The organism is Massilia jejuensis, assembly GCF_042656795.1.
Lineage (GTDB): Bacteria > Pseudomonadota > Gammaproteobacteria > Burkholderiales > Burkholderiaceae_D > Telluria > Telluria jejuensis.
Map to the genome: position 1 here is coordinate 1 of NZ_JBHSMS010000074.1, position 105,810 is coordinate 105,810.

General features: G+C 65.9%; 103 protein-coding genes and 1 riboswitch. Of the genes, 40 read left to right on the forward strand and 63 right to left on the reverse strand.

Annotation, left to right across the window (positions count from 1 at the left end; genetic code table 11):
* Window positions 1-179: 179 nt before the first annotated feature.
* From ACFPOU_RS20915 to ACFPOU_RS20960, 10 genes are all read right to left on the reverse strand, one after another.
* On the reverse strand, window positions 180-2,060 hold the full coding sequence (locus ACFPOU_RS20915) for a potassium transporter Kup (protein ID WP_379725975.1): 1,881 nt from the start codon (window positions 2,058-2,060) through the stop codon (window positions 180-182).
* Window positions 2,061-2,261: 201 nt separating this feature from the next.
* Window positions 2,262-2,927, reverse strand: coding sequence for an ion channel (locus ACFPOU_RS20920; protein ID WP_379725978.1), 666 nt, complete (start codon window positions 2,925-2,927; stop codon window positions 2,262-2,264).
* Window positions 2,928-3,084: 157 nt separating this feature from the next.
* Window positions 3,085-3,561, reverse strand: a complete 477-nt coding sequence (locus ACFPOU_RS20925; protein WP_379725981.1) for a chemotaxis protein CheW — start codon at window positions 3,559-3,561, stop codon at window positions 3,085-3,087.
* A gap of 113 nt (window positions 3,562-3,674) precedes the next feature.
* The gene (gene thiE, locus ACFPOU_RS20930) at window positions 3,675-4,298 is read right to left on the reverse strand and encodes a thiamine phosphate synthase (protein WP_379725984.1); all 624 of its coding nucleotides are present in this window, start codon (window positions 4,296-4,298) and stop codon (window positions 3,675-3,677) included.
* An 8-nt stretch (window positions 4,299-4,306) separates the two neighbouring features.
* Entirely contained in the window at window positions 4,307-5,065 is a 759-nt protein-coding gene (gene thiD, locus ACFPOU_RS20935) for a bifunctional hydroxymethylpyrimidine kinase/phosphomethylpyrimidine kinase (RefSeq protein ID WP_379725987.1), read from the reverse strand.
* Window positions 5,062-5,844 (reverse strand): thiazole synthase, encoded by a 783-nt coding sequence (locus ACFPOU_RS20940; RefSeq protein ID WP_379725990.1) that lies wholly within the window; start codon window positions 5,842-5,844, stop codon window positions 5,062-5,064. The genes thiD and ACFPOU_RS20940 overlap by 4 nt, the downstream gene beginning before the upstream one ends.
* A gap of 12 nt (window positions 5,845-5,856) precedes the next feature.
* Window positions 5,857-6,060 (reverse strand): sulfur carrier protein ThiS, encoded by a 204-nt coding sequence (gene thiS / locus ACFPOU_RS20945; protein WP_379726257.1) that lies wholly within the window; start codon window positions 6,058-6,060, stop codon window positions 5,857-5,859.
* 2 nt (window positions 6,061-6,062) lie between these two features.
* Window positions 6,063-7,976 (reverse strand): phosphomethylpyrimidine synthase ThiC, encoded by a 1,914-nt coding sequence (gene thiC, locus ACFPOU_RS20950; protein ID WP_379725993.1) that lies wholly within the window; start codon window positions 7,974-7,976, stop codon window positions 6,063-6,065.
* 68 nt (window positions 7,977-8,044) lie between these two features.
* A riboswitch (TPP riboswitch) is annotated at window positions 8,045-8,147 on the reverse strand.
* 104 nt (window positions 8,148-8,251) lie between these two features.
* A complete protein-coding gene (locus ACFPOU_RS20955) occupies window positions 8,252-8,545 on the reverse strand; it encodes a hypothetical protein (RefSeq protein WP_379725996.1) in 294 nt (97 codons plus the stop codon).
* Window positions 8,546-8,684: 139 nt separating this feature from the next.
* Window positions 8,685-10,799, reverse strand: a complete 2,115-nt coding sequence (locus ACFPOU_RS20960) for a hypothetical protein (protein WP_379725999.1) — start codon at window positions 10,797-10,799, stop codon at window positions 8,685-8,687.
* A 308-nt stretch (window positions 10,800-11,107) separates the two neighbouring features.
* Between ACFPOU_RS20960 and ACFPOU_RS20965 the strand changes: the two genes are divergently transcribed.
* Together ACFPOU_RS20965 and ACFPOU_RS20970 are read left to right on the forward strand one after the other, a co-directional pair.
* Window positions 11,108-13,906, forward strand: a complete 2,799-nt coding sequence (locus ACFPOU_RS20965; RefSeq protein WP_379726002.1) for a valine--tRNA ligase — start codon at window positions 11,108-11,110, stop codon at window positions 13,904-13,906.
* A 178-nt stretch (window positions 13,907-14,084) separates the two neighbouring features.
* Window positions 14,085-14,531, forward strand: coding sequence for a DUF2147 domain-containing protein (locus ACFPOU_RS20970; protein WP_379726005.1), 447 nt, complete (start codon window positions 14,085-14,087; stop codon window positions 14,529-14,531).
* A 116-nt stretch (window positions 14,532-14,647) separates the two neighbouring features.
* Here ACFPOU_RS20970 and ACFPOU_RS20975 read toward each other — a convergent pair whose 3' ends face one another.
* On the reverse strand, window positions 14,648-15,043 hold the full coding sequence (locus ACFPOU_RS20975) for a hypothetical protein (RefSeq protein ID WP_379726008.1): 396 nt from the start codon (window positions 15,041-15,043) through the stop codon (window positions 14,648-14,650).
* A gap of 53 nt (window positions 15,044-15,096) precedes the next feature.
* The gene (locus ACFPOU_RS20980; RefSeq protein ID WP_379726011.1) at window positions 15,097-15,303 is read right to left on the reverse strand and encodes a hypothetical protein; all 207 of its coding nucleotides are present in this window, start codon (window positions 15,301-15,303) and stop codon (window positions 15,097-15,099) included.
* Window positions 15,304-15,719: 416 nt separating this feature from the next.
* On the opposite strand from ACFPOU_RS20980, the gene ACFPOU_RS20985 reads away from it, so the two are divergent.
* Complete coding sequence (locus ACFPOU_RS20985; RefSeq protein ID WP_379726014.1) at window positions 15,720-15,929, forward strand: cold-shock protein; 210 nt, start codon at window positions 15,720-15,722, stop codon at window positions 15,927-15,929.
* A 169-nt stretch (window positions 15,930-16,098) separates the two neighbouring features.
* Here ACFPOU_RS20985 and ACFPOU_RS20990 read toward each other — a convergent pair whose 3' ends face one another.
* The 12 genes from ACFPOU_RS20990 to tyrS form a co-directional block, all read right to left on the reverse strand.
* Window positions 16,099-16,557: an MgtC/SapB family protein gene (locus ACFPOU_RS20990; RefSeq protein WP_379726017.1), complete on the reverse strand. Its 459-nt coding sequence runs from the start codon at window positions 16,555-16,557 to the stop codon at window positions 16,099-16,101.
* 184 nt (window positions 16,558-16,741) lie between these two features.
* Entirely contained in the window at window positions 16,742-17,203 is a 462-nt protein-coding gene (locus ACFPOU_RS20995; RefSeq protein WP_379726021.1) for a YaiI/YqxD family protein, read from the reverse strand.
* A gap of 6 nt (window positions 17,204-17,209) precedes the next feature.
* Window positions 17,210-18,271, reverse strand: coding sequence for a Holliday junction branch migration DNA helicase RuvB (ruvB, locus tag ACFPOU_RS21000; RefSeq protein WP_379726024.1), 1,062 nt, complete (start codon window positions 18,269-18,271; stop codon window positions 17,210-17,212).
* A 21-nt stretch (window positions 18,272-18,292) separates the two neighbouring features.
* Window positions 18,293-18,871 carry a Holliday junction branch migration protein RuvA gene (gene ruvA, locus ACFPOU_RS21005; protein ID WP_379726027.1) on the reverse strand — a complete coding sequence of 193 codons (579 nt, stop codon included), beginning with the start codon at window positions 18,869-18,871 and terminating at the stop codon, window positions 18,293-18,295.
* Window positions 18,872-18,889: 18 nt separating this feature from the next.
* Window positions 18,890-19,426 (reverse strand): crossover junction endodeoxyribonuclease RuvC, encoded by a 537-nt coding sequence (gene ruvC, locus ACFPOU_RS21010; RefSeq protein WP_379726030.1) that lies wholly within the window; start codon window positions 19,424-19,426, stop codon window positions 18,890-18,892.
* Between the two features lie 116 nt (window positions 19,427-19,542).
* On the reverse strand, window positions 19,543-21,129 hold the full coding sequence (gene purH, locus ACFPOU_RS21015; protein WP_379726033.1) for a bifunctional phosphoribosylaminoimidazolecarboxamide formyltransferase/IMP cyclohydrolase: 1,587 nt from the start codon (window positions 21,127-21,129) through the stop codon (window positions 19,543-19,545).
* Window positions 21,130-21,220: 91 nt separating this feature from the next.
* Window positions 21,221-21,454, reverse strand: a complete 234-nt coding sequence (locus ACFPOU_RS21020; RefSeq protein WP_056338842.1) for a helix-turn-helix domain-containing protein — start codon at window positions 21,452-21,454, stop codon at window positions 21,221-21,223.
* A 91-nt stretch (window positions 21,455-21,545) separates the two neighbouring features.
* Complete coding sequence (gene dusB / locus ACFPOU_RS21025; protein ID WP_379726037.1) at window positions 21,546-22,571, reverse strand: tRNA dihydrouridine synthase DusB; 1,026 nt, start codon at window positions 22,569-22,571, stop codon at window positions 21,546-21,548.
* Between the two features lie 190 nt (window positions 22,572-22,761).
* Window positions 22,762-23,415 carry a histidine phosphatase family protein gene (locus ACFPOU_RS21030; RefSeq protein WP_379726041.1) on the reverse strand — a complete coding sequence of 218 codons (654 nt, stop codon included), beginning with the start codon at window positions 23,413-23,415 and terminating at the stop codon, window positions 22,762-22,764.
* Between the two features lie 30 nt (window positions 23,416-23,445).
* Window positions 23,446-24,111 (reverse strand): YbhB/YbcL family Raf kinase inhibitor-like protein, encoded by a 666-nt coding sequence (locus ACFPOU_RS21035; RefSeq protein ID WP_379726044.1) that lies wholly within the window; start codon window positions 24,109-24,111, stop codon window positions 23,446-23,448.
* Window positions 24,112-24,164: 53 nt separating this feature from the next.
* A complete protein-coding gene (dtd, locus tag ACFPOU_RS21040; protein ID WP_379726047.1) occupies window positions 24,165-24,623 on the reverse strand; it encodes a D-aminoacyl-tRNA deacylase in 459 nt (152 codons plus the stop codon).
* Entirely contained in the window at window positions 24,620-25,897 is a 1,278-nt protein-coding gene (gene tyrS, locus ACFPOU_RS21045) for a tyrosine--tRNA ligase (protein WP_379726050.1), read from the reverse strand. Before tyrS ends, dtd begins: the two co-directional genes overlap by 4 nt.
* 150 nt (window positions 25,898-26,047) lie before the next feature.
* On the opposite strand from tyrS, the gene ACFPOU_RS21050 reads away from it, so the two are divergent.
* Both ACFPOU_RS21050 and ACFPOU_RS21055 read left to right on the forward strand, forming a co-directional pair.
* Window positions 26,048-27,412 (forward strand): M23 family metallopeptidase, encoded by a 1,365-nt coding sequence (locus ACFPOU_RS21050; RefSeq protein ID WP_379726053.1) that lies wholly within the window; start codon window positions 26,048-26,050, stop codon window positions 27,410-27,412.
* 116 nt (window positions 27,413-27,528) lie between these two features.
* Window positions 27,529-28,626, forward strand: coding sequence for an anhydro-N-acetylmuramic acid kinase (locus ACFPOU_RS21055; RefSeq protein ID WP_379726056.1), 1,098 nt, complete (start codon window positions 27,529-27,531; stop codon window positions 28,624-28,626).
* Between the two features lie 119 nt (window positions 28,627-28,745).
* Here the strand turns inward: ACFPOU_RS21055 and erpA are convergent, their stop codons facing one another.
* The 6 genes from erpA to rplM form a co-directional block, all read right to left on the reverse strand.
* Entirely contained in the window at window positions 28,746-29,114 is a 369-nt protein-coding gene (erpA, locus tag ACFPOU_RS21060; protein WP_136220584.1) for an iron-sulfur cluster insertion protein ErpA, read from the reverse strand.
* A gap of 54 nt (window positions 29,115-29,168) precedes the next feature.
* Window positions 29,169-29,567, reverse strand: a complete 399-nt coding sequence (locus tag ACFPOU_RS21065; RefSeq protein WP_379726059.1) for a bactofilin family protein — start codon at window positions 29,565-29,567, stop codon at window positions 29,169-29,171.
* Window positions 29,568-29,735: 168 nt separating this feature from the next.
* Window positions 29,736-30,773 carry an N-acetyl-gamma-glutamyl-phosphate reductase gene (argC, locus tag ACFPOU_RS21070; RefSeq protein WP_379726062.1) on the reverse strand — a complete coding sequence of 346 codons (1,038 nt, stop codon included), beginning with the start codon at window positions 30,771-30,773 and terminating at the stop codon, window positions 29,736-29,738.
* A gap of 133 nt (window positions 30,774-30,906) precedes the next feature.
* Complete coding sequence (locus ACFPOU_RS21075; protein WP_379726065.1) at window positions 30,907-31,953, reverse strand: patatin-like phospholipase family protein; 1,047 nt, start codon at window positions 31,951-31,953, stop codon at window positions 30,907-30,909.
* Window positions 31,954-32,124: 171 nt separating this feature from the next.
* Entirely contained in the window at window positions 32,125-32,517 is a 393-nt protein-coding gene (gene rpsI / locus ACFPOU_RS21080; protein ID WP_259211456.1) for a 30S ribosomal protein S9, read from the reverse strand.
* Between the two features lie 9 nt (window positions 32,518-32,526).
* The gene (gene rplM / locus ACFPOU_RS21085; RefSeq protein ID WP_192053289.1) at window positions 32,527-32,955 is read right to left on the reverse strand and encodes a 50S ribosomal protein L13; all 429 of its coding nucleotides are present in this window, start codon (window positions 32,953-32,955) and stop codon (window positions 32,527-32,529) included.
* Window positions 32,956-33,271: 316 nt separating this feature from the next.
* Between rplM and ACFPOU_RS21090 the strand changes: the two genes are divergently transcribed.
* From ACFPOU_RS21090 to ACFPOU_RS21105, 4 genes are all read left to right on the forward strand, one after another.
* On the forward strand, window positions 33,272-34,723 hold the full coding sequence (locus ACFPOU_RS21090; protein WP_379726070.1) for an alpha/beta fold hydrolase: 1,452 nt from the start codon (window positions 33,272-33,274) through the stop codon (window positions 34,721-34,723).
* Window positions 34,724-34,735: 12 nt separating this feature from the next.
* Window positions 34,736-35,467 (forward strand): ABC transporter ATP-binding protein, encoded by a 732-nt coding sequence (locus ACFPOU_RS21095; RefSeq protein WP_379726073.1) that lies wholly within the window; start codon window positions 34,736-34,738, stop codon window positions 35,465-35,467.
* On the forward strand, window positions 35,464-36,648 hold the full coding sequence (locus ACFPOU_RS21100; protein ID WP_379726076.1) for an ABC transporter permease: 1,185 nt from the start codon (window positions 35,464-35,466) through the stop codon (window positions 36,646-36,648). Before ACFPOU_RS21095 ends, ACFPOU_RS21100 begins: the two co-directional genes overlap by 4 nt.
* A 95-nt stretch (window positions 36,649-36,743) precedes the next feature.
* Entirely contained in the window at window positions 36,744-37,169 is a 426-nt protein-coding gene (locus ACFPOU_RS21105; RefSeq protein WP_379726079.1) for an OsmC family protein, read from the forward strand.
* A 57-nt stretch (window positions 37,170-37,226) separates the two neighbouring features.
* Here the strand turns inward: ACFPOU_RS21105 and coq7 are convergent, their stop codons facing one another.
* Window positions 37,227-37,871, reverse strand: coding sequence for a 2-polyprenyl-3-methyl-6-methoxy-1,4-benzoquinone monooxygenase (coq7, locus tag ACFPOU_RS21110; protein ID WP_379726082.1), 645 nt, complete (start codon window positions 37,869-37,871; stop codon window positions 37,227-37,229).
* Window positions 37,872-38,123: 252 nt separating this feature from the next.
* On the opposite strand from coq7, the gene ACFPOU_RS21115 reads away from it, so the two are divergent.
* Genes ACFPOU_RS21115 through ACFPOU_RS21125 form a run of 3 tightly spaced genes read left to right on the forward strand, consistent with a single transcriptional unit; the run spans window position 38,124 to window position 42,789 of the window.
* Complete coding sequence (locus ACFPOU_RS21115) at window positions 38,124-39,017, forward strand: ABC transporter ATP-binding protein (RefSeq protein ID WP_379726085.1); 894 nt, start codon at window positions 38,124-38,126, stop codon at window positions 39,015-39,017.
* A 3-nt stretch (window positions 39,018-39,020) separates the two neighbouring features.
* Window positions 39,021-42,536, forward strand: a complete 3,516-nt coding sequence (locus ACFPOU_RS21120) for an ABC transporter permease/M1 family aminopeptidase (RefSeq protein ID WP_379726088.1) — start codon at window positions 39,021-39,023, stop codon at window positions 42,534-42,536.
* Between the two features lie 43 nt (window positions 42,537-42,579).
* Window positions 42,580-42,789: an addiction module protein gene (locus ACFPOU_RS21125; protein ID WP_379726091.1), complete on the forward strand. Its 210-nt coding sequence runs from the start codon at window positions 42,580-42,582 to the stop codon at window positions 42,787-42,789.
* Between the two features lie 148 nt (window positions 42,790-42,937).
* On the opposite strand, the gene ACFPOU_RS21130 is transcribed toward ACFPOU_RS21125, so the two are convergent.
* Window positions 42,938-45,583 carry a DNA topoisomerase III gene (locus ACFPOU_RS21130; protein ID WP_379726094.1) on the reverse strand — a complete coding sequence of 882 codons (2,646 nt, stop codon included), beginning with the start codon at window positions 45,581-45,583 and terminating at the stop codon, window positions 42,938-42,940.
* 312 nt (window positions 45,584-45,895) lie between these two features.
* Between ACFPOU_RS21130 and ACFPOU_RS21135 the strand changes: the two genes are divergently transcribed.
* On the forward strand, window positions 45,896-46,351 hold the full coding sequence (locus ACFPOU_RS21135; protein WP_379726097.1) for a MarR family winged helix-turn-helix transcriptional regulator: 456 nt from the start codon (window positions 45,896-45,898) through the stop codon (window positions 46,349-46,351).
* A 108-nt stretch (window positions 46,352-46,459) separates the two neighbouring features.
* Entirely contained in the window at window positions 46,460-46,885 is a 426-nt protein-coding gene (locus ACFPOU_RS21140) for an organic hydroperoxide resistance protein (RefSeq protein ID WP_379726100.1), read from the forward strand.
* Between the two features lie 82 nt (window positions 46,886-46,967).
* Here the strand turns inward: ACFPOU_RS21140 and ACFPOU_RS21145 are convergent, their stop codons facing one another.
* The 3 genes from ACFPOU_RS21145 to ACFPOU_RS21155 form a co-directional block, all read right to left on the reverse strand.
* On the reverse strand, window positions 46,968-47,432 hold the full coding sequence (locus ACFPOU_RS21145) for a Smg family protein (protein ID WP_136223162.1): 465 nt from the start codon (window positions 47,430-47,432) through the stop codon (window positions 46,968-46,970).
* A gap of 161 nt (window positions 47,433-47,593) precedes the next feature.
* Window positions 47,594-48,730 carry a DNA-processing protein DprA gene (gene dprA, locus ACFPOU_RS21150; RefSeq protein WP_379726104.1) on the reverse strand — a complete coding sequence of 379 codons (1,137 nt, stop codon included), beginning with the start codon at window positions 48,728-48,730 and terminating at the stop codon, window positions 47,594-47,596.
* 7 nt (window positions 48,731-48,737) lie between these two features.
* Window positions 48,738-49,832, reverse strand: coding sequence for a LysM peptidoglycan-binding domain-containing protein (locus ACFPOU_RS21155; protein WP_379726107.1), 1,095 nt, complete (start codon window positions 49,830-49,832; stop codon window positions 48,738-48,740).
* A gap of 280 nt (window positions 49,833-50,112) precedes the next feature.
* Between ACFPOU_RS21155 and def the strand changes: the two genes are divergently transcribed.
* Window positions 50,113-50,655, forward strand: coding sequence for a peptide deformylase (gene def, locus ACFPOU_RS21160; protein ID WP_379726110.1), 543 nt, complete (start codon window positions 50,113-50,115; stop codon window positions 50,653-50,655).
* A gap of 19 nt (window positions 50,656-50,674) precedes the next feature.
* Complete coding sequence (fmt, locus tag ACFPOU_RS21165; RefSeq protein ID WP_379726260.1) at window positions 50,675-51,622, forward strand: methionyl-tRNA formyltransferase; 948 nt, start codon at window positions 50,675-50,677, stop codon at window positions 51,620-51,622.
* A 68-nt stretch (window positions 51,623-51,690) separates the two neighbouring features.
* On the opposite strand, the gene ACFPOU_RS21170 is transcribed toward fmt, so the two are convergent.
* Window positions 51,691-51,921 (reverse strand): BrnA antitoxin family protein, encoded by a 231-nt coding sequence (locus tag ACFPOU_RS21170; RefSeq protein WP_465263295.1) that lies wholly within the window; start codon window positions 51,919-51,921, stop codon window positions 51,691-51,693.
* Between the two features lie 248 nt (window positions 51,922-52,169).
* Between ACFPOU_RS21170 and metH the strand changes: the two genes are divergently transcribed.
* Complete coding sequence (gene metH / locus ACFPOU_RS21175; RefSeq protein WP_379726113.1) at window positions 52,170-55,949, forward strand: methionine synthase; 3,780 nt, start codon at window positions 52,170-52,172, stop codon at window positions 55,947-55,949.
* A gap of 109 nt (window positions 55,950-56,058) precedes the next feature.
* The gene (locus ACFPOU_RS21180; RefSeq protein ID WP_379726116.1) at window positions 56,059-56,427 is read left to right on the forward strand and encodes an SPW repeat protein; all 369 of its coding nucleotides are present in this window, start codon (window positions 56,059-56,061) and stop codon (window positions 56,425-56,427) included.
* Window positions 56,428-56,494: 67 nt separating this feature from the next.
* On the opposite strand, the gene ACFPOU_RS21185 is transcribed toward ACFPOU_RS21180, so the two are convergent.
* The 8 genes from ACFPOU_RS21185 to rsmB form a co-directional block, all read right to left on the reverse strand.
* Window positions 56,495-57,769, reverse strand: coding sequence for an EAL and HDOD domain-containing protein (locus ACFPOU_RS21185; protein WP_379726119.1), 1,275 nt, complete (start codon window positions 57,767-57,769; stop codon window positions 56,495-56,497).
* Window positions 57,770-57,877: 108 nt separating this feature from the next.
* Entirely contained in the window at window positions 57,878-58,654 is a 777-nt protein-coding gene (locus ACFPOU_RS21190) for a class II glutamine amidotransferase (RefSeq protein ID WP_379726121.1), read from the reverse strand.
* A gap of 157 nt (window positions 58,655-58,811) precedes the next feature.
* The gene (locus ACFPOU_RS21195; protein ID WP_192053224.1) at window positions 58,812-59,069 is read right to left on the reverse strand and encodes a BTH_I0359 family protein; all 258 of its coding nucleotides are present in this window, start codon (window positions 59,067-59,069) and stop codon (window positions 58,812-58,814) included.
* Window positions 59,070-59,165: 96 nt separating this feature from the next.
* Window positions 59,166-59,516, reverse strand: a complete 351-nt coding sequence (locus ACFPOU_RS21200) for a GTPase (RefSeq protein WP_379726124.1) — start codon at window positions 59,514-59,516, stop codon at window positions 59,166-59,168.
* Window positions 59,517-59,578: 62 nt separating this feature from the next.
* On the reverse strand, window positions 59,579-60,301 hold the full coding sequence (locus ACFPOU_RS21205) for a response regulator (protein WP_379726127.1): 723 nt from the start codon (window positions 60,299-60,301) through the stop codon (window positions 59,579-59,581).
* Window positions 60,302-60,366: 65 nt separating this feature from the next.
* Entirely contained in the window at window positions 60,367-62,658 is a 2,292-nt protein-coding gene (locus ACFPOU_RS21210; protein WP_379726130.1) for a sensor histidine kinase, read from the reverse strand.
* Window positions 62,659-62,661: 3 nt separating this feature from the next.
* Window positions 62,662-63,225, reverse strand: a complete 564-nt coding sequence (locus ACFPOU_RS21215) for a DUF4390 domain-containing protein (protein WP_379726133.1) — start codon at window positions 63,223-63,225, stop codon at window positions 62,662-62,664.
* Window positions 63,226-63,269: 44 nt separating this feature from the next.
* Window positions 63,270-64,787 (reverse strand): 16S rRNA (cytosine(967)-C(5))-methyltransferase RsmB, encoded by a 1,518-nt coding sequence (rsmB, locus tag ACFPOU_RS21220; protein WP_379726136.1) that lies wholly within the window; start codon window positions 64,785-64,787, stop codon window positions 63,270-63,272.
* A gap of 174 nt (window positions 64,788-64,961) precedes the next feature.
* Between rsmB and argS the strand changes: the two genes are divergently transcribed.
* The 7 genes from argS to ACFPOU_RS21255 are packed head-to-tail and all read left to right on the forward strand — an operon-like array spanning window position 64,962 to window position 71,158.
* Window positions 64,962-66,728 (forward strand): arginine--tRNA ligase, encoded by a 1,767-nt coding sequence (gene argS / locus ACFPOU_RS21225; RefSeq protein WP_379726139.1) that lies wholly within the window; start codon window positions 64,962-64,964, stop codon window positions 66,726-66,728.
* Between the two features lie 32 nt (window positions 66,729-66,760).
* A complete protein-coding gene (locus ACFPOU_RS21230; RefSeq protein ID WP_379726141.1) occupies window positions 66,761-67,462 on the forward strand; it encodes an SPOR domain-containing protein in 702 nt (233 codons plus the stop codon).
* Between the two features lie 12 nt (window positions 67,463-67,474).
* On the forward strand, window positions 67,475-68,161 hold the full coding sequence (locus ACFPOU_RS21235; RefSeq protein WP_379726144.1) for a thiol:disulfide interchange protein DsbA/DsbL: 687 nt from the start codon (window positions 67,475-67,477) through the stop codon (window positions 68,159-68,161).
* Complete coding sequence (locus tag ACFPOU_RS21240) at window positions 68,158-68,949, forward strand: SDR family oxidoreductase (protein ID WP_379726147.1); 792 nt, start codon at window positions 68,158-68,160, stop codon at window positions 68,947-68,949. The genes ACFPOU_RS21235 and ACFPOU_RS21240 overlap by 4 nt, the downstream gene beginning before the upstream one ends.
* Entirely contained in the window at window positions 68,946-69,713 is a 768-nt protein-coding gene (locus ACFPOU_RS21245; protein ID WP_379726149.1) for a biotin--[acetyl-CoA-carboxylase] ligase, read from the forward strand. The genes ACFPOU_RS21240 and ACFPOU_RS21245 overlap by 4 nt, the downstream gene beginning before the upstream one ends.
* On the forward strand, window positions 69,714-70,463 hold the full coding sequence (locus ACFPOU_RS21250) for a type III pantothenate kinase (protein WP_379726152.1): 750 nt from the start codon (window positions 69,714-69,716) through the stop codon (window positions 70,461-70,463). It abuts the gene before it with no gap.
* Complete coding sequence (locus ACFPOU_RS21255; RefSeq protein ID WP_379726155.1) at window positions 70,457-71,158, forward strand: SPOR domain-containing protein; 702 nt, start codon at window positions 70,457-70,459, stop codon at window positions 71,156-71,158. Before ACFPOU_RS21250 ends, ACFPOU_RS21255 begins: the two co-directional genes overlap by 7 nt.
* A gap of 40 nt (window positions 71,159-71,198) precedes the next feature.
* Here ACFPOU_RS21255 and ACFPOU_RS21260 read toward each other — a convergent pair whose 3' ends face one another.
* From ACFPOU_RS21260 to ACFPOU_RS21285, 6 genes are all read right to left on the reverse strand, one after another.
* The gene (locus ACFPOU_RS21260) at window positions 71,199-72,239 is read right to left on the reverse strand and encodes a septal ring lytic transglycosylase RlpA family protein (RefSeq protein ID WP_379726158.1); all 1,041 of its coding nucleotides are present in this window, start codon (window positions 72,237-72,239) and stop codon (window positions 71,199-71,201) included.
* A gap of 14 nt (window positions 72,240-72,253) precedes the next feature.
* The gene (gene rodA / locus ACFPOU_RS21265) at window positions 72,254-73,369 is read right to left on the reverse strand and encodes a rod shape-determining protein RodA (protein ID WP_379726161.1); all 1,116 of its coding nucleotides are present in this window, start codon (window positions 73,367-73,369) and stop codon (window positions 72,254-72,256) included.
* Window positions 73,370-73,372: 3 nt separating this feature from the next.
* Window positions 73,373-75,370, reverse strand: a complete 1,998-nt coding sequence (mrdA, locus tag ACFPOU_RS21270) for a penicillin-binding protein 2 (protein WP_379726164.1) — start codon at window positions 75,368-75,370, stop codon at window positions 73,373-73,375.
* Between the two features lie 49 nt (window positions 75,371-75,419).
* On the reverse strand, window positions 75,420-75,938 hold the full coding sequence (mreD, locus tag ACFPOU_RS21275) for a rod shape-determining protein MreD (RefSeq protein WP_379726167.1): 519 nt from the start codon (window positions 75,936-75,938) through the stop codon (window positions 75,420-75,422).
* A complete protein-coding gene (mreC, locus tag ACFPOU_RS21280; protein WP_379726170.1) occupies window positions 75,938-77,035 on the reverse strand; it encodes a rod shape-determining protein MreC in 1,098 nt (365 codons plus the stop codon). The genes mreD and mreC overlap by 1 nt, the downstream gene beginning before the upstream one ends.
* A gap of 100 nt (window positions 77,036-77,135) precedes the next feature.
* Window positions 77,136-78,179: a rod shape-determining protein gene (locus tag ACFPOU_RS21285; RefSeq protein WP_193687199.1), complete on the reverse strand. Its 1,044-nt coding sequence runs from the start codon at window positions 78,177-78,179 to the stop codon at window positions 77,136-77,138.
* A gap of 345 nt (window positions 78,180-78,524) precedes the next feature.
* Here ACFPOU_RS21285 and gatC point away from each other — a divergent pair, with 345 nt between their 5' ends.
* Genes gatC through gatB form a run of 3 tightly spaced genes read left to right on the forward strand, consistent with a single transcriptional unit; the run spans window position 78,525 to window position 81,836 of the window.
* Complete coding sequence (gatC, locus tag ACFPOU_RS21290) at window positions 78,525-78,824, forward strand: Asp-tRNA(Asn)/Glu-tRNA(Gln) amidotransferase subunit GatC (RefSeq protein WP_379726174.1); 300 nt, start codon at window positions 78,525-78,527, stop codon at window positions 78,822-78,824.
* A gap of 40 nt (window positions 78,825-78,864) precedes the next feature.
* Window positions 78,865-80,340: an Asp-tRNA(Asn)/Glu-tRNA(Gln) amidotransferase subunit GatA gene (gatA, locus tag ACFPOU_RS21295; protein ID WP_379726177.1), complete on the forward strand. Its 1,476-nt coding sequence runs from the start codon at window positions 78,865-78,867 to the stop codon at window positions 80,338-80,340.
* Between the two features lie 35 nt (window positions 80,341-80,375).
* Window positions 80,376-81,836, forward strand: coding sequence for an Asp-tRNA(Asn)/Glu-tRNA(Gln) amidotransferase subunit GatB (gene gatB / locus ACFPOU_RS21300; RefSeq protein ID WP_379726180.1), 1,461 nt, complete (start codon window positions 80,376-80,378; stop codon window positions 81,834-81,836).
* A gap of 65 nt (window positions 81,837-81,901) precedes the next feature.
* On the opposite strand, the gene pyrE is transcribed toward gatB, so the two are convergent.
* Window positions 81,902-82,564: an orotate phosphoribosyltransferase gene (gene pyrE, locus ACFPOU_RS21305; RefSeq protein WP_379726183.1), complete on the reverse strand. Its 663-nt coding sequence runs from the start codon at window positions 82,562-82,564 to the stop codon at window positions 81,902-81,904.
* A 98-nt stretch (window positions 82,565-82,662) separates the two neighbouring features.
* On the opposite strand from pyrE, the gene ACFPOU_RS21310 reads away from it, so the two are divergent.
* Complete coding sequence (locus tag ACFPOU_RS21310; protein ID WP_379726186.1) at window positions 82,663-83,433, forward strand: exodeoxyribonuclease III; 771 nt, start codon at window positions 82,663-82,665, stop codon at window positions 83,431-83,433.
* 3 nt (window positions 83,434-83,436) lie between these two features.
* Here ACFPOU_RS21310 and ACFPOU_RS21315 read toward each other — a convergent pair whose 3' ends face one another.
* From ACFPOU_RS21315 to gshB, 8 genes are all read right to left on the reverse strand, one after another.
* Window positions 83,437-84,360, reverse strand: coding sequence for a pseudouridine synthase (locus tag ACFPOU_RS21315; RefSeq protein ID WP_379726189.1), 924 nt, complete (start codon window positions 84,358-84,360; stop codon window positions 83,437-83,439).
* 8 nt (window positions 84,361-84,368) lie between these two features.
* Window positions 84,369-85,259, reverse strand: a complete 891-nt coding sequence (locus ACFPOU_RS21320; RefSeq protein ID WP_379726191.1) for a M48 family metallopeptidase — start codon at window positions 85,257-85,259, stop codon at window positions 84,369-84,371.
* Window positions 85,260-85,353: 94 nt separating this feature from the next.
* The gene (gene metW, locus ACFPOU_RS21325) at window positions 85,354-85,968 is read right to left on the reverse strand and encodes a methionine biosynthesis protein MetW (RefSeq protein WP_379726194.1); all 615 of its coding nucleotides are present in this window, start codon (window positions 85,966-85,968) and stop codon (window positions 85,354-85,356) included.
* Window positions 85,965-87,134, reverse strand: a complete 1,170-nt coding sequence (gene metX / locus ACFPOU_RS21330; protein ID WP_379726197.1) for a homoserine O-succinyltransferase MetX — start codon at window positions 87,132-87,134, stop codon at window positions 85,965-85,967. The genes metW and metX overlap by 4 nt, the downstream gene beginning before the upstream one ends.
* A 58-nt stretch (window positions 87,135-87,192) precedes the next feature.
* The gene (ptsP, locus tag ACFPOU_RS21335) at window positions 87,193-88,962 is read right to left on the reverse strand and encodes a phosphoenolpyruvate--protein phosphotransferase (RefSeq protein WP_379726200.1); all 1,770 of its coding nucleotides are present in this window, start codon (window positions 88,960-88,962) and stop codon (window positions 87,193-87,195) included.
* 35 nt (window positions 88,963-88,997) lie between these two features.
* Window positions 88,998-89,267 carry an HPr family phosphocarrier protein gene (locus tag ACFPOU_RS21340; protein WP_379726203.1) on the reverse strand — a complete coding sequence of 90 codons (270 nt, stop codon included), beginning with the start codon at window positions 89,265-89,267 and terminating at the stop codon, window positions 88,998-89,000.
* Between the two features lie 64 nt (window positions 89,268-89,331).
* Entirely contained in the window at window positions 89,332-89,739 is a 408-nt protein-coding gene (locus ACFPOU_RS21345; RefSeq protein WP_379726205.1) for a PTS sugar transporter subunit IIA, read from the reverse strand.
* 1 nt (window position 89,740) lies between these two features.
* Window positions 89,741-90,685, reverse strand: coding sequence for a glutathione synthase (gene gshB, locus ACFPOU_RS21350; protein WP_379726208.1), 945 nt, complete (start codon window positions 90,683-90,685; stop codon window positions 89,741-89,743).
* A 179-nt stretch (window positions 90,686-90,864) separates the two neighbouring features.
* Between gshB and ACFPOU_RS21355 the strand changes: the two genes are divergently transcribed.
* Window positions 90,865-91,578, forward strand: coding sequence for a class I SAM-dependent methyltransferase (locus ACFPOU_RS21355; RefSeq protein WP_379726211.1), 714 nt, complete (start codon window positions 90,865-90,867; stop codon window positions 91,576-91,578).
* A gap of 36 nt (window positions 91,579-91,614) precedes the next feature.
* Here the strand turns inward: ACFPOU_RS21355 and gshA are convergent, their stop codons facing one another.
* The 4 genes from gshA to ACFPOU_RS21375 form a co-directional block, all read right to left on the reverse strand.
* Window positions 91,615-92,916 (reverse strand): glutamate--cysteine ligase, encoded by a 1,302-nt coding sequence (gshA, locus tag ACFPOU_RS21360; RefSeq protein ID WP_379726214.1) that lies wholly within the window; start codon window positions 92,914-92,916, stop codon window positions 91,615-91,617.
* Window positions 92,917-93,061: 145 nt separating this feature from the next.
* Entirely contained in the window at window positions 93,062-94,465 is a 1,404-nt protein-coding gene (gene amt / locus ACFPOU_RS21365; RefSeq protein WP_379726217.1) for an ammonium transporter, read from the reverse strand.
* A 24-nt stretch (window positions 94,466-94,489) separates the two neighbouring features.
* The gene (glnK, locus tag ACFPOU_RS21370; protein WP_379726220.1) at window positions 94,490-94,828 is read right to left on the reverse strand and encodes a P-II family nitrogen regulator; all 339 of its coding nucleotides are present in this window, start codon (window positions 94,826-94,828) and stop codon (window positions 94,490-94,492) included.
* Between the two features lie 13 nt (window positions 94,829-94,841).
* Window positions 94,842-95,594, reverse strand: a complete 753-nt coding sequence (locus ACFPOU_RS21375; RefSeq protein WP_379726223.1) for a TorF family putative porin — start codon at window positions 95,592-95,594, stop codon at window positions 94,842-94,844.
* 243 nt (window positions 95,595-95,837) lie between these two features.
* Here ACFPOU_RS21375 and ACFPOU_RS21380 point away from each other — a divergent pair, with 243 nt between their 5' ends.
* The 10 genes from ACFPOU_RS21380 to ACFPOU_RS21425 all read left to right on the forward strand — a co-directional run bounded on the left by ACFPOU_RS21380 (window position 95,838) and on the right by ACFPOU_RS21425 (window position 105,655).
* Entirely contained in the window at window positions 95,838-96,092 is a 255-nt protein-coding gene (locus ACFPOU_RS21380; RefSeq protein ID WP_379726226.1) for an accessory factor UbiK family protein, read from the forward strand.
* Between the two features lie 37 nt (window positions 96,093-96,129).
* On the forward strand, window positions 96,130-98,592 hold the full coding sequence (locus tag ACFPOU_RS21385; protein ID WP_379726229.1) for an adenosylcobalamin-dependent ribonucleoside-diphosphate reductase: 2,463 nt from the start codon (window positions 96,130-96,132) through the stop codon (window positions 98,590-98,592).
* A gap of 66 nt (window positions 98,593-98,658) precedes the next feature.
* Window positions 98,659-99,285: a hypothetical protein gene (locus tag ACFPOU_RS21390; RefSeq protein ID WP_379726232.1), complete on the forward strand. Its 627-nt coding sequence runs from the start codon at window positions 98,659-98,661 to the stop codon at window positions 99,283-99,285.
* 45 nt (window positions 99,286-99,330) lie between these two features.
* A complete protein-coding gene (locus tag ACFPOU_RS21395; protein WP_379726235.1) occupies window positions 99,331-99,849 on the forward strand; it encodes an OmpH/Skp family outer membrane protein in 519 nt (172 codons plus the stop codon).
* 132 nt (window positions 99,850-99,981) lie between these two features.
* Window positions 99,982-100,542: a DUF2239 family protein gene (locus ACFPOU_RS21400; protein ID WP_379726238.1), complete on the forward strand. Its 561-nt coding sequence runs from the start codon at window positions 99,982-99,984 to the stop codon at window positions 100,540-100,542.
* A gap of 325 nt (window positions 100,543-100,867) precedes the next feature.
* Window positions 100,868-102,385, forward strand: a complete 1,518-nt coding sequence (locus ACFPOU_RS21405) for a YifB family Mg chelatase-like AAA ATPase (RefSeq protein WP_379726241.1) — start codon at window positions 100,868-100,870, stop codon at window positions 102,383-102,385.
* A gap of 49 nt (window positions 102,386-102,434) precedes the next feature.
* Window positions 102,435-102,950: a hypothetical protein gene (locus tag ACFPOU_RS21410; protein ID WP_379726245.1), complete on the forward strand. Its 516-nt coding sequence runs from the start codon at window positions 102,435-102,437 to the stop codon at window positions 102,948-102,950.
* Window positions 102,950-103,681 (forward strand): ABC transporter ATP-binding protein, encoded by a 732-nt coding sequence (locus ACFPOU_RS21415; protein ID WP_379726248.1) that lies wholly within the window; start codon window positions 102,950-102,952, stop codon window positions 103,679-103,681. The genes ACFPOU_RS21410 and ACFPOU_RS21415 overlap by 1 nt, the downstream gene beginning before the upstream one ends.
* Window positions 103,678-105,231 (forward strand): putative ABC transporter permease subunit, encoded by a 1,554-nt coding sequence (locus tag ACFPOU_RS21420; RefSeq protein WP_379726251.1) that lies wholly within the window; start codon window positions 103,678-103,680, stop codon window positions 105,229-105,231. Before ACFPOU_RS21415 ends, ACFPOU_RS21420 begins: the two co-directional genes overlap by 4 nt.
* 82 nt (window positions 105,232-105,313) lie before the next feature.
* Complete coding sequence (locus tag ACFPOU_RS21425; RefSeq protein ID WP_379726254.1) at window positions 105,314-105,655, forward strand: DUF1840 domain-containing protein; 342 nt, start codon at window positions 105,314-105,316, stop codon at window positions 105,653-105,655.
* The last annotated feature ends 155 nt before the right edge of the window (window positions 105,656-105,810 follow it).

Genomic DNA, 105,810 nt, shown 5'->3' on the forward strand with positions numbered 1-105,810 from the left:
AGGCCTTACCTCAGCGTTATACCGTACGTGTCCTCAAGAGAGACCTTAACTGAACGGCATTAGACGCTTCGGCGTCCTTTTTTTACGGTTGCAAGGTCGGCGCCAGCGCCCTGCGGCACGCCGCCGTTCGCGCCGGCAGGCACCGTCCCTGTGTTCACGCCGCCGGCGCCATCGTCAGGTCATATTTCGACCTGCGTCCCCAGCTCGATCACCCGGTTCGACGGCAGCTTGAAGTAATCCGCCGCGTCGCGCGCGTTCCTCGCCATCGATGCGTAGAGCCCCTCGCGCCAGGTCGCCATGCCGGAACCCGGTGTCGAGATGATGGTCTGGCGGGCGATGAAGTACGAGGTTTCCATCGGCTCGAACGCGAGCCCGTGTGCGGCGCACGACTGCATATCGTCCGGCACGTTGCGCTCGTCGATGAAGCCGTACGACAGCGTGACTTGATAGCATTCGTGGCCGAGCGGCTCGACCCGGATGCGCTCGCCCACCGGCACGGTCGGAATACCCAGCGGCTGCACGGTCAGGAAAATGACCCGTTCGTGCAGCACCTTGTTGTGGGTGAGGTTGTGCAGCATCGCATGCGGCACGCCATCGCCTTCGGCACGGAAAAACACCGCCGTGCCGGGCACGCGGTGCGGCGGGCCGTTGAACAGGCTGGTCAGGAATTCCTGCAGCGGGATCAGGTGCGCTTGCAGGTTCTGGAAGACCAGCTGCTTGCCCTTGCGCCAGGTCAGCATGAGGGTCACCAGCACCAGGCTGATGGCCAGGGTGAACCAGCCGCCACTGACGATCTTCAGGCTGGTCGAGGCGAACAGGGTCACGTCGAAGACCAGGAAGAAGCCGGTCGCGCCGATCGTCGCCAGCAGCGGGTAGCCCCAGCCATAGTAGACGACGAAGAAGGTCAGCAGGGTGGTCGTCAGCATGGTGGCGGTGGCCGCGATGCCATAGGCCGAGGCGAGGTTGGTCGACGAGCCGAAGGCCACGACCGCGAACACGACGGCGCCGAACTGCAGCCAGTTGATCAGGGGGATATAAATCTGTCCCTTTTCCTGGCTGGAGGTTTGCACGATTTTCATGCGCGGCAGGAAGCCAAGGGAGATCGCTTGCTGGGCCACCGAGAAGGCGCCGGAGATGGTCGCCTGCGAGGCCACGACAGCGGCCACCGTCGACAAGGCCACCAGCGGATAGACGCTCCAGGCACCGAGCTGGTTGAAGAAGGGATTGGCCGCCGCCGCGGGATTGGTCAGCAGCATGGCGCCCTGCCCGAGGTAATTCAGCGCCAGTGCGGGAAACACGACCGAGAACCAGGCCAGGCGCACCGGCTTGCGCCCGAAGTGCCCCATGTCCGCGTACAGCGCCTCGGCGCCGGTCAGGGCCAGCACGACCGCGCCCAGGGCCACGAAGGCGAACCAGCCGTTGGCGAGCAGGAAGCGCACGGCATGGATGGGATTGAGCGCCGCCAGGATCTGCGTGTTCTGCAAGATGTTGACGAGGCCCATCGCGGCCAGCGCGGAGAACCAGACCAGCACGATCGGCCCGAACCACTTGCCGATGCCGCCGGTGCCGCGGCGCTGGGCCAGGTAGAGGACCGTCAGCACCACCAGCGTGATCGGCACGACATAGGGTTTGACCGCCGGCGTGGCCACTTCGAGGCCTTCGATCGACGACAGCACGGTAATGGCGGGGGTGATGACGCCGTCGCCGAAGAACAGGCCCGCGCCGACCATCCCGAGCAGCATGACCGGGTAATAGAGATGCGAATGCTTGCTCACGGATTTGAGGGCCAGCGCGGTCAGCGCCATGATCCCGCCCTCGCCTCCGTTGTCGGCCCTGAGCACCAGCGTCACATACTTGAGCGAGATGATGATGATCAGGCACCAGAGGATCAGCGAGACGACGCCGGTCACGTTGGCCGGGGTCACCGCGATCCCGTGGGCCGGCGCGAACACCTCCTTCATGGTGTACAGGGGGCTGGTGCCGATATCGCCGTAGACGACGCCGATGGCGCCGAGCGTCAGGGCCGCGACGCCGTTCTTAGTGGAAGCTTCTTTGGTCACAGTGTTCTCAACATTGGCAGAATAAGCAACATTGTAACCACCTTATTGCCCAAGCCCGGCACACGCGAACGGCGACCGGTGTAACGCGCAGCTTTTCGCAGGGCGGCTCCCGATCCCACGCGGTATCGCACGCGCGGCCGGTCATGCAGGGGCCCGGCGCCAGCGGCCTTCGTACCCGGTGCGCAGGACCGCCCGCCCCGCCTATTTGGACGGCTGCATGGTCAGGCCGATCAGACGCGCCACCACCGCGGCCAGGTAGATCAGGCCGGCGAACATCTCGACGCTGGCCAGCGAACGCGCGTGCACGGTCAGCGGGATGACGTCGCCGATGCCGGTCGAGGACAGCAGCGCGAAGCTGAGGTAATTGAGTTCGGTCCAGGTGCGTGGCAATTCGGGGTTCACGGCGGCGCCGAACGAGTTCGGCGCCAGCGTCTGCACCAGCAAGTACATGTGGGTGAAGCCCCAGGCCAGCAGCGTGAAGGTGGCGCCCGCAGCATACAGTTCGTCGGTGGTCACGCGCCGGTCTTCGAGCATGTAGGCGATCAGCGAGCCGGCCGCGTAAAAATAAAATACGGCCTCGAGGCCGGAGGACCAGGCTTGCAGGTAGGGCCGGTCGACCACCATCTGTATGACCAGCAGCGCGATGATCGGTATGGCAAGGCACACGCTGACCAGCGTCGGGCCGGGCGTGCGCCTGACCATGTTGGTGGTCAGCGTGAGGATGACAATGCCGAAGGCGTTCAATGTAATGTGCCCGGCAGCCGTATGCTCCACGAAGGGATACAGGAGCATGGCGAGGAGCTGCACCAGCAGCAGGATGGCCGACGGATGGTGGTGGGTATGCTTGATCAGGTGTGGCAGACGCATCGAAATCTCTGCAGTTGGTGGCGATGGCCCATTGTAGGCACAAGCGCGTCCGGACGGCGGCACGCTGGACGAGCACGCGCGGCGCGCCGGCTTGCCGGGCCGGCCGGCATGAAAAAACCCGCCTCGCGGGCGGGTTGCGTCGGCTGCAGGCCGGGCGTCAGGCGGCGACGCTGTCGATCACGCCCATGTCCTCGGACGACATCAGGCGGTCGATGTCGACCAGGATGATCATGCGTTCGTCGACCGTCCCCAGGCCCACCACGTAATCGGTATTGATGGTGCCGCCCATGTCGGGCGCCGGCTTGATCTGGTCGGCCGTCAGCGAGATGACGTCGGACACGGCATCGACCACCATGCCCACCACGCGGTCCTGGATATTCAGGATGATCACGACGGTGAACTGGTTATAGGTCGGCTCGCCGAGCTTGAACTTGATGCGCATGTCGACGATCGGCACGATGGTGCCGCGCAGGTTGACCACGCCCTTGACGTGTTCCGGGGCGCTGGCGATGCGGGTGACCGTTTCGTAGCCGCGGATTTCCTGTACCTTCAGGATCTTGATGCCGTATTCCTCGTTGCCGAGCTTGAAGGCGAGCGCTTCGAGCACGCCGTCGTTCATCAACGTATTGTCCATGGTGTTATGCCGGTCAAAAAGAGAAGGATGTCGGCATTATATATTTTTGCCGCTAAGCAATATATAGCGAAGCGTGCGCCGACCGCCTTCTGTCTCGCTCCTGCAACGACATGTCAATCTTCCGCTGGACCGGCGAACAGGGCCTGCATGCGGCGCGCCGCGTCTTCCGGATCGGGGTCGCCATAGACGCTCGTGATGGCCGCCACCATGTCGGCCCCGCGCGCCACCAGCGGCGCGGCATTGGCCGGCGTCATGCCGCCGATGACCACCAGCGGCAGCGCCAGCGCGGCCCTGGCCGTCTCGAGCAGCGCGGGCGGCGTGACGAAATCGTAGCGTTTCACGGGCGAAGGATAGAAGCCGCCGAAGGCGGCGTAGCTGGCCCCGGCCGCCGCCGCGGCATGGGCCAGCGCCAGCTCGCCGTAGCAGGAGGCGCCGACGATCTTCGCGATGCCCAGCGCCTGGCGTGCCTGCGCCAGCGTGGCGTCGCGCGCGCCCAGGTGCACGCCGTCGGCGTCGATGCGCATGCACAGCGCCAGGTGGTCGTTGATGACCAGTGGCCGGCCATGGCGCCTGCACAGCGCCAGCAGCGCCGTGGCCTGTTCATGGCGCAGGTCGGGGCTCGCGTCCTTGTGCCGGTACTGCACCATGGCGGCACCGCCACGCAGGGCGGCCGTGGTCGCGGCCAGGAGTCGTTCGGTGTCGTCCCAGTTCGGGGTGACCAGGTATAAGCCGCGCATGGTAGTCCTTATCGGGCGGGTTGAAGGAAGCGGCGCGGAATGCGCTGCCCCGGTGCGATCGCGAACGACTGGGTCAGCGCCGCATGGCAATAGGCCTGGGCCGCGCCGAGGGCCTGGAGCATCCCCTCGCCCAGCGCCAGGCGTCCGGCCAGGGCCGCGGCCAGCGTGCAGCCGCTGCCGTGGAACTGCCCGGCCAGGCGCGGCCAGCGCCAGCGCCGGGCCAGCACCCCGTCGCGGTACCAGCGGTTGACGACGAAGCTGCCCTCGCCATGGCCGCCCGTGACCAGCAGGTGCGGGCACGCGATGCCGTCAAGCCCGCCGAGGTCGCACGCTTCCGGCTCGTTCGGCAAGGCGATGGTGGCCAGCGCCAGCAAGTCGGCCACGCCGGCGAGCGCGTCGTCCGCGCACAAGGCGTCGCCGTGGCCGCTGGCCAGTACCGGGTCGAGCACGATCGGCAGATCGGGGTCGGCGGCGCGCAGGCGGCGCAGCAGGCCGGCGATCGCGTGCGCATTCGCGCGGCTGCCTGGAATGCCGATCTTGACCGCGCCGATGGCGCAGGCGGCGGTCAACGCCTCGGCCTGGCGCAGCACGAGGGCGGCGTCGACCGGGGCCACGTCGTGCACGCGGTTGTTGTCCTGTACCGTAAGCGCGGTGGCCACCGGCAGCGCATGCGCGCCCTGCGCCGCGATCGCCAGCACGTCGGCCGCCAGCCCGGCGCCGCCGCCCGGATCGAGTCCGGCGAAGACCAGCACGCAAGGCACGTTCACGTGACGGTTCCCTCGACGGGCGACGACGGCGTGGCCGCGAAACGCTTCGGCATGCGTCCGGCCCGGTAGGCCTCGCGCCCGGCCTGCACCGCCAGCTTCATCGCGCGCGCCATCTGCACCGGGTTGCGCGCACTGGCGATGGCCGTGTTCATCAGGACGCCGTCGCAGCCGAGCTCCATGGCGATGGCCGCGTCCGAGGCCGTGCCGACGCCGGCGTCGACCAGCACCGGCACCGTGGCCTGCTCGATGATCAGGCCCAGATTCCACGGATTGAGGATCCCCATGCCCGAGCCGATCAGGGAGGCCAGCGGCATCACCGCCACGCAGCCGATCTCCTGCAGGATGCGCGCCTGCACCGGATCGTCGCTGCAATAGACCATCACGTCGAAACCGTCGCGCACCAGCGTCTCGGCCGCGCGCAGGGTCTCCGGCATGTGCGGGAACAGGGTGCGCGGGTCGCCCAGCACCTCGAGCTTGACCAGCTTGCGCCCGCCCAGCAGCTCGCGCGCCATCTGCAGCGTGTAGACCGCGTCGGCGGCGTTGTAGCAGCCGGCGGTATTGGGCAGGATCGTGAAGCGCTCGAGCGGCAGCACGTCGAGCAGGCTGGGTGCATCCTTGTCCTGGCCGATGTTCACGCGGCGGATCGCCACCGTCACGATCTCGGCTTCGGCGGCGAGTGTCGCCTTGCGCGTTTCGATCAGGTCGCGGTACTTGCCGCTGCCGACCAGCAGGCGCGAACGGTAGGTTTGTCCTGCGATGGTGAGTAAGTCGTCATTCATTGTGTTTTCCTTTCAGCCGCCACCGATGGCGCGCACGATGTCTACCCTGTCCTGCCCGGCAAGAAGGCGCCCGCCCCATTGCGCGCGCGGCACCACCTGGCGGTTGACGGCCAGCGCCAGTGCCTGCCCGGCCATGCCGAGCGCGCGCACCAGGTCTTCCAGCGTCTGCCCCGCCGGCAAGCGGTGGGGCGCGCCGTTGAGTTCGATTTCGAGCATGTTCATACCTCGCGGTACAGCTTCGCGCCGCCGCGCACGAACTCGACCGCTTTTTCCTGCATGCCCCGGGCCAGCGCCTGCTGCTCCGGGATGCCGCCGGCGGCGGCATAGGCGCGTACTTCCTGGGTGATCTTCATCGAGCAGAAGTGCGGGCCGCACATCGAACAGAAGTGCGCGACCTTGCTCGACTCCTTCGGCAGCGTCTCATCGTGGAAGGCGCGCGCCTTGTCCGGATCGAGACCGAGATTGAACTGGTCTTCCCAGCGAAATTCGAAGCGCGCCTTGGAGAGCGCGTTGTCGCGGATCTGCGCGCCCGGGTGGCCCTTGGCCAGGTCGGCCGCGTGCGCTGCGATCTTGTAGGTGATGATCCCATCCTTGACGTCGGCCTTGTCGGGCAGGCCGAGATGCTCCTTGGGCGTCACGTAGCACAGCATGGCGGTGCCGTACCAGCCGATGTGGGCCGCGCCGATGCCGGAAGTGATGTGGTCGTAGCCGGGCGCGATGTCGGTGGTCAGGGGACCGAGCGTGTAGAACGGCGCCTCGCCGCACTGCTCCAGCTGCAGGCGCATGTTTTCGCGTATCAGGTGCAGCGGCACGTGGCCGGGCCCCTCGATCATGGTCTGCACGTCGTGCTTCCAGGCCACTTGCGTCAGTTCGCCCAGGGTGGCCAGTTCGGCCAGCTGCGCTTCGTCGTTGGCATCGTAGATCGATCCGGGGCGCAGGCCGTCGCCCAGGCTGAAGGCAACGTCATACTGCTTCATGATGGCGCAGATGTCCTCGAAATGCGTGTACAGGAAGGACTCCTCGTGGTGCGCCAGGCACCACTTGGCCATGATCGAGCCGCCGCGCGAGACGATCCCCGTCAGGCGCCTGGCCGTCATCGGCACGTAGGCCAGGCGCACGCCGGCGTGGATGGTGAAGTAGTCGACGCCCTGCTCGGCCTGTTCGATCAGGGTGTCGCGGTAGATTTCCCAGCTCAGGTCCTCGGCCTTGCCGTTCACCTTTTCCAGCGCCTGGTAGAGGGGCACGGTGCCGATCGGGACCGGGCTGTTGCGGATGATCCATTCGCGCGTCTCGTGGATATGCTTGCCGGTCGAAAGGTCCATCACGTTGTCGGCCCCCCAGCGGATCGCCCAGGTCATCTTTTCCACCTCTTCGCCGATCGACGAAGTCACCGCCGAGTTGCCGATATTGGCGTTGATCTTGACGAGGAAGTTGCGGCCGATGATCATCGGCTCGCTTTCGGGATGGTTGATATTGGCCGGGATGATGGCGCGCCCGCGCGCGACTTCCGAGCGCACGAATTCGGGCGTGATCTCGAGGGGAATGGCAGCCCCGAAGGACTGGCCCGGATGCTGGCGTCCGAGCAGCGCGGCCGTGCGCTGGCCGAGCGGCCCGCTGGCGTCGAGCTGCGCCAGGTATTGCTTGCGGCGCAGGTTTTCGCGCAGGGCGACGAATTCCATCTCGGGCGTGACGATGCCCTGGCGCGCGTAATGCATCTGGGTGACGTTGGCGCCCGCCTTCGCCCGGCGCGGCTTGCGCTGCAGTTCGAAGCGCAGCGAGTCCAGGCCGGCATCGAGCAGGCGCTGCGCGCCGAAGGCGGAACTCGGGCCGGGTAGTTCCTCGGTGTCGCCGCGCTCGCCGATCCAGCCGCGCCGCAGCGGCGCCAGGCCGCGCCGGATGTCGATCGCGGCCGCCGGGTCGGTGTAGGGGCCGGACGTGTCGTAGAGATGGATGGGCGGGTTGGGCTCGCCGCCGAAGCTGGCCGGCGTGTCGCTTTGGGCGACGGCGCGCATCGGCACCCGGATGTCGGGGCGGCTGCCTTCGATGAAGACCTTGGTCGAATTGGGAAACGGTGCGATGGCGGCCGTGTCCACCGTGGCGGTGGCGGCGTCGAACTTCAGCGGTGCATTCATGTGGCTCCTTTGGGCAGGAGCCAGCAAAGGAGTTGGAGAGGACCGGGCAAACGCCTGCGCGCCGCCAGTGGAACATCTCGAAGCTTCCCTTCGCTGGCATTATCCAGATCAGGTTCAGAGGGTATTTCTCACCCGCGCTTCGATCGACGCGCAGGACCCCTAGCGTTCGCTGCCATGTCGGCAACGGATAAATTATAGCCCATCTGCCTGCCGATGTGCTCCCGGTCGGCCTCCTTGCATGCCGCCGCCGCGTGGCGGCCGGCGCCGGCCCGCGCTCACAGCATCGGCCGCTCCGTATCCAGCGGCAGCAGTTGCAGTGTCCCGCCCACCAGGCTGACCTCGACGAAGGGAGTCTCTCCCGGCACGATGTCCTGGGCCACGTGCGGCCCGTCCTGGACCGACACTTCCAGGCGCACCGTCGGCGCCTCGGTCGGCACGTCGACCGAGTCCGCGCGCGAAATCGTGTAGTCGGTGCTGACGCCGGCGCGGTGAAACACTTGCTTGCCGTCAACCCGCACGCTCACGGTATTGTTCTGAAAACCCTCGCCCAGCTTCACGCGTAACATCATGGCCGTCCTCGCATTTCCGGTTGTCGTAGCAGGCATGCCGGACAGGCTGCGGTTTTCGCACGCCTGTCCAGCCAGGAGCGCCACCAGCAAGACTACACTCCAAAGCTGGCGCGCCATGCTCATTTCCTTCTCTTTCCACTCAGGACTTGCGGCGCCCGCGCGGTGCCGCTTTCGCCAGCGTTTCCTGCGCCCCCTTGGCGTCGCCGGCCGTGTGCTGGGCGAAGGCCAGGCAGGACAGCGCCTGGTCGGCCGAGACCGGGTCGAGCACCGGGCTCTGCGTCACCTGCGACAGCAGTGCGATGCTCGCTTCGGGCTGGGCGGCGCGCACGGTCACTTCCTTGCCCTCGCCGGCGCTGATGGTCTTGAAGGTGCGCGCGGCGTTGATGCCCTTGACCATCCTGGCATAGGTTGCCATCGGATGGGCGTCGAAACGTTCCAGCACTTCGTCGAAGGCATCGTTGCCGGCGCGCAGCGTCTCGTTGTCCGAGCCTTTCAGGTAGAGCAGCGCGCCTTGCGCCTCGCCCAGGAAAAGTTCGGCCAGCCTCTCGTCCTCTTCGCTGACCGGGTAGCGCACCCGGATCGTCAGGATTTCCGACAGCACTTGCGAGCCGTCGAGCGCCGCATAGGCGGCCCGCACCCGGTACTGCCCCGGCTGGTCGAAGTAGAAGCCACCCCTGCCGTAGCCGATATAGGCGCTGTCGCCGATCTCGTCGCCCACGCCGAGCACGACCTGGCGCTCGCCGACCAGGTGGTCGATCATCGGCTCGTAGCCGCTCACTTCCCCGCCCGGCCGGCTGATCAGGATCTTGACCATGCCGCAGTTCGGATGCAGCCAGGTATGGGCGCGGCGCCCGCGCGTGTCGGTGGCCCTCAGCTTCAGTTCCAGCACGACCGGCTCGCCCAGCGCGAAGCTCGGCTTGTGGGTCGATATCGCCAGTACCAGGCCCGAATCGTCCGCGAGCGGATCGGCCATCACGTCGCGCCCGAGGGAGGAGCCGGCCAGGAAATCCTTGCCGCCCATGATCACGTCGTTGCGGAAGCCATGGCGCAGGTGGATCAGTTCCTCGTCGTCGAACCGGAAATCGAAGCTGCTCCAGAAGGCCGCCGGTCCGCCTTTCGGATAGGCCCACGGGTAATTCATCCAGGACAGCGAGTCGGGCCGGTTCGGCTTCGGCGGCGAGGCATACTGCTTCTGCCAGGAGTGCAGCAGGTTGAAGCAGTGTCCCAGTTCATGCACATAGGTGTAGAGCTGCAGCCGCAACTGCTCGGCCGTGGTGCCGCCTATGCCCCGGTGGAACACCGCACAGCCCTGGCGCTGCTTGCCTTCCTGGTCGAACATGATGCCGTACAGGCCGGCGCCGAAATCGTGGTTCTGTGCCACCAGCTGCCAGACGCACCACTGCGGCAAGTCGTTCCAGAGCGAGAAATGCTTTTGCATCGAGGCGTGCAGCTCGGCATTGCTCCAGCTTGCGTCCGGACCCGCGTGGACGATATTGACTTTTTCGCCCGCAGTCGGCGACATGCCGATGCCGGCCTCGGTGAACGCGGAGACGACGCTGATGTTGCGCGGGGTGCCGCCCGAAGGCAGCGACCCGGTGTGATAGGTGGCGAAGGGCGGCGTCGCGACGTCCGACACGCAATCGGTCTCGATACGCACCGTGCGGTAGTGCGGCGACGTGAACGGGCAATGGTAGGAAGCGCCCGGCGCATTGGTCACCGTGAAGAACTGCAAGGTGGCCGCCGCTTGCGGATGGAACACGTTCACCCGCGGGAGCGTGACCTGCACCACCGGCGCCCCGGCAGTGAAGGTAAACCGGCCGAGTCCGCGCACGACGACCTGGGATGCGCTCACCGTGATCGTCGGACTATCTACGACGAAGGAACCGTAGTACGACAGCGTGTGCCCGACCGTGTGGAACAAGTCGCCGCTGACGCGCTTCATGGGCCGGCTGCGGTCGACGTCGACGCGCAGTTCGAGCTGGAAACTGCCGAGCGAACCGGCATAGCAGCCGCTGACTGCCTTCTTAATCACGGGCAAGGGCGGCAATGGCATCTTGTGAGCCGGCAGAGGCGGCAGGTGCGGCACCGGCAAGGCCTCGGGGGCGGCGCCGGTCGGCGTGCTGTCGTGCGGTTCGCCAATGCCCAGCTGGCCGTTGGTCATTGACGAGATTTCTTCGTAGCTCGGCTGTCCGTTCGGTTCGGCGAGAACATCTTCACTTGCACTGTCCGCCCCGGTTGGATCAAGTTGTGACATGCTGCTCTCCTCGACATGACGAATCGTTGTGGACCGGCGCCGTGCGCGGTGGCGGCATCGCGCGCTCTCAAAGGCGCGGATGCTGTTGTTGGACCGCCAGGCGCGCACGATCGATTCGTCGAGGCCGCTGTTATTCAAACCGATGGAAGCTGCGTTTAGACGCAGATCAAAGAAGCCAGATCTTCAAAGCCGCAAAAAGGTGGCCGGCGGGCGCGCCGGGACGGGAATGTTGCCGATGCTCCCCAATATGCTGGTGCTACAAGGTGCCCTATAATGGTTTCTTTCGCACATTCAAACGCCATCACATCATGGAATTAGCCAAGTCTTTCGAGCCAGCCGACATTGAACAATACTGGCGCGCCGAGTGGGAACAGCGCGGTTATTTCGCCGCCACCCTCGACGCCGACAAACCGGCGTTCAGCATCCAGCTGCCGCCGCCGAACGTGACGGGCACGCTGCACATGGGCCATGCCTTCAACCAGACCGTGATGGATGGCCTGACGCGCTATTACCGCATGCGCGGTTTCAATACCGCCTGGATCCCGGGCACCGACCACGCCGGCATCGCCACCCAGATCGTCGTCGAGCGCCAGCTCGACGCCCGGAAGATCTCGCGCCACGACCTCGGCCGCGATGAATTCGTCAAGAAGGTCTGGGAGTGGAAGGAACAATCGGGCAATACGATCACCGGCCAGATGCGCCGCCTGGGCGCCTCGGCCGACTGGGAGCGCGAATACTTCACGATGGACGAGACCCGCTCGAAAACGGTGTCCGAAGTGTTCGTGCGCCTGTACGAGCAAGGCCTGATCTACCGCGGCAAGCGGCTGGTGAACTGGGACCCGGTGCTGGGCACCGCCGTTTCCGACCTGGAAGTCGATTCGGTCGAGGAAGACGGCTCGATGTGGTACATCCGGTATCCGCTGGCGGACGGTTCCGGCAGCCTGACGGTCGCCACCACGCGCCCTGAAACCATGCTCGGCGACGTGGCCGTCGCGGTCGATCCGACCGACGAACGCTACCTGCACCTGCACGGCAAGATGCTGACACTGCCGCTCACGCAGCGCGCAATCCCGATCATCGCCGACACGTATGTGGACAAGGAATTCGGCACCGGCTGCGTGAAGATCACGCCCGCGCACGACTTCAACGACTACGCCGTCGGCCAGCGCGCGAATCTCGCGCCGATCACGGTCATGACGCTCGACGCGAAGATGAACGAGAACGCCCCGGCCCCCTACCAGGGCCTGGACCGTTTCGCCGCGCGCAAGCAGATCGTGGCCGATCTCGACGCGCTCGGCCTGCTCGAACAGGTCAAGCCGCACAAGCTGATGGTGCCGCGCGGCGACCGTACCGGCGTCGTCATCGAGCCGATGCTGACCGACCAGTGGTTCGTGGCCATGACCAAGCCGGCCCCGGAAGGCACCTTCAATCCGGGCAAGTCGATCACCGACGTGGCGCTGGAAAAAGTCGCCAATGGCGAGATCAGGTTCGTGCCCGAGAACTGGAGCACGACCTACAACCAGTGGCTGGGCAACATCCAGGACTGGTGCATCTCGCGCCAGCTGTGGTGGGGCCACCGCATCCCGGCCTGGTTCGACGACGCCGGGAACATCGTCGTCGCGCGCGACGAGGAAGAAGCCAGGGCCAAGGCGGCCGCGCAGGGCATCACGGGCGCGCTGCGGCGCGACGAAGACGTACTGGACACCTGGTTCTCGTCGGCCCTGGTGCCGTTTTCGACCATGGGCTGGCCGGAAGAGACGCCGGACATGAAGATGTTCCTGCCTTCGTCGGTGCTGGTGACCGGTTTCGACATCATCTTCTTCTGGGTCGCGCGCATGGTCATGATGACCGCGCACTTCACGAACAAGGTGCCGTTCGAGACCGTGTACGTGCACGGCCTGGTGCGCGATTCGCAAGGCCAGAAGATGTCGAAGTCGAAGGGCAATACGCTCGACCCGATCGACCTGATCGACGGCATCGACGTCGAGTCGCTGGTGGCGAAACGCACGGCCGGCCTGATGGACCCGCGCGCCGCGGAAAAAATCGCGAAAGCCACCCGCAAGGAATTCCCGGGCGGAATCCCGGCCTTCGGCACCGACGCGGTGCGCTTCACCATGGCCAGCTACGCCTCGCTGGGCCGCAACATCAATTTCGACCTGGGCCGCGCCGAGGGCTACCGCAACTTCTGCAACAAGCTATGGAACGCGACCCGCTTCGTGATGATGAACACGGAAGGGAAAGATTGCGGCGCGCCGGCCGATGCCGACCTGTCGCAGGCCGACCGCTGGATCATCTCGCTGATGAACCGCGTCGAACTCGATGTGGCGAAAGGCTTTGCCGACTACCGCTTCGACAACATCGCGTCGAGCATCTACAAGTTCGTCTGGGACGAGTACTGCGACTGGTACCTGGAAGTGGCCAAGGTCTCGCTCGGGCAAGGCAGCGAGGCGCAGCAGCGCGCCACGCGCCACACGCTGCTGCGCGTGCTGGAAGTGATCCTGCGCCTGGCGCACCCGATCATCCCGTTCGTGACCGAAGCGCTGTGGCAGGCGATCGCGCCGCTGGCCGGCAAGACCGGCGAGAGCATCATGCTGCAGCCCTACCCGATCGCCGACGAAGCGCTGATCGACGAGGGCGCCGAAGGCTGGATGGCGCAGCTGAAAGACCTGACGAATGCCACGCGCAACCTGCGCGGCGAGATGAAGCTGTCGCCGTCGGTGCGCGTGCCGCTGGTCGTCGAGCCGGGCAACGCGGCCGATCGCGCCAAGATGGCGGGCTTCGCGCCCTTCATCGCCTCGCTCGGCAAACTGGCCGAGGTGCAGATCGTCGACGCGCTGCCGGAATCGCCGGCCGCGGTGTCGATCGTCGGCACCACGAAGCTGATGCTGAAGGTCGAGATCGACGTCGCCGCCGAACGCGAGCGCCTTTCGAAAGAAATCGCACGGGTCGAGAGCGAGATCGCCAAGGCCAGCGGCAAGCTGTCGAGCGAAAGCTTTGTCGCGCGCGCGCCGGCGGCGGTTGTCGCGCAGGAAAAGGAACGTCTCGCCAACTTCTCGGCGACGCTCGACAAGATGCGCGAACAGCTGGGCAAGCTGGCCGCGGGCTGACCCGCTTTTCCATGAGCGCGGTTGCCGAAGCCGCGTTTTTTTAGGTGCGCAAGACGCAGGCCCCGGCCGGCCATGGCCTGCCCTTCGGCTCAAACATCCGGCAAGCTGTTTATCGCCAGCCGATGCGCCGGGTTTGCTACACTGCCGCTAGCGCAACCACAACAATGGAGACAACACGATGCGAACCCTGATCAAAGCCGGCCTGCTGGCCACCATGCTGCTCACCTCCGCCGCCTGGGCGCAGAACGCGTCGCCGGTGGGCCTGTGGAAGACCATCGACGACGAGACCGGCAAGCCGAAGGCGCTGGTGCGCATCACCGAGGAAAACGGCGTTCTGCAAGGCAGGATCGAAAAGCTGTTCCGCGGCCCGAACGAAGACCAGAATCCGAAATGCGTCGAGTGCAAGGATGCGCGCAAGGACCAGCCGCTGGTCGGCCTGACGATCGTGTCTGGCCTGAAAAAGGACGGCAACGACTACACCGGCGGCGAAATCCTCGATCCGGCCAAGGGCAAGATCTACAAGAGCAAGGCGACGCTGCGCGACGGCGGCCAGAAACTCGAAGTGCGCGGCTATATCGGCGCGCCGATGTTCGGCCGTTCGCAGATGTGGCAGCGCGAGCAGTAAGCGGTAGGGTTTTTTCATGAAGCGGCCCTTGCGGCCGCTTTTCTTATCCGGCTTGACGATGACGCTTTCCAAGCTGATCGGTTTTCGACCTCGCCACCGTGGCGATCGGTACCACTTCAGACCAGGCGCGTGACCCTGGTCATGCGGATCGTATGCTGCTGCTCCTTGCCTTCGGCCTGCCAGCACTGCTCGGCTTCCAGCGTCGATTCGTCGACCCGGCGCCAGGTGAAGCGGCTCGGTGCGTTGATCGGCTCGAACGTGGCGTAGTCCTTGCCGATGCTGGACGCGCGCCAGGTGAGGGTGCCCCAGGTCGAGCGCACTTCGCCGTCGTGGAAAGTGATGCGGCTGCCCTCGGTGTGCACGTCGAAGGCATCGCTGGCAAAGCGGCGCGAGCGGAACATGCCCGGTTCGGGCCGGTCGTACTGTTCGTAGAATTCCTTGCCGTCCGCACCCTCCCCTTTCCAGTAGCCCTCGAGAAAGCCGAGCCGGGCGAAATCGTCGAAGCTGAACATGTGCTTCTCCCTGGAACAATTGGAAAAACCTGCATACTGACCCGGTCAAGTCCTCAGCGCGGTGCCCGGCGCCGGTCGCGCCTGCGCTGCAGGGTAGGCGAGCACAGCACGCGCAGCGCGACCGTGCGCGGTACCCCGACCAGCTGCATGAATTCGAGGGCCGGTGACATCCCGTCCGTCTTGAGCAGCCTCAAGGCGTCATCGACACGCGCCGCCAGATAGGCATTGGCGCGCGGGTCCACATGAGTGCTTCCTGACATTCAATAGCCTCGCTACATCCATCTTCAAGCCGCATCCTAGCAAACACGGACGGACGTGGCGCGCGCTTGACTGGCATGAAAGATCAACCTCCGGCGCCGCCGCGCAGCGCTTCCCTGTGCCGAACGGCTCGGCATCGCGCTCGCTAGCGCGTCGGCTCACCCTCCAGTCCGCCTTTCGACAGGCACGACGAATGGCGGCCAACACGAGGATAAGCATTCAATCCGAAATCATTAGGCGAATGCGGGAAACCCGTGTATCTTCCACCTCGCACTACGTCAAGTCGTTGTTCTTGTTGGTCTTTCTTTCCCGTCTCGCCTTCCTGGCAGTCCTGTTTGATTTCCTCCTGCTACACCCCTTCTTGGTCGAATGTGCATGTCGGGCGCTATTGCCCATGCAAATCTAAAGGACATCCAACATGACTACCCAAACCGGCACCGTAAAATGGTTCAACGACGCCAAAGGCTTCGGCTTCATCACGCCTGATGCAGGCGGCGGCGACCTGTTCGCCCACTTCCAGGACATCCAGTCGGAAGGCTTCAAGAGCCTGGCGGAAAACCAGCGCGTCTCGTTCGTGCGCTCGACCGGCCCGAAAGGCGAGAAAGCTGGAAACATCTGCGCGATCTGATCAGCAAGATTCGCCAGCGGCGCGCACCACGCAGATAGCGTGGGCGAGGCTGCACCAAGCCCGCCAATCGGCGGGCTTTTGCATTCACGGTTCAGTTCGCCGCAGGAATGCCCGCCCAACCATGAAGGCGTTGCCGGCCGCCGGAATACGCGTCGTCTTCCGCGCTTGATCAGGATTCGCCGTTGTTTCGCACCGGGCTGCGCACCAGCGCGAGGATCACCAGCGCGAACAAGGCGCTGACCACCGCGGTCGCTTCGCGGCCCATGCCGGCGGCAATGCCGACGGCCGCTGTCAGCCAGACGCTGGCGGCCGTGGTCAAGCCTTTGATGTCGTTCTTGCTGCTTTGCTTGAGAATGGCGCCGGCGCCCAGGAAACCGATGCCGGCGGTGACACCTTGCAGGACGCGCGACAGGTCTTCGACCTGCATGCCGGCCTGCAGCGGGATCAGCACGAACAGCGCCGAGCCGAGCGAAACGAGCATGTGGGTGCGCAGGCCGGCCGAGGCGCCGACCGATTCGCGTTCATAGCCGAGGATTCCGCCCAGCACGATCGCCACCAGCAGGCGTACCACCAGCCGGGTGATCGATTCCATATCGCCCAGGTCCGAGAATTCCTGCTGTATCGTCATCCAAGCCTGTTGCCACCACACGTGCCGCTCCTGTCATGAGTTCAAGACGATCATGACAGATCAGCAAGCTGGGCGGCGCACGCTGCCGCTCTCAGCCGGCCCGCCTCGCGCGCCCGGCATGCCGATGGCGCGGCTGCCGCATCGGGCGCGGTCGCCGCCGGTTCCAGGTGCCGAATGACGACTGTCAGGTGCGGGGCCGGTGACGCGCCAGGTGGCGGTCCAGCGCGTTGGCGAATTGCTGGCGGTCGGCCTGGCTGAAGGCGGCCGGGCCGCCGGTGTCGACGCCGCCGCTGCGCAGTTCTTCCATGAAGGCGCGCATCGTCAGCTGCTGGGCGATGGTGTCCTTCGTATAAAAATCGCCGCGCGGGTTGAGGGCGAAGCCGCCCTTCTCCAATACCAGCGCCGCCAGCGGAATGTCGCCGGTGACGACCAGGTCGCCCGGGTCCAGGCGCGCGACGATTTCAAGATCGGCCACGTCGGCGCCGCTCGGCACCTGCACCGAGCGGATGAATTTCGAGCCGGGCACGCGCAGCAGCTGGTTCGCCACCAGCGTCACCTGGATGTGGGTGCGCTCGGCCACGCGGTAGAGGATGTCCTTGATGACGGCGGGACAGGCGTCGGCGTCGATCCAGATTTGCTTGGTCATCGTTGCTTAGCGCAGGTTGTCCCACAGGTCGCCGGTGGGACTGATGCGCGGGGCGGCCACGCCGAAGTGCTGGTAGGCGGCCGGGGTGGCGATGCGCCCGCGCGGGGTGCGCTGCAGGTAGCCCTGCTGGATCAGGTACGGCTCCAGCACGTCTTCGATGGTGTCGGCCGCTTCGCCGATGGCCGCCGCCAGGTTGCCGATGCCGACCGGGCCGCCGCCGAACTTGAAGAGCACCGCTTCGAGCAGCTTGCGGTCCATGACGTCGAAGCCGACCGAGTCGACGTCGAGCATGATCAGGGCCAGGTCGGCGGTCTCTTTCGTGATCTGGCCGTTGCCTTTCACTTCCGCATAGTCGCGCACGCGGCGCAGCAGGCGGTTCGCGATACGCGGCGTGCCGCGCGCGCGCATCGCCACTTCGCGCGCGCCGTCCTCCTTGATCGGCGCTTCCAGCAAGGCGGCGCTGCGGGTGACGATCTTGGTCAGTTCCTCGACGTTATAGAACTCGAGGCGGGCGACGATGCCGAAGCGGTCGCGCAAGGGGTTGGTCAGCATGCCGGCGCGCGTCGTCGCGCCCACCAGGGTGAATGGCTGCAGGTCGAGTTTTACCGAACGCGCGGCCGGACCCTCGCCGATCACGATGTCGATCTGGTAGTCCTCCAGCGCCGGATACAGGATCTCCTCGACCACCGGGGATAAGCGGTGGATCTCGTCGATGAACAGCACGTCGTTCGGTTCGAGGTTGGTGAGGATGGCGGCCAGGTCGCCCGGGCGTTCGAGCACCGGGCCGGAGGTCTGGCGCAGGTTCACGCCCATCTCGCGCGCGATGATATGGGCCAGCGTGGTTTTACCCAGGCCCGGCGGGCCGAACAGCAGCGTGTGGTCGAGCGCCTCGCGCCGCTTGCGGGCGGCGGAAATAAAAATTTCGAGCTGGCCGCGGATCTTTTCCTGGCCGACGTATTCGTCGAGCTGCTTCGGGCGCAAGGCGCGCTCGATCGCCTCCTCGTTGGGCGAGGCCGGCGCGGCGTCGATGACCCGCTGCTCGGTGAAATTGTCGGTCTGGATGCTCATTGTGACTCTCGAAAATACGTCTTAGGCCTTGGACAAGGCCTTGAGTGCGAACTTGATGCCGTCCGATACGGTCGAGCCGGCCGGCAGGTTCTTGATGGCCAGCAGTGCTTCCTTGTCAGAATACCCCAAAGACTGCAGCGCGTTGAGCACGTCGGACTGGGTAGCGTCGCGCGGCGCACCGGCAACGATGCCGAGGTCGGCACCGACCTTGCCCTTCAGTTCCAGCAGCAGGCGCTCGGCGGTCTTCTTGCCGATGCCGGGCACTTTCACGAGGCGCCCCGCTTCCTGCAAGGTGACGGCCTGCGCCAGGTCGGCCACCGTCATGCCCGACAGGATCGCCAGCGCCGTGCGGGCGCCGACGCCGCTGATCTTGATCAGTTGGCGAAACAGCGCGCGCTCGCCGGCGCTGCCGAAGCCGAACAGCACATGCGCATCCTCGCGGATCGCCAGGTGGGTAAACAACACCACCTTCTCGCCCGTATGCGGAAGGTTATAGAAGGTGCTCATCGGCACGTCGACTTCGTAGCCGATGCCCTGGCAGTCGACCAGCAATTGCGGTGGATTCTTTTCCAGCAGCGTTCCGGAAATGCGACCAATCATGATGGACCTTTTTTCTCATTAGACGAGGCGACCGTTTTTCATGCGCAGCGTGGTCTTCTGCGGACTGAGCACCTTGAGCAGCGCCAGCGCATCGTGGCTGTGGGCATGGCAGATGGCGACGCCGAGGGCGTCGGCCGCATCGCTGCCGGGCAGGCCGGGCAGCTTCAGCAGGCGCGCGACCATGTCCTGCACCTGGGGCTTGGCCGCGCGGCCGGTGCCGACCACGGATTGCTTGATCTGGGTCGGCGAGTATTCGGCCACGTCGAGATCGGCCCCGACCAGGGCGCTGATCGCCGCTCCGCGCGCCTGGCCCAGCAGCAGCGTGGATTGCGGATTGACGTTCACGAACACTTTTTCGATGGCGGAACAATCGGGGCCATAGGTGGCGACCACTTCGCGCACGCCATCGAGGATGATCTTCAGGCGCGGCGGCAGCGCTCCCTCCAGCCCGGTCTTGATGGTGCCGGAGGCGATGTAACGCAGTTTGCTGCCGTGTTTTTCAATAAGCCCGAAGCCGGTGGTGCGCAGGCCTGGGTCGATGCCGAGGATAATCATGGACGAATGTTATACCGGCCAGCAACGTTCGTGGGAAAATACTGGGTAAAAACACAGGTGGAGCGGATTGCAGCCGCCCCGGCCGCGTGGACGGGCGGCCCCGTCCACGCGACGGATCAATGCCGGAAGTGACGGGTGCCGGTATACAGCATCACGACACCGCGCTCGTCGGCCGCGTCGATCACTTCCTGGTCGCGCATCGAGCCGCCCGGGTGGATCACGCAAGTCGCGCCGGCGTCGACCACGACGTCGAGACCGTCGCGGAACGGGAAGAAGGCATCCGAGGCCACCGCCGAACCGGCCAGCGACAAGCCGGCGTTCTGCGCCTTGATCGAGGCGATGCGCGCCGAATCGATACGGCTCATCTGCCCCGCCCCCACGCCCAAGGCCATGCCGTTACCGCAAAATACGATCGCGTTCGACTTGACGAACTTGGCCACGCGCCAGGCGAACATCAGGTCTTGCAGCTGCTGCTGGGTGGGCTGCCTCTTCGAAACGACACGCAGGTCGCCGATGCCGACGTTCTTCGCGTCCGGCGCCTGCACCAGCAGGCCGCCGCCGACGCGCTTGACGTCGTAGGGGTTCTGGCCCTGGCCGAGCGAAATTTCCAGCAGGCGCACGTTCTGCTTGGCCGCCATGATCCGGCGTGCCTCGTCGGTAAAGACCGGTGCGATCAGCACTTCCACGAACAGCTTGGCCAGCGCCTCGGCCGCGCGGCCGTCGACCTCGACATTGAAGGCGATGATGCCGCCGAAGGCCGAGGTCGGGTCGGTCTGCAGGGCGCGGGTATAGGCGTCGAGGGCATCGGTGCCGATTGCCACGCCGCATGGATTGGCGTGCTTGACGATCACGCAACCGGCCGGTTGGGCAAAGCCGCCCAGCGATTTCACGCATTCCCAGGCCGCGTCGGCATCGGCGATGTTGTTGTACGACAGCTCCTTGCCCTGCAGCTGGCGATAATCCGCCAGCGCGCCATCGACTGCCACGATGTCGCGGTAGAACGCCGCGCTCTGGTGCGGGTTCTCGCCGTAGCGCATGTCCTGCACCTTTTCAAACGCCATGTTGATCGTCGCCGGGTAGGCCGAGCGCGTGGCGTGCTGCTTGTCCTCCCCCAGGCTGGTCAGGTAGTTGGTGATGGCGCCGTCGTACTGCGCGGTGTGCGCGAACACTTTCCGGGCCAGGCGGAACCGGGTGTCGTAGCCGACGGCGCCGGCGCCCTGGCCGGTGCCCTTCATTTCGGCCAGCACGACGCCGTAGTCGCTCGGATCGCAGATGACGACCACGTCGCGGTGGTTCTTGGCGGCCGAGCGCAGCATGGCCGGGCCGCCGATGTCGATGTTCTCGATCGCGTCTTCGAGCGAGCATTCGGCCTTGGCGACGGTCGCCTGGAACGGATACAGGTTGACCACGACCATGTCGATCTGTGGAATACCGTGCGCTTCAAGCTTGGCAACGTGCTCGGGGACATCGCGGCGTGCGAGGATACCGCCATGCACTTTCGGGTGCAGCGTCTTCACGCGGCCATCGAGCATTTCCGGGAAACCGGTGTAGTCGGCAACTTCCGTCACCGGCACGCCATTGTCTTGCAACAGCTTGGCAGTGCCGCCGGTGGACAGGATGTTGACGCCCAGCGCGGACAGCGCGCGAGCGAAATCGAGCACGCCGGCCTTGTCGGAGACGGAAATGAGAGCTTGTTTGATCATGGGGTGGCCACTGTTGATGAGAATTCGGAACGGAGTCCCGGCACGTCCCGGTGGCCGCGCCCACGCAGCCAGCCAGGCCCGCCGGTCAAGCTTAGAGCAGTCCGTGCTCTTGCAGTTTCTTGCGCAAGGTATTGCGGTTGATGCCCAACATCTGGGCCGCGTGCGACTGGTTGCCGTCGGCGCGCGTCATCACCACTTCCAGGATCGGCTTTTCGACGGTCATGACCATCATGTCGTAGATGTTCGTCGGCTTTTGCTCGCCCAGGTCATTGAAATAGTCCTCGAGGCTCTTCTGGACAACTTCCTGGATACTCTCTTTGCTCATGTCTGCTGCTTCGTCCTGGTTAGTGATTGCTCCGCCAGTCGTGCCGGCGGCGTCCCCAAATCGTTTTTATATTTGTTGCGTGCTTTGTTACTTACGCCGCCATCGGTTCGACGGCGGGAAGTGCGGGCCGGTATTGTAACCGCTCCCCATGACGAAGTTGCGATTCGAAAAAATTATCGAGCGCCGCGAGTTGCTCCGACGTAGTTTCCAGCAAGTTCATACGCTGGCGAAATTCTTCGCCACCCGGCAAATCCTCGACATACCAGCCGATGTGCTTGCGCGCGCTGCGCACGCCGATGTAGTCGCCGTAGAAGGCGTAATGCGCCGGCAAGTGTTCGTTCATGAGCTGCCGCACTTCTTCCACCATCGGCGCCGGCAGATGTTCGCCGGTGCGCAGGTAATGGTCGATCTCGCGGCAGATCCACGGCCGCCCCTGCGCGGCGCGCCCGATCATGACGGCGTCGGCACCGGTGTAGTCGAGCACGAATTTCGCTTTTTCCGGCGTGGTGATGTCGCCGTTGGCCACCACGGGAATGCCGACCGCCGCCTTCACGGCGCGGATCGTGTCGTATTCGGCCTCGCCCTTGTAGCCGTCGGCGCGCGTGCGGCCGTGCAGGGTCAGCATCTGGATGCCGGCCTGCTCGGCCATGCGCGCGATGGTCAGCGCATTCCTGTTCTGGCGGTCCCAGCCGGTACGGAACTTCAGCGTTACCGGCACGTCCACCGCCTCGACCACGGCATGCAGGATGCGCGCGACCAGGTCTTCGTGCTGCAGCAAGGCCGAACCGCACCAGCTGTTGCACACCTTCTTGACCGGGCACCCCATGTTGATGTCGATGATCTGGGCGCCGCGCTCGACATTGTGGCGGGCGCAATCGGCCAGGTCTTGCGGGTCGGCGCCGGCGATCTGCACCGCCTTCGGCTCCATCTCGCCTTCATGGTCGGTGCGCCGGCTGGTCTTTTCGCTGGCCCACAGGCGCGGATTGGAGGCCGCCATCTCTGACACGGCATAGCCCGCGCCGAGCTGTTTGCACAGCTGCCGGAACGGACGATCGGTCACGCCGGCCATCGGGGCGACGAAGACGTTATTGCGCAGTGTATAAGGGCCGATGTGCACAGCGGAACCAGACAGGAATGGATGGGAACCAGCTATTTTACCCGAACGGCTGCTCAATTTACGGGCAATATTTTTCCGAAACTGTCGCGAACGGGACAAAACTGTGTGGACAAAAGGAGAAGGAATGCTTTAGGTATCTACCCGGCAGGGATGCGGCGGCAGGCGAGCGGCGCCTGCGGGCGCGGCATGTCTATATGTCGTCGAGGACGGCTGGCTGCAGATGGGCCACGTCGCCCCAGCTGACCAGCTCCAGCTTGCCGTCGCGCACGACAAACCGGTTGACGCTCGCATTGAGCACCTTGAAGTCGCGCGGCGTCTCCAGCGATAGCCCGAGGGCGGCGCGATAGATGCACTCGAGTACGCCGCCATGGGCGACGATGGCGAGCGACTTGCCGGGATTGTCGGCCGCCCAGCCGAATACGGCGTCGGTCGCCCGGTCGTAGAATTGGCGAAAGGTTTCACCCTTGTTCTGCCCGGGCGGCAGCTGGCCGTCGACATCGCGCGCCTGCCAGGCGGCGAACGCCTGGGGAAAGCGCTCTGCGATCTCGGCATAGAGCAAGCCTTCGAAGCCGCCGTAACAGCGCTCGCGCAGGCGACCATCTATATAGAGAGGCAGGCCGCTGGCGTCGCCGAGCGCCTTGGCGGTCTGGCTGGCGCGCGACAGGTCGCTCGAGACGAGCACGTCGAAGCGCTCGCCGGCCAGGCTGGCCGCCAGCGCGCGCGCCTGGCGCCGCCCTTCTGCGTTCAGGCCGATATCGAGGTGGCCCTGCAGGCGGCGTTCGGCGTTCCAGGCGGTTTCGCCGTGGCGGATGAGTGCGATCCGGGTTGGGGTATCGTTATGCATGCGGTCCAGGAAGGCCCGGGATGGGCGGGATCAGGTCGAGAGCGTCGGCGCGATGTCGGGGTTGAGGGAATACACGCCGAAGATCTGCGCTTCGTCGAGGATGTGGCCGGTCAAGGCGCGCCGCGCTTTGGCGCAGGTGAAGTGGCCGTCGAGCGGGAACTGGGGAATGTCGAGCGCATAGATGGTGAAGACATAGGTGTGAACGCGCTCGTCGTTCCATGGCGGACACGGGCCGTCGTAGCCGAAATACTCGCCGGCCATCGCCGGATCGGATGCGAACCAGCCGGTATAGTCGTTGATGCCCTGGCGCAGCCTGTGCTCGGTTCCATTCTTGACGAGGAAGGGCACGTCCGGGCCGCTCTTGCCGCCGGGCGTGACCATGTCGGAAAACTGGCCCTCGTCGATGGCCTTCAGGCTGGCCGGGATGTCGACCAGCGCCCAGTGATGGAAATCGGCACGCTTGAGCGACTCGGGTACGGTGCGGCCTTCCTTGTTGACGTCGGTACCGTCGGAAGGCGCGTCGCCGTCCACGCACAGGATCACCAGCGACTGGGTGCCGGCGGGCACGTCGTCCCAGGCCAGGTGGGGATTGCGGTTGTTCGACAAACGCACGTGCGTCGCCGGGTCGATGGCCGCGAACGCGCACTCGGGCGGAATCAGGCCACCCTCGGTAAACGAATCACTCCAGATCTTCATCTTCGACTCCACTGGGGCCTCCATGATATTGACCGCATGCTGCGATAGGGGTTTCAACGCGAAACAACGACCGGATCAACACGCAGCCAGATCGTCACCGGACCGTCATTCGTCAGGCTGACTTTCATGTCGGCGCCAAATTGACCGGTTTCAACTTTGCCATGGCGTGCGCGCGCCTGGCGCACGACATGCTCGAACAGGCGCTGCCCGTCCTGCGGGCTGGCCGCCGGCGAGAACGAGGGACGGGTGCCGGAGCGGGTATCGGCGGCGAGCGTGAACTGGGGCACCAGCAGCAGCGCCCCGCCGGTATCGGTGACGCTGCGGTTCATCTTGCCGGCGGCGTCGGCAAACACCCGGTAGCCCAGCAGCTTGGCCAGCAGGGCCTCGGCCTCGCGCTCGGTATCGCCCTTCTCGGCGCAGACCAGCACCAGCAGGCCGCCTTCGATGGCGCCGACCGTGGCGCCGTCGACCACGACGCTGGCGTGGCTGACGCGCTGCAAGAGCCCGATCATGCCGGATCGCCGGACCGGGTGAAGCTGACGCGCGCGAATTTGCGCTTGCCTACCTGCATGACGAAGCTGCCGGCCTCGATCTTCAGGTTCTTGTCGCTCACGACATCGCCGTCGATGCGCACGCCGCCCTGGTCGACCATGCGCATGGCTTCCGAGGTCGAGGCGCACAGGCCGGCGGCCTTGAGCAGCTGGGCCACGCCCAGGGGGGCGCCGGAGACGGCCACCTCCGGCACGTCGTCCGGAATGCCGCCCTTGGCGCGGTTGACGAAGTCGGCCAGCGCATCCGCGGCCGCCTGGGCCGAGTGGAAACGCGTCACGATTTCCTGGCCCAGCGCCACTTTCGCGTCGCGCGGGTTGGCGCCGGCGTCGACCGCCGCCTTCAGGGCCGCGATGTCGGCCTGCGAGCGGAACGACAGCAGCTCGAAATAACGCCACATCATGGGGTCCGAAATACTCATCAGTTTGGCGAACATCGTGTTCGGCGCCTCGGTGATGCCGATGTAGTTGTTCTTCGACTTGGACATCTTCTCGATGCCGTCCAGGCCTTCCAGCAGCGGCATGGTCAAGATGCACTGCGGTTCTTGCCCATAGTCTTTCTGAAGTTCGCGTCCGACGAGCAAGTTAAATTTCTGATCCGTTCCACCTAGCTCAAGGTCGGATTTCAAAGCGACTGAATCGTAGCCCTGCATCAACGGATAAAGGAACTCATGAACAGCGATCGGAGTCCCACTCTTGTAACGCTTGGTGAAGTCGTCGCGCTCCATCATGCGGGCAACGGTATAACGCGAGGCCAATTGAATCATGCCGCGCGCGCCCAGCGGGTCGCACCACTCGGAGTTATAGCGCATCTCGGTGCGCCCGGCGTCGAGCACGAGGGCAGCCTGGCGGAAGTAGGTCATGGCGTTTTCTTCCACCTGCTCGCGGGTCAGCGGCGGACGGGTCGCGTTGCGGCCCGACGGATCGCCGATCATCGAGGTGAAGTCGCCGATCAGGAAAATCACCTGGTGCCCCAGGTTTTGCAGCTGGCGCAGCTTGTTCAGCACCACGGTATGGCCCAGGTGCAGGTCGGGCGCGGTCGGGTCCAGGCCCAGCTTGATACGCAGGGGGATACCGGTCTTTTCCGAACGCACCAGCTTCTGTACGAATTCGCTTTCGATCAGCAATTCGTCGACCCCGCGCTTGGTCACGGCGAGCGCTTCCCGGGTCTTGTCGGACAACCGTAATTGAGCCTCGGAAACGGAGTTGTGATTACTACAAGACGCGGAGTCTGTCATAAATTCTTTTGTAGGAGTTTAGCTAAAACGGTTGTAGGACACGATATTTTGGTACAATGCTCGATCCCATCAATCTTGCCGCGCGATAACTTTTTAAAACAACAAGAAAAATAGTGTTCTGAGTTCAAGCGGTAAATTTTAACTGATTGCATGAACCCTATCCAAAAAATCACCACTGCCAGCCTGTCGCGCCTGACCCATACGAGTCGCAAGACCCGTGTCGTCGGCGCCGGCGCCCTCGCCCTCGCACTGTGCGCCTTCGGCGCTGTTGCGACCGCCCCAATCACCCAGGACGACAGCAACGTCCAAGTCGTGTCCGTCGCCGAGAACCTGGCCCTGCCCAACCTCTCCGACCAGATCGCCGCCCTGCAGCAGGACGAGCAGCAGTTCATCCACGAAGAGCGCGTCCGTCCGGGCGACTCGATCGGCACCATGCTCGGCCGTCTCGGCGTGAACGATGCGCAGGCGCAGAACTTCATCCGCACCGACAAGCTCGCCCGCCGCATCCTGAGCCTGAAAAACGGCAAGCGCCTGCAGGCCGAGACCGACGAGAACGGCCAGCTGCTGTCGCTGCGCGCCACCCTCACCGACAAGGACAGCGCGCCGACCACGCTCACCATCGCCCGCCATGGCGACGGCTTCAAGGCATCCGAAGCCCCTGCCAAGCTGGAGCGCCGCGTCGAAATGCGTTCGCGCGAAATCACCAGCGCCTCGCTCTACTCGGCCACCGACGCCAACGTCGACGGCGGGTCGATCCCGGATTCGGTCGTCAACGAAATCGTCCAGATGTTCTCGACCAACATCGACTTCCGCGGCGACCTCAAGCGTGGCGACCGTTTCAACGTCGTCTACGAAACCTTCTGGCTCGACGGCGAGCTGGTGAAGACCGGCCGCATCCTGGCAGGCGAATTCATCAACCGCGGCACCAGCCACCAGGCCGTCTGGTTCGAAGATCCGGTCACCAGGCAAGGCGGCTACTACAGCCTCGACGGCAAATCGCTGAAAAAAGCCTTTCTCAAGTCGCCGCTGGAATTCTCGCGCGTGTCGTCGGGCTTCTCGAACCGCGTGCACCCGATCTCGGGCCAGTGGAAAGCGCACAAGGGCATCGACTACGCCGCCGCGACCGGCACCCCGATCCGCGCCGCGGGCGACGGCACGGTCGAGTCCATCGGCGTTTCCGGCGGCTACGGCAACATGATCGTCATCAAGCACTGGTCGAACTACAGCACCGCCTACGCCCACATGAGCCGTTTCGGCAGCGGCCTGCGCAAGGGCGCCAAGGTCAGCCAGGGCCAGGTCATCGGCTATGTCGGTTCGACCGGCTGGTCGACCGGCGCCCACCTGCACTACGAATTCCGCGTCGCCGGTGTCGCCCGCGACCCGAACGGGCTGAAGAACCTGATGGCGGCCCCGCTGTCCAACGGCGAAATGGCCCGCTTCAAGATGGCCGCAGCGGAAATGAACCACCGCTTCTCGCTGATGACCCCGGGCGGCAACGCCATGGCTGCGCGCTAGGACCCTGTCTCGGCAGGAAGGGCAAGCCTACAAGCACCCAGGCAGTTCCCGGAACGCCTTCCGTCGCTTCGCCGCACGGAAGGCGTTTTTGCATGGGTCTCGATTATGATGAGCACATGATGAATTCTTCCCTGTATATCGGCTTGATGTCGGGCACCAGCCTTGACGGCGTCGACGGCGTACTGGCCGATTTCGCCGATGGCGCGATCCGCACCATCGAGGCCGCATTCGTGCCGTTCGCGCCCGCCTTGCGCGCCGAACTGATGGCGCTCCAGTCCGGTGGACACAACGAGATCGAACGCGAAGCGCTTGCCGCGAACGGGCTGGCGCAGGCCTACGCACACTGCGTGCAGGCGCTCGCGGGGCAGGCGCCCGGCCCGGTGGCGGCGGTGGCCGTGCATGGCCAGACCGTACGCCACCGGCCCGAGCTCGGCTTCACGCGTCAAACGAACAACCCTGCCCTGCTGGCCGAACTGACCGGCATCGACGTGATCGCCGATTTCCGCAGCCGCGACATCGCCGCCGGCGGCCAAGGCGCGCCGCTGGTGCCGGCCTTCCATGCCGCCGCTTTCGGCAAGCCGGGCACGACGCGGGTGGTGGTCAACATCGGCGGCATCGGCAACATCAGCGTGCTGCACGCCGACGGCCGCGTGACGGGTCATGACACCGGTCCCGGCAATGTCTTGCTGGACGCCTGGATCGGGCGCCACCAGGGGAAGGAATACGACGCCGATGGCGCCTGGGGCGCGCGCGGGACGGTGGACGCCGGCTTGCTTGCAACCTTGCTGGAAGAAGCCTATTTCCACCAGCCGCCGCCCAAAAGCACGGGGCGCGACCTGTTTCACATGGCATGGCTCGATACGCGGCTGGCGGCGTTCCCGGACCTGGCGCCAGCCGATGTGCAGGCGACACTGGCCATGCTGACCGCGCGCACGATCGCCGACGCAATCTTGCGGGAAGGCGTAGCTGTGGATGCCGTGTATGCCTGCGGCGGCGGCGCCTGTAACGGCGCGCTGCTGCGCGCGCTCGCGGCGGCGCTCGGCGGGAAGGTTCCGGTCGAATCGACTGCGGCGCTCGGTATCGCGCCGAACCGGGTCGAGGCGCTGGCGTTTGCCTGGCTGGGCTACCGGTTCATGGGGCGCCAGCCGGGCAACCTGCCGGCCGTGACCGGGGCGAAGGGCTTGCGCATCCTGGGCGCACTCTACCCGGCCTAAGAACCTGTTCTTGGGCAAGTGGCGCGCGGCATGACGAACGACGCGCCGATCAAACACAGATCCGGGCAGTGCCCGGATCCGGTAACAACACCCGGCAAGGCCGGGTCATGGAGCGACACTCAGGCCGAGAACGAGGACCCGCAACCGCAAGTACTGGTGGCATTCGGGTTCTTGATGACGAACTGGGCACCTTCGAGGTCGTCCTTGTAATCGATTTCGGCACCCACCAGGTACTGGTAGCTCATCGAGTCGATCAGCAGTTGCACGCCGTTCTTCTCCATGGTGGTGTCGTCTTCGTTCACGATCTCGTCGAAGGTGAAGCCGTACTGGAAGCCCGAACAGCCGCCGCCCTGCACGAAGACGCGCAGCTTGAGATCGGGATTGCCCTCTTCCTCGATCAGTTGCGCCACTTTTTCGGCAGCGCTGTCGGTAAAGACGATGGGCGTCGGGATGGTGTCAAAGTCAACTACTTCAGCGACTGCAGTCATGGATAAACTCCTGATTAAATTCGGATTTCTTCCATTATAGACTGTTCGTGCCGGTCACGCTTCGGCAGCCACCGCTTCGGCCAGGTGAAATACCGGCTCACCCGCCGGATGGTGGGTCAGTTTGCCGGTCACCAGGGCGCCGCCGTGCATTTCGAGCAGCTTGTAATGGACATCTCCATGAATGCGGCCTTTCGGCTGTAATTCAAGCAGTTCCGTCGAATGGACCGATCCGGCGATGAAACCGTTGACCACCAGGTTGGCGCAGCGTACTTCTCCCTCGATGCGCGCATGCTCGGAAACGATCAGCATGCTGTCGACGCCTTCGCTGGCGATCACGTTGCCGTGGACTTCGCCATCGATGCGCAAGCCGCCGCTGAAGCACAGGTCGCCTTCGATGCGGGCGGCTATGCCGATCAGGCTGTCAATTTCGCTTTTTGCATTGCGACCGAACATGGTGGCACCCCTGTGAGATAGAAAAATGTTGACGTCAAACTGACCAGTGCATCGGTCAATTTACCGTTCTCAACAGTTACCACCTTGATCTAAGTCTTGTCAGACAATGCACAGATGCAACTTCAGGGACTGCCCAGGTTGGCTTAGTCAGTTTCCTGCAACTCGGTTTTACGGCAACAAGGCAATCTGTTGCAGACCCGTCGTTTCCTCAAAGCCGAACATCAGGTTCATGCACTGCACGGCCTGGCCCGAGGCGCCCTTGACCAGGTTGTCCTGGACTACCAGGATGACGACCGTGTTGCCGCCGCCTGGCCGATGCAGCGCCAGGCGCAGCATGTTCGAGCCGCGTGTCGAGCGCGTTTCAGGGTGCGAGCCGAAGGGCATCACGTCGACGAAAGGCGCGTCCTTGTAGGTTTCCTCGAACAGGGCTTGCAGTTGGGCGTCGTCGACTTCCTGCGTCAGGCGCGCATACAGCGTGGCATGCATGCCGCGGATCATCGGCACCAGGTGCGGCGTGAAGATCAGGCCGACCTTGTCGTCGGTAAAGCGCTGCAGCTGGGCCGAGGTTTCCGGGGTATGGCGGTGGCCGGCGACGCCATAGGCCTTGAAATTGTCGCTCGACTCCGAGAACAGCGTGCCAATCTCGGCCTTGCGGCCGGCGCCGGAGACGCCCGACTTGGCGTCGGCAATCAGGCTGCCGGCGTCGATCAGGCCGGCCTTGAGCAGGGGCACGAAGCCCAGCTGCATCGTGGTCGGGTAGCAGCCCGGGTTGGCGATCAGGCGCGCCTGCTTGATGTCTTCGCGGTTCAGCTCCGGCAAGCCATACACGGCTTCCTCGATCAGCTCCGGGGCGCTGTGCTCGATCTTGTACCATTTCTCGAAACTGGCGCGGTCCTTCAGGCGGAAGTCGGCCGCCAGGTCGATGACCTTGACGCCGGCCGCCAGCAGCGCCGGGGCTTGTGCCATGGCCACGCCGTGCGGGGTGGCAAAAAACACCACGTCGCATTCGGTCAGATCGGCCTTGTCCGGCGCCGAGAAGGCAAGGTGCACGCGGCCGCGCAGCGAGGGGAACATGTCGGCCACCGGCAAGCCGTCCTCCTTGCGCGAAGTGATCGCGGTCAGCTCCACGCCCGGATGAGTTGCCAGCAGCCGCAGCAATTCCACGCCCGTGTAACCGGTTCCGCCAACGATGCCAACTTTGATCATGTTCTTTCCTTTAAATATATAAATGGTACGACAAGCGCCAATTTTAACAGTCTGACCAAGACCCGGTGCGGCCGGCGCCGATGCAAAGAATAGGTGCACCGGGAGTCGATCTTGCAAATATTACATGCCGGACTCAGGCATCCGTTCCGGTCAGGAGCTCGGCCTCGTGCACCGGGACCGGATCCATGGTCGACCTCCGGCCGACCTGCTCGAAGTGCTCGTCCAGCCAGCGCCCGGCCGTCGCGACTCCCAGCGCGTGCAGGCGCAGCAGGAAAGGCCATTCGGTATTGAATTTGCTCGACAAATCGAGCTGTTGCAGCGCTTCGTTTCCGCTGATCAGGTGCAGGCGCACGGCCGCCGGGTGCACGATGTCGCTGTCCTCGGCATCGGCGACGCCGTGCAAATGGCGAATGGCGCTCACTTCGCGCACGAAGCTGACGTTGAAGGCGATTTCGGTGGTGCGGCTCTGGATGTCGCTCATCGTCATCGGCAAGCCCGGACGCGCGACCGGATTGTTCTGGACGATGACGATGTCGGCCGCGCCCTCCTGCACCAGCGGCGAGAGCGAGGGATTGCCGACAAAACTGCCGTCCCAGTAGGCTTCGCCATCGATGACGACCGGCGCGAACACGTAAGGCAGGCAGGCCGAGGCGGCGATCATGCGCGCATCGAGTTCGGGGCGCGTGAACACCTTGCCCTTGCCGCTGCGAATATTAGTGGCGGGAATGAACAGGTCGATCTCTTCGCAGGCGCGCACGCGCTCGAAATCGATCAGCGAGGCCAGCAGCGGATGGAAAGGATTCATGCTCAGCGGCGAGGCGGGCGGCGCCAGCATGCCGGCCAGCAGTTGCATGAACTGGTAGCCGGGCGAAGTGGCCAGCGTGCCGCCGCCCATGGCCACGTCCAGCCCGCTCGGGCGGATCGGACTGGCGATGGTGGCGGCCGTGGACAGGCCGCGCCAGAAGCGCCGCAGCGCCATGCGCGCGCCCGCGCGTCCGCCGCCGCGCGCATAGCCGTCGGCCACCACGGCCGCGTTCACGGCGCCGGCACTGGTACCGCTGATGGCCGCGATGTCCAGGCGTTCTTCGGCCAGCAAGCGGTCGAGCACACCCCATCCGAAGGCGCCGAAAGCGCCTCCGCCCTGCAGCCCGAGGCTGATTTTCTTGGTTACGCCACTCATTTTGCTGTTCCCGCGACAATTCCGACTAGCGAGATTAACGTGGCAGGCACGACGGCGCGGTGCGCTGGCGAACGTAGCGGAGCGCGCTGCGCGCACCGCGCGCGCACGAAAAAGCCGCCCGAAGGCGGCTTCTTGTCCAGCAGAAAGCAACGCGCAGGCTGCTTGAAACGATTAACGCTTCGAGAACTGCTTGGCGCGGCGTGCTTTACGCAGGCCGACTTTCTTACGCTCGACTTCACGGGCGTCACGGGTGACGAAACCGGCACGTGCCAGGTCGCCCTTGAGGCCTGCGTCGTAGTCGATCAGGGCGCGGGTGATGCCGTGACGGACGGCGCCAGCCTGGCCCGACTCGCCGCCGCCATGGACGTTGACCTTGATGTCGAAACGCTCGACGTTGCCGGTCAGTTCCAGCGGCTGGCGAATGACCATCAGGCCAGTTTCGCGCGAGAAATATTCGTTCGCAGGCTTGCCGTTCACGATGATCAGGCCAGTGCCGGCTTTGATGAACACGCGAGCGACTGCACTCTTGCGACGGCCGGTGCCGTAGTTGTAGTTACCGATCATGTCAGTTCCTTAGAGGGTCAGTGCTTGTGGTTGCTGAGCTGCGTGTGGGTGCGAACCTTCCGCGTACACTTTCAGCTTCTTGATCATTGCATAGCCCAGCGGGCCCTTCGGCAGCATGCCTTTGACGGCCTTCTCGAGCGCGCGGCCCGGGAAACGCTGTTGCATTTTCAGGAAGTTGGTTTCGTAGATACCGCCCGGGTAGCCCGAGTGACGATAGTAGGTCTTGTTGGTCGCTTTCGTGCCGGTCACGCGCAGCTTGCCTGCGTTGACGACGACGATATAGTCACCGGTGTCGACGTGCGGAGTGAATTCTGGTTTGTGTTTGCCGCGCAGTCGGAGTGCCACTTCGCTGGCAACACGTCCGAGGACCAAGTCCGTCGCGTCAATCACGAACCAGTCGCGCTGGACTTCATGGCCCTTAGCGGAAAAAGTTTTCATGTTGACTTCCTAATAGGTAAATTGCTCAAATGGTGGTTCCGCAATGGTTACTGCGGACTCTGCCTTATTGTCTTTTCCAGAGCAAATGGAAAGCCAGCGATGATACTGCACTTTATAACTGACGGTCAAGGCAGCAGGGAAACACCTGTCTTATCCATGCCTCGTGTCCGCCATTCGATCCAGTAACGAATTGACGTATAGCAATTAATCCCTTGCGCAGGGAGCTAGACTCGGCTCAGCCATTTCCTGCCGAAACTATCTGTTGACCATACAAACGATGGCAAATTACTATTGGTCAACTAACTGAGGAGACTTCGTGAAAACACGTGCCATCCCGCCCGCCCTGCTGGCCCTGTTCTTCGCGGGCGCCGCCGCGGCGGCCGGCGCGCCCGAGGCGCCGCGCCCGGCCAAGGCCGCGCCCGCGCCGCGCACCTGCCACCTGCCCGGCGCCGAAGGGGCGCTGCGCTGCCTGGCCGTGCCGGTGCCGCTCGACTACGCGAAACCGGCGGCCGGCGCCCTGAACATCCATGTCACCGTCGCGCCGGCGTTTCGCGAAGGCGCCAGGACCGATCCGCTGTTCGTGCTGGCCGGCGGTCCGGGCCAGGCCGGCAGCGAAGTGATCCGGCTGCTCCCGGCCGCGCTCAAGCGCGTGCGCGCCACGCGCGACATCGTCTTCGTCGACCAGCGCGGTACCGGCCTGTCGGGCAAGCTCGATTGCGAGAGCCGGCCCGAGCACGAAACCATGAGCGACGCCGAGCTGGAAGCGGAAATCCACCGGTGCATCAGGAACAGCCGCGCTCCTTTCGCGGCCTACACCACGGCCAACGCCGCGCGCGACCTGGAACAGGTAAGGCGCGCGCTCGGCTACGACAAGGTCAACGTCTGGGGCGGCTCCTACGGCACCCGGCTGGGGCAAGCCTATGCACGCGCCTTCCCGGGCAGCGTGCGCGCGCTGATCCTGGACGGCGTGGCCGCGCCCGAACAGGTGGTGCCGGCGGCCGGACGCGACGGCCAGGCCGCGCTCGACAAGCTGTTCGAGCACTGCGCCAGGGACCCGGGCTGCAACAGGGCCTACCCCAACCTGCGCGCCGAATTCGACACGCTGGCCGCGCGCGCCGAGGCCGGCCTGAAGCTCACGATCGCCAACCCGCGCACCGCGGCCCCGACCACCGTCACGATGTCCGGGCCGCGTTTCACCGGCACCGTCCACAACATCCTGTATTCGCCGGCCGACGCGCGCCGCCTGCCCTTCCTGATCCACAGCGCCTACCAGGGAAGATGGGAACCCTTCATCGCGCGCCAGAACGTGAGCGGCGATTTCACCACCGAGTCGAGCAGCGCCTTCCTGCTGCACCTGGCCGTGGTCTGCGCCGAGGACGTGCCGCGCATGACCCCAAGCCTGATGAAAGACGAAGACGCCATGATCACGCGCGCCTGGGCCGGACGCATGCCGGCCATGTGCAAGACCATGAACGTGCCGGCCGTGCCCTACGCGGCGCCGACCATGATCGAGGCGCCGGCCCTGCTGCTGTCGGGCGCGCTCGATCCGGTGACGGCGCCGCGGCGCGCGGAGAGCGCCGCGCGCCACATGCGCAACGCACGCCACCTGGTGGTGGCCAATGCCGGCCACGGCGTCTCGCAGCTCGGCTGCGCGCCGCGCCTGATGCGCGAATTCCTCGACAAGCCGACCGCCAGGCTCGACGCGGCCTGCCTGGCCGAGATCCCGCCCCCGACTTTCCAGCTCGGCAGCGCCGGGCCGCAACCCTGAATCGAGCCCACCATGATCGAAGTACACGATGTACGCAAACAGTTCGGCGAGGTGCAGGCGCTCGGCGGCGTCAGCTTCAGCGCGCGCGACGGCCAGATCACGGCCCTGCTCGGCCCCAACGGCGCCGGCAAGACCACCCTGCTGCGCACCCTGGTCGCCCTGCTCAAGCGCGACCAGGGAACGATCGCCGTCGACGGCGTCGACCCGGAAAAGGACCCGCTCACGGTACGCCGCAACATCGGCTTCCTGACCGACCAGTTCGGCCTCTACGAGCGCCTCTCCACGCGCGAATACCTCACCTATTTCGGTGAACTGAACGGCATGGACGGCGCCGCCCTGGCACAGCGTATCGGCGAGGTCGCGGACCTGCTGTCGATGGACGATATCCTCGAGCGCCGCACCAAGGGCTTCTCGCAGGGCCAGCGCATCAAGGTGGCGCTGGCGCGCACGCTCCTGCACCGGCCGCGCAACCTGCTGCTCGACGAACCGAGCCGGGGCCTGGACGTGATGAGCACGCGCGCGCTGCGGCGCGCCCTGGCCGCCCTGCGCGCCGACGGCTGCTGCGTCATCATGGCCACCCACGTGATGCAGGAGGTGACCCACCTGTGCGACGACGTGATCGTCATCGCCAAGGGCCATACCGTGGCCCAGGGTTCGCCGTTCGAATTGTGCCGCCGCACCGGCATCGAAAACCTCGAGGACGCGTTCGTCAGCCTGGTCGGCGAAGAAGGGATCGCCGCATGAAGCCGCCCGTTCTCACCATCTTCCTGAAAGAGATGCGCGAAACCCTGCGCGAAAAACGCACAGTCGGGCTGCTGCTGCTGTTTACGATGATGTACCCGGTCATGATCGGCGTCATCCTGAACCAGGTGATCGACCGCAACACGCGTTCGGAGCGCGAAGGCATCGACCTGGCCGTCATCGGCGCCGCCAGGGCACCCACGCTGATGGCACAGCTCAAGCAGAAGAACATCACGGTCATCGATACCGCCCCGATGGACGAGCCGGCGATCCAGGCCAAGCTGCAGGAGGGAAAGGTGGCCGGGGTACTGCGCCTGTCGGATAAATTCACCGACAACTACACGGCCATGCGCCCGGCCCGCGTCGAGCTGTGGTACGACTCGGCCGCCGAGAAGCATGCGCAGCGGCGCGAGATCGAGGACGTGCTCGAGGCCTACGGCGCGAATGTCGCCAGTGCGCGCCTGCTGGCGCACGGCGTGTCGCCGGCCACGCTGGCGCCGATCGAGGTGCAGCGCTACGACACCGGCACGAATGCCTCGCGCTCGGCCGGCTTCATCGGCAGCATGCTCAGCATGCTGTTCTTCCCCGCCTTCTTCTGCGGCATGTCGGCCGCCGTCGACAGCACCGCCGGCGAGCGCGAACGGCGTTCGCTGGAAGTACTGATGGCGCAGCCGGCGCGGGCCTGGGAGATCGTCTCCGGCAAGTGGCTCATGGCCGCCGCGCTGGCCGTGATCGGTCTGACGCTCGAACTGATCCTGGCCCACGTGGTGCTGTCCTGGATTCCGCTCGAGGAACTGGGCATGGCGTGGAGCCTGTCCTGGGCCGAGGTGGCCATGGTCTGCATCGTGGCGGTGCCGCTGGCATTGCTCGCCGCCGCGCTGCAGATCGCGCTGGCGATGAACGCCAAGTCGTTCAAGGAAGCGCAAAGCCTGCTCAGCATCGTGCTGCTGCTGCCGATGCTGCCGGGGGTCGTGGTCTCGATGATGGATTTGAAGACGTCGCTGTGGATGTACGCGGTGCCGATGCTGTCGAACCAGACCTTGCTGCGCGAGCTGTCGAAAGGCGTGGACGTCGGCGCCCTGCCCTTCCTGCTCACCTTCGTCAGCGGCACGCTGCCGGCGCTGGCCATCGTCGCCTTCGCCAGCTGGCGCATGAAGAGCGAGCGCTACGTGCTGGCGGTGTAAAGTCCCGGCTTGCGCCATCCGCGGAAAAACAGCCCTGCCCGACGAGTCGGCCAGGGCTGTTTTACAATAGGCATTCACCATCGCGGAGAGACACAATGGAAGTCAAAGTCAGCTGGAACGGCCCTTCGGGCATGAGTTTTCGCGCCCAGACCGGGTCGGGCCACATGGTGTCAATGGACGGCGCGCCCGAGGGCGGCGGCCACAACCTCGCGCCGCGGCCGATGGAGATGGTCCTGGCCGGCACCGGCGGCTGCAGCGCCTACGACGTGGTCATGATCCTGCAGCGCGGGCGCGAGAACGTGAGCGGATGCGACGTCACGCTGCAGGCCGAGCGCGCCCCGGTCGATCCGAAGATTTTCACCAAGATCAATTTTCACTTTGTCGTCACCGGACGCAACCTGAAACCGGCGGCGGTGGAGCGCGCGGTGAAGCTGTCGCACGAAAAGTACTGCTCGGCCTCGATCATGCTGGCGGCGATGGCCGAGATCACGCATTCGGTCGAGATCGTCGAAGCCCAGTGATGCGGCGGCGCGAACCGCGCACACAGGCACCGCCGGCGGCGCCCGGCGCCGCATGCCTTATAAATAATACGCCGTCGTCGTCATCACCTTCGCCATCGCGCGCATCGCCAGCTTGACCGGCACCGGCATCTCTTGCGCGCCCAGTGCCTGGGCCGCATCGCCATGGGCAACTTCATCGCGCCGCATCTGCTCGACGATCGCACGCGACCTGGCGTCGCCCGGGGGCAGCTGGTCGAGGTGGAGATTCAGGTGCGCTTCGACCTGGCGCTCGGTCTCGACCACAAAACCCAGGCTGCGCGCGTCGCCCAGCCTGGCGGCCACGGTGCCCATCGCATACGCGCCCGCATACCAGAGCGGATTCAACAGGCTCGGCTGCGAGCCGAGTTCGGCCAGGCGCTGCGCGGTCCAGGCCAGGTGGTCTTCCTCTTCGCGTCCGGCCTGCTGGAACTGGGCGCGCATGGCGGCGCTTTGCGCGTGCCGTGCCTGCGCATCGTAGAGCGCCTGGGCGCACACTTCGCCGACGTGGTTCACGCGCATCAAGCCGGCGCTGTGGCGCTGCTCGCGCTCGTCGAGTTCGCACTCGAGCGCGTGCGCCGCCGGGTTCGCGCGCGAGGCCGAGGCCACGCCGCCGACCACGCGCAGGGCCTTGTCGAAGCCGACGATCAGGTCGTCGAGTGGACTGATGAAACGGTTGGCTCGCATAGGATTCCAGTAGTCGTGGCAAAACCACATTATATGCGCCGTGCCCGGCGCTTGCCACGCACCTGCCGGCCCCATGCCGGAAAGCGCGGCGGGCGCACACCCTGCGCCCGCTTTTCTGCAGTCCAGGCAGCGCCAGGCGCCGTGCATCGCACGGCGCGGCCAGGGTCAGCCGTTAAGGCATACAATGCAGTCGTTAAAAAGGCTTGGCGGAAATGAAAGTAATCGCCCTGCAAAAGTTCATCTGGAGTCCGCATGGAATTACGCATCCGCAATTTGTCCAAGACCTACGCCAATGGTGTGGTGGCGCTGGACAAGGTCACGCTGAACATCCCGCCCGGGATGTTCGGCTTGCTGGGGCCGAACGGCGCCGGCAAGTCGACCCTGATGCGCATTCTCGCCACGCTCCAGGAATGCGATGCCGGCTCGGTCTTTCTCGACGATATCGACGTGCTCGACGAAAAGGACGAGGTACGGCGCATGCTCGGCTACCTGCCGCAGGACTTCGGCGTATATCCGAAAGTGTCCGCCTACGAGCTGCTCGACCATTTCGCCCAGCTGAAAGGCATCGCGCACAAGCAACGGCGGCGCGAGGTCGTCGACGGGCTCCTGCAACAGACCAACCTGTTCGAGGTGCGCCACCAGAAGCTGGGCACCTTCTCGGGCGGCATGCGCCAGCGCTTCGGCGTGGCCCAGGCCCTGATCGGCGACCCGCAGCTGATCATCGTCGACGAGCCCACCGCCGGCCTCGACCCGCAGGAGCGCGTGCGCTTCCATAACCTGCTGTCGGACATCGGCGCCGACAAGACGGTGCTGCTGTCGACCCACATCGTCTCCGACGTGGCCGACCTGTGCGCCAACATGGCGATCATCCACAAGGGCCATGTGCTGCTGTGCGGCGAACCGGCGCGCCTGATCGAGGGCATCGAGCGACACATCTGGGCGCGCTTCGTCGACAAGGCCGACCTGCCGCTGTTCCAGAAGCAGCACACGGTGATCTCGACGCGCCTGCGCGCCGGCCGCACGCTGATCCATGTGTATGCCGAGGGCGACCCCGGGATGGGCTTCGAGAAAGCGCACGCCAGCCTCGATGATGTCTATTTCGCCACCATCGCCGGCCGCCACAACCTGCAGGCCGGGAACTGCTGATCGATGGCAGCGCTCCTTTCCATTGCCCGTTTCGAGCTGCGCGGGCGCTTCAAGCAGGTGTCGACCTGGGTCTACTTCTTCGCCTTCGTCGCCCTGGCCGTGCTGTGGACGGCCGCCGCCGGCGGCGTCTTCAAGGACACGGTCGTCGCCTTCGGCTCGCGCGTGCTGATCAACGGACCGCGCCAGGTCGCCTTGTCCGTCGCCTTGCTGGGCTGCGCCGGCGTCATCGTGATCGCCGCCATCATGGGCCGTGCCGTGCAGCAGGACTTCGAGTACGGCATGCACCATTTCTTCTTCAGCGCACCGATTCCGAAATACGCCTATGTGTTCGGACGCTTCCTCGGCGCCTGGCTGGCGCTGGCCTTCGTATTCGCCGCCATTCCCCTCGGCATCTGGATCGGCAGCCTGCTGCCCGGGATCGACCCCGACCGCGTGGGCGCGGCCGGCGCCCTGACCTATGTGCTGCCCTGGCTGCTGACCCTGCTGCCGAACCTGTTCATTTTCGGCGCCATCTTCTTCGTGCTGGCGGCGCTGACGCGGCGCATGCTGCCGGTCTACGTGGCCGGCATCGTGCTGATGGTGGGCTATACGATCGCCCCTTCGCTGGCGCGCGACTTCGACTATAAAACCCTGGCCGCGCTGATCGACCCCTTCGCCACCACGGCGTTGCTGCACCTGACCGAATACTGGCCCACGCCTGCGCGCAACGCGCGTCCGGTCCTGCTCGAAGGGGTCTACCTCGTCAACCGCCTGATCTGGTGCGGCTTCGGCCTGGCCGTCCTGCTGCTGGGCTACTGGCGCTTCCACCTGGTCGGCCTGCTGGAAACCCGCGGCAGCGACCCGCGCAACGCCGGCGAAGCCGGTCCGGTCCTGTCGCAGGCGGCCGTCAACACGCGCGGGCAGCCCGACTTCGCACGCCGCAAGCTGGGCCTGCTGCTGGCCAGCGAAGCGGCGCGCCACCTGCGCCAGTCGGTGGCCACGCTGCCCTTCGCCCTGATCGCCGTCGTCGGCATGGCGCTGCTGGCCTGGGGCAGCTTCGACGTCGGCCACCTGCACGGCGCGCGCACCTATCCCGTGACCTGGCAAATGCTGGAACTGGTGCGCGACGTGTTTGCGATCTACATCGTCGTCGTGACCGCCTTCTACGCGGGCCAGCTGGTCTGGCGCGAGCGCGATGCGGGGACCAGCCAGCTGTTCGACGCGCTGCCGGTGCCGGGCTGGCTGGCGCCGCTGTCGAAAACGCTGGCGCTCGTCGCGATGCAGGCGCTGCTGCTGTTGCTGGCCATGCTCTGCGCGATGCTGTGCCAGCTGCTGCGCGGTTATGCCGCGCTCGAGCCGGGCCTGTATTTGCAAACCCTGTCGACGATCCTGCTGCCGCGCTACGCGCTGCTGGCGGTGCTGGCGATCGCGGTGCAGGCGCTGTGCAGCCGCAAATACCTGGGCTACGCGCTGCTGGCGGCCTTCGCCGTGGCGTCGATCGCATTGCGCGGGCGCGGCTTCGACCACCCGCTGCTGCATTACGCGACCTTCCCCCCGCTCGATTATTCGGCCATGAACGGCTACGGCCACCACCTGCGGCGCGAGCGCGTGCTCGCAATTTATTGGGGCGGCGCGGCCCTGATGCTGCTTGCGGCAACGGTCGTCCTGTGGCCGCGCGGCGTGAACGCGGAACTGAAAAGCCGTTTGCGGATGGCGCGCCAGAACCTGACGCCAGCGGCCATGGGCGCCTTCGGGGCGGGCCTGCTGGTCTTCGCGGGCACCGGCGCCCTGCTGTGGTACGAACTGCACGTGGCCGGCAGCTACCGCACCACGCACCAGGAAGAGGCGCGCCGCGCCGCCTATGAGCGGCGTTACCTGTCCTTCGCGCGCCTGCCGCAGCCGGCCCTGGCCACGGTCGACCTGCGCGTCGAGCTGCATCCGCGCGCACGCATGCTGGCCGTGCAGGGCCACTACCAGCTCGAGAACCGCAGCGGCGCGCCGCTGCGCGACCTGGTGCTGTACCAGCAGCCGGGCTACGACCTGGCAGTACGCTTGTCGCAGCCGGCCACGCTGCTCACCAGCGACCGCGAACGCGGCTTCTTCCACTACCGCCTGGCCCAGCCGATGCAGCCGGGCGCGCGCGTCGCGCTCGCGTTCGAACTGAGCATCGCGCCGGGCGGCCTGCTCGGCATCGGCAGCGACACCCCGGTAGCGAACAACGGCAGCTTCTTCACGCACGAGGCGCTGCCGCGCATCGGCTACCAGCATACGGTCGCGCTGCGCGACGCGCGCGACCGCCGCCGCCACGGCCTGGCGCGCCGCGCGCCGCAGGCCGCGCCGCCCCCGACCGGACGGATCGACTTCAGCGCCGTCATCGGCACCGCGGTCGACCAGGTCGCCGTGGCGCCGGGCACGCTCGAGCGCGAATGGATCGCCAGCGAGCGGCGCCATTTCCATTACCGCTCCGACGGCGCCATGCCCGCCGACTACGCGATCGCCTCGGCGCGCTATGCGGTGCGCCACGAGCGCTGGCAGGACGTGGCCATCGACGCCTATTTCGAGCCGGCGCATGCCCACAACGTGGCACCCCTGCTGCGCGGCGCCGTCGCCGCGCTCGATTACGGCGCGCGCCAGTTCGGCCCCTACGGCGAGCACGACCTGCGCCTGGTCGAGGTGCCGCGCCAGGCCGGCGAGGCGCATGCCTTCCCCGGCATGCTGGCCTTGCCCGAAGACGGCGCCTTCATCGCCCGTCTCGACGGCGACGCGCGCACCGGCATCGACTACCCGTTCTACATGGGCGCCTGGAGCACCGCGCACCAGTGGTGGCGGCGCCAGCCGGGCGGCTCGCCGCTGGCCGACGGGCTGGCAGAGTACACGGCCTTGATGGCGGTGCGCCGCAGTGCTGGCGCGCCGGCCCTGCGGCGCTACCTGCGCGAAGACCTGCGTGCCTACCTGATGGGCCGGGCCCTGGCGACCGGACGCGAACAGCCGCTCGTCATGAGCCAGGACGAGCCCTGGCTGCGCCGCCATAAGGCGGGCCTGGCGCTCTTCCTGGCGCAGGACCTGCTGGGCGAGGAACGCGTCAACGGCGTGCTGCGCGGCCTGGCCGCCGATACCGGCTCGCCGTCCCCGGACATGGCGGCGCTGGCGGCGGCCCTGCGCGCGCAAGCGCCGCCCGACAAGGCGTACCTGGTGCGCGACCTGTTCGACGACATCGTCCTTTACGAGAACCGCGCCGACAGCGCCAGCGCGCGCCTGCGCCCGGACGGCAGGTACGAGGTGACCCTGCATGCCAGCGCCGCCAAGGTGCGGGCCGGCGGCGCGGCCGAGCAGGAACTGCCGCTGGCCGACTATATCGAGTTCGGCGTGGACGACCGCGCGGGCAAGCCCCTGGTGCGCGAACGGCGGCGCGTGGCGAGCGGCGCGCAGCGCATCCGCTTCGTCGTCGACGTCCGCCCGGGCCGCGCCGGGATCGATCCTGACTACAAACTGATCGACAAGAAGCCGACGGATAACATGGTAGTTGTCGACAACGGGTAAAACTCGCGATATTATCGAGGCACTATTCCAGTGAGGTTTATCGATGTCGACCATGCTTGCCGAAGTTTGCGAAAAAATTCAGCTCCTCAACGCCGAGGAAAAGCATGAGGTGCTGCGCGTCCTGTTACAGGACATCGACGACATCGCCGATGCCGATGCCGACGAAGCCTGGCGCGACGAAATCGTGCGCCGGGTGAAGGCGATCCGCAACGGCGAAGCCGCGATCCGCGCCCTGCAAGACTGGCAGGAGTGAACCGCGCGGCGCCCCCTTGCGCCGCCTTCTCGCCTTGCCTGCGCTACCAGGATCGGGTAAGCGTATAAACAGAATGCAACGTTAGCAATAAAAAACCGCGACCCGAAGGCCGCGGTTTTTTTCGTTGCGGGTGCGAGCCAGTCCAGGCTTACTTTTTCGGGGCTGCCTTTTTGGCCGGCGCCTTCCTGGCGGCCGGCTTCTTCGCCGCCGCTTTCGCGGCAGGCTTTTTCGCTACCTTGGCGGCTGCGGCCACCGCCACGTCACCGCCCTCGCCGTCCGGCGCGGCATCCACCGCGGCGGCCTTGCCCTTGGCGGGCGCCTTGGCCTTGCGCTCCTCGAACTCGAAGCTGATCTTGCCGTCCTTTGCGCGCGCCAGGTAGGCCTTGAACGAACGGCGCGTCCGCTGCGACACGAAGCCCGGCAACAGGTCGGTCTTGCCCTCGTTGAGCAGCTTGGCCATCTGCTCGGGCAGGATTTCCTGCTGCAGGATGATGCGGCCGCTGCGGAAGTCGCAGGTCTTGGGCTTGGCCACGCTCTTCTCGCACACGTAGGCCAGGCCCATCTCGTAGACGCCGCCAAAGCATTTCGGGCACGGCCCGAGCGGCGTCTGGCCGGTGAAGTCGACGCCCTCGCCGTCTTCCCCGCCCTCCTGGTCCTGGCCGAAGTCGAATTCGAGCTTGAAGTTGTTGATGTCCTCGTCGCGCACGATGCGCAGGATGGCGGCGAACGGACGGCCCATCTTCGAACGGAAACCCTGCAGCGGACCGATGGTGCGCTTTTCCAGCAATTCTTCGACCTCGTTGATCTCGAACTGGCGGCTGCCCGGCGTCTTGCTCATCGAAAAATCGCACTTGGTGCAGGCGAAGCGGCGGTAGTTTTCCTTGACCACGCCGGCGCAGTTCGGGCACGGCGCGGCCAGGGTCGCATACTCGCCCGGAATCGTGTCGTTGTTGTATTCCTTGGCACGCTTGACGATGATTTGGGTCATCTGGGCGATCTCGCGCATGAATTCCTCGCGCGAAATCTTGCCCTTTTCCATCTGCGACAGCTTGTACTCCCATTCGCCCGTCAGTTCCGGCGCGGTAAGTTCGTTGACGCCGAGACCGCGCAGCAGCGTCATCAGCTGCGAAGCCTTGGCGGTCGGGATCAGCTCGCGTCCTTCGCGGATCAGGTATTTCTCGGTCAGCAGGCCCTCGATGATGGCCGCGCGCGTGGCCGGCGTGCCCAGGCCCTTGCCGGCCATCGCGTCGCGCAGCTCGTCCGAATCGATCAGCTTGCCCGCGCCTTCCATGGCCGAGAGCAGCGTCGCTTCGCTGTAGCGTGCGGGCGGTTTCGTGACCAGGCCGTTGGCGGTGATTTTATCGGTCAGCACCTTCTCGCCCTTGGCGACCGGCACCAGGGTCGCGCCATCCTTGTCGTCGCCGGTGGTGTCCTTGCCGTAGACGGCCAGCCAGCCCGGGTTCGTCATGACCTTGCCTTCGGTCTTGAACTGGTGGCCGGACACTTCGGTGAAGCGGGTCGTGACCAGGAACTCGGCCGGCGGGAAGAACACCGCCATGAAGCGGCGCGTGACCAGGTCGTACAGCTTCTGTTCCGGCTCGGAGAGGTTTTTCGGCGCGACGCCGGTCGGGATGATCGCGAAGTGATCCGAGATCTTGGTGTTGTCGAAAATGCGCTTGTTCGGCTTGACCCAGCCGTTCTTGCTGATCTGCTTGGCGAACTGGTGATAGTTGTTGTTCTCGGCCAGCGAGTCGATCGTCGACTTGACGGTGGCGACGTAGTCTTCGGGCAGGTGGCGCGAGTCGGTACGCGGATAAGTCAGCACCTTGTGCTTCTCGTACAGCGCCTGGGCCAGGCCGAGCGTGTTCTTGGCCGAGAAGCCGAAGCGGCCGTTGGCCTCGCGCTGGAGCGAAGTCAGGTCGAACAGGGCCGGCGCCATCGAGGTGGTCGGCTTCGATTCCTCGGTGACGACGCCCTGCTTGCCGCGGCAGGCGGCGGCGATCGAGTCGGCAGCCGTCTTGCTCCACAGGCGCTCGGGACGCTTCTCCGGGTCGTTCTCGTCCTTCTTGAACTTCTGGTCGAGCCAGCGTCCTTCGTAGACACCGGCGGCGCAGACGAATTCGGCGCGCACTTCCCAGTAGTCGCGCGCGACGAACTTCTTGATTTTCTCCTCGCGCTCGACCACGATCGACAGGGTCGGCGTCTGCACCCGGCCCACGGTCGTCAGGTAGAAGCCGCCCTCTTTCGAGTTGAAGGCGGTCATGGCGCGGGTGCCGTTGATGCCGATCAGCCAGTCCGCTTCCGAGCGGCAGCGGGCAGCATCGGCCAGCGGCAGCATCTCTTCGTCGCTGCGCAGCTGCTTGAAGCCCTCCTTGATCGCGTTGGCCGTCATCGATTGCAGCCACAGGCGCTTGACCGGCTGCTTGGCCTTCGCGTTCTGCGCGATCAGGCGGAAAATCAGTTCACCTTCGCGGCCCGCGTCACAGGCATTGATGAGGGTCGAGACATCCTTGCGCTTGATGAGCTTGTTGAGTACCTTGAGGCGCGACTCGGTCTTCGCGATCGGATTGAGCGCGAAGTAAGGGGGAATCATCGGCAGGTGCGTGAAGCTCCATTTGCCGCGCTTGACGTCGTATTCCTCGGGCACCGCGATTTCCAGCAGGTGGCCGACGGCGGACGACAGGACGTATTCGTCGGATTCGAAATACTCATCGTGCTTGGTGAAGCCGCCGAGTGTCTTGGCGATGTCGTTCGCGACGGACGGCTTCTCGGCGATGATGAGGGTTTTGGTCATAGATTTCTCGTCGTACTTATATATAGAGGTGTTTGGCCTGCGCATCATACATGCTTTGGCGGTCGACCAAGACACTAGTATCTTAGTGGTAACAGTCTTGAATGAGCGGCCAATGATAAGCGCCTTGACGCGCAATTCGCAAGTAGCCTCTGCACCAGGTTCGTGCACGGCGCCGCGGAAAAGGCCGTGGCGGCGCCGTCGTGGCGCGTCCGCAACGATGAAATTTCTGGCCTGCATCACCAGCGGCGCGGCGCCGTGCACGGGCCAATTAGATCGCTTGCAATTAGATAGCGCGCGATATAAAGTGCGGCCATGACCAGCAAATCCGCCAAGACCGACGCCCTGCTCCGCCTCGACAGCCAGCTCTGCTTTGCCCTGTACTCGGCCAACCTGGCGATGACCAAGGTCTATCGGCGCCTGCTGGCCGATCTCGGCCTTACCTACCCGCAATACCTGGTCATGCTGGTGCTGTGGGAAGCCGAGGGCGTGACCGTATCGCGCCTGGGCGAGCGCCTGTTCCTCGATTCGGCGACCCTGACGCCCCTGCTCAAGCGCCTGCAGGCGGCCGGCCTGGTGCTGCGCGAGCGCGGCCTGGACGACGAGCGCCAGGTGCTGGTCAGCCTGACCGATCCCGGCCGTGCCCTGCGCAACAAGGCGCGCGCGGTGCCGGAAGGCGCGTTTTGCGCGACCGGCTGCAAGCCGGAACAATTGCAGGCGATCCAGCGCCAGCTCGAGCAGTTGCGGGCGAGCCTGGCACTGCATAATTAAGGCCCGCGATACTTCATGCATCAAGCCCGCCGATTTAAGTAGCGTACTATTTAATCGACAGCGATCCAATTCGGCGCTGTCTTCTCATCACCACAACTGGAGAACAACATGTCCCTCGAAAAAACCTTATATGTCGCTCATGCAACCGCCACCGGTGGCCGCGATGGCCGCGCCGTCTCGTCCGACGAGCAGCTCAATGTCGCGCTGTCGACGCCGCGCGAACTGGGCGGCGCCGGTGGCGCCGGAAGTAATCCTGAGCAATTGTTTGCAGCCGGCTATGCAGCCTGTTTCATCGGCGCATTGAAGTTCGTCGCGGCAAAAGAAAAGCTGGCATTGCCGGCGCAGACCGCAGTCACGGCCGATGTCGGCATCGGTCCGCTGCCGACCGGCTTCGGCATCGAAGTGACACTCAATGTCTCGGTTCCGGGTTTGGCGCGCGAGCAGGTCGAATCGCTGGTGGACAAGGCGCACGTGGTCTGCCCGTACTCGAATGCAACGCGCGGCAACATCGACGTTACGCTCAATATTGTGTAAACGATTCGCTCGCAACACCAGGCGTGGACATGAAAACTGCCGCAATGCGGCAGTTTTTATGCGTACGGCGTTATTTCATCACTTAATGCAATTGACGCGGAATTTGTTCGTCATCGGAGCCGAACAGATCGTCGAAGATCAGCGCGTCCGGTTCCTTGTTCTGGCTCCACATCATCATCAGCACGATGATCTTCAGCTTGCTCAGGGTAACGGGCGATTCGTCCACCGCGAGTGCGCGCTCGATGACGATTTCGCGCTGTAGCGGCGTGAGCAGCTTGGCGCTTTCCAGGAACTGGATGAAGCCGATCGCGGCGCTGCCGAGCTCGTTATATTCCTCGTCCACGTAATAACGGGTGCCGGTGGAGGCGACCACGTCGGCCAGCTCTTCGCCGGCCATTTCAGTAAGCCCCGTGAGCCAATCGATGGCCTCGCAGATCTCGAAGTCGTCGAAGCCGACGGCGGAGAGCTTGCGTGCCAGTGCAGCCGGCTCGGGGCAGGCTTCGGGACGATAGTACGTCTCGTAGAGGTAGACCAGGATGTCGAACATAGTGTCGCTACTGTAGCAGCTAAGCTCGCACAGGTACAAGCTTGCCGCGTGCGCGCGCATCCGGCACATGGAAATCGTCGTTTTTCGGCCTTATCGGTTCATACAGGCCAGCCGGTATTGTTCAACATGATGTCTCTTTTCAACGCGCTACGCGAAGGGCATTAAATATATACACGCTGCACTTTTCCACCAGGTAAACGTTCGATCATGCCGGCCATTTCGAGTGCCAATAAGCCCATGCTCAACTGGCCGATATCGGCGCCCAGGCGTTCGAGCAAATCGTCGACGTCGAGCGGCCCATGTCCGAGTTGCGCGAGCAAATCCGTACAGTCCGTTTCCGTCGGCAATGCATGCGCGGCGCCGCTTGCCGATAACGACGCCGATGCCAGCGGCGACACCTGCAAGGCTTCGAGCACTTCGTCGACGGTCTCGACCAGCCGCGCGCCGTCGCGTATGAGCTGGTGGCAGCCCTTGGCCAGCGGCGCGTGGATCGAACCGGGCAAGGCGAACACGTCGCGGCCCTGTTCGGCCGCCACGCGTGCGGTAATGAGCGAGCCCGAGCGCGCTGCCGCTTCCACGACGAGCACGCCGGACGACAAGCCGCTGATGATGCGGTTACGGCGCGGAAAGTTACCGGACGTGGGAGGCGTGCCGAGCGCATATTCGCTGACGATGCAGCCTGCGTCGGCGATGCGTTCGGCCAGCGCCCGATTGCGCGCCGGATAGCACAAGTCGGCGCCGGTGCCGACCACGGCGATCGTCGAGCCCGCGCCGCGCAAGGCGCCTTCATGCGCCGCGGCATCGATGCCGAGCGCCAATCCCGAAACCACGCACACGCCCGCGTCCGACAAGGCCGCCGCAAAGGCCGCCGCGTTCGCCTTCCCCTGCACAGTCGCATTGCGGCTGCCGACGATCGCCAGCGCCGGACGCGCGAGCAGGTCGATGCGGCCGCTGATATGGAGCAGCAGCGGCGGATCGGGAATGTTGGCCAGCGCCCGCGGATAGGCGGCATCGCCCAGCGCCAGCACGTGATGCGCGGGCGCGCGCAGCCAGGCCAGCGTGGCGTCGATGCGCTCGCGTGTCTGGCGCGAGGGCGGCGCGCACAGCGCCCCCGCCACGGCGGGACCGGCATGGGCGGCGAGCGCCGCATGGCCTGCTTCGAAGATCGCACGCGGCGAGCCGAAGGCGGCCAGCAGCAGGTGCGCCGTGCGCAGCCCTACCCCGCGTGCCCCGTCCAGGCGCAGCCAGTCGGTGAGGAAGCTAACGCGGCTGGCGGGGATGGGGTCCGTGTCCTGCACGGTGGATTTACTCCGGTGATTTCGCCACGTCGCCGACTTCCACCGGCACCGTCGCCTGCATGATCAGGCCATAGGAAACGCGCCCGAACACTCGGAAGATGAACAGGCTGCCATATTGTTCATCGGGAAGCTTCAACGTCGGCTTCTTCAATCCGAACAGCCCCTTGCTGCCTTCCGGATCGGCCACCGTCTTCCCGAAATGATAGAGCTGCAAGACCGAGCCGACATCGAGTCCGTCAATCGAACCGCGGTTGACAGTGACGATCTGGTTTTGCCCGGCATGGGTCACGCCGGCATGGATCGACATCACGCGCGCGTCGATGCCGACGAGCGGCACGTGCGGCACATAGTTGCGCACCGTGGGGGGCGGCGCCGGCAACAGGCGGTCGCCCACGCCCATTTCGCTCACCGAACCCGAGACCGTCATGGTGTGCACGTCGACGCCGGGCGCGGCCGCCTTGACCAGCCTGACCGTCCCGACATAGGTCGCTTCATGCGCCAGCACGGCGCCGGTCTGCGGATCCTTCAGCGGACCGCGCGGGCGAAACACCTGGAATTCGGTCGCGCCCTGCAAGCCGCCGCGCACGTACACGCGGTCGCCGGTGCCGAGGTAGAGCCGGTTTTCCGCCGAAGCCGCGATGCGCGGCGCGCCGGCCAGGGCGTCTTGTTCGATCACCAGCGGCTGGGTCAGGTAGGGTTCGATGAGGCCGGCGGGAATGGCGTCGATGGCGCCGCGCTCGAGGCCTTCGCTGCGCACCTGGGGCGACAGGCGCAGCAGGGGCGCGTCGCCGCCGTCGCCGCCGCCGGGCCTGGTCAGCGAGAGGCGCCCGCGCGCACGGTCGAAATAGACGATCTGGCCCGGATAGATCCAGTGCGGATTGCGGATCTCTTCGCGGTTCATGCCCCATACCTGGGGCCAGCACCAGGGATGCTCGAGGAAGGCGCCGGAAATATCCCACAGGGTATCGCCCTTGACGACGCGATGCTGATCGGGAGCATTTGCCTTGAAGCTGCATTCAGCAGCCTGGACAGGGCCGGCCACGACACACGCGACTAGCGCCGCGGCTGCAGCGCGGGTCACGACTGTGCTAAAATTTTTCATTGAAGACGTTCGTAAAGTGCGGCATTGACAACGGAATTGCTGGCTGCGCCCGTCATCCTGGCCAGCCGCGGCGCAAGAGACAGCACGACGTAACTCCCCTTTGCCGCCCGGCGGATCAAAAAGGGTTGCCCTACTGAATCAAATTCTGCACACAAATCCTTGAACTAGCAAGACAAACCGCGTCCTGCCAGTTTTGTAATGTGTTGCATTCCTGTCCTGCGCCTCCATCTATCGACCGTCCATCCCGATCCCTTATTTAACTATTACTGAACACGCTGATATGGCCCTCTTGAAGATCCTGCGCTATCCCGATCCCCGCCTGCACAAGGTGGCGGCGCCAGTCACCGAATTCGGCGCGCGCCTGGCTACCCTGGTGGCCGACATGGCCGAGACCATGTACGACGCGCCCGGCGTCGGCCTGGCCGCGACCCAGGTCGACGTGCATGAGCGCGTGGTCGTGATCGACACCACCGAGACGCACGACGGGCTGCTGGTGTTCGTCAATCCGGAAATCGTCTGGGCCAGCGACGAAATGCAGGTCTATGACGAGGGCTGCCTGTCGGTGCCGAACGTCTACGACGGCGTCGAACGCCCGGCGCGCGTGAAGGTGCGCGCCCAGGATGCGCAAGGCGCATTCTTCGAGCTCGACTGCGATGGCTTGCTGGCCGTCTGCATCCAGCACGAGATGGACCACCTGATGGGCAAGGTCTTCGTTGAATACCTGTCGCCCCTGAAGCGCAACCGCATCAAGGCCAAGCTGCAGAAGGAAGGGCGCGGCATGGAACGCGAAGCGGCCCTGAAGGCCGCCGGCCGCCGGTATTGAGCCGATGACCAGGGCGCCGCTGAAAGTCGTCTTTGCCGGTACGCCGGAGTTTGCCGCCTGCGCCTTGCGCGCCTTGATCGATGCCGGTTTCGACATCCCGCTCGTGCTGACCCAGCCCGACCGCCCGGCCGGGCGCGGCATGCAGGTGCAAGCCTCGAGCGTGAAACAGGTCGCGCTCGACCATGGCATCGAGGTGCTGCAGCCGCTGTCGCTGCGCATGGACAGCAAGGACCCGCAGCGCGCGTCGCAGGCCCAGGCCGCCCACGCGCGCCTCGCCGCGCTCGGCTATGACGTGATGGTGGTCGCGGCCTATGGTTTGATCTTGCCGCGCAGCACGCTCGACATCGCGCCCTGCATCAACATCCATGGCTCGCTGCTGCCGCGCTGGCGCGGCGCCGCCCCGATCCACCGCGCCATCGAAAGCGGCGATGCGGAAACGGGCGTGACCATCATGGGCATGGAAGAAGGCCTCGATACCGGGCCGATGATGCTGATCGAACGCGTGGCCATCGACGATGGCGACACTACCGGCAGCCTGCACGACAAGCTTGCCGCGCTGGGCGCGACGATGATCGTCGAGGCCTTGCGCCGGTTCGAGCGGGGCGCATTGCCCGCCACGCCGCAGCCCGCTGCCGGCGTGAGCTACGCGGCCAAGATCAGCAAGGACGAGGCCAGGCTCGATTTCACCCTGCCCGCCGTCGACCTGTGGCGCAAGGTGCGCGCCTTCAACCCGTTTCCCGGTGCGCAAGGCAGCGTGAACGGGACCGTGGTCAAGATTTGGAACGCGCTGCCGGCGGACGGTGCCGGCACGCCGGGACAGGTGCTGACCGCCGACGCGCAAGGCATCGTCGTTGCCTGTGGCGAGGGTGCGCTGCGTCTGGTGCAATTGCAAAAGCCGGGCGGCAAGCGCCTGCCGGCGGGGGAATTCCTGAAGGGATTTGCGCTGGAAGGATTGGTGTTCGCGTAAACGAACAACGCGAACAACGCGAACAACGCGAACGACGCGCCCGTCGGACGCGTGCCGACCCACCCTGCCTACTCCGCGTCCAACTCGCCTGCGCGCTGGGCATCCATATGCTCGCGCAAGACCTGGTTGATGCGGGTCTGGTACCCGGGACCGGCTGCCTTGAACCATTCCAGCATGTCGACGTCGAGGCGGATCGTCACGATCTGCTTCGCCCCCGGTGGCGTGGCCTTCGGCTCTGTCGCCGTCATGTGGCTGGGCATCGCAGGCTGATCCCAATCTGGTTCGTATTCTTTGTTCATGCTATCCGTCCCGTGTTAAACCGTGCCACGTTCTTCATGGCCTGTATTTATTGTCGTCGCTGTATGTATCGGCAAAATTGCGGAACCGACAGATTTTGTAACACCGTGTAACAATCGAGTGCATAAACACATAACGATACAATCTTCTCCACCTGGCCTGCCGAGGGCGGTCCAACCCCGCATTGACGTATAATTTCAGACCGCCCTTCCCGTGCCGGTGTTCCGCGCACGCCTCTAGAAAGTGACCGATGACTGCCCCGACTTCCATTCCATCCCCGATCGAAACCCAGCTGCGCGCGATCCTGGCGCGCCGCATCATGATCCTGGATGGCGCCATGGGCACCATCATCCAGCAATACAAACTCGATGAAGCCGCCTACCGCGGCGGACCGCAGGGCCGCTTCGCCGGCTTCGCCGCCCCGGCGGACAGCGGCGCGCGCGAACTTTTTGTGAAGGGCAACAACGAACTGCTGACCCTGACCCAGCCGCAGATCATCCAGGAAATCCACGAGCGCTACCTCGCGGCCGGCGCCGACCTGATCGAGACGAATACCTTCGGCGCCACCAGCGTGGCCCAGGACGATTACCACATGGGCCACCTGGCCTACGAGATGAACGTACAAGCCGCCAGGCTGGCACGCGCCGCCTGCGACAAGTACAGCAGCGCCGACAAACCGCGCTTCGTTGCCGGCGCCCTCGGCCCGACTCCGAAGACGGCCTCGATCTCGCCCGACGTCAACGATCCGGCCGCGCGCAACGTCACGTTCGATCAACTCGTCGCGAGCTACCACGAGCAGGTGGCCGGCCTGGTCGAAGGCGGCGTCGACGTGCTGCTGGTCGAGACCATCTTCGACACCCTCAACTGCAAGGCGGCGCTGTTCGCGATCGACCTGTATTTCGACGAGCACCCGGACGTGGTGCGCAAGCCGATCATGATCTCGGGCACCGTCACCGACGCCTCGGGCCGCATCCTGTCGGGCCAGACCGTGCCCGCCTTCTGGAATTCGGTGCGCCACGCCAAACCGCTGACGATCGGACTGAACTGCGCGCTGGGTGCGGCGCTGATGCGTCCCTACGCCGAAGAGCTGTCGCGCATTGCCGACACCTTCGTGTGCATCTACCCGAACGCCGGCCTGCCCAACCCGATGAGCGACACCGGTTTCGACGAGCTGCCGGCCGACACGTCGGCGCTCTTGCGCGAATTCGCCGAAGCCGGCTTCGTCAACATCGCCGGCGGCTGCTGCGGCACCACGCCCGAGCACATCGCGGCGATCTCCGAGCTGTTGTCCACGGCGAAACCACGCGCGCTGCCGGACATCCCGACCGCGCTGCGCCTGTCGGGCCTGGAGCCGTTCACGATCGACGAGAGCTCGCTGTTCGTCAACGTCGGCGAGCGCACCAACGTCACCGGTTCGAAAGCCTTCGCGCGCATGATCCTCAACGAGCAGTTCGACGAGGCGCTGTCGGTGGCGCGCCAGCAGGTCGAGAACGGGGCCCAGGTCATCGACATCAACATGGACGAAGCGATGCTCGACTCGCAGGCGGCCATGACGCGCTTCTTGAACCTGATCGCCTCCGAACCCGACATTTCGCGCGTGCCGATCATGATCGACTCCTCGAAGTGGAGCGTGATCGAGGCGGGCCTGAAATGCGTGCAGGGCAAGGCCATCGTCAACTCGATTTCGCTGAAGGAAGGCGAGGAAGAATTCCTGCGCCAGGCCACCCTCTGCCGCCGCTACGGCGCGGCCGTGATCGTGATGGCCTTCGACGAGCAGGGCCAGGCCGATACCTTCGCGCGCAAGACCGAGATTTGCCAGCGCGCCTACACGGTGTTGACGGAGCAAGTGGGCTTCCCCCCGGAAGACATCATTTTTGATCCGAACATTTTCGCGATCGCCACCGGCATCGAAGAGCACGACAACTACGCAGTCGATTTCATCAACGCCACGCGCTGGATCCGCCAGAACCTGCCGCATGCGAAAGTTTCGGGCGGCGTCTCGAACGTCTCCTTCAGCTTCCGCGGCAACGACCCGGCGCGCGAAGCGATCCACACCGTCTTCCTGTATCACGCGATCCAGGCCGGCATGACGATGGGCATCGTCAACGCCGGCATGGTCGGCGTCTACGACGACCTGCCGGCCGAGCTGCGCGAGCGCGTCGAGGACGTCGTGCTGAACCGCCGCCAGGACGCCACCGAGCGCATGATCGAGATCGCCGGCAGCCTGAAGGCGGGCGGCGGCAAGCAGGAACAGAACCTCGAATGGCGCAACGGCCCCGTCGAAAAACGCCTGGCGCACGCGCTGGTGCACGGCATCACGCAGTGGATCGTCGAGGACACCGAGGAAGCGCGCCAGGCCGTGCTGGCGGCCGAAGGGCGCCCGATCCACGTGATCGAGGGCCCGCTGATGGACGGCATGAACATCGTCGGCGACCTCTTTGGCCAGGGCAAGATGTTCCTGCCGCAGGTGGTCAAGTCGGCGCGCGTGATGAAGCAGGCCGTGGCCCACCTGATTCCGTACATCGAGGAAGAAAAGGCGCGCGAGCAAGAGCGCACCGGCGTCGTCGCCAAACCGAAGGGCAAGATCGTCATCGCCACCGTGAAGGGCGACGTGCACGACATCGGCAAGAACATCGTCTCGGTGGTCCTGCAATGCAATAACTTTGAGATCGTCAACATGGGCGTGATGGTGCCCTGCTCCGACATCCTCGCCAGGGCCAAGGCCGAGAACGCCGACATCGTCGGCCTGTCGGGCCTGATCACGCCCTCGCTCGAAGAGATGGCCCACGTCGCGCGCGAGATGCAGCGCGACCCGTGGTTCCGCGAGCGCGGCATTCCCTTGCTCATCGGCGGCGCCACCACCAGCCGTGCCCACACGGCCGTGAAGATCGCGCCGCACTACGACGGCCCGGTCGTGTACGTGCCGGACGCCTCGCGTTCGGTCTCGGTCGGCCAGTCGCTGCTGACCGAGGAATCGCGCCACCAGTACATGGCCGAGATCAAGCTCGACTACGAACGCATCCGCGAACAGCACGCCAACAAGAAGGCGCTGCCGATGCTCACGCTAGAACAGGCGCGCGGCAACAAGGCCAAGCTGGCATTCGCGCCGAAAAAGCCGAAGTTCATCGGCCGCCGCGTCTTCAAGAACGTCGAACTGGCCACCCTGGCACGCTACATCGACTGGGCTCCGTTCTTCCAGACCTGGGACCTGGCCGGACCCTTCCCCGCCATCCTGACCGACGGCGTGGTCGGCGAAGCGGCCTCGAAAGTGTTCGAGGATGGCCAGGCCCTGCTCAAGAAAATCATCGAGGGACGCTGGCTGACGGCCAACGGCGCGCTCGCCCTGCTGCCGGCCAACAGCGTCAACGACGACGACATCGAGATCTACACGGACGAAACGCGCGAGCAGGTCGCCTTCACCTGGCACGGCCTGCGCCAGCAAGGCGTCAAGCCGGTGGTCGACGGCGTGCAGCGCCCGAACCAGTGCCTGTCCGACTTCATCGCGCCGAAAGACTCGGGCGTGATGGATTACATCGGCATGTTCGCGGTCACCGCCGGCCTCGGTATCGAGAAGCACGAACAGCGTTTCGAGGAGGCGCACGACGACTACTCGTCGATCATGCTCAAGGCCCTGGCCGACCGCCTGGCCGAGGCGTTTGCCGAATACCTGCACGAGCGCGTGCGCACCGACCTGTGGGGCTACGCGCCGAACGAGGACCTGAGCAATCCGGACCTGATCGCGGAACGATACGTCGGCATCCGCCCGGCGCCGGGCTACCCTGCCTGTCCCGAGCACACGGTCAAGAAGGAATTGTTCGAGACCTTGCAGGCCGAGGAGATCGGCATGCAACTGACGCAATCCTACGCTATGTATCCTGGCGCGGCCGTATCGGGCTTCTACCTGGCGCATCCGGAATCGAAGTATTTCGTGGTCGGCAAGATCGGCGACGACCAGGTCGTCGACATGGCCCGCCGCCGCGGGATGGACAAGCAGGAAGTCGAACGCCACCTGGCGCCGAATCTGTCGTAAGCCTGCAGGGTGGACGGCAGCAGCATGCCCGTCCATCGGCGCCATGAACTTCCTGCCTGCGCCGCTGCCTAATTCACATGGGATTTGTCCCATATTGAAGGAGGTAGTCATGGCTATGCATCTCTCGACCCGGCGCTGGCAGGACCAGGTCATCCTGCTGCTCGGTGTGTGGCTGTTCGTCTCGCCCTGGGTGTTCGGTTACCCGAGCGATTCGACGCCTGCCATCAATGCCTATACGGCAGGCGTCATCATGGCGGCGCTCGCCGCTTTCGATCTCTACAAGACGTATGCCTGGGCAGTCTTCCTGAACATCATCGTCGGCGCCTGGGTGGCGGTCTCGCCCTGGCTGGTCGATGTCATGCCCGACCAGGCCATGAGCGCCAGCATGCTGCTCGTCGGCCTCGCAACGGTCGTGCTCGGGATGTGGGAACTGCGTACCGACCCCGAGCTGCATCAGCAGTGGGCCGGCACCTCGTAAGCGACGCGCCGGACCCGGGGCCTGTCCCGGGTCCGGCGGCGCCGGGCGCCGCGCTCGCCTGGCGCGCTCAGAGCGCGCTGCGCACGACCTGACCGCTCCACTCGAAGGCGGCCATTTCCAGTTCGACCAGGTCGTCGCCGCTGCTGGCTAGTTCGCTCAGGGCCGGCATGACGTCGTCGCCTTCTTCCATGCGCTCGAAGGCTTCGGCCAGGCGCAGCAGTTCGCCGAAGAAGCCGCTGCGGCGCAGCAGCGCACCCGATACTTCGTCGCTCACCGGAATCTGCTCGACCAGGTCCGCCATCGGCACGCAGAACAGGGTATCCATCAGCGACATGATGCCGACCGTGAAGGCCATGTCGGCCACGTGGCGCTGGCCCGGGCGCAGGCGCTCCGCCAGCAGCTCCATCAGGCGCGCGCGGGTGCTGGCCAGCATCAGCAGCGGGGTCTGGGTGTGGCCGTGGTTGCCCGGCTCGGCGAAGAGCATGATTTGCAGCCAGCGCTGCAGCTGGCGGCGCCCGACCACGACCAGGGCCTGGCTCAGCGAATCGATGCGCTGGCGCAGTCCGGCGGCCGGGGTGTTCACGATGCGCAGCAGGTTGATCGACAGGGTGACGTCGCGCTTGATGGCGCGCTCGATGTCGATGTTGTCGGTGTCCGACATCACCAGGTTCAGCAGGTCGACGACGGCCAGTTGCGAAGGCGAGAGCTTGCGCCCCGCGATCACCGATGGGCGCGCGAAATAAAAACCCTGGAAATAATCGAAACCGAGGTCGAGGCAGGTCTTGTATTCGGTCTGGCTCTCGACCTTCTCGGCGATCAGGCGCTTGCCGGTACCGCGCAGGCGCGGCACCAGCGCCAGCATGGTCACGACCGGCATGGCGCGCAGGTCGATCTTCACGTAATCGAGCAGGGGCAGCAGGCGGCCCAGGCGGCTGCCATGGGCGCTCGCTTCGGCGGCGAACCTGAAACCATGGCCGCTGAGCTCGGCCAGGCGCCAGAGCACCGGTTCCGTCGCCTCGACCGTGCCGACCAGTTCGAGCACGGTGCGCTCGCGCGGCAGGAAGGCGAAGATATCGCTCATCAGCACTTCGGTGTCGACGTTCAGGAAGGCGACGGCGTCGCCTACCGCGCGCGGCAAGCCGAGCTGGGCGGCATGGGCCAGCACGCCGGCCGTGGCCGGCAGGTCCGATTCGATGTCGGCGCTGTTGGCGGGGGTAGGTCGGAACAGCAGTTCGTAACCGAACAGGGCCTGATTGCGGTCGAGCATCGGCTGGCGCGCGAGATAGAAATGTCGCAGCTGCAAAGGCTGGGAGGCCTGGTCAAGGCTGGCGGTATCGGTCATCGCGGTCCCGTGGTCACGTTCATGCCGCCCACTCTACCGCATTCTCAGCAATCAGTGGATTTTCGGCATCATTTTTTCTGGAAATCGATGCCAAATTGCAAAAACGTTCTAGTGGGCGGCGGGAACCGGCAAACCGTCGATAAATACCAGCAATTGTCCAGGAGCGAAGGCGGTCCAGGTTTCGTTCGTCGTCAACGGCTCGGTGACGATGATGGCGACCCGGTCGTTCGGAGTCGTGACCTGCGAAAAGTCGACCGACAAGTCTTCGTCCGACAGGCGCGCGGTAACGAACGGATACTGGCGCACCACATAACTGAGCTTGGTCGAACAGTGCGCGAACAGGGCCGTGCCATCCGACAGCATCATGTTGAAGGTGCCGTGATCCGAGACGGTTTGTACCAGTTCCTCCAGCGCGGCGCGCAAGGCCGGCAGTGGCGGCGGACTGTCGCCGAAGCGGCGTCGCAGTTCCTGCAGCAGGAAGCAGAAGGCATGTTCGCTGTCGGTGCTGCCGACCGGGCGGAAAGCGCCGTCGAGGCGGGGCTTGAATTCCTTCAGATCGCCATTGTGGGCGAACACCCAGTAGCGGCCCCAGAGCTCGCGCACGAAGGGATGGCAGTTCTCGAGCGCGACATGGCCTTGGGTCGCCTTGCGGATATGGGCGATGACATTGGTCGACTTGATCGGATAATTTTTGATCAGCTCGGCAATCGGCGACGCGATCGCCGCCTGGTGATCGACGAAATGGCGCACCCCGGCGCCCTCGAAGAAGGCGATGCCCCAGCCGTCGTGGTGGGTATCGGTGCGGCCGCCGCGGTGGGCAAAACCGGTGAAGGAAAACACAATGTCGGTTGGGACATTGCAATTCATTGCAAGGAGTTGGCACATGGCAGTCAGCTTACCATGTTGCCCGGTCGGCGCGGCGCTGGAACGCTTGCGGTCGTACGGCAGGCCAAGGACGGGGCGGCGCCGGTGCAGCCTGCGCCTGTATCCTGTCGTCCCTGGCCGTCGTCCGTCGCGGGTCCTCCGGGCTGTGACGGGCGTGCTAGTGCAGCACCACCGGCTGGTTCATCATGGTGTCGTAGGAGCCGAGGAAATCGTCGATCTCTTCCATGGTCGGCTCGCTCGCGATGAGGTTGTTGACATCGCGGCGGAACGATTGCGCCAGTTTGCCGCCGATGAACGCTTCACGCCGGCCGGCCTTGTCGACGATTTCGTAACCACCGAAGCGCAAGGCTTCGAGGTCGCGATCGACGCCAAATTCGACCACGCTGTACTGTTCGCTGTTGTAGATCATGTTCATGGTAACTCCTTCTCTTGATCCGCGTGTTGACCGGCTGCGTGGCGGCGGGCAACCGGCTTTGACTTAGTGAAGAGGTGGGGCTTGCCGGACCAAATTTCAAGAGTGCAGGTCAGGCATCAGCGCCAGCAGTTGATCGTATGGCGGGCTACTTAACCATGATCGCAACTGATCGAGATGCGTGGTGCCCGCAACGCCGATGAACAGGCGCGCCGGGCATTGGCGCAACAGACGATTTAATGTAACACGCATGACGAGATTTCCTGCGCAGCACAAGCAACCGGGCGCGATGCGCGAAATCAGGAGATTTTGGGAAGCCTCTAGCAGACAATTGCCGTCCGGGAGGCCTTCGAGGATGACGGCAGCCCCGCCGCCACGGGGCGTAGCGGCCTGCAGGGCGAGAGAGATGGCGGCTTCGCGCGCCGCGGCCTTGGGTCCGGTGACGAGCACCGTAGGAATCGGATGACGCAAAGAAGAGCCTGATGAGAAGGCTTGCGTCGGCCGCGCTTCCCTCATCCGCCTCGCTTGCCCAGCTTGCCCGGCTCGACGCCGAGCTGCTTGAGCTTGCGGTACAGGTGGGTACGCTCGAGGCCGGTCTTTTCGGCCACGCGCGTCATGCTGCCGCCTTCGCGTCCGAGATGGTGTTCGAAGTACATGCGCTCGAAGGCATCGCGCGCCTCGCGCAGCGGCAAGTCGAACGAGAGCGTATAGCCCTGGGTTTCGCCGTGGCCGATCACGCCCACGCGCGCGCCGTTGAGCGGCGCCGGGACCGGCTGGGCCGCGTACATCGGGTTGGCGGCCGGCGGCGCCTCGACCGGGGGCGCCGGCATGCTCGGGCGCGGCGCCGGCGCCGGTGCACGGGCCACTTCCTGCGCACGGGCCAGGCCCTGCTGCACGGCCTTGAGCAGCTTTTGCAGGGCGATCGGCTTTTCGAGGAAATTCAGGGCGCCGATGCGGGTGGCCTCGACGGCGGTGTCGATGGTGGCATGGCCCGACATCATGATGACCGGCATGGTCAGCAAGCCGTCGCGCTGCCATTCCTTGAGCAGCGTGACGCCGTCGGTATCGGGCATCCAGATGTCGAGCAGAACAAGATCGGGCGCCCCGGCGGCGCGTGCCTCGCGTGCCTGCTGCGCATTTTCGGCCAGCGTGATCGCATGGCCTTCGTCTCCCAGAATTTCCGAGAGTAGCTCGCGGATGCCCATTTCATCATCAACTACGAGTATGTTCGCCATCGTTTTTGCCTTCCGTCTCCACCCGGGTGATCAGTTGTGATGCCAGTCGTGATTCTATGCGCGTTTTATGCTTCGGCCAAGTCCGCCTCTTGTGCTAACTTTAACAGCAAAATGAATACTGCTGCGCCACTTCCGTCCGGACGGTTCTGAACATCAATGCGTCCACCGTGCTCGTCGATGATCTTCTTCACCATCGGCAAGCCCAGGCCGGTGCCGCGCGCCTTCGAGGTCACATAAGGCTCGAAGGCGCGCGCCAGGATCTTCGGCGCAAAGCCCGGTCCGTTATCCAGGATCGCCAGGCGCACCGCTTCCCCCGCGGTCCCGTCGGCGCCCGTGTAGCGGATGATCTCGGTGGCGACGTCGATGCGCGGTTCGCGCGCGTCCGGGCCGCGGTCGGCCAGCGCGTCCTGGGCGTTCTGCAGCAGGTTGTGGATCACCTGGCGCAGCTGGGTCGGGTCGCCCATCACGCGCGGCAGGTTCGGCGCCAGCACGGCATGGATCACGTCGGAGGCGTCCTCGGCCAGGTAGAGGGAGAGGATTTCCTCGATCAGCGCGTTCAGGTCGAGCGGCTCGAGCACCGCCGGCGGCGTGCGCGCATAGTCGCGGAAGTCGTCGACCATGCGCTTCATGGCATCGACCTGGTTGACGATGGTGGTCGTGGCGCGCGCCAGCAGCGCCGCGTCGGCGGCCTCGAGCTTGCTCTCCAGTTTCATCTGCAGCCGTTCGGCCGAGAGCTGGATCGGCGTGAGCGGATTCTTGATCTCGTGCGCCAGCCTGCGCGCGACCTCGCCCCAGGCCACCGAGCGCTGGGCCGAGATGACGTCCGAGATATCGTCGAAGACGACGATGAAGCCGCTGCCCACGCCGACCGGCAGGCGCGAGCCGCGCGCCAGCAAGGTGGTGTCGTGGTCGTCGCCGGCGGCGCCGCCGCGACGGGGGATCTCGATTTCCTGCTGCCAGTGGGTGCGCTGGCGCGCGGTGCCGGCGGCCGACTGCGCGCTCTGGGTCGAGAACGCGCGCGTGACGGTGGCGGCGAAGTTCTCCAGGCCCTCGATCTTCGACAGCGGCCCGGTCAGCTGGCCCTGCTCCATCTGAAGGATGCGGCAGGCCGCGTCGTTCGAATTGACCACCGTGCCCTCGGCGTCGAGCACCAGCACGCCGGCCGACATGTTCGCCAGCACCGACTCGAGGTGGGCCTTGGCGCTTTGCAGCGCGGCGCGGTTGCGTTCGACGGCGCTGCGGGCCTCGAACAGCTGGCCGGTCATGGCATTGAAGGACTGGGTCAGCGTGCCCAGCTCGTCGTTGGTCTCGACGATCGGCCGCGGCGACAGGTCGCCCTCGGCCACCGCCTGCGTGCCTTCGGCCAGCACCAGCAGCGGCTGCGCCAGGTTCCCGGCGATCAGCACGGCGCTGCCGATGGCGCCGAAGATGGCCAGCAGCAGCGTCAGGGTCAGCGTCTCGATATACATCCGGCGCAGGCCCGTGCGCGCGACCGAGCGCTGCTGGTATTCGGAAAACGCGCTGCGCAGCACTTCGGCATTCGAGGCCAGGTTCACCGGCACTGTCTGCATCAGTTGCAGGTAGCGCGGCGTTGCGCCGGGCGGCTCGGGCACCGAGATCACCACCCGCAGGCGCAGGCCGGTGGCCGCGTCGAGCGCGCTCGAGCCGCCGTTGCCCGTATTTTCGCGGAAGTCGAGTTCGATGCCGCCCTCGGCGCGCGCATAGCCGCCCGGCATGGCGGCCTGGCGCAGCATCTGCGGGTTCGGCAGGTCGGCCGTCAGGTCGGCGCGCTTGTCCTCGCTGGCGCCGGCCACCAGCTTGCCGTTGGCGTCGAGCAGGAGCGCGCTTTGCATGTCGTCGGTGTCGGACACCAGTTGGGACAGCGCCATCTGGGCGCCGGTGTCGTCCTGGCCGGACAGGGTGGCGGCCACGGTCTGGCTTTTCGCCGACAGTTCGGCCAGCGACTCGTCGAGCGCGGCGTGGCCGAGGTTCAGGCCCGACTGCAGGGCCGACTCGATCTTGACGTCGAACCAGGATTCGATCGAATGCGAGACGAACTGCACCGAGACCATGAAGATGATCAGGCCCGGCAGGATGCCGATGCCGGCGAACAGCAGCACGAGCCGCGCCATCAGGCGCGAGCCGAAGCGCTTGGCCTTGTAGCGCGAATACAGGCGGCCGAGGGCGACCACGACCAGGATCAGCAGCAGGAACGCGATCGTCGCGTTCAGGCCGAGCAGCCAGGAATAATAGCGGTCGAAGAAACCGGAGTTGTCGGAAGCCGAGGCAAGCAGGAACAGCAGGATCGAGACAACCGCGCCGCCGACTACCAGCGCGTAGCGCATGGCCTGGTTCACGCCCTACTCCGCACGATAGGTAAAGGTCTTCCGGTTCGAGGCAAGGTGCCAGTCCGAATTGCTGAACGCGTTCACCTGCAGCGGCTTTTGCAGCAGGTCGCGGTTCATGTACATGCGCAGGGTGACTTCGTAGGTTTCGCCTTGCTTGAGCGCGCCTTTCGGGGCGATCACCCAGCGTCCGGGACGCCGGATCTGGAACATCGCTTCATCGAGGGTCTGGAAGGTCTGCTGGACGCTGCCGCCCATCGACACATAATACTGCCGCAGCAGCACATCGTAGGAGATGCTGACCGTGCGCTTGGACGAGACGGCGCGGTCGTCGCGCCACCACCAGCGCGGGCGCGTCAGTTCGATTTCGGTCGTGAAGTAGAGCTTGACGCCGTGCTGCAGGGCGTCTTCCAGGTCGCGGTTCAGGTCGAACGCATAGTTGGCCCCGAGCCGGTAGCCCTCGTCGGTGGCCTCGATTTTCGCCAGCGTGATATCGATCCCGTCGGCCGCCTGCGCCGTTGCGCACGCGAAGACCAGCAGGAGCTGGCAGGCGAGGAGGCGGAAAAATCGTAAAGTCACAGGGGGCCGGAACCTAAGTAAATTGAGCGTATGGTACGGGAATGTTACGCCGCTCTCTTTTGGAACAGGGCGTAGAACAGTCCGTCATGATCGAGCCCGGCGCCGCTCGAGGGGAGCAGCTGCCCTGGCGCATCGAGGCGGATGGCATCCATGTGGCGCGCCGCGAACGCAGCCGCCTGCGCCTCCGACTCCTGGGGCCAGAGCGAACATGTCACAAACAACAATTTACCATCGGCGCTGAGCATCTGCCAAAGATTGTCGAGTATCTCACCGGAAAGTGTTGTAAGTTGGCGTGAGTCGGTCTTGCGGCGCAGCCAGCGAATATCCGGGTGGCGCCGCACGATGCCCGAGGCCGTGCACGGCACGTCGGCCAGGATGCGGTCGAAGGGCCGGCCATCCCACCAATCGGTGGCCTGCGCGCAGGCCGCCACGAGGGTGGCCGACAGGCCCAGGCGGCCCAGGTTGTCGCCCACGCGCGCCAGGCGCTGCGCGTCCGCATCGACGGCGGTCAAGTCGACGTCGGCCATCTCGAGGATGTGGCCGCTCTTGCCGCCCGGCGCCGCGCAGGCGTCGAGCACCCGCATGCCGTCTTGCAGGCCGAGCAGGGGCGCGGCCAGCTGGGCGCCGGCATCCTGCACCGAGACCAGCCCCTCGTGGAAACCGGGAATCTGCCCCACGTTGGCCGCCTGCTTCAGGCGCAAGGCGTGCGGGCCGACCACGTCAGCGGCCATGCCCGCTTGCTCGAGCAGGTGCAAATACTGCTCGACGCCGGTCTTGCGCGTATTGACGCGCAGCGTGAGCGGCGGCTGGCCGTTGCCGGCCGCGAGAATGGCCTCCCAGTCGCGCGGATAGGCCGCGCGCATGGCCTCGATCCACCACTGCGGGTAGTTCCACCGCGCCAGCGGCTGCGCGAGCGCGCTGGCGACGAGCGCGTCGCGTTCGCGCAGGAAGCGGCGCAGCACGGCGTTCACCATCGCCTTGGCGTGGGCGAGATCAGGGTGCCTGGCGGCCGCCGTCACCGCCTGGTCGACCACCGTGAACGGTTCGTAGGGCGCGCTTTCGCCAGGCGGCGGATCGAGCAGGACCAGGGCGCAGTGCAGCATGCCGAGCAGCATCGGCACATCCGGCGCCTTGGCCGTCATCAGGCCCAGCAGCGTCTCGGCGCGTCCGAGGCCGCGCATCGTGCGGTAGGCCAGGTCCTGGATCGCGCCGCGGCCTTGCGGCGTCGCCCCGAAACTGGCGAAGACGTTCGACAGGGCCGGCGGCAGCGCGCTGCCGGCGCGCACCTGCGCCACGGCGCTGGCCGCGCCCAGCAAGGCCAGCGCCAGCGAGTCGCTCGGCAGGTCGGGACGGAACGCCTGCTGGAACTGCGGCTTGACCTCGTGGCTCGGGCGAACAGGCTCTGCCGGTCTTGCCGGCGCCGGCTTCGCTGCGGGCTTCTTCTCGACCTTGGCCGCCGGCTTCGGCCGGGCATACTGCGCGGCCGGATTGCCGCCCGGCCGCGCCGGCTTGGCGCCGGCGGGCTTGGGGGCGATGGTGAGCGTGCGGCGCTTGTCGGTCATGATGGCGGGTCGGTACGGGGAAAGACCCGCATTGTACCGGGTCCGTCTTTGGCCGGGCTTAAAGCATGGCCCGGCGCCGGCGCCTGCCATATTCGGCGCTGCAGCAAACCAGTATAATGAGGCTCTGATTTCCCATGGCCGCGCCACCGCCTCACTGAACTTACGACCGAATTTATGCTCGCCCAACAAAAACAAGAGATCGTTGCCCTGTTCCACGCCGCCCTTGCGCCGATCCTCGTAGGCACCGATCTGGCCCCGACGCAGCAAGCGCTCAATATCGTCCTGGAGCGTCCGCGCGATCCCAGCCACGGCGATGTCGCGTGCAATATCGCCATGCAGCTGGCCAAGCCGCTCAAGACCAACCCGCGCGAGCTGGCCACGCGCCTGGTCGCGGCACTGCTGGCCGACCCGAACGCGGCCGGCATCGTGGAAGCGGCGGACGTCGCCGGCCCCGGCTTCATCAACCTGCGCGTGGCCGCCGGCGCCAAGCAATCGGTGGTGCGCACGATCCTGCAGCAGGGCGAGGCATACGGACGCGGCACGGCAGGCGCCGGCCACCACGCGATCATCGAATTCGTCTCGGCCAATCCGACCGGTCCGCTGCACGTCGGCCATGGCCGCCAGGCGGCGCTGGGCGACGCGCTGTCGTCGCTGTTCGAGGCGCAGGGCCACCAGGTCACGCGCGAGTTCTACTACAACGACGCCGGCGTGCAGATCGCCACCCTGGCCAACTCGGTCCAGGCGCGCGCACGCGGCATCAAGCCGGGCGAGGCCGGCTGGCCCGAGTCGGCCTACAACGGCGACTACATCCAGGACATCGCCGACGACTTCCTCGCGAAAAAAACGGTGTCGGCCAGCGATGGCGAACCGGCTACCGCCAGCGGCGACCCGGACGACCTCGAATCGATCCGCCGCTTCGCCGTGGCCTACCTGCGCCACGAGCAGGACCAGGACCTGCAGGCCTTCGGCGTCAGGTTCGACAATTACTACCTCGAGTCCTCGCTCTATGCCGACGGCAAGGTGGAACAGGCCGTGCAAGCCCTGGTCGACGCCGGCGTCACCTACGAACTCGACGGCGCGCTGTGGCTCAAGACCACCGACTATGGCGACGACAAGGACCGCGTGATGCGCAAGTCCGACGGCACCTACACCTATTTCGTGCCGGACGTGGCTTACCATATGCAGAAGTTCCGCCGCGGCTTCGACCAGGCGATCAACATCCAGGGCAGCGACCACCACGGAACCATCGCGCGCGTGCGCGCCGGCCTGCAGGCGGTGAACATCGGCGTCCCGCAGGGCTATCCCGACTACGTGCTGCACAAGATGGTCACCGTCATGAAGAACGGCGAAGAGGTGAAGATCTCCAAGCGCGCCGGCTCCTACGTCACGGTGCGCGACCTGATCGACTGGTCGGGCAACGGCGACATCACGCGCGGCCGCGATGCGGTGCGCTTCTTCCTCATCTCGCGCAAGGCCGACACCGAATTCGTGTTCGACGTCGACGTCGCCCTGAAGACCTCGGACGAGAACCCGGTGTATTACGTGCAGTACGCGCACGCGCGCATCTGCTCGGCCCTGGCCAACTGGGGCGGCGACGAAGCCCGGCTGGCCGGCGTCGACCTGTCGCTCCTGAACGCGCCGCACGAAGCGAGCCTGCTGTCGAAGCTGGCGGCTTATCCGGAAGTGCTGCAGCGTGCCCAGGCCGAACTCGGTCCGCACCAGGTCGCCTTCTACCTGCGCGAACTGGCCGGCGAACTGCACAGCTATTATTTCGCGCACAAATGGCTGCTGGAGGACGACGAGCCGCTCAAGCTGGCGCGCCTGGCCCTGGCCCTGTCCACGCGCCAGGTGCTGCGCAACGGCCTGGCCCTGATCGGCGTTTCGGCGCCGAACAAGATGGAACGCGCGCCGGCGCAAGCCGACGACGAACCACAAGCTTGAACCCGCAAGCCTCAACCTATCGACCAGCGACCATGACCGCCATCCTTCGTTTTCCTTCCCGCCAGCGCGGCAGCACCCTGACCGGCATCATCATCGGCCTGATCATCGGCCTGGGTATCGCGGTGGCGGTCGCGCTGATGATCACCAAGGGCGCCTCGCCGTTTACCGACCGCTCGAACAAGATGGGCCGTCCGGCCGACCTGGAGCCGAGCCTGGCGAACGATCCGAACAAGCCGATGTACGGCAACCGCGACGCCGCGCGCGAAGCGGCCCGGCAGCTGGCCGAACGCGAAGCGAAGAAGGCGGCCGCCGCGGCCGCTGTCGCCGCGGCGCCGGCGCCGGCACCGGCGCGCGCCCCCGCGGCCGAAGCGGACCCGCTGGGCCAGGCGATCGCCGGCATGACCGGCGCCGGCGAGCCGAAGCCGGCCGCGCCCGCCGCTGCGCCGGCAAGCGCCCCGGCCGCTACGCCGGCGGCCGCCGCGGCCGGCGGCGACGACAAATACGTCTACTACCTGCAGGCGGGCGCCTTCCGCGAGATCTCGGACGCCGAGAACACCCGCGCCAAGCTGGCCCTGCTCGGCTTCGAGGCCGCGATCAGCGACCGCGCCAGCGACAGCGGCACGCTGCACCGCGTACGCCTGGGCCCGTTCAGCCAGGTCGAAGCCGTGAACAAGGCACGCGCCAAGCTGCTCGACAGCGGTATCGATGTCGCAATCGTCCGTAATCAAAAATAAAGGAACAACCCGATGCAAGTACTCCGCCGCCTGTTCTGTACCGCCGCCCTGCTGACCCTGAGCGGCCTTGCCGCCGCCGCACCCGTCGTGCCCAAGGAAGGCGTGCATTACCAGGTGCTGCCGCAGAAAATGCAGACGCCAGCCGGCAAGCAGGTCGAGGTCATCGAGTTCTTCGCCTATTCCTGCCCGCACTGCAACGTGTTCGAACCGCTGCTGGCGGCATGGGTCAAGAAGCAGGGCGATCACATCGTCTTCAAGCGCGTCCACGTGGCGGGCGGTGCACGCGCATTGCCGCAGCTGCGCATGTTCGCCACGCTCGAGGCGCTCGGCCTGGCCGAGCAGTACCACGGCAAGCTGTTCGCCGCCATGCACCAGCAGGGCGTGCGTTTCGCCGACGACGACGAAGTGCTCGACTGGGTGGCCAAGGCCGGCATCGACCGCGCCCGCTTCACCGACGCCTACCGCTCGATCGGCGTGCAGTCGCGGGTACGCCGCGCCGCCAACATGATGAACGACTACAAGATCGACCACTGGCCGATGGTCGCCGTCGACGGCCGTTTCATCACCTCCCCTTCGATGGCGAACCCGGAAGCGTCGCATGCGCACGGTTCCCACGCGCACAGCGAATCCGAACAGCAGCAAGTGGCCCTGCAAGTGATGGACGCACTGGTGGCAAAAGCCAAAGCGGACAAAAAATGACCGTCGCGGGGCGCGCGGACCGGGTTTTCATCACCGGCGCCTCGAGCGGCATCGGCGCGGCACTGGCACGCGAATACGCGGCGCGCGGCGCCACGCTGGGCCTGGTCGCGCGGCGCGGCCAGGTGCTCGCCGAACTGGTCGCTTCCCTCCCCCATCCCGAACGCCACCGCAGCTACGCGCTCGACGTGTGCGACCACGCGGCGCTCGAGGCGGCGGCGCACGACTTCATGGCCAGGGCGGGCGGCGCCGACATCGTCATCGCCAGCGCCGGCATTTCGCACGGCACGCTCACCGACCGGCCTGAAGACCTGGCCGTGTTCGAGGCGGTCTTCGCCACCAACGTCAACGCCACCGTCGCCACCTTCGCGCCCTTCATCACCCCGATGAAGGCTTGGGGCGGCATGCGGCGCCTGGTCGCGATCGGCAGCGTGGCCGGCATCCGCGGCATGCGCGGCGCCGGCGCGTATTGCGCGTCCAAGGCCGCGGTGCACGCCTACAGCGAATCGCTGCGGCTCGAATTGAAGGGAAGCGGCATCCGCGTCGTGACGATCGCACCCGGCTATATCGATACCCCGATGACCCGGCATAACCGTTTCCCGATGCCCTTCCTGATGCCGGCCGAGCGCTTCGCCGCCGCCGCCGTGCGCGCGATCGCGCGCGGCGACAGCTACCGCGTGCTGCCCTGGCAGATGGGCGTGGCCGCCGGGCTGCTGCGCGCGCTGCCGAATGTCCTCTTCGACCTGCTGTTCGCGCGGGCGCCGACCAAGCCGCGCAAGGAGGCCGCATGAACGCCGGCGCGATCGCCGCGCTGGCGAACGCGGGTGTCGCCGTCGAAGTGGTCGAGGAGACCGGCTCGACCAACGCCGACCTGCTGGCGCGCGCGGCGGGCTTGAGCGGGCCGCTGCTGCTCGTTGCCCGCAACCAGACCGCCGGACGCGGACGCGCCGGACGCAGCTGGCTCTCGTCGAGCGCGGGCTCGCTCACCTTTTCGCTGGCCTGGCGTTTCGAAGGCGGCCTGCCGCGCCTGAGCGGCTTGCCGCTGGCGGTGGGCGTGGCGCTGGCCGAGACGCTCGAGCGGCTCGGGGTGCAGGTCGGCCTGAAATGGCCGAACGACGTGCTGCGCGACGGCGACAAGCTGGCCGGCATCCTGGTCGAGACCCAGGCCATCCTCCAGGGTGGCGTCTGGGCCGTGATCGGCATCGGCCTGAACCTGGCGATGCCGGACGAACTCGAAGCGCAAATCGGTCACGGCGTGGCCTCCCTGCCCTGGCTGGCGCGCATGGATCGCGACGCGCTGCTCGCGGCCCTGCTCGACGGCCTGGCCGGCGCATTGCGCCAGTTCGAGCGTGCCGGCTTTGCCGCCTTCGCCGCGCGCTGGAACCTGCGCCATGCCTGGCAGGGCGAGCAGGTGTGCATCCTCGACGGCGGCCGTGTGCTGCACCGGGGCAGCGCCGCCGGTGTCGACGACGCCGGCCGCCTGCTGCTCGACACCGTCGACGGCCGCATCGCGGTGCTGGCCGGCGACGTGTCGCTGCGCATGAAAGGCGGTTAGATGCTGCTCCTGATCGATGCCGGCAACACCCGCGTCAAATGGGCGCTCGCCAGGGGCGACGCGGCGCCCGGCGCATGGGAGGCGCAGGGCGCGTGTCTGCACGCCGAGCTCGACGCCGCTGCCGCCACCTGGCAGGGCCGGGGCGTGGCGCGCGCGCTGGTCTCGAACGTGGCCGGTGTCGCCATGCGCGAGCGCCTGGCCGCCCTGTTGTCGCCGATCGCCATCGAATGGTTCGCCTCCAGCGCCGAACGGGCGGGCCTCGTCAACGGCTACCGCGACCCCGAACGCCTCGGTTGCGACCGCTTCGCCGCCGCCATCGGCGCGCGCGCGCTGGCGCCCGGCCGCGCGCTGGTGGTCGCCACCTGCGGCACCGCCACCACGGTCGATGCGGTCTCGGGCGATGGACGCTTCCTCGGCGGCATGATCCTGCCCGGGCTCGGGCTGATGGCCGGGGCGCTGGCCACGAACACGGCGCAGCTGCCGCGGGCCGCGCCCGGCGCCGCGCCGCCGCCGCTGTTCGCGGACAATACGAATGACGCGATCGTGTCCGGCTGCCTGTCGGCCCAGGCCGGGGCGATCGAACGCGCGGTCGCGGCGCATGGCGGCGCGCTGTGCATGCTCTCGGGCGGCGCCGCGCCATATGTCGCGCCGGCCCTCGCCTGCGCGCACCAGGTGGTCGATAATATCGTGCTGGTCGGCCTGCACGCGGTGGCGCGGGCGCCGGTATCCATGGGGGACAAGGGGTGTTGAGATTCGTATTCTGGGCTTTGCTGTGCGCGAATGCGTTGCTGTTCGCGTATGGGCGCGGCCTGCTCGGCAGTTTCGAGCACGCAGCGCGCGAACCGGCGCGCCTGCGCAACCAGCTCGCCGCCGACCGGGTGGTGCTGTTGAGCGGCGCGCAGGCGCAAGCGATCGCGCAGGCGGCCGCGCCGGCCGCGGCGCCGGCGACGGGCGCCGCCGTCCCGGCCCTGCCCGCGCCGGCCGTGGCCTGCGTCGAGACCGATGCATTCACCGCCTTCGAGGCGCGGCGCTTCGAGACGCGCCTGGCGCGCCTGGGCCTGGGCGCGCGCCAGACCCGCCTGACGATCCCGTTCCAGGAAGTCAACAGCTACATGGTCTACCTGCCGCCCCAGGACGGCAAGGAAGGCGCCGACCGCCGCACCGCCGAACTGCGCGAGCGCGGCGTGACCAATTCCTTCGTGATGCAGGGCGAATCGCCGCTGAAATGGGCAATCTCGCTGGGCGTGTTCAAGACCGAGGCGGCGGCGCGCGCGGAGTCGGCGCGGCTGGCGAAACAGGGCGTGGCCAACACGCGCGTCTTGCCGCGCGGCCCGCAGACGCAGCGCTTCGCCTACCGTTTCCGGGAGATCGATACGGTGATTCGCAACCGGATCGTCGAGGCCGGGCGCGGGATGCCGGCGGCCGTTTTGCATACTTGCCGCTAAGCGGTGCCGGTCGGTCGCCTGCCCCGGCGCGATTTTTCTGCTACCGCTTCACCACGATCGGCTTCAATCCCAGTTCCGGCGGCAAGTCCCTGGCTGCCTGCTGCGCCTGCGCGCGCGTTGCGAAGGGCCCGCCATAGAGCCGGTGCACCGACCCCGACGGCGCCACGTCGAGATTGCCGACGGCTACTGCGGCCGCAGCCAGCCGGGTGCGCATGTCATGCGCCTTCTCCGCGCGGCCATAGGCGCCCAGTTGCAGATAGAAACCGGCCGCCACGTCAGCGCTCGCGGCAGGCGCCGCCGTGACCGCGGCCGCGCTGTCCGATTGCACGCTCTCTTCCAGCATCAAGGCGGCAATGTCGGGCGGCGCCGGCGTCACGTTCAGTGCCTGCTCCCTGGCCGGGGTGCCGCCGATGGCCTGGGCCAGCGAGGTCGCGGCGCGGCGCAGCGTGGCCAGGCGGCTCGGGTCGTGCGGGAACAGGCGCTCGAGCTGCACTTCGTGGCTGCCCTTGCCCAGCAAGCCCAGCTTCAGGGCCGCCGTGTACGAGACATCGACGATGCGGCCGGCGTGGAAGGGGCCGCGGTCGTTGATGCGCACCACGACCGATTTGCCGCTGGCCACGTTGGTCACGCGCGCGTACGACGGGATCGGCAGCGTCGGATGCGCGGCCGTCATCTTGTACATGTCGTAGGGCTCGCCCGAGGAGGTGCGCTGGCCATGGAACTTGACGCCATACCAGCTGGCCACGCCGCGCTGGGTGAAGGGTTCCTCGTGCAGGATCGGGTTGTAGGTCCGGCCGAAGATGGAATACGGGCGGTTCGCCCACTTGGCATAGGGCTCGGCACGCACGACGGCGTCCGGCACCAGCTCCAGGCCCGGCGGTATGTTGCGCCCGGGGCCGTCGTCCTTGTAGTAGCCGCCACGGCCGGAGCCGGCGGCCGGCAAGGCGATGTCGCCGTGGTTGGGCGTTACTTTGTGGGTCCAGGGCAGCGGGATCAATGGCTTGTGTTCGCCAGTCGATCCGCATCCGGTCAACAATGCCACGAGGGCAATGACCGCTGGGAGATGTCTCGGAGCGGTCATCGCATCCTCCTCCATTAAGTCTGCACCAGCTTGCGGTGCCTTTGTATGCTCATCAATATACCAGCGCCGAGACCGAGCGTGATGAACGCGGTACCGCCGTAGCTCATGAAAGGCAACGGAACTCCCACCACGGGCAGGATCCCGCTCACCATGCCCATGTTGACGAAAGCATACGTAAAGAAAATCATCGTGATCGCGCCGGCCAGCAGGCGCGAAAACATGTTCGGCGCATTCGCGGCAATCATGGCGCCGCGGCCGATCAGCAGCAGATAGATTACCAAAAGAAATAGGTTGCCGACCAGTCCAAATTCTTCCGAGTACACCGAGAACACGAAATCGGTCGTCTGTTCCGGCACGAATTCAAGCTGGCCCTGGGTACCCTGGGTGAAGCCCTTGCCCATGATGCCGCCCGAACCGATGGCAATCACCGACTGGATGATGTGGAAGCCCTTGCCGAGCGGGTCCGAGGTCGGGTCGATCAGGGTCATGACGCGTTCGCGCTGGTAGTCGTGCAGCATCGACCAGGCTACCGGCATGCTGGCGGCGGCGGCGACGGCCAGTCCGAACAGCACTTTCCATGGCAGGCCGGCCAGGAAGATGACGTAGAAACCGGAGGCGCCCACCAGCAGCGCCGTGCCGAGGTCGGGCTGTTTGGCGATCAGCACGAAGGGAATCAGGAGCAGCACCGCGGCCACCAGGAAGGATTTCCATTCCGTCACCTTGGCGCGCTGCTGGAAGTACCAGGCGATCATCAGGGGCGTGGCGATCTTCATGATCTCGGACGGCTGGATGTCGATGCCCAGGTGCAGCCAGCGGCGCGCGCCCTTCTTGATGATGCCGAACATGGCGACGGCGATCAGCAGCGTGATGCCGAAGGTATAGATCGGCACCGCCAGGCGCATCAGGGTCTGGGGCGGAATCAGCGAGGCCACCCACATGACGACGAAGGCAAGGATGAAGTTGCGCATCTGCGACTCGACCCGGCCGGGAAATTCCGCACCGGCCGAGGACATCGTGATCATGCTGGTGGTGACGAGCATGAACAGGATCATCGCCAGCGGCCAGTCGAAGACGGTGAAATAGGGCTTGAGCCGGCGCCTGAGGGAGCGCCGCTCGGGGTAATAGGCCATCGCTTACTCCTTGGTGGTGGCCGGCGCGACGGCGGCAGCCGGTACGGCCGGCGCGGCGGCCGGCGTGCGCGGCGCCGGCAGGGCGGCCGCCGCGCGCGCGGGCGTCTTGCCGGCGGCAGGCTCGTCGACGGGTTTTTTCGGCGCCGGGCGCTTGCCCAGCAGGTAATAGTCGAGCGCCTTCCTTGCGATCGGCGCCGCCGAGGCCGCGCCGAAGCCGGCGTTTTCGACCACCAGGGCGATCGCGATGCGCGGCTTGTCGGCCGGCGCGAACGCGGTGTACAGCGCATTGTCGCGGTGCCGTTCGTCGATCGCGTTGGCGTTGTATTTCTGCCCTTTCAAGCCGATCACCTGGGCCGTACCGGTCTTGCCGGCCGAGATATAGGCGGCGTTGGCAAAGGCGCGGTGGCCGGTGCCGGAGGGTTCCTGGGTCACGCCCACCATCGTGCTCTTGATGAAGTCGATGTTTGCCTGCTTGAGAGGAATGCGCCGGCTTTCCTTCGGCACGGTCAGGGTGCGCTGGCGCGTGGCGCCATCCTCGATCAGCTTGACCAGGTGCGGCTTCATGACCACCCCGTTGTTGGCCAGGATGGCCACCGCGTGCGCCAGCTGGATCATCGAGTAGTTGTTGAAGCCCTGGCCGATCGAGATCGAGATGGTGTCGCCGCCGACCCACTTCTGGGCCGCGCGGTTGCGCTTGAAACGGTTCGCCTTCCACTCCTTCGACGGCAGCACGCCGGTCTTTTCATGATCGAGGTCGATCCCGGTCGGCTCGCCGAAGCCGAATGGACGCATGAAGGCGGAGAGCCGGTCGATACCCATCTCGTGGCCGAGCTGGTAGTAATAGGTGTCGCAGGACTCGACCACCGATTTGTACATGTCGACGAAGCCGTGTCCGCCCGGCTTGTCGTCGTTGAAGCGATGCCCGCCGAGCATGAAGAAGCCGGGGTCGCGGATGCCGTCCGACGGCCGCCGCAGCCCCAGCTCGAGGGCGGCCAGCGCCATGAAAGGCTTGAAGGTCGACCCCGGCGGATAGGTACCCGATAGCGGACGGTTCATCAGCGGCTTGTCGAGCGAGGTATTGAGTTCGTTCCAGTTCTGGGTGTCGATGCCGTCGACGAACAGGTTCGGGTCGAAGCCCGGGCGCGACACATAGGCCAGCACGTCGCCGGTTTCCGGTTCGATCGCGACGAAGGCGCCGCGCTGGTCGCCGAAGGCTTCCTCGACCACCTTCTGCAGTTCGATGTCGATCGACAGGATCAGGTTGCTGCCGGGGACCGGCGGGCGGCGCGACAGCGTGCGGATCGCGCGCCCGCCGGCCGAACGCTCGACCTGCTCGTAGCCGGTGGTGCCGTGCAGGTAGCGTTCGTATTTCTTTTCCAGCCCTTCCTTGCCGATGTGGTCGGTGCCGTTGTAGTTGGCCGCGTCGTCGCCCTCGGCCAGGGCCTCGGATTCGCGCTGGTTGATGCGGCCGATATAGCCGACCACGTGCGAGGCCACTTCACCGAGCGGATACTGGCGGAACAGGCGCGCCTGCACTTCGACGCCCGGAAAGCGGAAGCGCTGCGCGGTGAAGCGCGCCACCTCGTCGTCGGTCAGGCGGGTGCGCAGCGGCACGCTGGCAAACGTGCGCGACTCTTCCATCAGGCGCCTGAAGCGCTTGCGGTCCTTCGGCTCGATGCTGACCAGCTTGGCCAGCTCGTCGATCACCGACTCCATGCTGGCCTGCAGCTTGGAAGGCGTGATCTCGAGCGTATAGGCCGAATAATTGCGCGCCAGGACGATGCCGTTGCGGTCGACGATCAGGCCGCGGTTGGGCACGATCGGCACCAGCGCAATGCGGTTGTCCTCGGCCTGGGCGTGGTAGGTGTCGTGCTGGATCACCTGCAGCCAGACGAAGCGCGCCGCCAGGATGACGAAGCAGACGAAGACCAGCACCAGCAGCACCGTCAGGCGCAGGCGGAAATGGTGGATCTCGCGGTCGCTGTCTTTAATCTCGGTCATTGCTGCGTTCAGTCATTGCTGCATTCAGTCATCGCTGCGTTCGAGCGCATCAGATCGGGCGCGTATGGTCGCGGTCGACCGCACGCCGCTGGGGCGCGAGCAGCAGCCAGGTGATGAGCGGCCACAAGGCGACGGCCACAGCGCTCTCGACGAAATGCAGCCAGCCGGTAAAGCGGCCGGTGGCGAAGAAATGCACCATCGTCTGGATCGCCTGCGCCAGCAGCAGCAGCGGGAACACATGCATGGCCTGGGTCAGCACCGGGAACCACAGCACGCGGCGGTGGATCATGGTCGCGACATACGACAGCAGCGTATAGGCCAGGGCATTCTCGCCCAGCAGGGTGGCGTCGTGCACGTCCATCAGGAGGCCCATGCCGAAGGCGATGCCGATGCCGACTTTCCTCGGCTGGTGGATGCCCCAGAAGACCAGCACCAGCGCCACGAAATCGGGCGCGCCGGTCCACTGCCCCCAGGGCAGCAGGTTGAGCATGAAGGCGCAGGTCAGGCTGAAGGCGATGAACAGCGGGCTGACCGGCAGCAGGATGTAGTTGGTACGCGCGCCAGGCATTACACGCCCTCCTTGCCGATTGCCGGTGCGACCGGCGGGGTGACGGCGGCCGGCGCCACCGACCCAGGCAGCGCCGAGGCGCCGGCAGGCGCGGCAGCGCCGGTGCCGGCCGGGCTGTTGGTGCCCGGCTGGGTCGGCTGGCCCTGGGCCGGCAGCGGCGCGGCCGGCAGCGGCGGCGCCGGGACCGGGTCCATCTTCGGCAGGTTGCGGCGCGAGGCGCCGAGCGCGGGCGCGGCCGGCGGTTCGGCCGGACGCGGCGCGCGCGCCGCCTGCGACATCACGATCAGGAGCTGGCGGTTGCGGTCGACGCCGCCGAGCGGCTGGCACACCACGCGCCCGAAGGCGCCGGCGGCGACCTTCTCCACCTGCACGACTTTGGCCACGGCCAGGCCGGCCGGATACATGCCGTCCAGGCCCGAGGTGACGATCACGTCGCCGACCTGGATATCGGCGTCGGGGGCGACGAAGCGCAGGTCGAGCAGGCCGGAGCGGCCGCGCCCGTAGGCGATGCTGCGCAGGCCCGAGCGCAGCACCTGCACCGGAATGGCCTGCTCCTTGTCGGTCAGGAGCGTGACTTCGGCGGTGAACGGGAAGACGCGGGTGACCTGGCCGACGACGCCGGCATTGTCGATCACCGGCAGGCCGAGCTGCACGCCGTTGCGCGCGCCGCGGTCGAGCACGATGCGGCGGGTCGAGGGATCGCGCGCGTCGTACAGGATCTCGCCCATGATCGAGGCCACAGGCAGGTATTCGCGCGCTTCGAGCAGGCGCCGCAGGTGGGCGTTCTCGGCCATCTGGAGCTGGGCCTGCTGCATCGCCTGGGCCTGCGCCACCTGCTGGTTCTTCAAGTCGCGCACTTCGTTCTGGAGGCTCGAGAGCGAGGAAAAATAACCGCCCATGGTGGCGACGGCGTCGCGCGGCATGAGGGCGGCCATTTGCAGTGGATAGAGGACGGTGGCGGCAACCTGGCGCACGGTATTCAACACATGCATGCGCGCGTCGACCACCAGCAGCACCAGCGACAACAGCGCGAAGACCGTCACCTTCACCCGCGCGGGGGCGCCCTGTTTGAATAGCGGCGGAGGACTGTAATCCATGAATCTCAATGTTGACGGCCGGGCCGCGATGAATCAGCGCAGGCAGGCGGCCGGCATCGCAGCGGCCGGCCTGCCCAGGGTCTCACACGCTCGTGGGCGATTACTCGTAGGAGAAGATCGAGCCCAGCTTGTCATTGTGTTCCAGCGCCATGCCCGAACCGCGCACCACGCAGGTCAGCGGATCTTCGGCCACCAGCACCGGCAGGCCGGTTTCTTCCATCAAGAGGCGATCGAGGTCGCGCAGCAGCGCGCCGCCGCCGGTGAGCATCATGCCCTTCTCGGCGATGTCGGCGCCCAGTTCCGGCGGGGTCTGTTCGAGCGCGTTCTTGACGGCCGAGACGATGTTGTTCAGCGGGTCGGTCAGCGCTTCCAGGATCTCGTTGGACGAGATCGTGAACGCGCGCGGAATGCCTTCGGACAGGTTGCGGCCCTTGACTTCCATTTCCTTCACTTCCGAACCCGGGAAGGCCGAACCGATGGCCTTCTTGATCGCTTCGGCGGTCTGCTCGCCGATCAGCATCCCGTAGTTGCGGCGGATGTAGTTGACGATGGCTTCGTCGAACTTGTCGCCGCCGACGCGCACCGAACCCTTGTAGACCATGCCGCCGAGCGAGATGATGCCGACCTCGGTCGTGCCGCCGCCGATGTCGACCACCATCGAGCCGGTCGCGTCCGACACCGGCAAGCCGGCGCCGAGGGCCGCGGCCATCGGCTCTTCGATCAGGAACACCTGCGAGGCGCCGGCGCCGAGCGCCGATTCGCGGATCGCGCGGCGCTCGACCTGGGTCGAACCGCAAGGCACGCAAATGATGATGCGCGGCGAAGGACGGAAGAACTTGGAGTCGTGCACCATACGGATGAACTGCTTGAGCATCTCTTCGGTCACGGTGAAGTCGGCGATGACGCCATCCTTCATCGGGCGGATCGCCTCGATATTGCCCGGCACCTTGCCCAGCATCTGCTTGGCTTTCTTGCCGACCGCCTGGATCGTCTTCTTGCCGTTCGGGCCGCCCTGCTGGCGGATCGCAACGACCGATGGCTCGTCCAGCACGATGCCCTGGCCGCGCACATAGATCAGCGTGTTGGCGGTACCCAGGTCGATGGCCAGGTCGTTCGAGAAGTAACTGCGTAAAGAACCAAACATGTATGTCCTGATGCGCGAAGCCGCGCCTAAACTGTTCTATTGATCGGGAGTCCTCGCCGCGTCGGCCCTGCCTGCGCCCGGCGGTCTTGTACAACCTGCCTGGGGCAGGTGCTCGATGCAGTGGCCGCGCTCATTCGGCGCCGACCACGCATTAGCCCGCCATTCTACCTTATAATTTGCCGATTAAACGCTGAAAACAGGGGGTTTTACCCCCCAGTTCCTGAAGCGAGATCGACGGTATTAGCAAGGTTTTATCGACCGTAGCACGCTGTTCAACAGCCTGCGCCAGACTTTCGTTATTCGCCCAACCACACTTTGAACGCGGCCCGCGCCGCGCTTTTTGCCATGTCCCTGACCCTTTCAGACGTAAAACGGATCGCCAACCTGGCCCAGCTCGACATGGACGACGCCCATGCCGAGACCGCGCTGGGCGAATTGAACGGCATCTTCGCCCTGGCCGAACAGATGCAGGCGGTCGACACGCGCGGTGTTGCGCCCTTGTCGCATCCGCTGGCGGCGATCCTGGCCTTGCCGCTGCGCCTGCGCGAAGACGTGGTCACCGAAGAGAACCGCCGCGACGACTACCAGGCGCCCGCGCCAAAAGCCCAGGACGGCCTGTACCTGGTGCCGAAGGTCATCGAGTAAGCCTGCCTCCACGAACACGCATTCACGAAACTTAGGCACCATGCACAACAAGACCATCAAAGAACTGTCCGCGCTGCTGCACTCGAAGCAGGTGTCGAGCGTCGAACTGACGCGCCACTTCCTCGACCGCATCGCCGGCAGCGGCCACAACGCCTTCCTGCACGTCGACCCGGCCCTGTCGCTGGCCCAGGCCGCTGCGGCCGATGTGCGCCTGGCCGAGGGCAGCGCCGGCCCGCTGACCGGCGTGCCGATCGCCCACAAGGATATCTTCGTCACGCGCGACTGGCGTACGACTGCCGGCTCGAAGATGCTGGCCAATTACGTCAGCCCGTTCGATGCGACCGTCGTCGACAAATTCAATGCCGCCGGCATGGTCACGCTCGGCAAGGTGAACTGCGACGAATTCGCGATGGGCTCGGCCAACGAGAACTCGGCCTTCGGCCCTGTCAGGAATCCGTGGGACGCGCTGGCCGTGCCGGGCGGCTCTTCGGGCGGCTCGGCCGCCGCGATCGCCGCGCGCCTCGCGCCGGCCGCCACCGCCACCGATACCGGCGGCTCGATCCGCCAGCCGGCGGCCTTTTGCGGCGTCACCGGCATCAAGCCGACCTACGGCCGCGTCTCGCGCTTCGGCATGATCGCGTTTGCCTCCTCGCTCGACCAGGGCGGCCCGATGGCCCAGACCGCCGAGGACTGCGCCCTGCTGCTGGGCGAAATGGTCGGCCACGACGAGCGCGATTCGACCAGCCTGACGCCCGACCAGGGCAACCTGCACGAAGACTTCACGCGCGACCTGCACAAGCCCTTGACCGGCCTGCGCATCGGCGTGCCCCGGGAATACTTCGGCGAAGGCCTGGCCGCCGACGTCGAAGCCGCCGTGCGCGCCGCCCTCGACCAGTTCGTCAAGCTGGGCGCGATCCTGGTCGACATCTCGCTGCCGAAAACGGCCCTGTCGATCCCCACCTACTACATCATCGCCCCGGCCGAAGCTTCCTCGAACCTGTCGCGGTTCGACGGCGTGCGCTACGGCCACCGTGCCGGCCAGTACAAGGACCTGGCCGACATGTACAAGAAAACGCGCGCCGAAGGCTTCGGCCGCGAAGTCCAGCGCCGCATCATGGTCGGCACCTATGTGCTCTGCCACGGCTATTACGACGCCTACTACGTGCAGGCGCAAAAGATCCGCCGCCTGATCGCCGACGAGTTCCAGGCCGCCCTGCTCGCTCAATGCGACGTCATCATGGGCCCGGTCGCGCCGACCGTGGCATGGGACGCGGGCTCGAAAACGAACGACCCGGTCGCCAACTACCTGGCCGACATTTTCACCCTGTCGACCAGCCTGGCCGGCCTGCCCGGCATGTCGATTCCCTGCGGCTTCGGCAGCGGCGAGAAGAACGCCAAGCGCCCGGTCGGCCTGCAAATCATCGGCAATTATTTCAGCGAAGCGAAGCTGCTGGGCATCGCCCACCAGTACCAGCTGGCGACCGACTGGCACCAGCGCGCGCCCGAAGGCGTCTGACATCGGCCGGTCCTAGAATACAAAGAGAGAACACCATGCAATGGGAAGTCGTCATCGGTCTTGAGAACCACGTCCAGCTCACGACCAATTCGAAAATCTTCAGCGGCAGCCCGATCGCCTTCGGCGCCGAGCCGAACACGCAGGCGAGCCCGGTCGACCTGGCCCTGCCGGGCGTGCTGCCCGTGATGAACAAGGGCGCCGTCGAGCGCGCCATCCGCTTCGGCCTGGCCGTGGGCGCGACGATCGCGCCGCAGTCCGTCTTCGCGCGCAAGAACTATTTTTATCCCGACCTGCCGAAGGGCTACCAGATCAGCCAGTTCGAGGACCCGGTGGTCCAGGGCGGCAGCGTCACCTTCGCCTTCGAGAAGGACGGCAAGCTCGAGACGAAGACCGTCAACCTGACCCGCGCCCACCTCGAGGAAGACGCCGGCAAATCGCTGCACGAAGACTACGCCGGCATGACCGGCATCGACCTGAACCGTGCCGGCACGCCGCTGCTCGAGATTGTCTCCAAGCCGGAAATGCGCAGCGCGAACGAAGCGGTCGCCTATGCCAAGGCGCTGCACTCGCTGGTGATGTGGCTGGGCGTCTGCGACGGCAACATGCAGGAAGGCTCCTTCCGCTGCGACGTCAACGTCTCGGTGCGTCCGATGGGCCAGCAGGAGTTCGGCACCCGCTGCGAGATCAAGAACCTGAACTCCTTCCGCTTCATGGAAGAAGCGATCCACTATGAAGTGCGGCGCCAGATCGAGCTGATCGAAGACGGCGGCAAGGTCCAGCAGGCCACCCGCCTGTGGGACCCGGACAAGAAGGAAACCCGCTCCATGCGCTCGAAGGAAGACGCGCAGGACTACCGCTACTTCCCCGACCCGGACCTGCCGCCCTTGATGATTTCGCAAGAGTGGATCGAGCGCGTGCGCGCCGACATGCCGGAGCTGCCGGGCGCCATGCGCGCGCGCTTCACGGGCGACTACGGCCTGCCGGAATACGACAGCGTGATCCTGACCTCCTCGCAAGGCATGGCGACCTACTACGAAGCCGTGGTCGCCAAGGCCGGCAAGGAAAACGCGAAGGCAATCGCCAACTGGATGATGGGCGACGTGTCCTCGACCCTGAACCGCGAGGGCGTGGACATCCTGAACTCGCCGGTCGAGGCCTCGCAGCTGGCCTTGCTCATCAAGCGCATCGCCGACGGCACCATTTCGAACAAGGCCGGCAAGGAAGTCTTCGCGGCGATGTGGGAAGCGAAGTCGCTGGACGAAAACCTGGCCGACATCGTGATCGAACAGAAGGGCCTGAAGCAGATCTCGGACACCGGCGCCCTGGAAGCGATCGTCGACGAGGTGCTGGCGGCGAACGCCAAGTCGGTCGAGCAGTACCGGGCCGGCAAGGAAGCGGCGATCAACGCGCTGATCGGCCAGGCGATGAAGGCCTCGAAAGGCAAGGCCAATCCGGCGCAGGTGACGGAGCTGTTGAAGAAAAAGCTGGCGGGCTGATTTCCGCCTGAAGCACGAAAATAACCGGAGCATGCTCCGGTTATTTTTTTATGTGTGTGGCCGCCTCAGATGCCGTAGCGCGCGCGGTAGGCCGCCACCGCCTCCTTGTGCCGGCCCAGCTCGGCGCCGGCGCCCTCGCCTGACAGATAGGTGAACAAATCGTCCAGGTTGGCGATCGAGATGACCGGGATGCCGAATTCACTTGCCACGGCCTGCACCGCCGAGCCCTCCGACAAGGCACCCTCCTTGCCCGAGCGTTCCATGCGGTCGAGCGCGATCAGCACGGCGGCCGGTTCGGCGCCGGCGGCGCGGATCATGGTGACCGATTCGCGCACCGAAGTGCCGGCCGAGATCACGTCGTCGACGATGACGACCTTGCCCTGCAGCCTGGCGCCGACGATAGTGCCGCCTTCGCCGTGGTCCTTGGCTTCCTTGCGGTTGTAGGCATACGACGTGTTGCGGCCCTTGGCGGCCAGTGCCACGGCGGTGGCGGACGCCAGCGTGATGCCCTTGTAGGCCGGGCCGAACAGCATGTCGAATTCGACGCCGGAGTCGAGCAGGGTCTGGGCGTAGAACTGGGCCAGCCGGCCCAGCGTGGCGCCGTCGTAGAACAGGCCGGCGTTGAAGAAATACGGCGACTGGCGCCCGGCCTTGGTCGTGAACTCGCCGAACTTGAGCACTCCCGTCGAGACCGAAAAAGCGATAAACTGTTGGCGCAAATTGTTCACGATGACCCCACATTAAAAAAGTGGCTGTATTTTAATCCCCCGACACGGCCAGCGCCATCGCCGTGTCCGCCGGGCCGCCACCTTCTCTTTCTTATCCCATGCCACGAATTATTTCCGCGAACCTGAACGGCATCCGTTCGGCGCACAAGAAAGGCTTTTTCAACTGGCTCGCCACGGTCGACGCCGACTTCATCTGCGTACAGGAACTCAAAGCCCAGGAAGCCGACATGACCGAGGATTTCCTGCGCCCGCACGGCTACCACGGCCACTTCCACTACGCCGAAAAGAAGGGCTATTCAGGCACCGGCGTGTACAGCCGCCTGGCGCCGGACAACAAGCGCATCGGCTTCGGCTGCCAGGAATTCGATGCCGAAGGGCGCTACACGCGCTGCGACTTCGGCAACCTCACCGTGATCTCGGTCTACTGCCCGTCGGGCTCGTCCTCGCCCGAGCGCCAGCTGGCCAAGTTCCGCTTCATGGAAGTGTTTTTGCCGCACTTGCAGGAACTCAAGGCCGAGGGACGCGAAGTCGTCATCTGCGGCGACTGGAACATCGCGCACAAGGAACTCGACCTCAAGAACTGGAAAAGCAACCAGAAGAACTCGGGTTTTCTCCCGGAAGAGCGCGCGTGGATGACGCGCCTGTTCGACGAACTCGGGCTGGTCGACGTGCACCGCGTGGTGGCGCCGGAGGCGGCCGACTACACCTGGTGGAGCAACCGCGGCCAGTCATGGGCGAAGAACGTGGGCTGGCGCATCGATTACCACGTGGCCACGCCGGGCATCGCGGCCAAGGCGCATGCGGTGTCGGTCTACAAGGACGAGCGTTTTTCCGATCACGCGCCCCTGATCATCGACTACCACCTGTGATCTTCAGCCAGGCCAGTCGAGGTTGCGTTCGCTGGTGAACGTGCGCGGCTGGCCCGTGAGCGGATCGTCGAAGCCGATGGCGCGCGCCAGCAGTTGCAGCGGCGCCGAAAAATCGTCGCCCTTGCAGGGCAGCGCGACCGGATAGAAGGCGTCGTTCAGGATCGGGGCGCCGAGCGAGGCCAGGTGCAGGCGCAGCTGGTGCTTGCGGCCCGTATGCGGGTGCAGGCGGTAGCGCACGGTGTCGCCGCGCCGCTCCAGCACCTCGATGAAGGTTTCCGAGTTCGGCTCGCCCGCTTCCTCGGTCATGACGAAGAACTTGTCGCCATCGACCATCCGGCTGCGATAGGTGAACGGAAAATCGCGTCCCGCGACCGGCCCGGCCAGCGCCTCGTAGACTTTCCTGACCACGCGCTTCTGGAACATCGACTGGTAGCGCCCGCGCGTGTCGGGATTGTGCGAGAAGATCACCACGCCCGCGGTTTCACGGTCGAGCCGGTGGATCGGTGTCAGGTGCGGCAGTTCCAGCTGCGCCTTCAGGCGCACCAGCAGCGTCTCGTGCAGGAAGCGCCCGCTCGGAATCATCGGCAGGAAGTGCGGCTTGTCGACCACCAGCAGGTGTTCGTCCTGGAACAGGATGCGTTCCTTGAACGGGATGGGCGTTTCCGCTTCGTCCAGTTCGCGGTAGTACCAGATGCGCATGCCCTTGCGCACGTGGCTGCCGGCGCTCAATGGCGTGCCGGCCGCGTCGACCACGTCGCCGCGCTGGAGGCGCGCCGCCCAGGAGGCCGGCGTCACGTCCGGAAAACGCTCGGCCAGAAAGCGCAGCATGCCGCCGGCGCGCGACTCGGTCAGCCACAGGTAGCTGGGCGCGACGCCGCCGCGCACCGGCAGCGGCACATGGGCATTGGCCTGGGCCTGCCTACCCATCCATCACCTTAACGCAGCGCGACGTTGGTACGGTAAGCCGGCAGACGGTTCACCGTGGTGCCCTTGCTGCGCGCATACAGCGGCAGCAGCACGTTCATGTGCCTTTCCATGTCTCTGATGCGGGTTTCGCCGCCCGGGTGGGTCGACAGGAACTCGGGCGGCGCGCCCTTGTTCAACATCGCCATCTTGCGCCACAGGGCGATGCCGGCGCGCGGATCGTAGCCGGCGCGGGCGGCGATGTCCAGGCCCACCAGGTCGGCCTCGCGTTCTTCGTCGCGCGAGAATTTCAGTACCACGCCCTGCCCGATCATGCCGGTGACGGTGTTGGTGATGCCCGGGTCGATGCCGAAGATGGCGGCACCGAGCGCGCCGGCGCCACGCGCCACGACCGAGGTGATGCCGGACTTGGCCATGCGCTCGCGGCCATGCTCGCGCAGTGCATGGGCGATTTCATGGCCCATGATGGCGGCCATTTCGTCGTCGGTGAGTTTCAGCTGGTCGACGATGCCGGTGAAAAATCCGATGCGGCCGCCCGGCATGCAGAAGGCATTCACCTGCGGCTGGTCGACCAGGTTGACTTGCCATTGCCAGTCCCTGGCCGAGGCGTTCCAGCGCGGCGTGTGCGGGATGAGGCGCTGGGCGACGTTGCGCAGGCGCTTGACCCGCGGGTCGGTCGGCGGCACGAGCGCGCCTTTTTGCTGCGCCTGCGCCATCATTTCCTGGTACTGCTGGGCCGCGGCTTCGTTGAGCTGCTCTTCCGGCACGATCACGCGCACGCGCGAGAGCGGCTTGACGGCGATGCCGTCCTGGACGATTTCCTCTTTCTGGGCGTGCGCCGGCTGCACGGGCATGGCGCCGAGGGCGGCAATGACCGCGATAGACGCGGCGAGTTGTTTCATGTTTTTCATGTGGGTAGCCAATATGCTGTTTCTGTCAACAACATCGTCGCAGAAAAGCGTGGATGGGGTACGCACGATATGGAGCGCCGCACCGTCATGCCCGCTTTGCCTTCTTGCGCAACCTGAACACTGCCAGGCTGCCGCGCAGATTCGGCAGGAAAGTCACCGGCTTGCCGTCGGCCAGCGCCACGTACTCGATCACTTCGAGTCCGCACTCCTCGGCCAGCTCCTTGAAGTCGACAATGGTGGCGCAGCGCACGTTGGGCGTGTCGTACCACTGGAAGGGCAGCGAGCGCGAGACCGGCATCCGGCCCTTCAGCAAGGCAACCCGGTGCGGCCAGTAGGCGAAGTTCGGGAAAGAAACGATGGCTTCCGATCCGACCCGCACGATGTCGCGCAGCAAGGCCTCCACGTGCTGCATCATCTGCAGCGAGGACAGGCACAGCACCGTATCGAAGGAATTGTCGCCGAACAGGCCCAGGCCCTGCTCCATGTCGTGCTGGATGACGTTGATGCCGCGCCGCGTGCTCTCCAGTACCTTGTCGTCGGCGATCTCGATGCCGTAGCCGGTGCAGCGCTTGCCCTGTTCCAGGTAGCGCAGCATGGCGCCGTCGCCGCAGCCCACGTCCAGCACGTGGGCCCGCTCGCCCACCCAATGCGCGATGAAGGCCAGGTCGGGACGCAGCGTGCTCAAGTCTTCGAAATTCATGCCGCCTCCTGCGCCGGGATCTGCTCCCAGATGCGGTCGTAATAGGCCCGCACCACGCCCATGTAGCGCGGGTCGTCCAGGAGGAAAGCATCGTGCCCGTGCGGCGCGTCGATTTCGGCATAGGTCACCTGGCGCCGGTTCGAGACCAGCGCTTCGACGATCTCGCGGCTGCGCTCCGGCGAGAAGCGCCAGTCGGTACTGAACGAGGCGACCAGGAACTGGGCACGCGTGCCCGCCAGCGCGCGGGTCAGGTCGCCGCCGTGCTCGCGCGCCGGATCGAAGTAGTCGAGCGCCTTGGTGATCAGCAGGTAGGTATTCGCGTCGAAGTATTGCGAGAACTTGTCGCCCTGGTAGCGCAGATAGGATTCGATCTCGAAGTCGACGCCGAAATCGAATTTGTAGTCGGAGCGGCCGGCGATTCCGGTTTCGGCCGCGTCGCGCAGTTTGCGGCCGAATTTCTCGGCCATGTCGTCGTTCGACAGATACGTGATGTGGCCGACCATGCGCGCCACTTTCAGGCCGTTCTTCGGCACCGTCCCGCGCTCGTAGAAGTCGCCGCCGTGGTAGTCCGGGTCGGTGAGGATTGCCTGGCGCGCGACGTCGTTGAAGGCGATGTTCTGGGCTGACAGCTTCGGCGTCGAGGCGATCACGATGCAGTGGCGCAGCCGCTCGGGAAACCGGATGCTCCACGACAGGGCCTGCATGCCGCCCAGGGAGCCGCCCATGACGGCGGCAAACTGGTCGATGCCGAGGCGGTCGGCCAGGCGCGCCTGGGCGCTGACCCAGTCTTCCACCGTCATCAGCGGGAAGGCGGCGCCATACGGCTTGCCGGTGGCGGGATTGACGTGCATCGGGCCGGTCGAGCCGAAGCACGAGCCCAGGTTGTTGACGCCGATGACGAAAAAGCGGTCGGTGTCGACCGGTTTGCCCGGACCCACCATGTTGTCCCACCAGCCGATGTTCTTCGGCGCGTCGGCGTAGGTGCCGGCGACATGGTGCGAGGCGTTCAGTGCGTGGCAGATCAGCACCGCGTTCGAACGCTCTGCATTCAATGTGCCGTAGGTTTCATACATGAGCGTGTAGTCGCCGAGCTGCGTGCCGCTTTGCAGGGGCAACGGCTCGGCGAAGTGCATCGTGGTCGGGGCAACGATTCCAATGGATCCCATGAGGCTTTCTTCGGTATTGTGGATGGCGGCACGCGCGGCCGCCTTTTTTCATGACGTGTTACATGAGCTGGAGCTGTTCGACCGCTTCGAGGATGTCGCCCGGCTCCATCGAGCGCATGATGCGCCGCATGAGCGGGGCAATCAGCGACAGATCGGCGTTCAGGATTTCCTGCTTCACCGACAGGAGCTGGGCCGGATGCATCGAGAACTCGCGCAGCCCCATGCCCAGCAGCAGGCGCGTGAGCTTGGTGTCGCCCGCCATCTCGCCGCAGACGGCGACGTCGATGCCGGCCTTCTGCCCGGCGGCGATGGTCATGCCGATCAGCTGCAGGATGGCCGGATGCAGCGGGTCGTACAGGTGCGCCACCTCGTAGTCGACGCGGTCGATCGCCAGCGTGTACTGGATCAGGTCGTTCGTGCCGATCGAGAGGAAGTCCATGCGGCGCACGAACATCGGCAGCGCCAGCGCGGCGGCCGGGATCTCGATCATGGCGCCCACCTCGAGCGCCAGGTCGTACTTGATGTTCTGTTCGCGCAACTGGGCCTTGGCCTGCTCGAGCATGCCCAGGGTCTGGTCGATCTCGAAGGCGTGCGCCAGCATCGGGAACAGGATGCGCACCTTGCCGAAAGCCGAGGCGCGCAGGATCGCGCGCAGCTGGGTCAGGAACAGCTGCGGCTCGGCCAGGCAGTAGCGGATCGCGCGCAGGCCGAGCGCGGGATTGAGCGCCGTGTGCTCGGTCGGATCGAGCGGCTTGTCGGCGCCCACATCGAGGGTGCGGATCGTTACCGGGCGGCCTTTCATCGCCACCACGGCGCGCCGGTACTGTTCGAACTGCTCATCCTCGTCGGGCACGGTCAGGCCGGGGGCGCCGCGGCCCATGAACAGGAATTCGGAGCGGAACAGGCCGATGCCGGTGGCGCCCGCGTCCAGCGCGTGGGGGCAATCGTCGGGCAGCTCGATGTTGGCCATGAGCTTGATGGCGGTGCCGTCCCTGGTCACGGCCGGCGTTTTCTTGAGCTTCAGCAGGCGCTTGCGGGCGCGCGTCAATGCCAGCTGGCGCGCGCGGAACTGCTCCAGCACCAGCGGGCTCGGATTGCAGATCACCACGCCGGCATCGCCGTCGACGACGACCACGTCGTCCTGCTCGATCAGGCGCGAGGCCTGGCTCATGCCGACCGCCGCCGGGATGTCGAGCGAGCGCGCGACGATCGCCGTATGCGAATTCTGGCCGCCGACGTCGGTGACGAAACCGACGAAGGAGCGCGACTCGCCGCCGCGATCGCGGAAGGCGAGCATGTCGGCCGGCGAAATGTCGTGGGCGACGACGACCATCTGCGGCGCATCGCCTTCCTCGCCGGCCAGGGGCGGCGGCACGGACAAGGCGCTGCCCATCAGGACTTTCAGGACGCGCTCGGCGACCTGCTGGATGTCGTGCTTGCGCTCGCGCAGGTAGGGGTCTTCGATCTCGTCGAACTGGGCGGACAGCTCGTCGATCTGGGTGACGAGCGCCCATTCGGCGTTGTAGTGGCGCGAGCGGATGATGTCGAGTGGCGCCTCCGAGATCATCGGGTCGGACAGGATCAGCGCGTGGACGTCGATGAAGGCCCCCAGTTCGGTCGGCGCATCCTTCGGCAGGTCGGTCCACAGCTCCTGCAGGTTGCGGTGCACTTCGGCGATCGCGTCCTGCAGGCGCTTGACCTCGGCCTCGACCTGCTCTTCCGGGACCAGGTAGTGCTTGACGTCGAGCGCGGCCGGCGTGAGCAGGTGCGCGCGCCCGATCGCGATCCCGCGCGAGACGGGAATGCCATGGAGCGTGAATGACGCCATCGAGGGTCCTGAAAGGTAGCGGCCCGATTCCGGCATTACTCGCCTTCGCCGAACTTGTCGTTGACGAGCGCGCAGAGCGCGACGATGGCGTCCTGTTCGTCGGCGCCGTCGGCTTCCAGCGTGACTTTTGCACCCTTGCCGGCGGCTAGCATCATGACGCCCATGATCGACTTGGCGTTGATGCGGCGGCCGTTGCGGGTAAGCCAGACTTCGCTCTTGTATTTCGCGGCCAGCTGGGTGAATTTGGCGGATGCGCGGGCGTGCAGGCCAAGTTTATTGATAATCTCAAGTTCTTGTTGAATCATGTTCTCGTTTTCTTTTCCATCGTCAGAACTGCGGCGAAGCGCCCCGCCCCCCCTGTAACCCGGTTCAACCGGGGCCAACCCGAATACGGTTATCGACCCGCACCGCGCCATTCTGGGCGCCCGCCAGCGCCATCTCCACCACCACGTCGAGCGTGTCGCGGCGGTAGGTGATCGCGCGCAGCAGCATCGGCAGGCTGATGCCGGCGATGACTTCGACGTGCCCGGCGATGGCCAGCGAATTGCAGCAGTTGGCCGGCGTGCCGCCCTTGATGTCGGTGATCACGAGCACGCCGTCGCCGTCGTCCAGGCGCGCGATCGCGTCGCGCGCGCGCGCATGCACGGCGCCCGTGTCTTCGTCGGCCGCGACATCGATCGCTTCGAAGCGCTCGGTCGGCCCGCGAAACACGTGGGCCACCGCCGCGATGAACGCCTGGCCCAGCGGAGCGTGGGTCAGGAGCAGAATACCTACCATGTCATTTCCCTGTTGCCTGCTCGACCGCGTCGATGAACATCGCCGCAACGTCGAAACCGGTCTGGTCGGTGATCTCCTGGAAGCAGGTCGGACTGGTGACGTTCACCTCGGTGAGGAAATCGCCGATCACGTCTAATCCTACCAGCAACAGCCCGCGCTCGGCCAGCAGCGGTCCGAGCGTCTCGGCGATTTCACGGTCGCGCTCGGTAATCGGCTGGGCCACGCCGATGCCGCCGGCGGCCAGGTTGCCGCGTACTTCGGTGCCCTGCGGGATGCGCGCCAGCGCGAAGGGCACCGGCTTGCCGCCGATGACGAGGATGCGCTTGTCGCCCTTAACGATATCGGGAATGTATTTTTGCACCATAATGGTGCGTTTTCCATTGTCGCTCAGCGTTTCGATAATCGCGCCCAGGTTCATGGCGTCCGATTTCACGCGGAAGATGCCGGTACCTCCCATGCCGTCGAGCGGCTTGAAGATGACGTCGCCATGCTGGGCGTGGAAGGCGCGCAGGCGCTTTTCCGAGGAGGCGACCAGGGTGGGCGAGGTAAACTGGCTGAACTGGCCGATGGCCAGCTTTTCGTTGTGGTCGCGAATCGCAGACGGACGGTTGAAGACGCGTGCGCCCTGCTTTTCGGCCAGTTCCAGCAAATAGGTGCCGTACACATATTCCATGTCGAAAGGCGGATCCTTGCGCTCGATGATGGCGTCCAGGCTCGACAGGCGCAGGTCGCGCGCTTCGTCCGCCCGGTACCAGTCCTGCGCATCGCCCGTCAGGTGGATGCGCCGCACTTCGGCCCACACGACGCCCCCTTCGAGGGCCATGTCGCGCTGCTCGAACGCGTAGAGTTCATGCCCGCGCCGCGCCGCCTCGCGCATCATTGCGAAGGTCGAGTCCTTGTAGATCTTGAAACCGGAGAGCGGATCGGCGAGGAAGGCGATTTTCATGGAGGGTCCTGTCTGGGTAATGCCCTCGATTCTAGCCGGAATACGCGATGCGCGCGGGCGCCCGCTCCGGCCGAACGATTGCGTGGAGCACATAACTCGCGCCAGCAAATGATGCGGGATCGAGAAAACGCCTGAGCATACGCAAACCATGGCGCGATTGTATGGGCGACGATGCGCAAATGGACGCTCGACTCGATCACCAAAGCGAACAGGAGCGCCTGGTCCGCATCTACCGCGGCTGGCATGGCGGCGCCGCGCTGGCGCGCTATGCCTGGCACCGGCCCGACATCGTCTACCAGCATGCGATGCGCACCCGGGTACTGTCGCGCATGCTCGCCGCCACCGTCGGCACCGACCTCGGCAAGGTGCGCGTCGTCGATGTCGGCTGCGGCACGGGCGGCTTCCTGCGCCAGCTGGTCGACTGGGGCGCGACGCCTGCCCATCTCGCCGGGACCGAATTGCAGCAAGACCGGCTCGACCTGGCCCGGGCGCGCTCGCCCCGCGGCGTCCACTGGCATTGCGGCGCCTTGAACGCCCTGCCCGACGCCAGTGCCGACCTGGTCAGCGCCCAGACGATCCTGTCGTCGGTGCCCGACCCGGACCTGCGCCGGCACCTGGCAGCCGACATGTGGCGCGTGCTGCAACCGGGCGGCTGGTGCCTCGTGTTCGATTTTCGCTATAACAACCCGCGCAACCCCCACGTGCGCAAGGTCACGCGCACTGAGCTCGACAATTACTGGGCCGGGCAGCGCCGCCAATACCAGACCCTGCTGCTGGCGCCGCCGGTCGGCCGTGCGCTGGCCGGGCTGCCCGCCCTGGTGACCGAAACGCTGGCGGCACTGGCGCCGCCGCTGCGCTCGCATTTCATGTACATGGTGCAGAAGGCACGGTAGGCCGACCCCGGGGTCGCACGCCCTGCCTACGCTGCTTCAGTACACTTCCGGATTCGGATCGGTGCGCTCCATCTCGAGGGATGCCGCCAGCAGCCCCAGGCGCGCCACCACGCCGTACACATAGAACCGGTTCGGCGCCGCCGTCCCCGGCTTGGCCTTCAGGTCCGGCACCGCATGCTGCTGCGCGAAGGCCAGCGGCACATACTGCGAGCCGGGCGCGTTCAGGTTCTGGTCGATGCCGCGCTCGGCATGCACGCGATAAAAGCCGCCGACCACGTAGCGGTCGATCATGTACACGACCGGTTCGGCTACGGCGTCGTCGATCTTTTCGAAGGTCGGCACGCCTTCCTGGACGATCAGGTCGTTGATGGTGAGGCCATCCTTGATCACCGACATCTTGGCGCGCTGCTTTGCGCTCAGGTCGCGCACTTCGCTCGCGTCCTTCACCGTCATCACACCCATGCCGTAGGTACCGGCGTCGGGTTTCACGATCACGAAGGGCTTTTGCTCCTTCATGCCGTATTCCTTGTATTTTTTCTTGATCTTCGAGAGCAGCGCCGAGACGGCGTCGGCCAGCGCCTCGGTGCCTTGGTCGTTTTCCAGGTCGATGTCGGCCACCTTCGCATGCAGCGGGTTGACCATCCATGGATCGATATCGATCAGCTTGCCGAACTTCTTCGCCACTTCGTCGAAGGCTTTCAGGTGGTTGCTCTTGCGGCGCACCGCCCAGCCGGCATGCACCGGCGGCAGCAGCGACTGCTCGTGGATGTTTTCCAGGATCGCGGGGATGCCGCCCGATAAGTCGTTGTTCAGCAGGATCGTGCAGGGATCGAAGTCCGCCAGCCCCAGGCGGCGTCCGTTGGGCGAACGCACCAGCGGTTCGACCACCAGCATGTTGCCATCCGGCAGCGCCAGCGGCGTCGGCTGGGTGACCTCGGGCGAGAGCGAGCCCAGGCGCACATGCAGGCCGGTCTGGCGGAAGATCTGCATCAGGCGCGCCACGTTTTGCAGGTAATGCGGGTTGCGCGTCTGGGTTTCCGGGATTAACAACAGGTTGCGGGCGTCCGGGCAATACTTGTCGATCGCCGCCATGGCCGCCTGCACCGTCAGCGGCAGCATTTCGCTGGCTAGGTTGTTGAAGCCGCCCGGGAACAGGTTGGTGTCGACCGGCGCGAGCTTGTAGCCGGCATTTCTCAAGTCGACCGAGCAATAGAAGGGCGGCGTGTGCTCCTGCCACTCGAGGCGGAACCAGCGCTCGATGGCCGGCGTGGCGTCGAGGATCTTCTTTTCTAAATCGAGCAGCGGGCCGGTCAGGGCGGTAGCGAGGTGCGGGACCATGAAAGTAGACGTCCTTATGGGCTTCTTGGCAATGAATGCCCGTATCTTGGGGCAACAAGCACTATTTTAAAGGCTTCTGTTGCACCGCAATAAACAAAAAAGGCGCCCCGCAGGGCGCCCTCTCTATGCTGAACGGGTCGCGGTACTAGGAATGGTACGCCGATTCGCCATGGCTGGTAATATCCAGGCCCTCGCGTTCCTGTTCTTCCGGCACGCGCAGCCCGATCACGAGGTCGACCAGCTTGAAGGCGACATAGGCGACGAACGCCGACCAGACGATGGTCACGCCCACCGCCTGGACCTGGACCCAGACCTGATGGCCGATCGAATACACCTCGGCCGAACCCTTGTTGGCGACGTAATCCCAGATGCCCTGCCCGCCCAGCTGGGGCGCGGCGAAGACGCCGGTCAGCAGTGCGCCGACGATGCCGCCGACACCGTGCACGCCGAACACATCAAGCGAATCGTCGACGCGCAGCAGGCGCTTCAAGCCATTCACGCCCCACAGGCAGACGAGGCCGCCGACCAGGCCGATCACCAGCGCCCCCATCGGACCGACGAAACCGCAGCCCGGGGTAATGGCCACCAGGCCCGAGACGGCGCCGGAAGCGGCGCCCAGCATCGATGGCTTGCCCTTGGCGACCCATTCGCCCATGGTCCAGGCGACGGTCGCGGCGGCGGTCGCCAGCAGCGTGTTGATGAAGGCCAGCGCGGCGACGTCGCCCGCTTCCAGCGCCGAGCCGGCGTTGAAGCCGAACCAGCCCACCCACAGCAGCGACGCCCCGATCATGGTCATGGTCATCGAGTGCGGCGCCATCGACTCGCGGCCGTAGCCGACGCGCTTGCCGATCACGTAGGCGCCGACCAGGCCGGCGACCGCGGCATTGATGTGCACCACGGTGCCGCCCGCGAAGTCGAGCGCGCCCTTCTGCCACAGCCAGCCGGCGGCGTCGGTGACGCTCGCCAGCGTGGCGGCGTCGGTGATGGCGTCGGGACCGGCCCAGAACCAGACCATGTGCGCGACCGGGATGTAGCAGAAGGTGAACCACAGCACCACGAAGGCCAGCACGGCGGCGAAGCGCGCGCGCTCGGCGAATGCGCCGACGATCAGGGCGCAGGTGATGGCGGCGAAGCTGCCCTGGAAGGCGACGAAGATGAACTCGGGGATCATCGTGTCCTTGCTGAAGGTGGCGGCCATGCTGAACGCGCCGGCGGCGTGATCGTAGATGCCGCTCAGGAAAACGCGGTCGAAGCCGCCGATGACGGCGTTGCCGCCGGTAAAGGCGAGCGAATAGCCGTAGACGCACCAGAGCACGATGATCACGGAAAACACCATGAACACTTGCAGCAGCACCGACAGCATGTTCTTGGCGCGCACCAGGCCGCCGTAGAACAGTGCCAGGCCAGGGATCGACATCATGATCACGAGCAGCGTGGCGACCAACATCCAGGCGGTATCGCCCTTGTTGACGGAAGGGGCGGCCCAGGCGGGCAGCGCGAGGCTGAGCCCAAGCGCCAGCGCCAGCGCGCCGCCCAGGTTTTTTGTCATTGCTCGATTCATTTGGAAATCCTTTTACAGTGCGTCGTTGCCGGTTTCGCCGGTACGGATACGGATGACCTGGCTGAGGTCGGACACGAAGATCTTGCCGTCGCCGATCTTGCCGGTACGCGCCGCGCCCTGGATGGCATCGATGACCTGGTCGACGACGGCGTCGTCGACCGCCGCTTCGATCTTGATCTTGGGCAGGAAGTCGACCACGTATTCGGCTCCGCGGTAGAGCTCGGTGTGGCCTTTCTGGCGCCCGAAGCCTTTCACTTCGGTGACCGTCATGCCCTGCACGTTAATTTCCGACAGCGCCTCGCGCACTTCGTCGAGCTTGAAGGGCTTGATAATGGCGGTAATCAGTTTCATCGCATTGCCTCTTTCAGAAAATTTTCGAGACGGACACTACGGCCGCCGACTTGCCCAGGTTGCGGCCGCTCGGGCTGACATAGGCTTCGGTATTGGCCTTGATCCAGGCCAGCGACACGCTGGCAAAGCCCAGGTCCTTGGTCAGGCCGACCTTGTAGTCGGTGTACGAGAACTGGGCATTGTTCTCCACGCGCTGGCGGCCCACGTGCAGGTTCAGCACCAGGCCGGCGACCGCCGCGATCGGCACGTTGGCGCCCAGGTCCAGGTAACCGCTGCGCTTGCTGTTGGTGGTGCCGAACAGGTTCGTGGTCGAGTGCGAGTACTTCAGGTAGGCCGGGCCATAGCCGACCTGGCCGTAGAGCTCGAAGGTGTTCGCATCCGGATTCAAGTCATTCGACGGATACCAGTAGTACAGGCCGCCGACGTCGTAGCTGATCGCTTCCGTCAGCTGGCCGCGCTTGCCGGCGTACAGGTCGACTTCGACATTGCCGTCGCCGCCCAGGTCCTTGGTCCACTTGATGGTCGAGAGCCAGGTGCCGGCGTAGAAGCCGCTCGGGCCGTGGACATAGTCGGCGCCGCCCTGCAGCGCCGGGTCGAAGCGGGTTTGCGACAGGCCGCGGTAGCGGTATTCGCTGGCCAGGGCGGCGTTATAGCTGACCTGGTGCTCGGCGACGGGCGTTTCCTGCGCCTGGGCGCTGCCCATCATGACCAGCGCCAGTACGACTGCTCGACCCGTTGCTGCGCTACCTGCTGACTTGCTCTTCATGACAATTCCCTTCGATGGATGGATGCGGTGTTCGTACCTGCCTGAGTTGCAGCTTTACCCATCCTGTAGCAGAATGCGTGCCAGCTCGCGGGGGCATGCCAGGCGCTTGATTTTTCGCTGTACCGCCCCACTTTCGTTGGGAATGACGATAATTGCGTGCGCGCCGGCCGCAAGTTCGGCTGCCATGCACTAAACGGGGTCGTCGCGCACCACTGTGGTGCAGCGCCTCGCTGACCAGGACCGATGGACATGAATAAATTTTTTGATGACTTGCAAGGCAAGATCAACCAGGCGATGGAAAGCGCGCCCGCCAAGGACATCGAGCGCAACGTCAAGGCGATGATGACCCAGGGCTTTTCCAAGCTCGACCTGGTGACGCGCGAGGAATTCGACATCCAGGCCCAGGTGCTGGCCAAGACGCGCGCGAAACTCGAAGCGCTCGAGCTGCGCGTGGCCGAGCTGGAAACGCGCCTGGCGGAGACCGCGCCGAAAGTCTGATGGCGCCGCATGCCCTACCTCCTTGGAAGGCAGCGCCATGAATGCAAACGATCTGTTGTCAGGCACCTCCCTGCCTCTCCAGCAGGTATCGATCGACGTGCTGCGCGAGAAGTACGCAAAAGGCGATGAAACCTCGGTCGCCGACGTACGCCAGCGCGTGGCGCATGCGCTGGCCGCGCACGAGGCCCCCGCGTCCCGCCTCGATCAGGCCGAACGCTTCCTCTGGGCCATGGAACACGGCTTCGTACCCGGCGGACGCATCAACTCCGCCGCCGGCCTCGACCTGAAGGCTACCCTCATCAACTGTTTCGTCCAGCCCGTCGGCGACTCCGTCACGGGAGTCGAGGACGGCCTGCCCGGCATCTACACGGCCCTGGCCGAAGCGGCAGAAACGATGCGCCGCGGCGGCGGCGTCGGCTACGATTTCAGCGCCATCCGCCCCTTCGGCGCGCTCGTGCACGGCACCCGCTCGCGCGCGTCCGGGCCGGTCTCGTACATGGAACTGTTCGACGCCTCGTGCCGCACGGTCGAATCGGCCGGTGCCCGGCGCGGCGCCCAGATGGGCGTGCTGCGCATCGACCATCCCGACATCGAACGTTTCATCGCCGCCAAGGACCGCGGCGCCCTCTCGAATTTCAACATCTCGGTCGGGGTCAGCGACGCCTTCATGCACGCGCTAGAGGCGGACACGCCGTTCGCGCTCGTGCACCGCGCCGAGCCGGGCGAGGAATTCGTCAAGGCCGGCGCGCACCGGCGCGAGGACGGCCTCTGGGTCTGGCGCGAAGTACGCGCGCGGGCGCTGTGGGACAGCATCATGGCCTCGACCTACGACCATGCCGAGCCGGGCGTGCTGTTCATCGACCGCATGAACGCCGAAAACAACCTCTGGTATTGCGAACAGCTGCGCGCGACCAATCCCTGCGGCGAACAGCCCCTGCCTGCCTACGGCTGCTGCGACCTCGGCTCGCTGAACCTCACCTGCTTCGTCGAGCACGCGTTCACGGAAGGAGCCCGCTTCGACTTCGACCGCATGCGCGAGGTCGCCGCCGTGGCCGTGCGCATGCTCGACCTGGTGCTGGACGCCACCGAGTGGCCGCTGCCGCAGCAGGCGGCCGAGGCGCGCGCCAAGCGCCGCATCGGCCTCGGCTTCCTCGGCCTGGGCAGCGCCCTCGTCATGCTCGGCCTGCGCTACGACGCGCCCGAGGGCCGCCTGCTGGCGGCGCGCATCGCCGAAGCCCTGCGCGACGCGGCATATGCGGCCTCGATCGACCTGGCGCGCGAAAAAGGCGCCTTTCCGCTGTTCGACGCCGGGCGCTACCTGGAAGGGGCCTTCGTGGCGCGCCTGCCGCAAGCACTGCGCGAGGCGATCCGCGCCCACGGCATCCGTAATTCGCACCTGCTGTCGATCGCTCCCACCGGCACCATCGCCCTGGCCTTCGCCGACAATGCCTCGAACGGCATCGAGCCGGCCTATTCCTGGACCTACCAGCGCAAGAAACGCATGCCCGACGACACGATGCGCGCCTACGAAGTGCAGGACCATGCCTGGCGCCTGTACCAGCGGCGCGCTCCCGCGGGGCCCTTGCCGCAGCAGTTCGTCACCGCCCTCGAGATGAGCGCCGACGACCACCTGCGCATGCTGGAAGCGGTGCAGCCCTTCGTCGACACCTCGATCTCGAAGACGGTGAACGTGCCGGCCGATTACCCCTACGCCGACTTCCGCGGCCTGTATCTGGAAGCCTGGCGCGCCGGCTTGAAGGGGCTGGCGACTTATCGCCCGAACACGGTGCTGGGCAGCGTGCTCGGCACCGTGGCCACGCCTCCCGACCTGGCCTTTCCCGACGAAGACCCGCTGCGCAAGCGCTTCGACGGGCGCCCGCTCGGCGAACTCGACTCCGTGACCTCGAAGGTCGAGTATGCGACCCAGGAAGGCCGCAAGACCCTGTATTTGACGGTCAGCTTCATCCGTGTCGACGGCATGGTGGACGGGGTGCCGGTGACGATCGAGCGCCCCTTCGAATTCTTCATGCCGGCCAACCAGCGCAGCGACGGCCAGCAGTGGATCACGTCCTCGATGCGCCTGCTGTCGATGCTGGCGCGCGCCGGCGGCCCGATCGCGAAAGCGCTGGCCGACATGCGCGACGTGGTGTGGGAAAAAGGACCGGTACGCTGCGGATTCCTCGCGCGCGAGGATGGCAGCCGGGTGCCGGTGTTCCACGATTCGGAAGCGGCGGCGGTCGGCTTCATGCTGCAGCGGATCCTGGTCAAGCGCGGTTTCCTCGACAGCCAGGGCAACCAGGTGCCGGTGGCGCAGCTGGCGCGCCAGTTCGCCGCGCGCGCCGGCGCCTTCGACGCGGCGCCCGCCGCTGCCGCCGAAGTGCCGGCCGCGGCGCCGTCCGCCGTGGGGGCCAAATGTCCGGAATGCGGCGCGCGGGCGCTGCGCAAGAGCGAAGGGTGCACGCGCTGCGACAACTGCCAGTATGTGGGGGAATGCGGCTGAGTTGTCGTCCCATGGCATGGTCGCGGGTGATACCATCGCAGGATCCGGCGACCACTATCGATGCGAATGACGACCGACCATATTTCCCGCGCCCCCGGCAGCGGCATCAATGAAGACCTGATCGCGGTATTCGGGAACGATGCCCAGGTCGACCTGCTCGTGCTCGACGGCGCGACCTCGGTGGCCGACGACGACATCCACGCGGACGGCGCCGCGCTCGACCTCGACCCGTATGTGAATCCGCACGAAGGCGTGCTGCGCGAGGCAATCGCGCACCTGGGCCTGGAGGGCGTTTCCGACCCGGCGCTGCGCCGTGCGCGCCTGCTGCCGATGCTGCGCGCGCGGCGCGAATTCCAGCATGGCGCCAGTCAGCCGGACGTGTTGTGCCTGGCGCCGCGGGGCCCGTTCAAGGCGCGCGCAGCCGCGTTGCGTCTGCCGCGCGATGCCGCCGTGCTGGCGATGACCGACGGCTTTTATCGGCTGGTCGACTCCTACGGACTCTATACAATCGGGGAATTGGCGCGGCAATGCCGCAGCCGGGGCTTGGCGGCGCCGATGGACGAATTGCGCGCATTCGAGGCGGCGCGCGCGGGCGGCGCCCTGGCGGTGAAAAGCGCCGACGATGCCTCGGCACTGTTGTGGACCGGCGTGGGCCGCCACGCATCGGAAGGAAACACGAATGAAATCGTTTGATTCGCGCGGCCGGCTCGACCGCTCCGCGCCCGGCAGGGGAAACCATTGAACACGCATGTAAAATACGCGGCCGGCGTCCTGCTGGCCCTGGCATTGTCGGGCGGGGCGAGCGCCCAGGACAGCGGCTATCCGGCCGGGGCGCGGGTCGTCGTCGTCAATGTCGAGCGTTTGCTGGTCGACTCGAAACCCGCGCGCGCCGCGACGGCCAGGATCGAAGCCGAATTTGCGCCGCGGCGCCAGCAAATCCAGGCCCAGCTGCGCCAATTGCGCGCCTTGTCCGAGAAGCTGGCCCAGGACGCCCCGCGCCTCGACGACCGCGAGCGGCTGCTACGTTCGCGCGCCGTCAACGAACTCGAGCGCACCGTGCGGCGCGCCCAGGCCAGCATCGCCGACGACTTTACCGATCGTAGTGCGTCCGCACGCGCGATCCTCGCCAAGCGCATCCACGACATCGTACAGGCGCTGCCCGCCCAGCAGGGCGTGGACGTGGTGCTGACGCGCACCGTCTGGCACCGGCCGCAGATCGATGTGACGGACAAGGTCGGTGCCCTGCTGGACCGCTAGGCGCCGCCGTCGTGTGGCGCCAATCCGATGCCGGGAAGCATTTTGCCCGGAGGATAAGGTATCACTGTTTTTGTCCAAGTAATATTCCAGGTGTGTGCACCCTGTCCGGTGCGCCACTGCCAGGAGAACCCCATGCTGCCGAGCCACTGCATCGCCTTTGCCGGAACCGTCTTGCTGGCCAAAGGCGAACTCGTGGACGTCGTGAAGGCCGTCAAGGCGGCGATCGACGCGGGCCACGCGCCGTCGATCGCGTTGCTCGATGGCGCCACCAGCCACCCGGTCCAGATCGACTTCGGCGGTACCGAAGAAGAAGTCCTGCAGCGCATTGCGCGCGCGCCGGCGCGCAGCAGCCCCGGGCGGCCGAAGCCGGGCGTGGTACCGCGCGAAGTGACGCTGCTGCCGCGCCATTGGGAGTGGCTGTCGGGCCAGCCCGGCGGCGCCTCGGTGGCGCTGCGCAAGCTGGTCGAACGCGCGTCGCGCGATGCCCGCGGGGCCGATACGATGCGCGCGGCGCGCGATGCGGCATACCGCTTCATGCATGAGCTGATGGGCGATGCGCCGGGGTTCGAGGAGGCGTCGCGCGCGCTGTTCGCGGGCGATGGCGGGCGTTTTGCGGAATTGGTCGCGCGATGGCCGCGGGATGTGCGCGGGCACTTGCTGAAGCTGGCGGGGCCGGCGTTTGGCGCCGCCTGAACCAGCCTCGCGATACGCCCGGGACCGGCGCGCGGGTTCCGGGGCCGCGCGGCTGGAACGGGGCACCGGCCCATCGCCGTGACGCGTCGGCGCCGGCACCCTGCCGGGCGCCCCGATGGCGGTGACGCCACCTGCAAAAATAGCCGGCAAGCCGGTTCGGGGGCGCGCTCAATCGCATGGGCCAGCTGCTGGCGCGATTTTTCCCCCGGTGCATTCTCTCAGGCCGCGAGAACCTTAGCCGGACGGCGCGCACGATTGGCAGCGCGCAAGGCCGCGTCTTCCCGGCGGCGCACCATTTACCAGTCCCGCATCCGCCAGGAATCCCATGAGTCTCGCCGTCCTACGAAGCCGCGCCCTGTCCGGCATGCAAGCACACCCGGTCAGCGTCGAGGTGCACCTGGCCAATGGCTTGCCCGGGCTGGCGATCGTCGGTCTGCCCGACGCCGAAGTGCGCGAGGCAAAAGACCGGGTCCGCGCCGCCTTGCAAAATGTCGGCTTCGAGATGCCCGCGCGGCGCATTACCGTCAACCTGGCGCCGGCCGACTTGCCGAAGGAATCGGGTCGCTTCGACTTGCCGATCGCGCTGGGCATCCTGGCCGCCTCCGGCCAGATCCCGGCAAAGGAGCTGGACCGCTATGAGTTCGCCGGCGAGCTCTCGCTGTCCGGACAACTTCGTCCGGTTCGCGGCGCGCTGGCGATGACCTTCGCGATCGGGCGCGGCGGCGGCGACACGTGCCGTGCCTTCATCCTGCCGCGCGCGAGTGCCGACGAAGCGGCGCTGGTGGCGGACGCCGCCGTCTATCCGGCCGACACGCTGCTGCAGGTGTGCGCCCATTTCGCGGCCACCGACGATGGCGCGCGCTTGACGCGCTACCGCAACGAGCGACAAGGTCAAGCGGTGTGCTATCCGGATTTCTCCGACGTGAAGGGCCAGCAGCATGCCAAGCGCGCATTCGAGATCGCCGCGGCGGGCCACCATTCGCTTTTGCTGATGGGGCCGCCTGGTGCCGGCAAGAGCATGCTGGCCGCGCGCTTTCCCGGCCTGCTGCCGCCGATGACGGACGAGGAAGCGCTGGAAGCGGCGGCCGTGCAATCGCTCAACGGCAGTTTTTCAGCGGCGCGCTGGCGGGTGCGGCCGTTTCGCAGCCCGCACCATACGAGCTCGGGCGTGGCCCTGGTCGGCGGCGGCGGCGTGCCGCGTCCCGGTGAAGTCTCGCTGGCGCACTGCGGCGTCCTGTTCCTGGACGAGCTGCCGGAATTCGACCGCAAAGTACTCGAAGTGCTGCGCCAGCCGCTCGAATCGGGCCGCATCACGATCTCGCGCGCGGCCCAGCAGGCCGACTTTCCGGCGCGCTTCCAGCTGATTGCGGCAATGAACCCCTGCCCTTGCGGTTGGCGCGGCCATCCCTCGGGCAGGTGCCATTGCACGGACGAGACGGCGGCGCGTTACCGCGACCGCATTTCCGGTCCCTTGCTCGACCGTATCGACATGCAGATCGAGGTGAGTGCCATGTCACCCGATGCGATGGGCGCGCGCGCCGATGGCGAGCCCAGCGTGGCGATCGCCGCGCGCGTCGAACACGCCCATGCCATGCAACTCGCGCGCCAGGGCAAGCCGAACCAGCGCCTGAACACGCACGAGATCGAACGTTATTGTGCACTCGACCCGGCGAGCGGGCACACGCTGCGTTCGGCCATGTCGTTGATGAACTGGTCGGCACGCGCCTACCACCGCGTGCTGAAAGTGGCGCGGACCATCGCCGACCTGGCAGGAGCGCCGGCGATCGGCGCGGCGCACATCGCCGAAGCGGTGCAGTACCGGCGCGGGTTGCAGGAACGCTGAGCATGCGGCCGAGGTAGCGCGGGGCGAGCCGCCCTGCTACCATCGGCACATGCAAAAACGACTGTTCCTGACGATGGTGCTGGGCGGCGCTCTGGCGCTCTCCGGATGCAACCCGACCTATAACTGGCGCGATTACAGCAGCCCCGACGCTCCCTACCGCATCATGTTTCCGGCCAAGCCGGCGACGCACACGCGCAGCATCGACCTCGACGGCATGCGGGTGGAGATGACGATGACGGCGGCCGAGGTCGAAAGCGTGATGTTCGCGGTCGGCACCGGCGTCGCCCCCGACCCGGCGCGCGCCCGGGCCGCGGTGAGCGCCATGAAGACGGCGCTGGTGCGCAACATCGGCGCGAAGGTCGAGCGCGAAAGCGCGGCCGCTGCCGGTGCCGGCATGTCCGTCGAGATCGATGCGCTCGGCACCGCGAACGGCCAGCCAATGAAGCTGCGCGGCCGCTTCGTCGCCGACGGCAAGCGCTTTTACCAGGTGATCGTGATGGGCCGGGCGGATGCGGTCGCGGCCGAACATGCCGACCAGTTCATCGCTTCGTTCAAAGCGCTGTGATGCTTGATCCGCCCGCGCTTGCGTTGACCGGGCTCGGCAAAAGTTTTGGCCGTCCCGCCGTCGACGGCCTCGATCTCACCGTCGCGCGCGGCGAATTCTATGCGCTGCTCGGGCCGAATGGCGCCGGCAAGACCACCACCTTGCGCATGGTCGCCGGCCTGCTGGCGCCGGATGCGGGACGGATCGAAGTCCTCGGCATCGACCTGGCCGTCGACCCGCAGGCAGCCAAACGCCGGATCGCCTATCTGCCGGACGAGCCGATGTTGTACGGGAAGCTGAAACCCACCGAATACCTCGAATTCGTCGCCGGCCTGTGGGGCATCGACGGCAGAGCGGCCGAGCCGCGCGCGCGCGCGCTGCTCGCCTGGCTGGACCTGGAACAACACGCGCATGAACTCACCGAAGGTTTTTCGCGCGGCATGAAGCAAAAGCTGGCGCTGGCGGGCGCCCTCATCCATGAGCCGGAATTGCTGATCCTGGACGAGCCGCTGACCGGCCTGGACGCGGGCGCCGCGCGCCAGGTGAAGGACTTGCTGCTCTCGCACGTGGCCGCGGGGGGCACGGTCATCCTCACGACCCACATCCTCGAAGTGGCCGAGCGCCTGGCGCAGCGGATCGGCATCATCCAGCAAGGCCGCCTGATTGCCCAGGGCACGCTCGACGAGTTGCGCGTGGCCACGCCGGGCGCGACGCTGGAAGACATGTTCCTGCGTCTGACTGGAGCAGCGTGAAGGCGCGGCCAGGCAGTGTGCCATGGCTGCTGCGCCATGAACTGCGCCTGTTCTGGTACGCGCGCCTGGCTGCCGGCAAGCCAGGTGCGCCGCGCCGGGCGAACTGGCGCGTGGCAGGCGGCGGCTTGCTGCTGTGGCTGGGTTGGCATGCCGGCGTCTTTGCCGCGCTGCGTGCGATCGGTCCGTCCGCCGGCATGCCGCCGTGGCAGTTCGTGATCGCCGTCACTGCCATCCTGCTGGGAACCTTTCTCTTCATGCTCTCGAGCGCGCTGAAGACGAGTGTGGAAACCCTGTTCGAGCGCGGCGACATGGACTTGCTGTTGTCCTCGCCCCTGCCCTCGCACAGCATCTTCGTCGTCAAGCTGGCCGGCATGGCCGCTGGCGTCGCCGCCCTCTACCTGTTTTTCCTGGCACCGCTCGCGCACGTCGGCCTGTTACTGGGACAGTTCCGCTGGCTGGCCGTCTATCCCGTCCTGCTTGCAATGGCGGTGATCGCCGCCTCGCTGGCCATGTTGCTCACGCTTATGCTGGTACGCCTGCTTGGCGCGCGCCGTACGCGGGTCGTGGCGCAGGTGCTGGGCGCCCTGGCCGGCGCCTCCCTGTTCCTGTTGTCGCAGGCCGGCACCTTCCTGTCGCAAGACAGCGGTCCGCCGTCCTCGGCGATGGCGACGGTCATGGCGGCGGCGCAGGTGCTGGAACCGCAGAGCCCCTTGCTGCTGCCCGCGCGCGCCGCACTGGGCGACGGCGGTGCGGTGGCAGTCATCGCCGCGATCGGCGTGTTGTGCGCCCTGCTGACCGTGGGTACGACGCACCGCTTTTTCGTGCGCGGCCTGCAGCAGGCGGCAAGCAGCAACCGCGTCCCAAAACACACCGGGCCGGTGCGCTTTCGCTTCGGCCGTGGCATGCCGGCGCTTGTCGTTGCCAAGGAATGGCGCCTGGTCCGGCGCGACCCGCACCTGGTCTCGCAGGTGCTGCTGCAACTGCTGTATCTGCTGCCGCTGTGCTTCCTGGTCTTTCGCGAGAATACGCTGCAGATCCCGGCGTTCGCCGCCGGCCTGACGATGCTGTGCGGCTCGCTCGGCGCTTCGCTCTCGTGGATTATCCTGCTGGCCGAAGACGCGCCCGATCTATTGGCAACCTCCCCTGCCAAAGCGGCGACGCTGCGCCAGGCAAAACTGGCGGCCGCGGTCATCCCCGTATTTGCGCTGGTAGCGCTTCCGCTGTCATGGCTTGTCGCACGCGCGCCTCTGGCGGGCCTGCTGACGGCGGCGACCGTTTGCGGCGCGACGTTCGGTGCGGCGTTGGTCACGATGTGGACCGGCACGCCGACCGCGCGTGGCGAATTCAAGAACCGCGGCGCGCGCAGCATCGCGACGCGCCTGCTCGATCTGAGCAATGTGCTCGGCTGGGGCGCACTCGCCTGGTTGCTGCCGCGCGCACTGGAAGGGACATCGCTCGGCATCGGACTGGCTGGCGGCATCGGTGCGGCCGCTGCGATTGCCTTGGGAACCCTGCCGCTGGCCTGGCTACTGCGCATCCGCACGCGCTAAAGTCGTGCGCGGGGTGACCGTACCCGGCACTCGTGTTATCGTGTTATCGTTTAGTCACGATGAAAAAATACGGGACCGCATCATGTTAATCACTTTTAAAAGCAAGGCTTATCCCGACGTGATGATGTACCAGGATCACGCGAAGCGGATTCTGGACCTGCTGAACAAGGAGCCAGAGATCGGCGTCATTACCTCCGCCGAGGCCGAGCGTGCTGTCCAGTTGCTCGAGCACGAGATCGAAGAAAGCCGCAAGCATCCTCCGACCGATGAGGTCGCCCAGGATATCAAGGCCCACCACATCGAAGACGACGATCCGGAGCACGAACAGGTGCAAATGGTCAGTTTCTCGACGCGAGCCTATCCGATGCTCGAAATGCTGCGCGCTGCGCGCGACCACAAGTGCGACATTCTCTGGGGTGTGTGAAAAGTCGCATCGGTTCCATCCGCGTTCGTAGCGTGGGCATGCGTGCCCACGTCGCCTCGCCCGAGATTCAGCCAAGCGTCTGACAATTCCCGGGACGAAAAAAAACCCGCTGATCTGCATCAGCGGGTTTTTTCTTTATAACTAGCCTGACGATA

Coding starts and splice junctions, on each gene's coding strand:
- ACFPOU_RS20920 (WP_379725978.1), bottom strand. CDS start 2,927: ATGCGTCTGCCACACCTGATCAAGCATACCCACCACCATCCGTCGGCC.
- ACFPOU_RS20925 (WP_379725981.1), bottom strand. CDS start 3,561: ATGGACAATACGTTGATGAACGACGGCGTGCTCGAAGCGCTCGCCTTC.
- thiE (WP_379725984.1), bottom strand. CDS start 4,298: ATGCGCGGCTTATACCTGGTCACCCCGAACTGGGACGACACCGAACGA.
- ACFPOU_RS20940 (WP_379725990.1), bottom strand. CDS start 5,844: ATGAATGACGACTTACTCACCATCGCAGGACAAACCTACCGTTCGCGC.
- thiS (WP_379726257.1), bottom strand. CDS start 6,060: ATGCTCGAAATCGAACTCAACGGCGCGCCCCACCGCTTGCCGGCGGGG.
- thiC (WP_379725993.1), bottom strand. CDS start 7,976: ATGAATGCACCGCTGAAGTTCGACGCCGCCACCGCCACGGTGGACACG.
- ACFPOU_RS20955 (WP_379725996.1), bottom strand. CDS start 8,545: ATGATGTTACGCGTGAAGCTGGGCGAGGGTTTTCAGAACAATACCGTG.
- ACFPOU_RS20960 (WP_379725999.1), bottom strand. CDS start 10,799: ATGTCACAACTTGATCCAACCGGGGCGGACAGTGCAAGTGAAGATGTT.
- ACFPOU_RS20965 (WP_379726002.1), top strand. CDS start 11,108: ATGGAATTAGCCAAGTCTTTCGAGCCAGCCGACATTGAACAATACTGG.
- ACFPOU_RS20970 (WP_379726005.1), top strand. CDS start 14,085: ATGCGAACCCTGATCAAAGCCGGCCTGCTGGCCACCATGCTGCTCACC.
- ACFPOU_RS20975 (WP_379726008.1), bottom strand. CDS start 15,043: ATGTTCAGCTTCGACGATTTCGCCCGGCTCGGCTTTCTCGAGGGCTAC.
- ACFPOU_RS20980 (WP_379726011.1), bottom strand. CDS start 15,303: ATGTCAGGAAGCACTCATGTGGACCCGCGCGCCAATGCCTATCTGGCG.
- ACFPOU_RS20985 (WP_379726014.1), top strand. CDS start 15,720: ATGACTACCCAAACCGGCACCGTAAAATGGTTCAACGACGCCAAAGGC.
- ACFPOU_RS20990 (WP_379726017.1), bottom strand. CDS start 16,557: ATGACGATACAGCAGGAATTCTCGGACCTGGGCGATATGGAATCGATC.
- ACFPOU_RS20995 (WP_379726021.1), bottom strand. CDS start 17,203: ATGACCAAGCAAATCTGGATCGACGCCGACGCCTGTCCCGCCGTCATC.
- ruvB (WP_379726024.1), bottom strand. CDS start 18,271: ATGAGCATCCAGACCGACAATTTCACCGAGCAGCGGGTCATCGACGCC.
- ruvA (WP_379726027.1), bottom strand. CDS start 18,871: ATGATTGGTCGCATTTCCGGAACGCTGCTGGAAAAGAATCCACCGCAA.
- ruvC (WP_379726030.1), bottom strand. CDS start 19,426: ATGATTATCCTCGGCATCGACCCAGGCCTGCGCACCACCGGCTTCGGG.
- purH (WP_379726033.1), bottom strand. CDS start 21,129: ATGATCAAACAAGCTCTCATTTCCGTCTCCGACAAGGCCGGCGTGCTC.
- ACFPOU_RS21020 (WP_056338842.1), bottom strand. CDS start 21,454: ATGAGCAAAGAGAGTATCCAGGAAGTTGTCCAGAAGAGCCTCGAGGAC.
- ACFPOU_RS21030 (WP_379726041.1), bottom strand. CDS start 23,415: ATGCATAACGATACCCCAACCCGGATCGCACTCATCCGCCACGGCGAA.
- ACFPOU_RS21035 (WP_379726044.1), bottom strand. CDS start 24,111: ATGAAGATCTGGAGTGATTCGTTTACCGAGGGTGGCCTGATTCCGCCC.
- dtd (WP_379726047.1), bottom strand. CDS start 24,623: ATGATCGGGCTCTTGCAGCGCGTCAGCCACGCCAGCGTCGTGGTCGAC.
- tyrS (WP_379726050.1), bottom strand. CDS start 25,897: ATGACAGACTCCGCGTCTTGTAGTAATCACAACTCCGTTTCCGAGGCT.
- ACFPOU_RS21050 (WP_379726053.1), top strand. CDS start 26,048: ATGAACCCTATCCAAAAAATCACCACTGCCAGCCTGTCGCGCCTGACC.
- ACFPOU_RS21055 (WP_379726056.1), top strand. CDS start 27,529: ATGATGAATTCTTCCCTGTATATCGGCTTGATGTCGGGCACCAGCCTT.
- erpA (WP_136220584.1), bottom strand. CDS start 29,114: ATGACTGCAGTCGCTGAAGTAGTTGACTTTGACACCATCCCGACGCCC.
- ACFPOU_RS21065 (WP_379726059.1), bottom strand. CDS start 29,567: ATGTTCGGTCGCAATGCAAAAAGCGAAATTGACAGCCTGATCGGCATA.
- argC (WP_379726062.1), bottom strand. CDS start 30,773: ATGATCAAAGTTGGCATCGTTGGCGGAACCGGTTACACGGGCGTGGAA.
- ACFPOU_RS21075 (WP_379726065.1), bottom strand. CDS start 31,953: ATGAGTGGCGTAACCAAGAAAATCAGCCTCGGGCTGCAGGGCGGAGGC.
- rpsI (WP_259211456.1), bottom strand. CDS start 32,517: ATGATCGGTAACTACAACTACGGCACCGGCCGTCGCAAGAGTGCAGTC.
- rplM (WP_192053289.1), bottom strand. CDS start 32,955: ATGAAAACTTTTTCCGCTAAGGGCCATGAAGTCCAGCGCGACTGGTTC.
- ACFPOU_RS21095 (WP_379726073.1), top strand. CDS start 34,736: ATGATCGAAGTACACGATGTACGCAAACAGTTCGGCGAGGTGCAGGCG.
- ACFPOU_RS21100 (WP_379726076.1), top strand. CDS start 35,464: ATGAAGCCGCCCGTTCTCACCATCTTCCTGAAAGAGATGCGCGAAACC.
- ACFPOU_RS21105 (WP_379726079.1), top strand. CDS start 36,744: ATGGAAGTCAAAGTCAGCTGGAACGGCCCTTCGGGCATGAGTTTTCGC.
- coq7 (WP_379726082.1), bottom strand. CDS start 37,871: ATGCGAGCCAACCGTTTCATCAGTCCACTCGACGACCTGATCGTCGGC.
- ACFPOU_RS21115 (WP_379726085.1), top strand. CDS start 38,124: ATGGAATTACGCATCCGCAATTTGTCCAAGACCTACGCCAATGGTGTG.
- ACFPOU_RS21120 (WP_379726088.1), top strand. CDS start 39,021: ATGGCAGCGCTCCTTTCCATTGCCCGTTTCGAGCTGCGCGGGCGCTTC.
- ACFPOU_RS21125 (WP_379726091.1), top strand. CDS start 42,580: ATGTCGACCATGCTTGCCGAAGTTTGCGAAAAAATTCAGCTCCTCAAC.
- ACFPOU_RS21130 (WP_379726094.1), bottom strand. CDS start 45,583: ATGACCAAAACCCTCATCATCGCCGAGAAGCCGTCCGTCGCGAACGAC.
- ACFPOU_RS21135 (WP_379726097.1), top strand. CDS start 45,896: ATGACCAGCAAATCCGCCAAGACCGACGCCCTGCTCCGCCTCGACAGC.
- ACFPOU_RS21140 (WP_379726100.1), top strand. CDS start 46,460: ATGTCCCTCGAAAAAACCTTATATGTCGCTCATGCAACCGCCACCGGT.
- ACFPOU_RS21145 (WP_136223162.1), bottom strand. CDS start 47,432: ATGTTCGACATCCTGGTCTACCTCTACGAGACGTACTATCGTCCCGAA.
- ACFPOU_RS21155 (WP_379726107.1), bottom strand. CDS start 49,832: ATGAAAAATTTTAGCACAGTCGTGACCCGCGCTGCAGCCGCGGCGCTA.
- def (WP_379726110.1), top strand. CDS start 50,113: ATGGCCCTCTTGAAGATCCTGCGCTATCCCGATCCCCGCCTGCACAAG.
- ACFPOU_RS21170 (WP_465263295.1), bottom strand. CDS start 51,921: ATGAACAAAGAATACGAACCAGATTGGGATCAGCCTGCGATGCCCAGC.
- metH (WP_379726113.1), top strand. CDS start 52,170: ATGACTGCCCCGACTTCCATTCCATCCCCGATCGAAACCCAGCTGCGC.
- ACFPOU_RS21180 (WP_379726116.1), top strand. CDS start 56,059: ATGGCTATGCATCTCTCGACCCGGCGCTGGCAGGACCAGGTCATCCTG.
- ACFPOU_RS21185 (WP_379726119.1), bottom strand. CDS start 57,769: ATGACCGATACCGCCAGCCTTGACCAGGCCTCCCAGCCTTTGCAGCTG.
- ACFPOU_RS21190 (WP_379726121.1), bottom strand. CDS start 58,654: ATGTGCCAACTCCTTGCAATGAATTGCAATGTCCCAACCGACATTGTG.
- ACFPOU_RS21195 (WP_192053224.1), bottom strand. CDS start 59,069: ATGAACATGATCTACAACAGCGAACAGTACAGCGTGGTCGAATTTGGC.
- ACFPOU_RS21205 (WP_379726127.1), bottom strand. CDS start 60,301: ATGGCGAACATACTCGTAGTTGATGATGAAATGGGCATCCGCGAGCTA.
- rsmB (WP_379726136.1), bottom strand. CDS start 64,787: ATGACCGACAAGCGCCGCACGCTCACCATCGCCCCCAAGCCCGCCGGC.
- argS (WP_379726139.1), top strand. CDS start 64,962: ATGCTCGCCCAACAAAAACAAGAGATCGTTGCCCTGTTCCACGCCGCC.
- ACFPOU_RS21230 (WP_379726141.1), top strand. CDS start 66,761: ATGACCGCCATCCTTCGTTTTCCTTCCCGCCAGCGCGGCAGCACCCTG.
- ACFPOU_RS21235 (WP_379726144.1), top strand. CDS start 67,475: ATGCAAGTACTCCGCCGCCTGTTCTGTACCGCCGCCCTGCTGACCCTG.
- ACFPOU_RS21240 (WP_379726147.1), top strand. CDS start 68,158: ATGACCGTCGCGGGGCGCGCGGACCGGGTTTTCATCACCGGCGCCTCG.
- ACFPOU_RS21245 (WP_379726149.1), top strand. CDS start 68,946: ATGAACGCCGGCGCGATCGCCGCGCTGGCGAACGCGGGTGTCGCCGTC.
- ACFPOU_RS21250 (WP_379726152.1), top strand. CDS start 69,714: ATGCTGCTCCTGATCGATGCCGGCAACACCCGCGTCAAATGGGCGCTC.
- ACFPOU_RS21260 (WP_379726158.1), bottom strand. CDS start 72,239: ATGACCGCTCCGAGACATCTCCCAGCGGTCATTGCCCTCGTGGCATTG.
- rodA (WP_379726161.1), bottom strand. CDS start 73,369: ATGGCCTATTACCCCGAGCGGCGCTCCCTCAGGCGCCGGCTCAAGCCC.
- mrdA (WP_379726164.1), bottom strand. CDS start 75,370: ATGACCGAGATTAAAGACAGCGACCGCGAGATCCACCATTTCCGCCTG.
- mreD (WP_379726167.1), bottom strand. CDS start 75,938: ATGCCTGGCGCGCGTACCAACTACATCCTGCTGCCGGTCAGCCCGCTG.
- mreC (WP_379726170.1), bottom strand. CDS start 77,035: ATGGATTACAGTCCTCCGCCGCTATTCAAACAGGGCGCCCCCGCGCGG.
- ACFPOU_RS21285 (WP_193687199.1), bottom strand. CDS start 78,179: ATGTTTGGTTCTTTACGCAGTTACTTCTCGAACGACCTGGCCATCGAC.
- gatC (WP_379726174.1), top strand. CDS start 78,525: ATGTCCCTGACCCTTTCAGACGTAAAACGGATCGCCAACCTGGCCCAG.
- gatA (WP_379726177.1), top strand. CDS start 78,865: ATGCACAACAAGACCATCAAAGAACTGTCCGCGCTGCTGCACTCGAAG.
- gatB (WP_379726180.1), top strand. CDS start 80,376: ATGCAATGGGAAGTCGTCATCGGTCTTGAGAACCACGTCCAGCTCACG.
- ACFPOU_RS21310 (WP_379726186.1), top strand. CDS start 82,663: ATGCCACGAATTATTTCCGCGAACCTGAACGGCATCCGTTCGGCGCAC.
- ACFPOU_RS21315 (WP_379726189.1), bottom strand. CDS start 84,360: ATGGGTAGGCAGGCCCAGGCCAATGCCCATGTGCCGCTGCCGGTGCGC.
- ACFPOU_RS21320 (WP_379726191.1), bottom strand. CDS start 85,259: ATGAAACAACTCGCCGCGTCTATCGCGGTCATTGCCGCCCTCGGCGCC.
- metW (WP_379726194.1), bottom strand. CDS start 85,968: ATGAATTTCGAAGACTTGAGCACGCTGCGTCCCGACCTGGCCTTCATC.
- metX (WP_379726197.1), bottom strand. CDS start 87,134: ATGGGATCCATTGGAATCGTTGCCCCGACCACGATGCACTTCGCCGAG.
- ptsP (WP_379726200.1), bottom strand. CDS start 88,962: ATGGCGTCATTCACGCTCCATGGCATTCCCGTCTCGCGCGGGATCGCG.
- ACFPOU_RS21340 (WP_379726203.1), bottom strand. CDS start 89,267: ATGATTCAACAAGAACTTGAGATTATCAATAAACTTGGCCTGCACGCC.
- ACFPOU_RS21345 (WP_379726205.1), bottom strand. CDS start 89,739: ATGGTAGGTATTCTGCTCCTGACCCACGCTCCGCTGGGCCAGGCGTTC.
- gshB (WP_379726208.1), bottom strand. CDS start 90,685: ATGAAAATCGCCTTCCTCGCCGATCCGCTCTCCGGTTTCAAGATCTAC.
- ACFPOU_RS21355 (WP_379726211.1), top strand. CDS start 90,865: ATGGACGCTCGACTCGATCACCAAAGCGAACAGGAGCGCCTGGTCCGC.
- gshA (WP_379726214.1), bottom strand. CDS start 92,916: ATGGTCCCGCACCTCGCTACCGCCCTGACCGGCCCGCTGCTCGATTTA.
- amt (WP_379726217.1), bottom strand. CDS start 94,465: ATGACAAAAAACCTGGGCGGCGCGCTGGCGCTGGCGCTTGGGCTCAGC.
- glnK (WP_379726220.1), bottom strand. CDS start 94,828: ATGAAACTGATTACCGCCATTATCAAGCCCTTCAAGCTCGACGAAGTG.
- ACFPOU_RS21375 (WP_379726223.1), bottom strand. CDS start 95,594: ATGAAGAGCAAGTCAGCAGGTAGCGCAGCAACGGGTCGAGCAGTCGTA.
- ACFPOU_RS21380 (WP_379726226.1), top strand. CDS start 95,838: ATGGACATGAATAAATTTTTTGATGACTTGCAAGGCAAGATCAACCAG.
- ACFPOU_RS21385 (WP_379726229.1), top strand. CDS start 96,130: ATGAATGCAAACGATCTGTTGTCAGGCACCTCCCTGCCTCTCCAGCAG.
- ACFPOU_RS21390 (WP_379726232.1), top strand. CDS start 98,659: ATGACGACCGACCATATTTCCCGCGCCCCCGGCAGCGGCATCAATGAA.
- ACFPOU_RS21400 (WP_379726238.1), top strand. CDS start 99,982: ATGCTGCCGAGCCACTGCATCGCCTTTGCCGGAACCGTCTTGCTGGCC.
- ACFPOU_RS21405 (WP_379726241.1), top strand. CDS start 100,868: ATGAGTCTCGCCGTCCTACGAAGCCGCGCCCTGTCCGGCATGCAAGCA.
- ACFPOU_RS21410 (WP_379726245.1), top strand. CDS start 102,435: ATGCAAAAACGACTGTTCCTGACGATGGTGCTGGGCGGCGCTCTGGCG.
- ACFPOU_RS21415 (WP_379726248.1), top strand. CDS start 102,950: ATGCTTGATCCGCCCGCGCTTGCGTTGACCGGGCTCGGCAAAAGTTTT.
- ACFPOU_RS21425 (WP_379726254.1), top strand. CDS start 105,314: ATGTTAATCACTTTTAAAAGCAAGGCTTATCCCGACGTGATGATGTAC.